The sequence below is a fragment of the Parvimonas sp. C2 genome (assembly GCF_035282405.1).
GTDB lineage: Bacteria > Bacillota > Clostridia > Tissierellales > Peptoniphilaceae > Parvimonas.
Window position 1 is genome coordinate 173015 of record NZ_JAYKBP010000001.1, and the last position, 115343, is coordinate 288357.

Genomic DNA, 115343 nt, shown 5'->3' on the forward strand with positions numbered 1-115343 from the left:
TATCTCCTAATTTTTTATTTTTAACGAACACTAGTTATAAAATAGTCCACATTTGGATTCAATTTAAAAACACGATTGTATCACAACAAAAAGACATACCAAGTAGTATGCCTTTCTAAATTAATCTTCCAATTTAATATATGGAACTCCGGCAGAGGAAGGTCCTTTTGACTTTCCAACGAAGAAAATCAATACTAATAATGTACTAATATAAGGTACCATTGGTAAAATTGAATCTGGGATATTAATATTTAAACTAGGTAATAAAATTGCCAATTCTTGGGCAGCCCCAAAAAATAGACAAGCCCCCAATACCCCATATGGCTTCCACTTTCCAAAAATAACAGCAACCAATGCTATAAATCCATGCCCTGAAACTAAAGATTGTGAAAAGTTTGAAACAGTAGCTAAGCTCATAGTTGCTCCACCAAATCCTGCTAATAATCCAGATATTATTACAGCAAAATATCTATATAAATATACATTAACATTTAAAGTTTCAGCTGCTTTAGGATGTTCTCCTACAGCAATTAACCTTAAACCAAATTTTGTTTTGTAAAGATATATAGCCATTAAAATAACAAACCCTATAGCTATATATGTTGTAACATATTGTCCTAAAATTTTATCTATAAAGTCAACACCCGTTAAATTATCAAATATTTTAAGCATTTTGCCTTCACCTTCTGCAACAGGAATAGTTTGCTTAGCACCATCAAATAAAAGCGAACAGATGAACAATGCAACCCCTGGTCCTATAAAATTTATAGCAATCCCAGAGACAACTTGATCAGCCCCAAATGTTATACTAACAATCGCATGAATAAGAGCAACTAGGGACGCTGCTATACCACCTGCTAAAAATCCTAATAATGCACTTTTAGTAAAATACCCAACAGCTGCACCAGCAAATGCACCTATTGTCATCATTCCCTCAAGACCTATATTAGTTACTCCCGCTTTTTCTGTAAACATTCCACCCAAAGCAGTAAATAATAATGGAGTTGCAAATAATAATGTATCAGATATAAATAAAGCTATTTTCAATAAACTCATTACTTTTTACCTCCAACTTTTTTAAATTTACTTGAAATTATTTTTATAACTAATGGCATCGAAATAAACAAAACAATTATACCTATTATAATTTGAACAATTTCATATGGAACACCTAATAATTGTTGGACTCTAAATCCTCCTCTTCTTAATACACTAAAGAAAAATCCAGAAAAAATTGATCCAATTGGATGGCTATTCGCTAAAAGGGCAACAGACATAGAATCAAAACCATTCCCTTCAGCAACAGTAAGTCTTGCAACATTTCCTGCAAATCCAAGAACTTTAACAGCTCCTGCAACAGCACATAATGCTCCAGATAATCCCATTGATAAGACTAAATTTTTACCAACATTTATTCCACCAAACTCAGCAGCATTCGGATTTAACCCTACTGCTTTTAATTCATAACCTTTTGAAGTTTTATTTAATAAGTAATAAATTAAAAATGCTAGAATAACAGCTAATATAATTCCAAAATTTATATCAGCAGAAAAGAAATCTTTTACAAAAGGAATAGAAGAGTTTTTTAATCCTTGAAACATTTTTATACTTGCTGTAGATTGAATATCATTTGAAGTTTGTCCTGTTTCATTATAAAACTTCCCAAAAGTTACAACTAAATTAGAAAAATATAAAGCTATCCAATTTAGCATAATTGTAGTAATTACTTCATGAACTCCAAATTTGGATTTAATCCAACCAGCAAATCCACCCCAAGCCATTCCTGCTAAAGCAGCTAGTAAAATACAAACTATAGGATGAATAATTGGAGGTAATTTTAAAAAGTAACCAAAAAATGCGGCTGTTAAAGAACCAATTATAAATTGACCTTCTGCTCCAATATTGAAAGCCCCTGTTTTAAATGCTAACGAAACCCCGATACTTCCTATGATTAATGGTACTGCATCAATTAATGTTCTAGCAAAAAATTTTGGTCTTGAAAAAGTGGTTTCTATCATTATTTTATAGTAATTAATAGGATTAAATCCGGCAATCATAATAACAATAGATCCTACAATAAATCCAATCAATACAGAGAATAAAAGTAATAATATTTTTTTTCTACTGCTCATTACTAATAACACCTCCCGCCATCATAAGTCCTAATTCATTTTCGTTGGCATCTTTAGCTAATTTTTCTCCAACTATTTTTCCTTTGTAGATAACAGCGATTCTATCTGATAAATCCATTACTTCGTCTAATTCAAAGGAAATTAATAATACAGCTTTTCCTTTATCTCGTTGCTCTACAATATATTTATGGATTATTTCAATAGCACCAACATCTAGACCTCTTGTAGGTTGTGCAGCTATCAACAAATCAGGATTGTTATCAATTTCTCTTGCCAAAATTACTTTTTGTTGATTCCCACCAGAAAGTCCTCTAGCAGTGGCACGAATATCATTTGGTCTTATATCAAATTTATCAATCATTTTTTGTGTATATGATTCTATCTCTTTAAAATTTAAAATACCTTTTTTAGAAAAAGGAGTTTTTCCTCTTTTTTCTAAAATCATATTTTCAGAAACTGAAAAATCCAATACTAAACCGTGTTTATGTCTATCTTCAGGAATTGTGCTAATTCCACTTTCAATAATTTCATAAACTGATTTGTTTGTTATATCTTTTCCAAGAATGGTAATATTTCCTGATTCAACTTTTCTAAGACCTGTAATAGCCTCAATAAGTTCTGATTGACCATTTCCATCAACTCCAGCAATCCCTAAAATTTCACCTTTTCTAACATTCAAACTCAACCCATTTAAAGCAGGTAAATATCTGTTATTAAGAACATTAATATCTTTAACATCCAAAACAACATCTCCAACTTCTGCTTTCTTTTTATTTACACTGAAACTAACTTCTCTACCAACCATTTTTTCAGCAAGTTCTTTTTGTGATGATTCAGCAACAGTAACTTTATCAATAAACTTACCACGACGAATAATAGTACAGTAATCTGCCATTTTTTTTATTTCATCTAGTTTATGAGTTATTATTATTATTGATTTTCCCTCACTTCTTAAGTTATTACAGATATTTATAAATTCTTCTATTTCTTGTGGAGTAAGAACTGCTGTTGGTTCATCAAAAATAATAATTTCAGCGCCCTTATAAAGAGCTTTTAATATTTCTACTTTTTGTTGGGAACCAACTGTAATATCTTGAATTTTTTCATCCAAATTTATGCTAAATCCATATTTTTCAATAATAGAAAGAACTTTTTTACGTGATTTTTCGAGATCAATAAACAAACCTTTAGTATCTTCTGTTCCTAAAACAATATTTTGAATAACACTAAAAGGTTCTATTAACATAAAATGTTGATGAACCATTCCAATTCCATTTTCAACTGCAATCTTTGGTGTCATGTTTGTATATCGATTAGAATTAATGTAAATTTCTCCAGAGTTTGGTGAATATAAACCATAAAGAATATTCATCAAAGTAGTTTTCCCGGCACCGTTTTCTCCTAAAAGAGCATGAATTTCCCCTTTTTTTAATTCAAAGTCAACTTCATCTAAAACTTTATTTTTACCAAAAATTTTAGTAATGCCTTTCATAGCTACAATATTATCATTTGTTTTGTTATCAGACAAGTCAAAACCCTCCTCTAAGTAATATGCAATTATTATACCATTAATAGATATTATACAATAAAAATTATTTTAATACAAGGAAAAAAAGTGATAAAAATGTAAATTTCATAAAAAAATAAGATGTGTATAAGCATTGGTTTAGAATATACATAAAAACGTTTATAAATTATTCAATAAATACTGAACAATAATTTTCTCCATTAATCTTAACAATACAATTATCTGATGTTTCATTAATCACAATATTTTTTAACATTTCAAAATTTTCTTTTTTTACAGACAAATTTATTCTAACTTTTTCAAGATATTCTATATTTAAAATTTCTAACCCAAAGTTTTTAAAAATATTTTCAATTTTCCCCCAAAAAACATAGTCTAAAATTATATCCATATTATAAAAAAGTTCTTTTTTTACAATTTTTGATTCTTCTAATACTCCAACTGTAGATTTAGTATATGCTCTTACAAGGCCACCCGCTCCAAGCAAAATTCCCCCAAAATACCTCGTAGAAATTACCAAACAATTAGTTATGTCTTTTTTCCTTAAAACTTCAAGCATAGGAATCCCTGCAGTTCCTGACGGTTCTCCATCATCAGAATATTTTTGTATTAACTTTTCTATCCCGATAATATATGCAAAACAATTATGCGTTGCGTCTTTATATTTCTCTCTTATTTCAGAAATATACTTTTCTGCCTCAGCAACACTTTCAACATAAAAAGCATGTCCGATAAATTCCGATTTATTTATTATAAAACTATATGATTGATTACTATGAATACTTAAAAAAATTTCGTTATTTTCCATTTACTTCATATCCTTTATAAATTGAATAGTCTTCTGCTTTTAAAAAAACTTCTAAAAAGCTACCATTTTCAACATGTTCAACAAACTCTGGTTTATAAGCATTTAAAATATTACTCATAATTTTTTGCTTATCATAAGGAATCAACAGTCTTGTTTTTACTAATGATGAAAACAAGTTTTTCTCAATTTCTTTTAAAAGTAAAACTATATCTTCATCCTTTTTTGCACTTATAAATATTTTATTTTCAAAATTTGCATATTGCAATTTAACATTTTCATCTGTTAATTTATCTACTTTATTGAAAACATAAATTACATTTTTATCCTCACATTCAAGTTTTTTTATCATATCATTTGTTATTTTTATTTGTTCATCAACATTAACATTAGAAATATCTACAACATGTAAAATCAAATCTGAAAATGTTATTTCTTCAAGTGTTCCTTTAAAACTTTCAACTAAATTATGTGGAATATCAGAAACAAATCCTACAGTATCTACATACATTACTTTTGAACCATTTAAAAGTGAGCCTTCTCTAACAAAAGTATCCAATGTAGCAAACAACATATCTTTAACAAAAACTTCTTTAATTTCAGAATTTTCATCTTTACCATACAAAATCAACTTATTTATCAAAGTTGACTTCCCAGCATTTGTATATCCAACAAGAGAAATAATTGGCTCTTTTGAATTAATTCTCTTTTTTCTAATTTCATTTCTATTTTTCTCAATCTCTTTAAGCTGTAAAGTGATACTTGCAATTTCTCTATTGATAGTTCTTCTATCCAATTCTATTTGTTGTTCACCTATACCTTTACCACCAATTCCACCTTGTTGTCTTGAAAAACCACTTCTTAGTACTGATAATCTAGGTAAGGTATATTTTAATTTTGCAAGTTTAACTTGAAGCTTTGATTCCTTTGTTCTTGCTCTTTCATTAAAAATATCTAAAATTAAGTTTGTTCTGTCAATAACTCTAATACCTATAATTTCTTCAAGATTTTTCACTTGAGAACCTGTTAATTCATTATTAAAAACTACAAATTCAGCATCCAATTTTTCACAATAATCTTTAATTTCATTTACTTTTCCTTTTCCAACATAAAAAGCCTTATCGATATATGACTTATTTTGAGTCAAACTTAAAACTACTTCTCCATCCAAAGCTTGCACTAATTTTTCTAATTCATTAACTTTATCTTCTAAAGTCTTTTCATCCATATCTATATTTACAGTAACAGTAATAACTTTTTGATTCATAAAAACTCCTTTATTATTATTATTGTTTTAATTGTATCATAAATTAATATATAAAAACAAATAAGAACCCCACCCTTCCACGACGCTTCGCATCGGGTGGTTTGCCGGGAACCTTGTTGTTTCACAATAAAAGATATGTAACGAAAACATATCTTTTAAAAATAAAACAATTCTTCAAATTTTTTATCTAAAGTAACACACAAAATCAAGGCAAGTTTTGCAGTTGGATTAAATTGTCCCGTTTCAATAGAACTAATAGTATTTCTTGAAACTCCTATTAAATCAGCAAGTTTTTGCTGAGACATACCTTTTTCAACCCTAACATTTTTTAAATTATTTTTTAATTTTAACTCTTCATCCATAAAAACCTCTTATTTTTATTAAATATAACATAACCAAGCAGATAATATAACTAAAAAAATAAAAAATAGAATTAAAATCAGGTCTTTGATTTTTTTATAATAATAGTATCTTATTAAAAGTTGTGAAGTAACTCCAATAAATAACAAAAATGAGAATAAATATGGATTTACAAATGAATTACCATAACAATTTGGTTCAATTGACGAAAATATAAATAAAATAATCAGTACAACTTTTAAAAACAAGTATCCATTTTCTTTCTCTCTACGATCAACATCTATTTTCATTTCATCAGCAATACAATTCTATTTTTTACTTTTTTTAGTATTTCTTCTTTATTCATATTTCCCTCCTATAAAATATTAACTTTCTTAAGCTCACTAACGATATATAATATTAGATAACTTAAAGATATTAATAAATAAACTCCAGAGAAATATAAATACATTTTCTTGGAATAGTACTTATACAAACTAAAATTTAAAACTACATGAATTGATAATAATATAGCAAATAACTCAAAATATCCCTTACCAATATATAAATTAAAGAATACTAACATTATACACAAACAAGAAACAATTATAGATTGAGTACGTAAATATTTATTTACAATACTATCAAAATATTCATTATTTTTCGAATTTCTGCTCTTTTTAAGTATTTCTTCTTTATTCATAGTTACCACTCCTTTTGCAAAGTTTTATTGTCAAGTAAATTATAGCATTGACAAGTATACTTGTCAATGCTATCAAAAAAAATGCACTCTATCGAGTGTATTTTAATTAAAATATTTCACAATCAATATTGAAGAAAAAAATCTCTCCAAATTTTTTATTTAATGCTGTAGATAAGGTAAGAGCAAGTTTTATGTCCGGAATAAAACTTCCATTTTCTATTGAAACAACTGTTTCAGTTGAAACTCCAATTAAATTGGCCAATTCTCTTTGAGAAAGTTCCTTTTCAACTCTAAACTTTTCAACATTATTTTTCTCTGATAATTTTTTATTCATAAGCTCACCTCTTTATTATAAACAATATTCCAAATAAATAATCTAATTACAACCTAATTTTATCATTAAAAGTTTTAAAAGTCAATTTATTTAAATATCTTTATATTTATAAGCTAGAAACAAGAAGGAAAGTCCACTTAATGACAATGCAAAACCTAAGCCAGAATAAAAAAATTCAAAGAAAAAATTTGGTAAAAGTCCGCTAAATCTTAATATCATTCCAAAAGTCATCATAAAAAACATCAAAATATAACTTGATTTATCTAAAAACTCCCAAATTTTCATTAGCCCTCTTTTATCATTTAAAATTCTATTTTTGTGTTTATGTACATATTTAGAAAATATCATTATGTAAAATAGTAAAAATATAGTGATTGCTCCTAATAAACCAAATAAAAATATTTTATCATCATTAATTAGAAATGGTATTCCAACATTCATAACCATTATTCCGGCAAATAGCCATAACAATCCAGCAATTATAAATAAATTTCTTTTTTTAGTATTCATTACTTCTCCTAACAATATTAACTGCTATTATTAAAATAAAAAAGGGAGATTTCTCTCCCGTTAATTACAAATTATTCTGCACTATATGGTAATAACGCAACTTGTCTAGCTTTTTTAATAGCTGCTGTAATTTCTCTTTGTTGTTTAGCAGTAGCACCAGTCACTCTTCTTGGTAAAATTTTACCTCTTTCACTAATAAATTTTTTTAGAGTGTTTACATCCTTATAATCAAGTGGTTTACTGTTATCTGAGAAATATGCAACAACTTTTTTTCTTGGTCTAAATTTTCTTTGCATATTTTTATCTCCTTTAATAATTAAAATGGAATTTCTTCATCTGATGCATCTTGAAAAGGTAAATCAAATCCATCATCCATTCCAGTATCAAATGAACCAAATCCTTGTGTTGCAGCAGGTTTTTGAGCTCTATCTCCCCAGTCAATAAACTGAACTCTTTCAGCCCAAACCTCTGTGACAAATCTTCTAGTCCCATCTTGAGCAGTGTAGCTTCCGGATTGAAGTCTTCCTTGAATTGCTACATTTCTACCTTTTTGCAAATATTTTTGACAATTTTCAGCTTGTTTACCCCAAACAACTATATTTATAAAATCAGCTGTTTGTTGACCTTTAGCTTCCAATTCTTGTTTCTTTTCTTTAGACATTCCCTTATCTACTGCAATGGTAAATCTGGCATAACTACTACCAGATGCTTGAGTATATCTTAATTCTGGATCCTTAATTAATCTTCCTATTAAAATTACACTATTCATAAAGTTCCTCCACTAAGCTTCTTGCTTAACAACCATGTATCTAATGATAGCATCAGATATTCTTGATCTTCTTTCTACTTCTGCAACTACTTCAACAGCTGCTTCAAAATTAACTATAATATAATATCCTTCTTTAATGTAGTTAATTTCATAAGCAAGTTTTCTATTTCCCCATTCGTTAATTTCAGTAATATTACCATTGGCTTCAATAGCTGCTTTAATCTTATCAAAAGCTTGATTTCTTACTTCATCTTCTAAATTTGGTTTAAAAATAAAAACTCCTTCATATTTTCTCATTAAATTCACCTCCTTATGGTCTCTGGCTCTTTTTATCGAGCAAGGATTTACCGGTACATTATATCATAAAAAAATATATATGTAAAGTTTTTTACATAATTTTATATTCTTCCAATATCTTTTCTATATTGTTTTGTTTCAAATGATATTTTTTCAATATTTCTATAAACTTTTTCTCTTATTTCATCATAACTAATACCAAGTGCTGTAACCGATAAAACTCTACCTCCATCAGTCAATAATTTACTTCCATTAACCTTAGTATTATTATGATAAACATAAATATCTTTGTCAACAGAATCTATTCCAAATATTTCTTTTCCCTTTTCATAATTTTTAGGATAACCTCTGGAAGTTAAAATAACTGTTAAACATTTTTCCTTTTTCCATTTTAAATCTTCTCTTTTTAAACTGCCATCTAGAGATTTTTCTATAGCTAAGAGTAAATCACTTTCCATTCTAGGTAAAATAACCTCTGTTTCTGGATCTCCAAATCTTACATTAAATTCTAAAACTTTAGCATCTTCAGAAATCATAAATCCAATAAAGAGTATCCCTGAGTATTCTAAATTTTCTTTTTTCAACCCATTTGAAATTTTTTCTAAAGTTTTTTCGATTTTTAATTTTAGTTCTTCATCAAACAATTCACTTGGCGAATAACAACCTACTCCACCTGTATTTTCACCTTCATCATTTTCAAAAATTCTCTTATAGTCCCTTGCACTTTCCATAGGAATTAAGTTTCCTTTAGATACAAAACAAAGTAAAGAAGCTTCCCTCCCTTTTAAAAATTCTTCAATAACAACTGTTGTCCCTTCTTTTCCAAAAATTTTATCCTCAAAAAGTTCTTTGAAATACTCTAAAACTTCTTCTTTAGTATTGCAAATTCTAACACCTTTCCCCGCACAAAGTCCATCAGCCTTTATAACAATTGGATATAAAAATTTTTCAATAGCTTTTTTACCTTCTTCAATTGATTTAATAGTTTTGTATTTTGCAGTTGGAACACCATATTTTTTCATAAATTCTTTTGCAAAGTCTTTACTGCCTTCAAGTCTTGCACTTTTTTTATCCGCACCAAAAATTTTTATACTACTCCCTTTAAACAAATCAACAATCCCTTCACAAAGTGGAGCTTCAGGTCCTACAACTACTAAATCAATATTATGATTTTTTGAAAACTCTAAGATTTCTTCGTTAGTATTTAATTCAACATTTTTAGCATATCTAAGAGTACCTGCATTTCCCTTTGAACAAAAGAGTTCAGTACATTTATTACTTTCAGATATTTTTTTGCAAATAGCGTCTTCTCTCCCACCATTACCAATAACCAAAACTTTCATAAATTCCTCCTAATGTCTAAAATGCCTTGTAGATGTAAATACCATTGCTATACCATATTCATCACATAATTTTATTACATTCTCGTCCTTTATAGATCCTCCTGGTTGAATTACTGCTTTAATTCCATTTTCTTTTAATAATTCAACGGTATCTTCAAAGAAAAATGCGTCTGATGCTAAAACTGCATCTTTGAGATTTTCTTTAGCTCTTTCTAAACCTTCTTCAACTGCCCAAGAGCGTCTAACTTCCCCTTGACCTATCCCAATAGTAGCATTATCTTTTACGATTACAATTCCATTTGAAGCAACTGTTTTACAAGCATTAAACCCAAAAATTAAATTTTTCAATTCCTCTTCAGTTGGCTTTCTCTTTGTAACGAATTTTAAATTTTCTTTAAGTAAAATATCATCATATTCTTGAACAACAATACCGTTTAAAACCTCTTTAACTGTAGTTTTCGGAAGTTTAAAATCTGAAATATTTCCAACTTCAATTAATCTAATATTTTTCTTTTGAGTTAGAATCTCAAGGGCTTCTTTAGAAAATTTATTTGCAATTACAATTTCTACAAAAAAACTATTTATCTTTTCAGCAATATATTTTGTTACTTCTCTATTTAAAGCGATAATTCCTCCAAAAATCGAAATTGAATCACAAGTATAAGCCTTATCATAAGCATCATCAATATTTTCTGAAATTGCAAGTCCACAAGGATTATTATGTTTAACCGCGACTACACATGGGTCATCAAATTCTTTTACAATTTTAATAGCTGAGTACATATCCGTTAAATTATTATACGACAATTCTTTTCCATGTAATTGTTTAAATTCTGTTTTTTCATCATCTTTAACATATACTTTTTCATAAAAACAAGCATTTTGATGAGGATTTTCTCCATATCTTAAATCATTAAATTTTTTATAAGTCATTGTGAGTTTTTCCGGAAAATCAATATTTAATAAATCATTGAAATAAGATGAAATCAAGGCATCATAATATGCAGTATAATTAAAAGCCTTAGTTGATAAATATAATCTAAATTCTTTATCCAATTTATCTTCCTTTAATCTTTCAATAATTTCAGAATAATCATTAGGATCAACAACAATAGATACATCATTATAGTTTTTAGCAGCCGCTCTAATCATTGAAGGTCCACCGATATCAATATTTTCAATTAAATCTTCATGTGTTTTATTTTTACTATTTAAAACTTTTTCAAAAGGATATAAATTGTTTACAACCATATCTATTGAAGAAATACCAAGTCTATCAACTGTTTCAATATGACTTTGGTCATTACGTTTATATAAAATTCCACCATGTATAAAAGGATGTAAAGTCTTGACACGACCATTTAGAATTTCCTTAAAATTGGTTACTTCATCAACTTCAATAACATCAAGTCCACTTTCCTTTAAAATTTTATAAGTTCCTCCGGTTGAAATAATTTCCCATCCTAATTTTACAAGTTCACTTGCAAACTCAACAATATTTTCTTTTTCAAAAACACTAATTAATGCTCTTTTTGACATCTTATTCCTCCACTATGAATGCTCTATTATCTTTAAAAACAATCTTATTATCACAAAATGCCTTTACTGTTTTTACCAATATTTTATGTTCTATTTCTAAAACTCTTTTAGCAACAGTTTCAAAGTCATCATTTACAAAAATCGGAACAATATCTTGTAAAATTATTGCTCCGGCATCTACATTTTCATCAACAAAATGTGTAGTAGCTCCGGTAAATTTGACACCTGATTTTATAACTGCTTTATGAACATTTTCTCCATAAAATCCATCTCCACAGAAAGAAGGAATTAAAGATGGATGAATATTAATAATTCTATTTGAATACTTTGAAACCAACTTTGAAGATAAAATATTCAAATATCCTGCAAGTACAATCAAATCAATATTTTTTCTATTCAGTTCTTCAAGTATTCCCTCGTCATATTCTTCATTGCTAAAAAAATTCTTTCTATTCAAATAAAATGTATCAATCTTTTCATTTTGTGCTCTTACTAGTCCATAAGCGTTTTTTCTGTTTGAAAAAACCAATTTAATTTGTCCATTAATTTTTTTCTCTTTTATTGCATCAATTATGGATTGTAAATTTGTTCCTCCACCAGAAATAAATACAGCTATATTTAACATAATTTACCGCCCCTCAAATTAATTATTTATTTTTCTTTCTAAAATGCTTCTTTGAATATCTGTTAAAGAATTTTTAAAATCTTCCTCATAATCATATAACCCCGCAGGATAATCTCCACTAAAACAGTCCATACATAAGCCGTTATATGGTTCATCAAACTTAAGACCTATAGAATCCACAAGTCCTTGTTCACTTAAATATCCTAATGAGTCAGCTCCAATTACATCCCTTATTTCTTCCAACGTCTTATTAGCAGCAATAAGTTCTCCAGAAGTAGAAATATCTATTCCATAAAAACTAGGAAAAGCAAGAGGTGGCGACGCAATTCTTACATGAACTTCTAAAGCTCCTGCATCTTTTAAAAGTTTTACAATTCTTTTACAAGTTGTCCCTCTAACTATAGAATCGTCAACCATAACAACTCTTTTCCCTTTAACAACTCCTTTTACTGCTGACAATTTCATTCTGACCCCTTGTTCTCTAAGCTCCTGAGCTGGTTGAATAAAGGTTCTAGCAATATATTGGTTTTTAATTAATCCCATTTCATATGGTAAACCACTTTCTTCAGCATAACCACTAGCTGCAGAAAGTGAAGAATTAGGAACTCCAACCACAATATCTGCATCAGTTGGGCATTCTATTGCAAGAGTTCTACCTGCATTTTTTCTTGCTGTATGAACATTCACACCAGCTATATTGGAATCAGGTCTAGCAAAATAAACATACTCCATTGCAGCAATAGAAATCCTATCAGGAGTAGTATAATTTTCAATTTTAAGACCATTTTTATCAATAATAGCCAATTGCCCAGCTTTTACATTGCAAACAAATTCAGCTCCTATATTGTCTATTGCACAAGTTTCACTTGCCATGACATAAGTTCCATTTTCTGTTTTACCAATAACAAGAGGTCTTAAAGAATTAGGGTCAACTGCACCATATAAAGTATCTTTTAATAAAACTAAATAAGTAAATCCTCCTTTAATTATATTTAAGCTTTCTTTTAACTTTTCTTTAAAAGTTTCTTTTGTACTCCTTCTGATTAAGTGAATTAATACTTCAGTATCTGATGAAGAATGAAAAATAGCTCCATTCTTTTCCAATTTTACTCTTAAACTTTTAGCGTTTACTAAATTTCCATTATGACAAATAGCAACACTCATATCATAAAAATCAAATAAAAATGGTTGAATATTTCTTACACTATTGTCTCCTACTGTTGCATATCTTACATGTCCTATTGCAGAATTTCCAATTAAACCATATAGAAGATTTTTATCTTTAAAAACTTCAGAAACTAATCCTAAATTTCTATAACTATATAAATTTTCTCCATCAGAACTAATAATTCCTGCTCCTTCTTGCCCTCTGTGTTGTAAACTATGAAGTCCAAAATATGTTAACTTTGAAGCATCCTTATGATTCCAAACACCAAAAACTCCACATTCTTCATTAATTCTACGCATCTGTCATTCTCCTTAAAACTTTTTAATAATAATCAATTATTTCCTCACTGTTTTTACATTGAAATTATTTTTCTATACTCAAATATAAAAGTTTAATATCATTTATTTCCCTTGAAATAATTTACACCATTTTCAAAAATACTTTGAATTCCTTTTATAGTTTTATTTTTATATAAACCTGTTCCATAACGCTCACTATGTCCCATTTTCCCCAAAACTAAACCATCTTTACTTATCATGCCTTCAATGGCATATAAAGAACCATTAGGATTAAATTTTCCATTGCAACTCGCGTTGCCATCAAAATCACAATATTGAAAAGCACATAAATCCTTAAATTTCTCAATATTCCTTCCAACAAGTTTCCCTTCACCATGACTGAACATAACTTCATGCAATTGTCCAATTTCAAAATTTTGAGTCCAGGGAGAATTTACATTTGCAACTCGAGTTATGGCACTTGTTGAAATATGATGATAACTATCATTTCTATACAATGTCAAATCATCTTCAGTTAAAGACTTTATTCTTCCATAAGGGATAAGTCCTGATTTAATTAACGCTTGAAATCCGTTACAAATACCTAAAATTAGTTTTTTGTCATCTAAATGTTTATGAATTGTATTTTTCACTTTTTCATTTTTCAAAACATTTACTATGAACTTTGCACTTCCATCAGGTTCATCTCCACTTGAAAATCCTCCTGGTATCATTATAATATGAGAATCTTTTATTCCATTTACAAAATCTTCAATTGATTTTTCAATGTCATCTTCTTTTTTATTTCTAAATATAACAATTTTTGTCGAAGCGCCCGCATCTATAAATGCTTTTTCTACGTCATATTCACAGTTAGTTCCTGAAAATACAGGAATTAAGACATTTACTTTTTCAACATATTCTTTATAATATCTTTTTTCAGTTTTGTCATTAGACAAATTTTCACAATTTGCACGATCTAAATTTTGATATAAAGGATAAATTTTATCTAATGTCTTCGTATAAGCATTATAAATTTCATCATATTCAAATTTAATTCCATTTATGGAAATTTTTTCACTGACCATTCCAATTTTTTCAAAAGGTAATTCATAATTAGATTCTACAATAATTGATGCAGGATCAAAATTTAAGATATTTTCCTTATTAACTGTGAAACCTAAACCATTTCCTACTGCCATTTTCACAAGAGAACTTACTACACTACCTTCTTCTTGAACATATGCAGATAAAATTTTCCCAGCTTTTATAAATTCATTTATCAGTTCATAATTTTTCAATGTTTCTTTAATTTCAGGATATTCTTTTGAATTTTTTACAACAGGAACATAATATAGATAGTCGCCAATTGTTTTTAATTCCGGAGAAATTACATTCTTAATTTTAACAGGAGTACATGCAAAAGATATCAAAGTTTCAACGACATTTAAGTCATTAAATGTTCCGGACATACTGTCTTTTCCACCGATACTTGGACATCCTATCTCATTTTGAGCATAGATAGTCCCAAGTAAACTTTGAGTAACTTTTCCCCATTTTTTACTATCTTTCCCAAGTTTTTCAAAATATTCTTGGAATGAAAAATATAAATTACTTTTATCTCCTCCAACAGCATAAACTTTAGCAACTGATTCTAAAACTGCATAAATAGCTGATAAGAACGGAGAGTAACGAGATATCTTTGGAATAAATCCGTAACTCAAAATTGTAGCTGTATCACTTGTTGAATGAATTGTAGGTAGTACCTGAATTCCCGCTTGAACAGGTGTTAATTGATTTTTACCTGAAAAAGGCATTAATACAGTTGTCGCACCAATTGATGCGTCAAACCTTTGAGCTATTCCTTTTTGACAAGTTACATTCAAAGAAGATAATTCATTTAATATATTTTCTTTAGAAATAACCTTATTTTCAAAAGGATTATCTCCACTATTGTCGCATAATACTGCTTTTGAATGTTGTCTTACTCCAGTTGTTGCCAAAAAGTCTGCACTTAAATCTATAACCTTATCACCATAATAATACATTTCAAGTCTTCTTCTATCAGTTATAGTTGCTACTTTAGAATATTCTATATTTTCTTTTTCACATTCTTTTATGAAAATTTCATAATCACTTGGCGAAATTACGACTGCCATACGTTCTTGTGACTCACTAGTTGCAATTTCTGTCGGATTTAACCCTTCATATTTCAATAAAACTTTATCCAAATGAATTTCAATTCCTTCAGATAATTCTCCAATCGCAACACAAACTCCACCCGCACCAAAATCATTACATTTCTTAATCAATTTTGTCACTTCAGGTTTTCTAAATAATCTTTGAATCTTTCTCTCTTCAATTGCATTTCCTTTTTGCACTTGACTTGATGCTGTTTCAAGAGAATCATTTGTATGAATTAAACTTGAACCGCTTGCACCTTGAATACCGTCTCTACCTGTTCTTCCTCCAATAAGGATTACAATATCATCTTTAACGGGAGTTTCTCTTTTAAAGTCTCCATATCTAACCGCTCCAACAACTGCTCCAACTTCCATATGTTTAGCGACATAAGAATCATCATAAATCTCCTTTACAAAAGTTGTTGCCAATCCAATTTGATTTCCATAAGATGAATAACCGCTTGTAGCTTTTGTAGAAATATCAACTTGAGGTAATTTATGCTCCAAAGTTTCTTCTCTGCTTTGTAAAATATTTCCGCAACCCGTTACTCTCATTGCTTGATAAACATAGCTTCTTCCTGACAACGGATCTCTAATAGCTCCTCCAACACAAGTACTTGCTCCACCAAAAGGTTCAATCTCTGTGGGATGATTATGTGTTTCGTTTTTAAATTGAATTAACCATTTTTCTGTTTTTCCGTTATTTTCAATATCAGTAAAGAATGAACAAGCATTAATTTCTTCACTAACTTCTATATTTTGATTATTTAATACTTTTTTATGATACTTACCGAATATACTTGCCATATCCATTAGAGTTATAGGCTTTGTAATATTTAATTCTTTTCTAATGTTTAAATAAGTATCAAAAGCACTTTGCATTTCTTTTTGGAAAAGATTAGATTTAATTTTAATATCGTCTAAAACAGTCTCAAAAGTTGTATGTCTGCAATGATCACTCCAATAACAGTCTAAAACATAAATTTCAGTTTCAGTAGGAGTTCTTTCTTCTTTTTTAAAATAATCTTGAATGAAAACCAAATCCTCAATATTCATCGCTAAAGACATTTCTTTTTTTAAGGCAACTAATTCATCTTCTGAAAAAGAAGAAAAGCCTGTTAAGTCTTTCATTTTTTTCATTTCTGAACTCATTGAAAAACTTAAAACATTCATATCTTTAACTCTTGATTCAATAGGATTAACCAAATATTTTTTTACTTTTTCCAATTCATCTTCATTTAAAACTCTATCAAAAATTATAAGTTTTCCGCTTCTTACAGTAATTTTTGAATTATTATCTAAAAGAGATACACATTGAACAGCACTATCAGCTCTTTGATCATATTGAGCAGGTAATGTTTCATAAGCAAAATATTTTCCATCTTGAAGTAATATATCTTCAACTACTTCATCAATCATTATTTCTGAAAAAACTGAATTTTTAGCTAATTCATAAGTTCTTTCACTGACATTGTAAATATCGTATATAATATAAATCTCTAAATCTTTTATTCCTAAATTATATTCTATATTTAAATTATCTTTAAGATCCAAAGATTCCTTATTACATCCATCCCTCTTCTTAATAAAAATTCTCTTATCCATAATTCCTCCAAAATTTACTAACATAAAATAACTTTAGAATTTCCTTCTACAACTTCTCCAACTTCGTAAATTTCCTCATTCATTTCTTTAAATAAACATTTTATTCCTTCTACATCTTCTTTTTCTACAAAAATTAACATTCCTATTCCCATATTAAAGGTTCCATACATTTCTTCTTTTGAAATTTCTCCCCATTTTTGAAGAAGTGAAAATATTTCCTTTTGAGGAATATTTTTTTCAAAAATTTTAGCATCAACATCATATCCTAAAACTCTTGGTACATTTTCATAAAGTCCACCACCAGTTATATGACAAAGCCCATTAACATTATATTTTTCTAACAATTTAACTATTGCTTTTGCATAAATTTTAGTTGGAGTCAAAAGTTCATCTCCTAGCTTTTTACCAGTTTCAATAGTATCATTTAATGAAAAATTTTTATAATCAAATATTATCTTTCTTACCAAAGAAAATCCATTACTATGAACCCCAGAAGATGGTAGTGCTAAAATAACATTGCCTTTTTTTACATTTTTCTTACCATCAATTATTTTATTTTTTTCAACAACTCCTACACAAAAACCAGCAATATCATAATCTTCCTCTTTGTATATTCCAGGCATCTCAGCAGTTTCTCCACCAATTAAAGCACTTCCTGCTTGAATACATCCTTCAGCAACACCCTCAACAATACTTGCCATTTTTTCTGCAACAAGTTTTCCAGTAGCAATATAATCCAAGAAAAACAGAGGTTTAGCTCCTTGACATAAGATATCATTAACACACATCGCAACACAATCTATTCCAACTGTATTGTGTACATCCATCATTTGAGCTAATTTTACTTTTGTTCCAACTCCATCAGTTCCAGAAACTAAAACGGGATTTTTTAAATCTTTTCTAAGTTCAAAAAGTCCTGAAAAACCACCCAAATCTGAAAGAACTCCTTCTGTGTAAGTATTTTTTATAAATTTTTTAATCAAATTTACTTCATTATACCCTTCGTGTTTATTTACTCCTGCTGATTCATATGTTAATGCCATTAGAATATCCTCCATTTATATATCTAAATCATTGTCCATTTTTTTTACTTGTTCTTTTATCTCAAGCTTATATTCCTTAAGTTTAACTTTTAATTCATCATATTTCAATGAAAGAATTTGTGCGGCTAAAATACCTGCATTTTCTGCTCCATCTATTGCTACTGTCGCTACAGGCACTCCCTTAGGCATTTGAACAGTAGAAAGTAGAGCATCTAATCCATCAAGTGTTGAAGCTTTAACAGGTACTCCAATAACAGGTACAGTTGATATCCCAGCTAAAACACCAGCTAAATGTGCAGCCTTACCCGCAAATGCAATAATTAGTTCAATATTATTTTCTTCCATTTTATTAACAAAATCTATTGCAAAATCCAAAGAACGATGAGCGGAGATAACTCTTGCATCGTATTCTATTCCAAATTTTTTTAAAATATCACAAGTTTTTTTAGCAATATCTTTATCAGAAATACTACCCATAATAACAGCTACTTTCATAATTACCTCCAATAATTTTATTAATATACAAAAAGCCGGAAATATTCTTCCGGCTATACTTATTTAACCAAAAAAGAATATAAATCAGTTGGTGCAATAATTTTGTCTCCATTATAGACCCTCATATTTCCACCAGATATTTCATCAATCAGTACAACTTCTCCATTAACTTTACCAAATTCCAATTTAATATCGTATAAAGTAAGTCCTTTCTCTTTTAAAATATCTCTAATAATAGTACAAATTTCTTTAGTAAGTGCTACTAAATCTTCATATTCCTTTTCAGTTAATATATTTAACATAACAAGTGCATCCTTAGTAATTAAAGGATCACACCTTTCATCATCTTTTAGTGTAATTTCGACATAAGTATCCAAATCATCATTAGGTTTAGCGTATAAACCATATCTTCTTATAAAACTACCTACAGCTTTAAATCTACAAATCACTTCCAACCCTTTACCAAAAACTTCACAAGGCTTTACAGTCATTGTATTCTCGTTTAAATCACAATCTATATAATGAGTTCTAATTCCCTTTTCCTTTAAAATTTCAAAGAAAAATTTAGTAATCTTTAAACCTTCATGCCCTACACCCTCTATTGATAAGCCAACAGAATTAGCTCCAGGATCAAAAACCCCGTTTTCACCTGTAACATCATCCTTAAACTTCAACATATAATTTCCATCTTCGCTCTTGTAAATATCTTTTGTCTTTCCAGTGTAAATTTTTTCCATAAAATACCTCCTAAAATTAAACATAAGAAATAAATAAGCCCAGCAAAGTAGGCTTCAAGCGAAACCTACCTCCTGGGCTTTTCTCCCTTAGGTGTAATACTTAAAAAGTATTCGTATCGCTCGGACCAGCAAATAAATTCGGAACCCTAGATACTCTTTCTCTCATAGATTTTATTTCATTTAAGTTATCATAATTAACTTACAACTAAATGATAGCAAGAAAAATATATTTTGTCAATATGATTTTTAAAAAAATTTTTTCAAAAACTGTTCTACATAATTTATTATTTACAATACTTTAAATAAAATATACTTTCTTGAAATTCAGATAAAATTAGTTTAAATCCACATTCTTTTGCATAATTTTTTATCATATCAATTGTTTGGATGTCATTCCTTACTATTCCATAAGTTGTATGAACTTCGTTATTTTCAAAACAAATATCTAGTTCAACTAAAAATGGTTTGGGATAAATGTTTTCTATCTCTGCATCCCATATACATAAAATACCACCTTTTTTTAATACACGAAACGCTTCAAATATAGCTTTTTTCTTAGTATCTTCATTCATATACATCATTGAATAAAAAAATATTACAATATCAAATGAATTTTCTTTAAACTTTAAATCTGTAACATCCATCAAGACTTTCTTGCAAAAATCAGGAACCTCATCAAGTTCATCTTGTCTATTATCTATTGAAATAACATGATTGGTATATAAACATCCTATTATTCCTTCCCTTCCACCACCAATATCTAAAATATTACCACTTAATTCTTTTTTCAAATTAATTTTCATAGTATCCTCTAATGAAATTATACCATAAATAAAATTTTAATACATTATTTACTTTATAATTATCTTTATTTATGGTATTATTATTTATATATTTTTTAGAAAGGAGATAATATGTTTAAACTCTTAAGGAAGAAAAGTTTTCAAAATTTATTAATTTTTGATTTATTATATCAGTTAGCTTTTATAATAATTTTATTGCCATTTGCAAAAGAATTTTTTTCATTTATTTTAAGATTAACTAAATTTGGTTTTTTATATATAGAGAGTCCTGGGATTTTTGCAAAATCACCTACAAAAATATGGTCCATTATAGTAATTATTTTTTCGTTTTCTATTGTTAAATTATTAGAAGTTAGTAGTTTTATATTTACTGCAAATCAAATTAGACTCGACAAAGAAGTTTCAGTTTTAGAGATTTTTAATAATTCTTATAAGTTGATAAAATCTAAAATTAAAAAATTTCAAAACTATTTAATTCTGATATTAGTAGCTGTAAATATTCCAGTACCTACGTCAATTCACAACGGAATTAAAATACCTACTTTTATTACAGATCATATTTTCAACTCAAAAAATGGTGCTTTAATTTTTCTTCTTATAATTATTATAGCAATAATATTTTCAATATTTTTACTTTTTGTTTATCACATATTTTTTTTAGAAAATAAAAATTTTATAGAAAGTATAAAAATTAGTTTTAAAAGAATCAAAAAAAACATTTTTAAAAGTATTAAAGTACTAATTGTAATAGGAATAAAAAATTTACTTATACAAATTATAAAATTTGTATGTTTAATTTCTATAATACTAATATTTTATATGCAAACAAGTAATAAAACATTGAGTAATATTGGAATAATGGCTTATTTAAGTATTGCAACATTTTTAAAAATTTTTACAAATGTATTAGCTAATACTATTACTTTTTATGACTTATCAAAATTTTACTTTAAAACTTCAAACAATATAGAATTTAGTAGAATAGTTTATCCTACTAATAAAATCAGATTAAAAATGTCTCTTGTAATGATATTTTTAATTTTTGCCGGAATTTTTAGTAAATATAGAAACTCTAAAGAAGAAATTAAATTTTATCACACTTTTAGAAGTCTAAAACCGGATATTATGGCTCATAGAGGAAGCACGAAGAAATCAGCAGAAAACACATTAGAATCTATAAATGAAGCGATAGAAAATGGAGCTGAATTTGCTGAAATTGATGTAGTATTGACTAAGGATAATGTTGTTGTCTTGTCTCATGATCATAATTTAAAAAGGCTAACAGGAAAAAAAGTGAATATTGAAGATTTAAATTTTGAAGAATTAAAAAATTACAAAATTATCGATTCAAAAAATTCAAATGAATATGATTTTGTAGACTTAAAAACTGTTATTGAAAAAACAGCCGGAAAAATCAAACTAAATATAGAATTAAAACCATTTAAGAATAATGACAAAAAATTAGCTGAAGAAGTTGCTAAAATAGTTAAAGAGTTGCCTTATGATGTAATTGTTTCTTCGTTATCTCCTAAAGTACTAAAAGACTTTAAAGACATTGAACCTAATATATCAACAGGTCTAATATTAGCATTTAGTTATGGTAATTTTTATAATGTTAAATTTGTTGATTTTTTTTGCATAGAAAAAGACATAGTAACAAATGAAATGATAAGAAAAATTCAAAAAAATGGAAAAAGAGTATATATTTGGACTACAAATACTCATGACGATATTGTTAAGGCATACTCTAGTGGAGCAGATGGAATAATAACTGATGAAGTAACTCTTTCAAAAAAAATTCTAGAATTAGAAAAAAATAATTTTAATTTTGAACAATTAATAATTAATAAAATAATATCTTTAATTCCATAAAAAAAAACGTCAGTATATCAAACCTACGTTCAGACTGATGACAAAAGTGTCAATGAGCAATTGTTGACACTTTTTTAACGGAGAAAAAGAGAATAAGTAGTGTAATAATTAGACTATAGTCAAATAATTTAATAAAAACAAAAATGTACAAAAAAAGCACAGACAAAAATTATACTTTGTCCGTGCTCTGAACGTCAGTATATCAAACTGACGTTTTCTTTATATTATTCTAAATACTTAAAAAGAATTATTTTAAAGGAATTTTCTTAGTTAAGTCTTCAACTATTTTTAATGCCTTTACTTTACCTTCTTCTCCATTCTTTATTACTCCTGCAATTGCTTCAGCTATTAAGTCCATTTCTTCTTCTTTAAATCCTCTAGTAGTAATAGCAGGAGTTCCAAGTCTTATACCACTTGTAACAAATGGTGATCTAGGATCATTTGGAATTGTATTTTTATTACAAGTAATATGAACAGAATCTAATGCCTTTTCAAGTTCTTTACCACTCATATCATAATCTCTTAAGTCAACCAACATTAAGTGGTTATCTGTACCATTAGATACAAGCTTAATTCCTCTTTCCATTAGTCCTTTCGCCAATGCTTGTGCGTTCTTCAAAACTTGTTTTTGATATTCTTTAAATTCAGGTTCTAATGCTTGCTTGAAAGCGATAGCCTTTGCAGCTATTATGTGTAACAATGGTCCACCTTGTGATCCTGGAAATACTGCTCTATTAAAATTAAATTTTTCATTTGCAGCAGCACTTGCTAGAATAAGTCCACCTCTTGGACCTCTTAATGTCTTATGAGTTGTAGAAGTAACTACATCAGCATAAGGAATTGGTGATTCATGCAATCCTGTAGCAACAAGGCCCGCAATATGAGCCATATCAACCATTAAAACAGCTCCAACTTCATCACAAATTTCTCTAAATCTTTTAAAATCTATTTTTCTTGCATAAGCAGATGCACCTGCCAAAATTAATTTAGGCTTACATTCTCTTGCAATTCTTAGAACTTCATCATAATCTATAAATCCATTTTCATCCACTTCATAAGGAACCGGATTATATATACTACCTGAATAGTTGATAGGATTTCCGTGTGTTAAATGTCCTCCATGATTTAAGTTCATTCCCATATAAGTATCTCCAGGTTTTAAGATAGCAAAAAATGCCGCAAAATTAGCTTGAGAACCTGAATGAGGTTGAACGTTTGCATATTCACAACCATAAAGCTCTTTAACTCTTTCAATTGCTAGTCTCTCTGCTTCATCTACAACTTCACAACCACCATAATATCTTTTTCCAGGATATCCTTCTGCATATTTATTAGTTAATATACTACCTGCCGCTTCTAAAATCGCATCATTTACCCAATTTTCAGAAGCAATTAATTCAATGTGACTATTTTGTCTTTCTAACTCTTTGTCTAAGATTTCAGCTATAGCTGAATCAACTTTTTTTATATTGTCGTTTGAAAACATTTCTAATACCCCCTAACAAAGATATATTATCATATTTTGTTTTTTTAGTCAACACGTTTCCTAAAAAAATTAAAATATAACTTACAAACATTGAATTTATAATATTTTTTAATAAAAAAAGGTTTTGTAAGTTTATAATATTTAATTAATATTTACTTTTTGTTAAAAAAATGTTATAATATAAAAAAATATATAAAAAATACATTTTATACTTTAAATAATACATATATGGAGGTTTTTATGGACTTTAAACAATTAGAAACTTTTATAACTATTGTAAAAACTAAATCTTTTACAAAAACTGCAGATGTATTATATATTACTCAACCATCTGTAACAAATCATATACAAGCTCTTGAATCAGAGCTTAACACTTCTCTGTTTGTTAGAACAAGAAGAAGTGTTACTCTTACTCAAGCTGGAAGTATTGTATATAAACACGCTCTAAACATTTTAGCTTCTTATGATGAAATTATAAGAGATTTAGACATATATTCTCAAAATTTAAAAGGAACTTTAAATATCTGTGTTTCATCTGTCCCTAGAAAAATTATATTACCAAATTTAATTGAAAAATTTTCAAACTTATTCCCTGATATATCATTTAACATTAGTAATGATGATTCTAGAACAGTAATTGATAGTATTTTAGTAGGAGAAACCGACTTTGGTATTGTGGGATTAAAGATTTCTAATCCAAAGTTAATTTATACTCAAATCATGGATGACCATATTGTTTATGTAGTTAATAAAGATGCTTATCCTGACTTAAAGAACTATTCAGTTATAAGTATAGAAGATTTAAATACCGATAAAATTATATTAAGAGAAATCGGCTCAGGTACTAGACAAATTGTTGAGGACGAATTAAAACGAAATAATTCTTTAACCGTTATTTCCAATAGTGTCGCTACAATACATGATACTAACACTATTTTAGAACTTATAACTAAAGGTGTGGGAAGTGGATTTATATCTCAAAGAATGTTAAATATATCTCCTTTCAAAGATAAAGTAAAAATCTTAAATATAAAAAATCTTTATTTAAATAGAAAATTCTATTTTGTTTACAATAAAAATTTACAATTTTCTAATATAAATAAAATCTTCAAAGATTTTATGATGGATGAAATTAATGAATTAAAGAAAGAATTAGATATAAACTCTATATAAAGAAAAATCTCTACGAAAAACATAGAGATTTCAGACTGATGACAAAGGTGTCAATGAGAAAACATTGGCACTTTTTTTAGTAGAGAAAAGAGGAAAAAAGTAGTATAATAATGGTTCAGCAACTAAGGTTGGGGAGTAAAAGATCCTCAGCCTTAGTTGCTGAACCATTTTTTATATTAATTGATTTGTTTAATTTTCATAAACTCAGTATATGTCAATTCACTGCTGATAGAATTAGTCCATTGAAATGTTACTACTTCTCTTTTATTTTTCAAGCTAGTTGTAAAAATTGGTAATGTTCCTATTTCTTGGTTTTTTATTTCATACATAGAAATATCATTATCAGTTAAAATTACTATCAAACTTTCGTCGGGAGAAACAAAATAATCTATTACATTTTGAACTTTTTCTTTTACTTTTAACTTTGAAATTTTACTAGATTTATTAGAAAAAATATCAACATTTGGAATTAAATCCAAATCAATCTCACTAGAAACAAAATTGTCGTGAGAGTAATTACTTAGTATCCCTTTAAAAATCCAATTAAAATTATTTCTTTTTACACCAAAATTTTTCATATCATATGAATTAACATTCTCACTTGAATACCCAAGTTTTCTAATATTATTAAAATAGGCCTTTTCTCCTCTATCTCCTGCAATATCCTTAATTGACATTTTACTCTCATCAGAAAATTCTCCGATTTTATAAATTGAATAATTTTTCTTATTTGTTTCAGAATTATATGATTCAATACTAATATAGTTTTTACTTAAAAAATTTATTGTAGCATTTTGTACATTCAAAATAGATATACTTGAATTATTAATATAATCATTTGTTACGTAAATACTATCATTAATAGAATTCACTAAGAAAAATTTATTCTTATTATTAACAAAAAGTCCCTCTATTTTATTAATAGTTGGTTTTTCATCTCCATTTTTCCTAATTAAAAATGTTTCATAGTCAACATCTTTTGTCCCTACACTTTTTACACCTATTAAAAAAGAAATATCTTTTGAATTTTTGGAATTTTCACTAATATTTAATTTTTCAATCGAATCTTTGTCCACATCATCTGAAATTTTTTCATAAATATAGTACTTTTTATTATGAATAGTAGCAATTTTATTTTTATCCAAAACGATAAATTCCTTATAAAAATTTCTTTCATCCTTTATAGAAACGATTATAACTTCATCTGAATCAATACTAATCTTATCTGTTATAACTCCATTATATAATAAGTAGTTTTTAAAGTTTAGTTGTCTAAATTTAAACTTAGGATTAGATGTCCCTGTCTTTTCAAAATAAACAAATTTTTCATTTATATACAATTTGTCATCTGTACTTTTTGCTTCACTACCATCACTTAAAGAGGTTACAGATGTTAATTTCCAAGTTCCAGAAACTAACAATGAGTTTGGCTTTGGTTCTGAAATCATAGAATTTATGTCAGTATATCTAAAAAAATTACCTCTTAATACAAAAAATAGCAAAACTATCAAACCTATGAAACTTACAACAATACTACTAATTATTATTTTTTTATGCCTCATTTTGAATATCTCCTTTTTCAAGTGGCAATTCAACTCTAACTACAGTCCCTTTTTCCAGAACACTTCTAATTATCAAATTTCCATTATGTGCTTTAATAATTTCCTCACAAATAGATAATCCAAGACCCGTATGTGAATTACTATTAGATCCCTTATAAAATTTCCCAGTAACCAAAGAAATCTCTTCTTCGGAAATTCCACAACCATTATCTATGACTTCAACAACTGCACTGTTATCTTCAATCTTAATATCAGTTAAAACAACGCCACCTTCATCTGTGAATTTTAAAGCATTATCTAGAATATTTATAAAAACTTGTTTAATTCTATCTCTATCAGCCATTATCATAACACTTTTATTTTCATCGTAATTTAAAATCATATCTATATGTTTAGAACTAGATTTTGGCATTAATTGCTTATTAATAAAAATTCCAAGTTCATTTAAATCAAAAAGTTCTTTATTCATAATAAGTCTTCCGCTACTAAGCTCTGAAAAATCTAGTAGTTCAGTTACCATATTACCTAATCTATCACTTTCTTTTTCAATAATACTCAATCCATCTTCTAGGAGTTTATTATCTTTAGCTTCTGGTTGTAAAGTAAATGCCCAACCCTTAATAACAGTTAGAGGTGTTCTTAACTCGTGAGAAACACTAGAAATAAAATCCTTCTTTAACTGTTCTTTCTTCACTAAATTTTCACTCATTAAATTCATCGTGCTACCAAGCTTAGAAATTTCATAATCTCCAACCTCATCAGCTTTCTCATTTAACTGTCCATCAGCTAATTTTAAAGCAACATTAGTAAGCTTTTCTATAGGATTAACAATTTTCGTACTCATAAAAATACTTATACTCATTCCAATAATAATTACAAAAAAACCAAATAAGAAAAATACAAAATATCTCTGAGCAATCATACTATCAATATTCTCCATAGAGATAATAAATCTTGCTATTCCAACTTGTTCATTACCATTATTAAGTGGAATAGATACAGCTAATTCATTCTTATTTGAAACAGAATTTTTATATACATTAGAACCATTACTTCCATTTTTAGCAGAAATAACATCACTTGTAGATAAAATACTACCTACTTGATTTCCATTTACAGTATCAAGTAAGACTTTCCCTGAATTATTTAAAATCTGTACCTGAGCATTTACTTCACTGTAAAATTCTTCAATATCATCTAAAACAAGTTCTGACAAACTTGAATTGGCTAAATGAATTTCATAAAGTTTTGCACTATACTTCGCTTGACTTTGAATTATTCCAGTAACTCCTGAATAATAATAATTTTTTATTGTAAATATCAAGAATATCTCAAAGAAAATTACAATTAAAACTATTACCAAGAAAAACTGTGTCATAATTCTAGTTCTTAAAGATTTTTTTAATATAAAATCTTTTATGTTATTAAGATTTTCAACTAATTTTTTATATTTTAGTTTGAATTCCATCTATAACCAGTCCCCCAAACTGTTTCAATATATTTTGGTTTACTTGAATTATCTTCAATTTTTGCTCTAAGTCTTCTTATATTAACATCTACAATTTTTATATCCCCGTCAAACTCTTCTCCCCAAGTCATATTTAAAAGTTCATTCCTTGAAAAAGCTCTGCCAGGATTTGACATAAATATTGTAATAATAGTAAGCTCTGTTGGTGTAAGTTCAATTTCTTTTCCGTCTTTATAAAAGTTTTTAGAATACAAATCTAATTTAAAAGGATATATATTTATTAAATCACTATTGTTTTGAATTGAATCAAGACGTCTAATAAGTGATTTTATTCTTAAAATTAGCTCTACAGGATTAAAAGGTTTACTTAAATAATCATCAGTTCCGCTTTCAAGACCATTTATCCTATCTACATCTTGAGTTTTAGCTGTTAGCATTATTATCCCAATTTTAGGAAGTCTTTCTCTAAGAATCTTACAAACTTCGAAACCATCTATTCCAGGTAACATTACATCTAAAATAACAACTTGTGGATTATATTTTAAAGCCAGTTCAACTCCGATTTCTCCACTTTCCGCTTCTAAAACTTCAAAACCTTCTCTTTCAAGATTTATTTTTGTAAATAATCTGATATTTTCTTCATCTTCAACTAGTAATATTTTACTCATTATTTCCTCCTTAAAACTAAATAAATGAACTACTAATAGTATATATTAAATTACAATAAGTTTCAATAATAAACTTTATAATAAATATAAAAAATTGGGAAGTATTATACTCCCCAATTATCAATTAATTTTTCTTTTTAATTAAACTATTTCATCAACCAATTCATTTAAGTCAATAAACTTTTCACTTTCCAACCCCTTATCAAGTTTATTTACTTTCTTAATATTAACAGCTGTTACTTTATATTCAGCAGTTTTTGTTATTGGATCATAATGTGCACTTGTCAATTGGTTTACAGGAGTTTCAGCAAAATGGAAAGTCATATAAATCAACCCTGGTTTTACTTTTTCAGTAATCCTAGCTCTACCAACTACACTACCTCTTCTAGAAGTAACTCTCATAAAGTCTCCATCTTCTAAACCATATTTAGCTGCATCTTCTGCACAAATTTCAATTAATTCGTGTGGAAGAATTCCGTCAAGTGCATCAGAGTATCTTGTCATTACATTATAATGATATAAAGTTCTACCTGTCGATAAAATTATTGGATATTCTTCATTTTCAAGTTCTTTTGGTCCCTCATATTCAACAGGTACCATAAGAGCCTTATCTCCTCTTGTAAATTTACCTTCATGAAGATATTTTGTTCCCAAATGATCAACTGTCGGACATGGCCATTGAACTCCATTTAACTTATCTATTTTATCATAAGTAATTCCTCTATAAGTTGGCATACACTTTCTAATTTCATCAAAAACATCCTCTGATTTTTCCCAATCAAAGCCTTTACCACCAAGTCTTCTTGAAACATCTGCTAATATAGCCCAATCCAATCTTGCTTGTCCAGGTGATTCAACAGCTTTTCTGACCCTTTGTACTCTTCTCTCAGACGCTGTAAATGTACCATCTTTTTCTGCATAACAAGTAGCAGGTAAAATAACATCTGCAAGTTTTGCAGTTTCAGTTAAATTAATATCTTGAACTACTAAGAAATCCAAATTACTTAAAGCATGTTTAACATGGTTTGCATCAGGGTCTGAAAGCACAGGATCTTCTCCCATAATATACATAGCTTTAACTGTTCCTTCTGCTGCACCATCAAGCATTTCTGGAATTCTAAGTCCCATATTTCTATTTAGTTTACAATCCCAATGTTCTTCAAAAAGTTTAACATTTTCTTCTTCTAATACTTTATGATACCCAGGGAAATAATTTGGCAATGCAGCCATATCACAAGCACCTTGAACATTATTTTGCCCACGAAGTGGGTTAATTCCTCCACCTTTAATACCAATATTCCCACATAATAAAGCTAAATTTGAAAGATTCATTACATTTGAAGTCCCAGTTGTATGTTCTGTAATACCTAAAGTGTAGTATATCCCTGCCCTTTCAACTGAAGCATATGTCCTTGCAGCTTCATATATCTGTTCAATAGGAATAGTAGTAATTTTACTAACAAGTTCTGGAGTGTATTTGGAAACAAGTTCCTTAACTTCTTCAAATTTTTCTACTTTATTTTCAACAAATTCTTTATCATACAATCCTTCTGTAATTATTATATTCATGATACCATTTATTAAAGCGGCATCTGTTCCAGATTTTAATGAAAGATGTAAATCAGCTTCTCTTGCTATTTCAGTTTTTCTTGGATCTACTACTATCAATTTCTTTCCTTGTCTATGAGCTTGTTGCATCTTATTCCCAATTATTGGATGTGCTTCAGTTGTATTTGAACCTATAACAAACATCAAATCCGTATCAAAAACTTCATTAACAGAGTTTGTCATAGCTCCTGAACCTAATGTTGTTGCAAGACCTGCAACTGTAGGAGCATGTCAGGTTCTAGCACAGTGATCCACATTGTTTGTACCTATTGCAACACGCATCATTTTTTGGAATGCAAAGTTATCTTCATTACAAGTTCTAGCAGAACTCAACCCTGCAATTGAGTCAGACCCAAAATTTTCTTTTATGCTTTTTAATTTAGAAACAACTAAATCTAATGCTTCTTCCCAAGTAGCTTTTTCAAATACACCGTTTTTCTTAATCAATGGATCTGTAAGCCTATCAGAACTATTAATTAAATCAACATGAAAACGTCCTTTAACACAAAGTTGAGTTCCATTAATTGGAGAATCTTCATTTGGTGTAACACCAATAACTTTACCCGTTTTAACATTTACATTCAAATCAAAATTACAACCTGTACCACAGAATGGACAAGTAGTTCTGACTTTCTTAATTTCCCAAGGCCTAGTTCCCATTAATTGTTTATTAAGCAACGCCCCTGTCGGACAAACACTAATACATTGTCCGCAGAATCTACAGTTGTCAGTACTTAAATCTAAATTTTTATGAGTCCCAATATGTGCTTCAAAACCTCTATCTACAAAGTCAATAGCTCCAGTTACTTGAACATCTTGACAAACCCTTACACACTTTCCACATAAGATACATTTATTTTGATTTCTAATCATAACTGGATTATTTGCATCAATTTCATGATTTTGAACTTCACCAATCCAAGTACCTTTTTTCATTTCATATCTATAACAATATTCTTGTAATTTACAGTTACCAACCATATCACAAGTTAAACAATCACTTGGGTGATTGGAGAACAATAAATCTAAAATATTTCTTCTTATTTTTGTTAATTTTTCACTTTCAGTATTTACAACCATACCTTCTTTAACAAGTGTAGAACATGCCGTTTCCAATTTTCTACTTCCTTCTATCTCAACAACACACATTCTACAACCAGCAAAGGCAGTAAGGCTTTTTTCATAACACAAGTTAGGAATGTCAATTCCAACTTTTTTAGCAGCTTCAATTATAGTAGTTCCTTTTTCAACACTAACATTTTTGCCATTTATAGTTAAATTAATCATATTAGCCATAATATACCTCCAGAACCTATCTTCTAATTATAGCATTAACTGGACATGCAGCTTCGCATGATCCACATTTAATACATTTAGATGGTTCAATAACGTGTAATTCCTTTTGAACTCCTGTAATACAATCAACTGGACATGCTTTAGCACATTTAGTACATCCAACACACTTATCCGTAATAAAGAATTCAAGAAGTGATTGACAAACTCCTGCTGGACATTTTTTATCATATATATGAGCTTCATACTCATTTCTAAAATAATGCAAAGTACTTACAACTGGATTAGCAGCTGTTTGTCCAAGTCCACAAAGAGATGCAACTGTAATAGTTTCTGATAGATCTTCAAGTCTTTCAATATCACCGTCTTCACCTTTTCCAGAAGTTATTTTTTCTAACAATTCTAACATTCTCTTTGTACCTTCTCTACAAGGAACACATTTACCACATGATTCTTCTACTGTAAAGTCTAGGAAAAATCTAGCAATATCAACCATACAGTCAGTTTCATCCATTACAACCATTCCACCTGACCCCATAATAGATCCAATCTTAGCAAGGGATCCAAAATCTACAGGAGTGTCAAAATAGTCAATTGGAATACAACCTCCTGATGGTCCTCCAGTTTGAACAGCTTTTACTTTTTTCTCATTTCCAGTACCACCACCAATATCATATACTATTTCATTAATAGTAGTACCCATTGGAACTTCAACAAGTCCAGCATTTGCAACCTTCCCTACAAGAGCAAATACTTTAGTTCCAGAACTATCTTCAGTACCAATAGATTTATACCAATCTGATCCTTTATACATAATTTGTGGAACATTTGCAAAGGTTTCAACATTATTTAAAACTGTAGGTTTTTGGAAAAGACCTTTAACAGTTGTTCTATAAACCTTAGTTCTTGGCATACCACGTTTACCTTCAATAGATTCTATAAGAGCAGTACCTTCACCACAAACAAATGCTCCCGCTCCAAGTCTCAATTCAACATGGAAACTAAAATCCGTTCCCATAATATTATAACCAAGAAGATTTTCGTCTTCAGCTTTTTTAATTGCCTCTCTTAAATTTATAACAGCCTTTGGATACTCAGCTCTAACATAAATAAATCCTCTATCAGCACCTATTGCATATCCACAGATTGCCATTCCTTCCAATACAGAATGTGGATCACCTTCAAGGATAGATCTATCCATAAAAGCACCCGGATCGCCTTCATCTGCATTACATACAACATACTTTTGTCCGGGTGGCTGTTGCATAGCACCTTCCCATTTTCTACCTGTTGGGAACCCTGCTCCTCCACGTCCTCTAAGTCCTGAATTTTTCATTTCATTAACTACATCTTCTGGACTATAGTTACCAATAACTTTGGCCAAAGCATAGTAACCACCTAGTGCAACATATTCCTTAACACTATGTTCATCAACAATACCAAAATTCTTTAAAGCAATTCTAGTTTGTTTTTCAAAAAACTCTCCCTTTAAACGAATACCATTTTCGTCAATTATGTACTTATCAGGTTCTTGTTTTAACCTTTCAATTAATAGAGGATAGTTCTCTTCTTTGATAGAATCCAGCATTCTAATATCAACTTCAGTCTTTATCATAAAATCACCCCTATTTATATTTTCTCATTATTCTTCTAATATCTGCTTTTTTTATATGGGCATAAACATCCTCATTTATTGTAACAACAGGCGCTAAATTACATTCACCAATACAACGAGTTTGTGCAACAGAAAATTTCAAATCTTCACTAGTTCCTCCAACGGCAACTCCTACTTTATCACAAAACTCATCTAAAATATCTTGGGCTCCTTTTACATAACAAGCAGTTCCCATACAAACAGAAATTTGATACTTCCCCTTAGGAATAAACGAAAACTGTGAATAAAAAGTCGCAACCCCAAAAACTTTAGCAGGAAATATTTTCATTCTTTTTGCTATCAAATCCATTATTTCTTCTGGAAGATATCCAAAAATACTTTGTGCTTCCTGTAAAACTGGCATCAATGCTCCTGGAATATCTTTTTTCTTATCAATAAATTCACAAAGTTCATTTATTTTGTCCTGATTTTCTTCAACACTAAAAACAAAAGCCATAACTTGCCTCCTTTTAAAAAGTTTTAGAAAAACCCCATACATTATATAATAAAAAAATAAATAGTATATGTTTTTAAAACATCAAATATTAAATTGTAACGTCTAAAAATGTAAATATGTACTCATTTTTGTATATAACTAATATATGGTTATTCTATGTAAAATATAGCGAAAAATTAAGCTATACTATACTTAGAGTATAGCAAAAACAACAAAATTTTTCAAGCATTTTAGCTTTTAAGCATTAAAAATTTTGATAGATTTTTAAAAAAAATAATTTATTTAATGCTCAATTTTATGAAATTTTTTAACAATTTTATTTAGTTGTTAACAATTTAATCGTAAATTTTTATAGACAAATTTTACAAGAACAAAAAAATCTCTTATTATAAAAGAGACTTTTTATATAAAACTTTATATACTAAATTGTATAAAACTCCTTCAAATCCTTTTGAAAGAATGAAATCAAAGAATCCATTGCTTCTCTTTCATCTTCTCCGGATATTTCAATTTCTATTTCTTCACCATTAGCAGATTGCATTGATAAAATACTCAAAATACTCTTTCCATTATATCTGTTATTATCCTTGATTAATATGATATTAGAGCTAAATTTAACTGAATTTCTTAAGAACATAGAAGCTACTCTGGCATTAAGCCCAATTTCTGAGTTGACTACAACCTTTTCCTTTAACATAACTGCCTCCTTTATTTTTCTTATTCCTTTTAAATTATATCAAAAAAATAGTGAAAAGTCCATACAAAAAAACAATATTTTAAAATATTTTATTTATCTTATTATAATAGTGTTTTAAATAATGTTTTCATTCATATATCCACCAATAAAAAAAACGAATTATATAGAATATTGTTGTTTCATAATAACCCTTCCACGATGCTTCGCATCAAGTGGTTCTCGGAAACCTTGTTGTTTCACAATAAAAAAACTGATTAATCAACAATCAATCAGTTTTTATTTAGGTTATATACTTTTTCCCTCTACAAGTTTTCCAGAAATCATTGTATATACTTTGTCTGCATAATCAAGGCATGTAAGGTCATGAGTAACAAGTATAATTGTTGTATTATTTTTTTTATTTATTTCCTTTAAAATTCCTAAAACTTCTTTTGTATTTTCTACGTCTAAATCCGAAGTTGGTTCATCTGCAAGAATTATTTTAGGATAATTCATCAGTGCTCTTGCAATCGTAACTCTTCTGAGTTCTCCCCCTGATAGTTCTCTAGGATATGAACTCTCTAAATGTTCTAATCCTAATTCATTTAGAAGATATTTTCCTCGTCCAATAGGATCTCCTTCTCTTTTACTTAAGAAAAATGGTAAACAAATATTATCAAGAACATTTAAAGTTGATAATACCACCGTAGATTGTGGAACAAATCCCATCGAATCATTTCTGATAAAAGATTTTTCATCATCTGAAAGAGAGCTAATTTCTTGATTATCCAAAAATATTTTCCCACTTGTAGGAGTTAATATTCCAGAGATTATATTTAAAAGAGTTGATTTTCCACTTCCAGATTTCCCGATTATTGCTATAAACTCTCCACTTTCAATATCTAAATTAATATTATCTAACGCATTAAATTCTTTTGCCCTAATATATGTCTTATATAACTGTTCAATTTTTAGCATCCTAATCATTCTCCCTCATTGTTAAATAAACATCTGTTTTAGTAATCTTTCTTGTAGCATTTAGAGATGATAAACATCCCACTATTGTTCCCACTAACAAACTAAATATTGAAACCAAAACTAAATTCATTATTGAAGGAGTCAAAAACGGCAAATTTAGATTTTTTTGAATAATCGGTATTATTGAAAATACAGATATAATACCAACAAGTATTCCAAGTATTGAACCATAAAATCCTATATATAAAGACTCATACATAATTATTTTTGATAATTTTTTCTTAGAAGTTCCTAAAATTCTTAAAATACTGAACTCTTTCTTTCTCTCATTAACTATAACGGAAAATACTACTGCTAAAAGAATCATTGAAATTATCCAAATAACAGCTATTGAGATATAGATATAACTTGAAATAACTTTCAAATTTGAAGATACTTCATTTACAAATTTTTTACTAAACATAGCAAAAATCCCATCTTTAGCATATTCTTTCATTATCTTATTAGCTACTTCTGAAGCACTATAATTAGGCTTTAATTTCAGCAAAATAGTAGAAATTTTTTCTCCTTCCGATGCAGGATTTTTTTGTATTCGTTCACTTGCCTTTGCAAGTTTTCTTGCAGTTTTCATATTAACAAAAACAGTAGCATCAAATCCCATTCCAGTTTGTTCAAGTTTTCCAACTATATCAAGTTCTTCATCAAAAAACTTAACCTTTGAATTTTTTTCTCCTACAATATGATTACCGACAATAACCTCACCATCTTTTAACTCTCTCTTAAGAGTTTTTTGTAACCAAGGTTTAATCAAAAAATCTGTATCGTAATCTATCCCTATAATTTGTACTGGATATGAACAACAAGATGCAGAAAGTGTTGCTACATAAAGTTGAGGAGTAGCCGATTCTATTCCTTCAATTTTTTTAATCTTTTCTAAAGAATTATCTGGAAGATAAAATTCACTAGGTTCTCCTTTTAATAAAACACTTTCAATATTTGCCTTATAACCCTCAGGAACAACTATAATATCTGCACCAAGTCTATTAGAAAGGTTATTTACTCCTCCTGAAATACTTGATGACAAAATAGTTCCACAGAATAAAAATAAAACAAAAATGGCAATTATGCTAATTAAAGAAATACTCCTAAGTGGTTTTTTTCTAATATTCTCTTTTGCTAAGAACTTCAAGTCAATTTTTTTATTAGTCATTTTTTAACTCTTTTCTATATAAATTAATTTTCTCTTTTTATCAAAATATAAATCAAATACACAATTGAAATGATAGATATTGAAATTCCTAAAATGGAAACTATTGTAAATGTATGATTTGATATACATTTCATAGTATCTTTCATACAATATCCCATAAATCTAGGTATTCCATCTTTTCCAGTACCAATAGAAATCTTTATAATTTTATTAGGTACTAAATGAACGCTAATTCCTGCAATTATATTAACAATAGCAAAGATAACATTAATAATTTTTTTATTAATAAAAATTGAAATAAATGAAGTTATAACAATTCCTATTCCAACATAAGTAACAAATAATCCACTATAATAACAACTCATTCTCATTCCATTTGCCATTACAGGACAAACCGGAGCAATCATAAATGGTGTTAAAGCTAAAATTGCTCCTAATAATAAAATTACAATATTAACACATTTTTTTTTCAAAATTTTCATGAAAATCCTCCTTAAAAATTTTATTTATTCAATGCATCTTTAACAGCACTTTTAAATCTCTTATAAGAAACTGTGGCTCCACTAACCGAATCAACCTTATCAATATCTTGAACTTCAACCAATTTTTTAGCATACCCTTGACTATTTTTTACAGCTTTTTGAGCTTGCTTATAATTAAAATCAGCATCGTCTTTTCCGTAATTTTCATCTTTTATCTTATTATTTTTATTGTCTCTTTCTTCCCTAATACAATCTACAATCTTTTTATCCTTGACAGTAATTACAACTTTAACAGTAGCTTTATCATCTTTATAATGTCCTTCAAATACCCCGTCCTTTAATTCTTTTTTAGATCCACAAGCTGTAACAAATATTGAACATAAAATTAAAATAATACAATTTTTGATTTTTTTATTTTTCATATATACCACCAAACACATTTTAACATCAACAATCTATATTGTCAATAATTTATCATCTACAATTTTCCCATAATCTAGAGTTATTTTTCTCATTGCTTCATCTCCAACCTCAGGATCATGAGTAACAACAATTATAGTAGAACCTTCTTTGTGAAGTTGCTTTAAAATTTCTATAACTATAATTTCATTAGCTTCATCTAAATTTCCTGTAGGTTCATCTGCTAAAATAATTTCAGGATTATTTATTAATGCTCTTGCTATACAAACTCTTTGTTGTTCTCCACCAGATAATTGGCTTGGCAAATGCTTAGCTCTGTCAGCAAGGCCTACTTTTCTAAGTGCTTCCATAGCTTCATTTTCATCAATCATGCTATGGTAATATTGAGAAACCATTACATTTTCAAGGGCGGTTAAATAACTAATAAGATGGAATTGTTGAAATATAAGACCAATTTTTTCTCTTCTAATATTTGTAAGATTTTTTTGAGATTCCTTTGAAATATCAATACCATCTATTAATACTTGTCCATTAGATGGTCTGTCCATACAGCCTATTATATTCATCATAGTTGTTTTCCCTGAACCAGATGATCCCATTATAGCAATCCAATCACCTTTTTTTACTTTTAAATTTATATTACTGAGAGCGTTAACAGATTCATAAATTTTAGAAACATCTCTAAGTTCTAATATTACTTTATCATTATCCATAGTTTATTCTCCTTTTAATACCAAAGCAGGATCAATTTCAACAGCCTTTTTAACCGGTAATATACAACCTGCTGTAGTGACTAATACTGAAATAACAACAATTACTGGAATTAATAAATATTGGAATGTAATCGTCCTACCAAAAACACTAAGACTAACTCTTTGGGCAAATATAAATCCAAATCCAACACCAATAAACCCTCCAATTAATCCAAGCAATACACTCTCTCCAATGAAATCCATTATAATTTCCTTATTATGAGCTCCAAGTGCTTTTTTTAATCCTATCTCTTTTCTTCTTTCAGCAATTATAGCCATCATAGTCGTTGAAACAGATATGGTTGTCAAAACTAAAATTACAATATTTACTAATAATATAAGTGCTGTCAATTTATTTAAAACAGTATCTTGAGATTGAGTAACTCGCTTTACTGCCGATCCAAAAACATTTGGTAATTTACTATTCAACTCTTTGGCAAAACTATCCAACTCACTATGATTTGCTTCTATACTACATTCAATAGAATCGATTTTTGTCGTATCTTCAACAATTTCATTAAGTTTTTCAAGGTTTAAAAATATAAAAGATTCTTCTTTGCCACCGGTTGTAATTATTCCTTTTACTGTTAAAGTTACATCATAAAAATCATCACCTATATCTTTATTTTTACTTTTTTCTGCAGAATCATTCACATCGGATGCAATAGCACTCTTACCATGTTTTACTCCACTTATTTTAAATTTATCTCCTACAGATAGTCCTAAGGTTTTGGCAATTTCTTTTCCAACCATAACCTCATTTGAATCGCCATTAGTAGCCCATTCTCCTTCGATATACCAAAATGGACTATTTTTTTTTGCCCCATCCATATCAGTACCTGCAAGAATATATGGTTTCTGATTTATTTTTGTTGTTTCATATCTGTATGGAGCAATTCCAACTACATTTTTATTTTTTATAAGTTCTTTAAATTTATTATATTCTTCTTCATTAATCTTTCCTTCATTAGGAAGACAAACAAAGTTAGCTCCATAGGATCTAAATTCTTTTCCCAACTGTCTGGGAATATCAAAATATATGGTAATAAGCCCTGACATAATCGTAGCTCCTATTATAACTGCTAAAAGAGCCACTATCATTCTTGATTTTCTTCTAATGAAAGAACTTAAAATCATTTTTAAATACATTTTTCTTTTAGTCATTTTAATCCTACCTTCCATGAAGAACTTCTGTCGGTTTAAGTTTGAATAGATAATGTATAGCAGGAATACTTCCTATTAAAGAAACGCTAATTACCAAAGCAATATCAATTGGAATAACCATAACTGCAGGTTCTATATATGAACCAAATACTGTAATACCAATAATTTGAGTAAATCCAAGTCCTATAAAATATCCTGCTATACCCCCAATGATACCAGTTATAACTATTTCCGTCAGTATAAGCAACATTATTCTTAAATTAGACCCTCCAATTGCTTTTATAAGTCCAATTTCTTGACTTTTTTCCATTACAGTAGCTGTAACAAGATTTGAAATACCAAGTGCTGACCCGATTGAACCCAATGCTGTAATTAGTATCATAAGCAATTTTGTTTTATCCAAAATCTTTCCCTCTGACTCAGCAACTTGTCTTATAGGTTTTGCTACACTATCTTCAACAACTTCTTGAATTTGATAACAAATAGAACTAACATATGCTGTACAATACCAAGTTTCATATTCAGTAGGTGTCAAGCTATTGGGATCTCTTGTCGCCTTTTTTGCCAATTCATTATCAGGAGTTGTAAGTGCTGAAACCTCTATATTTGAAATTTTTCCTTTAACTCCATATAATTCTTGAACTGATTTCAAAGTAGAAAAAATATTTAAATCTTCATTTCCACCAGATTCAAATATCCCTTTAACATTATAAACTTTAGTATCTTTACCATTATTAACTTCTATTTTATCTCCAACTTTAATTCCGTTTTTTCCTGCAAATAAACTTCCAACCATAACACTGTCATCGTCGTCTTCATTTAGCCATTCTCCGTTAATTTTCCACCAATTTTTAAGATTTTTCATACCAGTATCAATTTGTTCACCTGTTGTTAAATCCATATGTTTGGCAAACCATGTACCGATAAATTTAGTTTTTTGATTATTAACTTTTGCAGTTTTTTCGAGATACGGAGTAAAATCCACAATAGAAAATCCCCAAAAAATTTGTTTAATCTTTGGTAAATCTTCTTCTTTTAAATATTTATTTTTAGTTGCAGTTTCAGAATTTTCTAATTCGTATAAATCAGAAATGAGTGAAGCATCTTTAGAAACTACATTTATATTTGCTCCATAAGTTTTAAGTTCTTTATTTACTTTATCTCCAACTCCAAGCATTACATTTAACATTCCTGTTGCAAGAGAAACTCCCAATGCAACAGTAAATGCTATCATAAACATCTTCTTTCGCTGTCTGATTAAAGTTCCAAAAACCATTCTCCAAAACATATTATTCACCTATTGGAAATCTTTCTTTTTCTTTATCTAAAACTTTTTTATCAATTATTATCTTTGAATTTTCTATTTTATATTCAAAAGGTATTGGATTACATCCACCTTTAAATCCTATAGTTGCCTTATTCATAACAACATCACATCTTTTACAGACTATATCATTTTTTCTTTCAAAATAGCCTGCAACACCACAAATCTGACAGGCATCAAGTCCAACTCCATAAGATGTACTGTTAGGTTTTTTAACTACTATAAACCTGATATCATGTCCGTCTTTTTTATATGAAAATCTATGCAAATGTCCATCATCAACATCAGACAATGGAATAATAATCTTATCACCTTCTTCTTGATAAGGCTGTGCAGCTGTTAATTCAACAGGTTTTGTAAGCTGATAATTTAAGTAAGTTACAGAAAACAACATAACAAAAGCTAAAAAAGTCGTAAAATATGCCCATCTCCTATTTACAATCAATCTCCATTTTTCTTTTCTTAAACTAGCCTTATTTTCAAAATGACCATTAACTTTTAAATTTTTATATACGAAGAATATAACTCCTAATAATATTATTATAAAAGCAACTCCTATAAAATATGCATCACTTTTATCTTCAAAAATCATCAAATCAAAAACTTTTATTCCAAAAATATTACTCTTTTCTGTTAAAATTGGAGTCATATTAAAATCTTTTTTTAAATACTCTTTAAGTCTAACAATAGCAGTTATACCTTTTATAGCATATTCTAAAAAAGTATTAATAAATATGGCAACAAACATTATAGTATATTGTTTTTTACTACATCTTATTAAAAATTTATAAAAAGCTAATACAAGTAAAATCCCTGTTAAAATTCCAAGTATATAACCACTAACCCTAAACAAAGTCATTGTACTTACAGAATCTTCTCCAAATGCAACAAATTCCATTGATTGAGTTAAAAGTCTTGGTATTATTAAATAGAGCATACAAGAAATAGATATAAACATTAATGCCAAATTTAAAGAAGTAACTATTTTAGAAATTTTTCTATGATTTTTCAACAAAATACTTAAAAGTAAAAAAATACTCATTAAAATAAAAATAAATAAACATAATGCAAAAACATATCTATTCAATTTTGTAACTGTATGTATCATTTCCTTTTTATTTTTCACTCTAAGTATATGTATGTATATACCTAAAATAATTCCTATTATAAGAATAGAAAATGAAATTATTTTATTTAATAAGGATATATTTTTCTTAAAAAAAGATAAAACTAATGCAAAGAAAAAAGAAAATGTACATATAGTAAAAATTATATCAACATAAAATTTTCCCAAAATAAAACCTCACTTCTAAAATACGGCAAAACCTCTCTTAAAATTTTAAGAGAGGATTTGTCCATTTGTCATATATTAAATATTAATATTATTTATTTTGTAATTGTTCTCCAGTATAATTCCATTCAAACTCAACAGTTTGTTTTTCATAGTATTTTGATGCTGCTTCTTTTCCACCATCTTTAATTGCTGGTACACCAGTTTCCTCATCAGTGTGTAATAAATAATCAGATGACGGTTGAATTTCAATAACCAATTTATACTTACCAACTTTAAGTACATTCTTTTTGATATTTGTACCGTAATGAGCTCCATCATCAGCATTCATCGGCATCATTGTTCCTGAAGTAACTTCTTTTCCATCTGTTGATAATACTTTATAATTTACTGTTAGGTATGCAGGCCAAATATCACTTCCATTACCAAAACCATATTTTTTACCAGCTTCCTTAGTTAAATGAATATCAGCTTCTAAATGCATATCTGACTCAGCAGCACTAGGTTGTCTTCCTTCAGGAATCATATCAACCCCTTGAAAATAAACTGCAGCAACTTGAAAAGGCCCTACAATTTTTTCTTCTCCTATTTTGATTTCTTCAAATCCTGACTCGCCAGGTTTTTCAGCATCTTCAGCTTTTCCATCTTCAGCTCCAGCATCTTTTAATTTGTCGTTCAATTCTGCAATTTTTTTATCTTTCTCTTCAATTGACTTTTGTAGTTCGTTGATTTTTGCAGTGTCGTTTTTTTGACAACCAACTAAACCTACTGAAGCTAATAATGCTAATGTTACAACTACTTTTGATTTTTTCATAAAATAAATCCTCCTAAAAATTTTTTCATAAAAATAATATTTCAATTTTTATCGAACAGAAAAATTAATTTGATTTCTTAATTTTTCTTAATTTGAAATAGTGCCCCAACAATATCCAAACAGTAATTATCACCAACATAATTTGTGGAATTAAGGTTTCGGCTCTATCATAAATATTCAAAATTGGAATACTCCAACCTTGCATTGCAGGTATAACTGTTGAACCAGAAATAACTCCTGCTTCAGTTAACTCAAGAACTCCTTTTCCCATAAATGAGATACACATTAAATATAACAGTATGCTTGTAAACAAGAAAAATGGTTTAAGCGGTAATTTAACTGATGTAAATCTAAAAAGTAAAAATACCACAACTAAAACAGCTGAGGCTGCAATTAATCCTCCCATTGGATATAATATTTTACTTCCTCCTGAAAATGAAGCCTTATAAAATAAAATCAATTCTGCCCCTTCTCTTAATACAGCTAAAAAAGCAGCAAAAACCAAAGTCCATTTACTTTTGTTATCTATTGATTTTTGAACTTTAGACTGAATGTAATTTTCCCATGCCTCTTCTTCAGATTTTGATAAAATCCAATTACTAACATAAAATAAAACTATAACCGCTAAGAACATAGTCCAACCTTCAAGTAGCTCTCGTCCAACTCCTCCTAATAAATAATTTATTACTACAGCTAAACCAAAACTACATACAACGGCAGCTACCATACCCAAATAAACGGACTTACAAAGATGCTTATTACCAGTCTTAATAAGATAAGCGATAATTGCAACACAAACTAAAATTGCCTCCAACCCTTCTCTAAGCATCAATCCAAATGATGTTAAAAAATCTTGAATGTTTTTAGCTTTTTCATCTCCTTTTTTTATCTCGGCATATCCAAACACGGCCTTACCTTCAGAATCAGGAGCATTTTTTGAAATTACCTTATCTAAAACAAGTGCATCTCTATAAACTTTCATATCAAGCTCATCTATTGCCGCCTTTAATTTCTCAACAGATTCACTTGTATTTCCCAAAAAAGCATGCTTAATTTCTCTAAATGCTGCTTCAATTTCATTTACTCTGCTATTAGAAATTGCAACCATAACATTTTTTTCAAATCCTTGTACTTCATAATAATCAAAATACGCAGAATCCATAGCTTTATAAGCACTTTTAAAATCTTTTTTATCCGCATACTCTTTTGCTTCTGTAAATTTTATATGCATATCTTTAGCAACTTCTTGCCAGCTAGAATACTTTTTCTTTTCTACTTTGGCTTCTACATTACCAATATTACATACAAATAAAATACTACAAATTATTAGAAAAAAAGAAAATATTTTTTTTATAACTTAGCACCTCCCTAAAAATAATATATGATAAAGATAATACATATCATATAGTAAACAAAAAAGTTAAGCACTAATTAGAGACAATTAATGCTTTAAGTTCAATATTAAATTTACTAAATATATATTAACATATTTGTAAAAAAATTTCAATAAATTAATAAATTTTTTAATTGTTAATAAAACTTTTAACTAATTATTATTTAATAATAAATATCCATGTATATCTCACTATTTTATAAATGATATTTTCTCATAAAAAAGACTATTGCAAGTTAATTTTACAATAGTCTTTCTTTATTATCTTTGTCTTTTTTTAGTTATTAAATACTTTCTAACTCTAAGAATTGTATATAACATATAAATAACAGTATATAATACTATTGACAGCATATGTTTTTCAGGTTTATGCATAAACAAAACCATTAAGTGAACATATATCAAGTAAAAAAATGGATATGCTAATTTTTGTAAATTTTTCCAATTTTTAGCTTTCATTTTATTTCTCACACATTTGAATGAAGTAATCATAAGTGGTAACATCATTGATATAAGAATTAAAGTTATTATTGTTGCTGTTTTAGTATATATATTCATTTTTTCTGAATTTGTAAAAAATTCAACAAAGTATCTTATTCCAAATGCTACGTTATGGCAAAGTGCAGCAAAACATCCTATAATTGACATTTCTCCTCTTATACTCATAAGTTTCCTAGTATATTTATTATGAGTTGTAATAACTCCTAGAAACATTACTATCATAAATGTTACTGTTGAGAATATTCCTCTTCTGAATATGTCCATAACATATTTTGTAAACCAAATTGGCATTTCCTTATAAAGCTTAGTTTCATAATATAAAACAACTGGAATTATCAATACATAAGTTGCCATATAAAATATAGTTGGATATTTTTTTATAATATTTGCAAATAAAACATAAAATAATGTTATTACAATTAATCCTATTATTAAATTCATCTACTCTTCCTTTTCATCATTTTTAAAATTTTGCTTTTCAGATGATTCATTAAATAGCTTTTTTAATTCATCGTTTAAACTTATTTTTGACAACTTATCATTAGCCATTTCGTTATTCTCAGTGGTTTTATCTACTGTAGAACTGTCAACATCTTTAATTTCTTTTTTCAAATCCATAACTTTTTCTGGTTTATTAGTATTATCCTTATCTTTGATACTTTTTCCATCTTTGGTTTCTACAGGATTTTTTTTAGATTCTTTCCAATCATCAATATTTGTTATTGTTATTTTAGAAATTTCTACCAGTTTTTTTGCACCCTCATAATCATTTTTTTGAATTAAATTTTCACAATATGCTCCAACTGATAATTTTTTGTTTTTAATAAGTGTACTTATTATACTATTATTTTCAATTTCTTTTTTTGAATCTAAATCTACAACTTTAATTCCAAACAAGTGAAAATCAGAATAAGGTATATTTAAAACAGGTGTTCCAGTAGTTGCCCAATCGGATTCATTTTCCAATTTATTAGAAATAAATAATGTTACTTTTAAATCATTTAGATTGAACTTATCTTCTAACTTATACTTTGTCTTATTTGATGTTAAGTTATATATTTTATATACAGGATATGGAACTATTTTTACTGAAATTTCCAATTCAAGTTTAGATCCATCATTAAAGCTTAATTTTATCTTTCCCTTTTGATCTCCAAGCTTTGATCTATCCGGTTCTTTTAACACTTCAATACGTGAAATATCTGCAGATCGAGATTTCAGTTTTAAATCTCTATTTATAGAAAAATCTGAAAATGCACCCCATTTAACTGTTTCTGCAAATTTTTCCATATTTCCATATTTAGGGTCCTTTACTACTACATTTACTATTTCATTTTTTATTTCAGGATACAAAATCTTAAATTCTTCTGCTTTGTTTGGAGCAGTATCTTTTACTATAACATTAATTGATATATCCTTTGTACTCTTATCAGCAAATTCAAGCCTTACTTCCATTAAAGTACCCTTTTCATTTACTTCAGTTACATCAGCTTCTTCAAGAATCTCAATTTTAGTACCTTCTGGCAAATCATCAAAATGGTTTTTCAAATGACTTAATTTTACTTCTTTACCTTTAATTGTAATCAAATCTTTTGGTTTATAAACATATTTATCCGCCATAGAGGTAACTTTTTCTTTTACGATAACATCTATTTCTAGTTCTTTTTCACTACCATCATCAAATTTAAGTTTAATTAAAAGCTTTTGCGGTACTGTTTCATTTACTTTATTTACATCTACCGGTCTTAAAACTGAAATTTCAGTTCCATCTGGTAAATCTTTAAGAACACCTCTTATTTTACCTTCTGTTATTTCTGTTCCTTTTGATATAGTCAAAGTTTCAGGTGTTTCCTTGTATAAAAATGCTTTAGGAATCTTTCCTTCAACTTTTGTTTTGATACGGAAAGTATTATTGAATAACACACCTTTATACTTTTCAATAACATCTAATGTATATTCTCCATTAACAAAATCCGCGATTAAAGTCTTATTTTGTGCTTGTCTTAATGGAATTTCAATTTCTTCAGAAGACTTTTTATCTTTAGCAATTATCTTAAATTCAATTTCTTTGCCATTAAGTTTTTCAGCGACCTCTTTTGAAACAGTAATATTTTGAATAAAGTCTGTTGTGTTATGACCCTTGGTATCATACCACTCAGAACCATCCTTAGCTTTTATCTTAATTCCAGAAATTTCAAAATTTTTATTCATATTTTTAGATATAAGAATAGTGTTTAAAAATTTAAAACTTTTACTTTCTTCATGAATTACTTTAAGCCTTAATCCATCTGTCACACTATAGCCTAAGTTTTCTTTATTCAAAACTAACCCATCTTTAAGCTCTTTATTATACTCATCAACTACTTTTAACCCATATTTGTCAAAGTCAGAATATGAAACTTTAATTTTCTGATTATCTTTTTTATATATAGTAACTTTTAAATCTTTTAAATCAAGTTTATCACCTTCTTTATACGAAGTTTTAAAGTTACTATCATCAAGTCTCATATCATAAAAATCAAAGTTTTTAGCTTTTAACAATGCATTTTTAATAGATGTAGCAGTTCCTGTTGCAGTGAAAGTAGCACCACTTACTGCATCATAATCGCTACCGTCATAACCTAGTTCTTCTCTAGCATATATTTTTAACAATGAAAATATCCTGTCATGAATATTTCTCTCTCCCTTTAAATGTGACTGATCTATAGTAAGTCCCCATTTACCGAAATTATGTTTTCCAATCACTTTATCCAATGCAGCTCTATAAACTTCTACTGTTTGTTCTTTCCCACGTGCTTCTTCCATAACCTTGCTCGTTGCATCTCTTAACACTTCAAATTTATATATCAAGGATTCAAATTTTTGCATATTTTTAATTCTATCAATTATAGTATAAAATTTTTCTTGGAATATTCCACCATCATCTATATTTCCAGGCGATGTTACTCCTTTTAATCTATTTAATTCCTCTTTAACAAGCTCTACATTTTCAATTTTATTGTTCTTAATAGTAACTTTTACAGGGATAGGCTTATTGGATACAAATCCATAACTGTCACCATAGTAAACTCCGTCAGGATAATTTACATTTTTATCAAGATTTTTAACTTCCTCCGCTGATAAAAATTTATAACTTCCATCCACTTTAGAATTCACCAATACAGGAATTTCTACAATTTTTTTACTGTTATCCTTGAATACAAGTTCAACTACAATTTTCGTTTTACCTTCAGAACTTGTATCTGCATTACTTTTTACATTAATTTGTACATCTTCCGGTAACTTTTCTAATGCATCTCTTATCTTTTGTAATCCAATAGTTTCCCCTACATTTGCAATTATAGTCTTAGGAGAATAAATATATTTATCAGCATCACTTCCATTAGAATCAACTGCTTTTTCTAAAGCATTAACAACAGCATTTATAAAGCCTTTAGATGACGTTGTAGCCCCTGAAATTGTATCTATATTTGTAGATTGGTTTGAAATAATCCTATCTCCTAATATACTTGCTTTTTTATTATCAAAATATGATTCATCATCTTTATTTTTAATCAATTCTATTTTTGCTATTTTTCCATTTTTAACAGTTACTTTAACCTCAATTGAATTTTTGTAATATCCATTTGACTTTCCAAAATAAACTCCATTTTTTAAACCTTTAAAATATTTTTTTATTTGTTCAATTTCATGTCTATTTTGTCCTGGAATATTTTGTTCTGTTTCGCCAGGTGAATTAATGTCAAGATTGTTTCTACCGTTACTTGCCTTTCTTAAAGCATCTTTTACAGCATTTAATATTCCTCTACTTGAAACTGTTGCTCCTGACACTGTGTCAATACTCGTACTTCCGCTTATAACTTTATTAAGTACACTAGACGCCCAAGTAAAATATGGATAATCATCACTATGACTTATAACTCTTGCATCATAAATTACTCCATTTTTTATAGAAATAGAAACCTTGATTGGTCCATTATATCCACGTCCAACTCCAATAAATGTACCATCTTTAAGATTATTTCTATTAAATCTAACTTTACCCGCAACAGCTGATGATTGTTTTGCTAACAATTTTGCCTTTTCTTTATCTCTTAATTCTTCATTTTCCTTTTCAAGATCTTCAGCTACATCACTTGTTTTTGCTCCAGCTTGAACAAGTGCTTTGTAAACAGCTACTTTAATTGCATCAGAAGTAACCGTAGCTCCGGAAATTGAATCAACATTAAATGTATTTTTTTCTACAATAGTTTGTAAAATTTTCTTTGCCATTTCATAATATTCAGGTGTTTCATTATGCGAAAGCACTTCTACTGAAAAAATCTTACCTTCTTTAATTACAACTTTTACTGTTATAGGACCTTCATATCCCTCAGCACTAGCAGTATATTCTCCATCCTTCAATTCGTTTGGAGCCTTTACACTGTCGAGCTTTGTAGTTTCATTTGCTCTATGTTTTTGTCTATCAGAATAAACACTATTGTAAACAGTATAACCTATTCCTGCAGTTGTAATACAAAAAACAAATAAACTGGCAATAATACTATTTTTTTTCATAAATCCCTCCTGTATCTATTTTGCTATATTTATAAATTCGTCACTTATTTATAAATATAACAATACACGTTATCAATTTTACTAAAATTAATAACTTTTTTCAATAAAAAACACCAATTTTAATATAAAAATTTCTTATCAATTAATTTGATGCAAGTATAAAATATCTTTATTTGCATATTTTTTCTAATTGCTTAATTGATTATATTTTAAAATCATTTTATATTTTAATATTTTTTATCAAATTTATTTGTTATTAAGTGTAATTATACTTAATTTATTATAGATTTTTATTTATTAATAATTTTAATTAAAAATTTAGCACAAAAAAGACATAGTTTCAATGAATTATCTGAAACTATGCCTTTTTTAATCAGCAACAATTATTTATTTTAAATTTTTTTGAACCAAAATATATATTAATATGGAATAAACAATTACTAAAAGTCCTTGTAAATCATAATACAAATTATTTTTTATAAAAGCATCATTTATAAATGTCAAAACAAAATCAAATATCCCAAAAAATATAATATAGTTTGAAGATTTCTTTTGAGCTATTTCCCAATTTTCCTTGTTCTTACTTGATTTTTTAGTTCTAAAACCATATATTCCCGAATTGAACTTTGGAGGAAATACCTTCATAATAATCCCTCCTGAGATAAATACGATTGCTACAATATAAATCATAATAAAACCTCCAATCTATATTATCAACATAAATTATATCTACTACTATCTAATCTTTTTTTGAAATAATTTCTTCCATATACATTGCTTTTGTTGATAAATGTGCATATTTATTATCTACAAATTTGACAATTAAAAATGCCAAAAACATCGTAAATAAACCAATACCAAATCCAATCAAATCAATCCCTTTTAAATTAGGGAGAGCTATATTGACCAATAATATTGAAAGTATAAACATTAAAATAGGAAAACCATATAAGAAAATTGAATATTTCAATACAATATTACTATCTACTCCTATTCTTACATAATCTCCAACTGAAACATCTAATGTTTTTTTCATAACAATATGCATTGTTGGAGTTGGACATCCTCCACAAGTTTTACAGGTTCCCTTACATCCGCTTATTCTTGAAATTAAAACTTTACACTTATCGTCAGGTAAGATTTTTGTTACATATCCTACTTGTTCCATAATATCAAATCCTTTACTACTTCTGATGTAATAATTAGTCCCATAGTTGAAGGAATAAAACTTATACTTGAAGGAGATGATTTTCTAATTTTATCAGATTCAATCATTTCTCCACTAGAAATTTCATCAGAGCAAACACATTTTAATTTTTTTACTCCTAGCTTTTTTAATTCTCTTCTCATTACCCTTGCAAGTGGACAGCCTATTGTTTTATAAATATCTATAATCTTAAATCTTGTAGGATCCAGTTTATTACCCGCTCCCATTGCACTAATTATATTTATATTATTTTCATAACAATATTTTATCAGATAAATTTTCGAAGTAATAGTATCTATCGCATCAACAACACAATCGTAATCTTTCAAATTAAATTTTTCAACATTATTTTTATCTAGCTTTTCTTTAAATATATTCACTTTTATTTTAGGATTGATAAGTCCTATTCTATTCTTCATTTCATCTACTTTATATTTCCCAATATTATTTGACATTGCGTGAATTTGTCTATTTACATTAGTTATGTCAATAATATCAAAATCTACTAGTGAAATTTCTCCTATTCCACATCTACAAAGCGATTCAACTGTAAAACTTCCTACTCCACCAATTCCAAATACAATAACTTTAGATTTTTTTAAAATTTCAAGTGAATCCTTACCTATTAGACTTTCAGTTCTTGAATAAATATTATTTTCCAATTTTTAAATTTAACTCCTCAAGTTGTACTTCTGATACAATACATGGTGCATCTGTTAATAAATCAGATGCTGATTGTGTCTTTGGAAATGCTATTACATCCTTTATATTGTTTGTACCCGCTAACAGCATAATCAATCTATCAAGTCCAAATGCAAGACCTCCATGTGGTGGTGTTCCATATTTTAAAGCCTCAAGTAAAAATCCAAATTTTATTTCAGTTTCCTCTTTAGTAAGTCCTAAAGCTTTAAACATTCTATTTTGTAAATCAGAATTGTTAATTCTAATTGAACCTCCACCTAGTTCATCTCCGTTTATTACAATGTCGTATGCTTTTGCATAAACTTTTTCGGGATTGCTTTCCAAGTATTTAATATCTTCATCTTTCGGATGAGTAAAAGGATGATGTTTTGAAACATATCTTTTTTCTTCTTCGTCATATTCAAAAAGTGGAAAATCTACAATCCAGCATAAGTTATATTCATTAGGATTTAATAAATTCATTTCTTTTGCAATAACACATCTTAAAGCTCCTAGTGAATTTAAAACAATATCATTTTTATCTGCAAGCATTAAAATCAAATCATCATCTTTAGCTTCTACCTTTGTTTTTATATTAGAGATAATTTCTTCATTTAAAAACTTTGAAATAGAAGATGTAACTTCTCCATCAGTTATTTTTATCCAGAATAAATTTTTTGCACCATAATCTCTAATTGAGTCAATTAATTTATCAATTTTCTTTCTAGTATATTCCTTTGAATATTTTCCGATTGAAATTGCTCTTACACTCCCACCAGAAGCAATTGCATTTTTAAATAAATCAAATTCAACTTCCTTAACACAATCTGTAATATTTCTAATTTCAAAACCAAAACGTAAATCTGGTTTGTCACTTCCATATTTTTCCATTGCATCATCATATTTCATTCTTTTTATAGGTAATTCAATATCAATTCCTTTAATTTCCTTGAATAATTTTTTTAACATTCTTTCATTTACATCAATAACATCTTCAACATCAACAAAACTCATTTCAAGATCAACTTGAGTAAATTCAGGTTGTCTATTAGCTCTTAAATCCTCATCTCTAAAGCATTTAACTATTTGAAAATATCTATCCATTCCTGAAATCATTAAAAGTTGTTTCATAATTTGTGGAGACTGTGGAAGCGCATAAAAATTCCCCGGATTTACTCTAGATGGTACGAGATAGTCTCTTGCTCCTTCAGGTGTAGGTTTATTAAGATATGGAGTTTCTATTTCCACAAAATTATTTTCAGTGTAAAAATCTCTGATAACCTTACACACTTTAGCTCTTAATTTTAAATTGTTTTGTAAACTTTCTTTTCTTAAATCCAAAAATCTATATTTTAATCTTAAACTTTCAGAAACATTGTCGTCATCTTTAATATAAATTGGAGGAGTTTGAGCTGTGTCTAAAACTACTAATTCACTTACTTCAACTTCAATATCTCCAGTAGGTATTTTTGAATTTTTACTTTCTCTTTCACTAACAACTCCTTTAACAGCTAAAACAAATTCTGATCTTATTTCTTTTGCACTATTAAAAACACTTTCTCCTAAAGTATCTCTCACAACTATTTGTGAAATTCCAGTAGTATCTCTTAAATCCATAAAAATTAATGAACCTAAATTTCTTTCCTTAGCAACCCAGCCCATCAAAATTACTTCTTTACCAATATCTTCTTTTCCTAAATTACCACACATATGCGTTCTTCTTAAATTTCCCATTTGTGCCATATTTTCCTCCTTATAAAAAAATCCCTGCAAAAATGCAGGGACGAATTAAATCCGCGGTACCACCCTAATTATAGGTATATCTCTTTATAATAATAGCTCCAGATTGTCCCATTTTGTATTAATTAGTAATTTTCACCAAATATTACCTCTCTAAAAATCTTAACAAAACTTTTCTCCTTCATAGCTTAATATATTAATTTCGATAATTATAACAATAAAATCATAAAAAGTCAACTAATTATATAAAATAAGAACTATACCCTTCCACGATGCTTTGCATCGGGTAGATTACTGGAACCATTGTTGTTTCACAATAAAAAAAGGAGTAACATTTATACAACCACTCCATTTTCTATTAATTTTTGTTTTCATCTGTAGATGAATGTTCCACATCATCTTCATCTTCAATTTCATCATCTTCGTCGATAAGTTCAACATCATCATCAGTATTTTTACTAAATAGATATCCACATCCCGCAATTACAACAAATATACATGCAACACTAGGATAAATCCAAAAATAAAATTTATCAGATAATTTAGGATATATCTTTGAGAAATTCTTTAAAATAGTAAAAAATGAATAATGATATCTGTTAGCTATACTTAATGAAGTGGCTATAATTTCAGCTAAAAACATTGAAGCACATGAAATTAGAATTGATATCACAACCCCAAGTTTTGTTAATTTTCTTGATAATAAAGTATACATAAAAATTGCACAATAAAGAGCAACAAATCCTGACCAAGAACTAAATACTCTAATCATAGTCAATCCTACATATATAGCAACTCCAGGTAAACTTCCAATTATTGCTCCTATCAATCCTAATAAAATATTACCTTTTTTCATATTTTCTCCCTTCCATATTTATATTTTTAAAAATATTTCTAAAATATTTTAAAACTTTTTAATAATAACTTTTAATATATCTAATGCCTGTCTTGTTCTTAATAGAATAGAAACAATAGCATAAGTGAGTCCAGCAAATATCAGTGCAATTAAGAAACTTAAATTAGAAGACAATTTTATATTTAATAATATAAATATTATTTTTGATACAATTGCCATCAAAATAACCGAAATAAGAACTTTAATTCCATTATTGATAATTGCTCTAGACTTTATCTTTCCAATTTGTTTTTCCAGTTTAATATATAAATTTATAGCACCAAAAATAGTTGCAATACTTGAACCAAGTGCTAGGCCGTTAAGTCCCATAAATCTTGATAAAATTATTGACATGATTACATTTAAAATTACCATTTCAACAGAATTAATAAGTGGTATTCTAGTCATTTTTAGTGCATAAAAAGCATTAGAAAGCACATCTCTTATCCCTAATCCTATAAGTCCTATTGCATAATAAAATAAGACCCCAGAAACCAATATAACATCATTTTCATCGAATTTTCCTCTTTTAAATATCAAAGTTACTATTTCCTTGGAAAAAATTAGTATTCCTACACAAGCAGGTGTTACTAGATATATAATAGTTGAAAGAGTTTTAGCAATCTGTACTTTAAATTTTTGTTTTGATTCTATAGCTAGTTTACTAAGCGTAGGAAAAATAGATGTAACAATGGATACTACTAAAATTCCCCAAACAAACTCATTTAATTTAACTGAGTAAGATAAAACAGAAATACCTCTCACGGAAATAAAAGATGCTAAATTTTTATCAATAAGTTGGTTTATTTGATTTACTGCAACTCCAAAAATAATAGGAAGTGCTAATACTAACATTCTCTTTATATTTTCATCTTTAAAATTAACAATAAATCTATGTTTATATCCTGTGCCCTTAATTGCGGGAATATATGGAATATATTGAAAAATTGTAGCGATTGCTACACCAATAGGTGCCAATATTGGATTTATTTTATAACTTATTATTAAAAATATAATAATAACAATATTGTATATAAATCCTGTTGACCCTGGAACTACAAAATTCCCTTTTATATTTAAATATCCTTTTAAAATGGAATTTAAAAGTTGCGCAAGCATTCCAAGTATAGTAATTCTAGTAAAAGTAACAGATAATTCAAAAATTTCACCAGAATATCCCATTGCAAAAAGAAATACAATTTGTCTTGCAAAAATATAAGCAAAAATAGTTGCAAAAATAGAGATTATAAAAATTATATTTAAAATATTACTTGTAAATTTTTCAGATGTTATTCTTCCTTCTCTTTTTTCCAAAGAAGTATATGTCGGAATAAAATTAATTGAAATACCAGACATAACAAATCCTAAAATAGTATATGGAACTAAAAGTGAAATTTGAAAAGCTGTTGCTATTTCACCTGTCCCATAAAAATAAGATAATAATACTTCTCTAAAAAAGCCTAATATTTTAGATAAAATATTTATAACCATGAGCAAAAATGCTGTATACCCCATAAAAATCTCCTATCATAAAAAAGGTCAAAAACATAAGTTTCTGACTTTAGTTTTTATATCTACTTGTTACTTTATCATTTAATCCATACCATATAAATATTCTTGATGTTTTATATAAATGTTCCATAAATACTTTATTTATATGATTATAAAGTTTCTCCAATTCTTTTTTTGTCAAAAATTTTTCTTTTTGTAAAACATAATAATTATTACCCTTAAATTCCAATTTTAACTGCTTTACAATATAATTGTTTAGATTAAAAATATATTCTTTTATTACATTTTCAAAAAAATCATTAGCTTTTTCTTCAAATTTTTTATTTAGATTATAATAATCTATAACATTATTTATAAGTCTATTTCTAAATCTATAATCTTTAGAAGTCAATTTCCTAACAATGAGTTTTTGCTTTCTACTAATTTTCAAATTAGGATAATTAACTAAAAAATAATTCTCTAATTCATTAGCAAAAACATTTGATTTCTTTCCATAAATATAAGAATCAACAGCCAATACAATTTCTAAACGATTAATATCATCATATACAAGTTTCTGAACAGCGCTTTTTATATATTCTCTATCTGATCTATTTTTATAAAATACGTCTAGACTTTTAGAAATCTTAGTAAAAATTGCTTGTCTAAATCTTACATTAAATCCACGTTGTTCTATTGAGAGTGAGGAAATAAATATATCAAAAGCAACTGAATCCTTTAAATACAAAAAATTGTATTCCAAAGCAATCTTAGTATCTTTATCTAATAAAGCATTCATTTTTTCCTCCCCCTTAATTTAAAAATTAATATATTTCACTAAAAAATATAGTTTTAAGCTATTTACACAGAAAAACTACAATATCATTATTTATATTCCTTAAAAATTTTTTAAAAACTTCACTATGTTTAGAACTATAACTATTGGAAAGTCTTGTAACATCAAGAGCAACTGTATTGAATTCGTGTTTTTCAATTTCAATTAAAATATCAGAAAAAATATCTTCTAAAAATTCTTCATCTTCTTCTTTTTCAATTTTTTGTGGAATTGAACAAAGTACAATATAAGTCGCTTTGAGATTAAATGCAGGAACAACTTTAAAATCTCCAGTTACTAAAGAACTTAATTTGCTAAAAACATCAAGTAGCCTATTTCCTGCTTTAGAGATTATTTCCATAGTATCTTCGTTTGAAAAGGAATTATCAACGAAATAAACTATGCAGTCAGATTCAATATCAAAAATACTTTCGCTAACTACTCTAATATCCATAACAAACCTCCAAAAGCATATAATAAAAATAATACAATTATTATATATTTTTTTTTAGATTTAGTCAATAATTAGGAACACATAAAATTGATAATTTTATGATTATTATTTTTTAATTAATACAATGTTATGATATAATAATTGTATATAGTAAAATTACTTACTTTAACTAATGTATTTTAAAATAATAATCTTTAAATAATTTTAAAAAAGGAGAATTTATGAAAAACTCAGGAATAATTGCTGAATACAATCCATTTCATTTAGGACATAAATATCAAATAGATAAAATAAAAAATGAATTAAATGCCAATATAATTACAATAATGAGCGGAGATTTTGTTCAGCGTGGAGAATGTGCAATCTTAGACAAATATACAAGAGCTAAAATTGCAGTAAATAATGGAGTTGATCTCGTAATAGAACTTCCATTTTACTACAGTTTACAAAGTGCTGAAAATTTTGCAAAAGGTGGAATATCTATTCTAAATAAACTAAATATCATTGACTATCTTTGCTTTGGTTTTGAATGCGAAAAAAAAGAGGATACAATAGAAATTGCAAAATTCCAACTTAAATACAAAAATGAAATTGAAGAACTCTTAAACTATGAAATGAAACTTGGAAAAAGTTATGCAGTTGCATATAAAGATGCTTGTATAGAAATCAACAGAAAATATAAAGTTTTAGAAATACAAGATGACTTTTTTATTTCAAATAATATTCTATCAATTGAATATGTCAAAAACTTAATACTATCAAAATCTCAAATAACTCTATTTCCTATAAAAAGAAAGGGAAAAAATTATAATGATGAGGATTATAACTCAAAGGATCAATTAAGCGCTTCAGCAATAAGAAAAGCAATTTATGAAAATAATTTTGAAAAAATTGAAAACTTTATAGATAAAAGTACTTTTAATGAATTAAAAAATTCTGTAAAGAATAATATTTTACCGAATGAAAAAATTATTTTAGAAATTTTAAAATACAATATTTTAATAAATCAAATAAATCCTGAAAATATCGTAAATTACGAAAATGGAATCTTAAATTTAATTAAAAAAAATATTTATTCAGTAAACTCGATAGAAGAATTAGCAGAAAAAATACAAAGTAAAAGATATAAAAAAGTTAGAATAAAAAGATTTATTTACAATTATCTATTAAATATAAATAATAAAATAAAGGAAATATATTCTAAAGATATTGAATATATAACTATTTTAGGCTTTAATAAAAAAGGACAAGAACTGATTAAAGAAATTAAAAATAAAACTAATCTAGAAATTGTAACAACAAATAAAAGCACACAAAATCTATCGGATTTTCAAAAAAACAAATTTGAAATTGAACAAAATTCAAGAAAACTTTATAAGCTATTCACAAATAACAAAAATAAAACTGAGTTTATATCTTTTTTGCAAAAATAACTACCGAATTTTCGGTAGTTATTTTAAAATTACATAATATTAAATTTTCCGTCTTCTAAATTATAAAATATATAGTCTGATTTGTTATCCAAACTGTCAACTATTGCTAAATCATGAGTTACAATAATTAATGTTTTTTCATCTTTTACAATATTCTTAATATAATTGATTGCCTTTGCCTTTAGTTTACTGCTTAAAGCACTTGTAGGTTCATCTAAAATTATAACTTCTGGATCATTTACTATCGCTCTTGCAATAGCAACTCTTTGCTTTTCTCCCCCTGATAATGTTTTGACTTTTTGATTAAGTAATTTTACTATATCCAAATTTTCACATACTTCATTTATTCTTTTCTTTCTTTCACTTCTTTTGTACTTTTTAGAATACATCAAAGGAATTACAATATTATCATAAGCTGTTTCATCCTCTAATAAATTATACTCTTGAAAGAAAAACCCGAATACTTCATTTCTTAGTCTTGCAATTTCTGTAGAAGACATTGAATTTATATCTTTATCTTCTATTTTATAGTCTCCTGAATAATTTTTATCAAGTAGTCCAAGAATCTTTAAAAAAGTAGTTTTTCCAGCTCCATTTTCTCCTGTTATAATGATTTTTTCGCCCTTTTTTATATCTAAATTACACTCATTTAAAACAAGCAATTCAGATTTTTTATTTTCATTATACACTTTTCTTAAATTTTTTAAGCTAATCAATTTCTATTCACCTCCCATTAGAGTTGTACTTAAATCTTCTCTAATGAGCATATTTAAGATAACAAATTCTAAAGTTAAAATAAAGACAATATTTATCCCTATATTTATAAAAAATATAATATCATAATTAAATCTATTCAGAAAATTAATTATCATAAAATTAAACACAGCCAATGACAGAACAAAAACTGAATTTCTAATAAATATACTTTTTTTGGTGGCACCACATATTATATGAATTTTATATTCTCTAAGTAATCTTTTATATAAATTTTTAATGAATATTCCAAAAGAAAGCAAAAAAGCCAACAAAAGTAAAAATACATAAAAATATATATACTTTAATATAAAATCTACATCTGTCATATTAACAGAATTAATATGCTTTTTAAAAACTATATCTGAGTTTAAAATCGCCTTTTCAAACTCCTCATCCAAACCATTTTTTAATTCTTTATCGGTAAATTTTGTACCTTCTATTAAATCTTTTAATTCAGCAGGATTTAACTTAAAATCGGATAATGAAGTCTCTTTTTTAGCCACTTCCAGAAAAACCAAATTATCGTCATCAATCTCAAGGTCAACACCGACTGTTTTGAATTTTATCTTATCTAATTCATCAGCTGAAACTACTTTTAAAGTTTTTTCCTTTTGCTTAAATAATTCTAAATCTTCCGAGTTTATTGCGAACAAAACCCTATTTTCGGAACTCTTTTGAAATTTTCCAATAAATATTTGGATAAAAATTCCCTTCTCTTCATTTACATACTCAGATACAAATTTTGTGTATCCACCTTTTTTTAATAATTTATCTACTCTATCTTCAACTTTTATAAAATCTTTCATTTCATAGGAAACGGGAATTGCAAAATAACTAACTTCAGTATCTTTCGATTCTTTTAGAGCCAAATTTAAAGCATAAGTAGAGAATGACAATATAACACTAATAGATAAGATTAACAATCCGAATAATATAAAAATTCTTGTATTTCGTTTTATGTCTCTAAACCCTAATTTTATATTATCTATAACCATAACATCACCTCATAAATACCTTCGTCTTTTTTAATGTAAATGAAAATTTTACCCAAGTAAAAAACATTGAAGTTATCGTTATAAATATCGGAATACCTAAAAGTTCTGTAAATGATAAATATTTACATATATGATTCAAAAATATATACATAAATATTGATGATATTAATCCCGCTATTACGTTGAAAAGTAGATTTTGCTTTAAAAAGTTTTTTAACACCTCTTTAAATGTAGCCCCACATTCCAAACATACTCTAAAATATTTATTATATTTTGAAAGATAAACTACGAATACATAACAGAATAATAAATAAGTAGCTACCACTCCTTGCAATATAAATTTTGCATATCTATCACTCAGAGAATTTAATATATTGGTTATCAAAGGTTTTCTATTATTAAATCTGTTAAATTCAACTTCATCATATCCTAAATTTTTTATTTTGTCTTTAATTTCTTCCAAATGTTTAACATTATCCGAATCAATATAAATAGTATCAAAGGAAGTCGAAGATAAGGCAAACAAATTAACTATAACTCTCAGTCCATCTTTATATATAGTTGAATTTGGATCAAAAGTATTAATATATTCCATACCTTTTACTTCGGGAATATCAAAAAATGATGTTTCTTTTGTATGCCTAAAATTAGGAGATATTTCATTTATATTAATAGCTACTTTTTTCTTTTCTCTATAGTCATCCATAGAAAAATATCTAAGTCTGCCTAATGCATTAAATTTAGTGGACTTGTAATAATAATCCATAGTTGGATTATATAAACCTATCAGTCCATTTCGATTAGTTTCTGCTATAACCTTTATATCATCATATTCAAGCAAAAAATCAAAATCATTTTTCTTATTGGAGTTATTCCTATTTGATTTTAGTTTTACAAAATTTTCACTCATATCATAATCAGGATAAATTAAATCTCTTCCTACAATATAATTTAATCCAAGAACCACAATACAATTTAAAACCAGTAATAGGAAGATTATATTTTTATTTTGACTTATCTTCATAGCTTTTACCTCTTAGTATAATTATTTTATACACTATTGAAGTTCATAATACCATATATTATTTAAATTGTCAACGCGTTTTATGATAAAAAAACAAAAGCCGATAAAAAATAATATATTTGTTTTTATCAGCTTTTTATTAAATAAAATTTAATATTAAAGGAATTAAAATTACAGCTAAAATTCCTGAAATTGATATTGAAACTGTAGCAATAGACCCTTCAATTTCTCCAATCTCCATTGCTTTTGCAGTTCCTAGAACATGACTACATGAACCAAGTGCAACTCCTTTTGCGACTTTATCATCTATTTTAAAAATCTTAAAAATTAATTCTCCTACGCTATAACCTATTATTCCACATATAACTATAAATACCATAGAGATTTCCATAATTGCTCCAATTTTCTTTGAAATTTCATAACCTATCGCAGATGTAACTGATTTTGGTAACATTGAAAGCAAAACTTCTTTACTAATCCCAAAAATATTACACAATAATATTCCAACAATCGCTCCAACACTTATTCCAACTAAACATCCAAGTAATATTGGAAGAAAATATTTTTTTATAATATTTAAATTTTTATATAATGGTACAGCCAGTACAACAGTTGCCGGTGCAACAAAAAAAGTTAATATATCTGCCCCTTGTTTATAATTAGTATATGGAATTTTAAAAATCAAGAGAACTAAGATAATTAAAACTGAAGATGTAACCATTGGGCTTAAAAATTTTAATCCTAATTTTACTTGAATTTCATATCCTATAACAAATGTTATTATTGTTAAAAAAATCCCAAAAAGCGGACTGTTAATTATTAATTCCATTTTTTTCTCCTTTTACAAAAATTTTCACAAAAAAAGTTGTAGCGAAAGCTGTAACAATCATAGATACAACTACACTTACAAATAAAATTAAAAATATTTGTAAAAATTTCCCATTAAAATAGTGGAATTTATCTATAACTCCAATTACTAATGGTGTCATAAACAATGTAATACTTTCAAGTAAAAATTCTGAAACTTTTTCTATTTTTTTTAATTCAATTATTTTAAAATACAACAAGGCAACCAGGAATAACATCGACAAAATAGTTGCAGGTATTGGGGATTTAAAAATAATCTCCAAAATAGTCCCAATAAATAAAAAAATTAAAATAATTAAGAATTCATAAATATGTTTAATAAAAATCATCTCCTAAAATAATTTAAGGGTTATTTCTAACCCCTAAACTTCAAATTTATCATACTTTCCATATAATTCATCAAGATAAATAATAGCTAAAACAGAAGGTCCAGTATGACAACCTATGACTGCATCTACTCCAGATATTAAAATATCATCATTATTAAATTCACTCATTAATAATTCTTTTAAATCATTTGCCTTATCTTCACAATCTCCATGAAAAATAACAAGAGTTTGTTTATCTAAAACATCTGATTTACTTTTTATAATATCTATCAATTTTTTCTTAAATGCCTTGTGACCTCTAACTTTATCAAAAAAATTTAGTTTTCCTTCATCTTTTGATATATCTAAAATTGGACATATATTCAATAAATTACCAATTATAAACTTAGCCTTATTTAATCTTCCACCTCTATAGAGATAAGTTAAATCGTCAACTGTAAAAATATAATTTATATGTTTTTTATAAAAATCAATATATTTTAATATTTCTTGAATACTTTCATTCTCTTCAATCATCTTTGCAACTTTTATCGCAAGAACACCATACCCAAAACTAGCTCCTAAACTATCTATTATATGAATTTTTCCTTCAGGAAATTCATCAAGCAAATCATTTTTTACCATATTAGCAGTATTATAAGTTCCAGAGAGCCCTGAGGATAAAGAAATATAAATAATCTCATTTTTAGCTAATAATTCTTCTTTAAATGTATCATAAAATTCTTTATAAGTTACTTGTGAAGTCTTATAAGTAATTCCCTTAGCCATATTCTCAAATAATTTATATTTATCTATATCATAATTTAAAATATATTCATTTTCTCCATCAGTAACAACCATGTTAAAAATTTGGATTTTATATTTTTTTGCAATTTCTACTGGGATATCGGCTCCCATATCAGAAAATAACTTTATCATATCTACCTCCATTTTTAAAAAACTTACCTAGTTTATATAATATACTATTTTTAAATTTTTTGCAAGAAAAAAATAGATTTAAAATAAAACTATTTGTTATGATACAATTGATGTGAGACCAAGGGTACAAAAAAAAGAGAATATCCTGTATAATTATTAAAACAAAAAAATTAACTAGAAAGGAACTCTCTTTTATGAATAATATTATATCACAAAATCAAGAAAATATAAAACTCAACCAACGTTATATCTCTCATTTACTTCAAACAAGATACCATGCCGTTAAAACTTACAGAAACGGTAATTCTGTTAGCTTTGTTTGTAGAAGATATAAAATATCTAAAGCTTCTCTTATGCGTTGGAATAAAAGATTTGATGGCTCTATTGACTCCCTTAAGGATAAATCTCATAGACCTTTATCCAAACATCCTAATTCTCATACCGATACTGAAATTTATTGGATTAAAAATCTCATTAGAAGAAATCCTAATATTTCTTTGATTGAACTTTACGCTAAACTTAAACTAAATAAAGGTTATACTAGACACCCTTGCTCTCTTTTTAGATTCCTTAGAAAACTTGGCTTTTTTAAAGATATTAAACAACCTTCCAAACCCTATGTTCCTAAACCTTATCATACTCCTACTAAAATAGGCGTTAAAATGCAACTTGATGTTAAATATGTTCCTAATTCTTGTTATGTTGGTAAATACCCTGATAAATTCTACCAATATACAATTATTGACGAAGCCACTCGTGAAAGGTTTATTTATCCTTTTAAGGAACAATCTTCTTATAGTACTGTTACTTTTGTTAAAATGGCTATTAAATACTTTGGTTATATTCCTGAAATTATTCAAACCGATAATGGCTTTGAATTTACTCATTTTAAAGATACTAAAAGAGTTCATCCTTTTGACAAACTATGTAATGAATTGGGTATTAAACATCAATTAATCAGACCTAGAACACCTAGACATAATGGTAAGGTTGAAAGAAGTCATAGAAATGACAATGAAAGATTTTACAGTAATTTATCTTTTTATTCTTATGAAGATTTGGTTGTACAAATGAAAAAATATCTCTATAAATCTAATAGATTACCTATGCAAACTTTAAATTGGCTTTCACCTATTGAAAAACGTAAAGAATTATTAGAATTAAAGGAGAATTAATTCTCCTTTAATTCTAACATACAGGTTATATTTTTTTATAATTTTTGGTCTCACATCATTTACAAATGTACAAAAATAGATTTAAAATAAAACTATTTTTAAAGTAAAATATTTAATTTGTAATTACTAAATTAACAGGTAAATCAAATTCGTTTGTTGGTACTTTCTCCACTATTTGTTCTTTAAATGCTAGAGAAATAGTATATCCTTTATAATCTTTTAAATATCTGTCATAATATCCTCCGCCAAAGCCGATTCTATAATTATTCTTATCAAATCCTACCCCAGGTACTAATATTAAATCAATATTATTTTTTTTAACAATATTTTTTTCTATTTCAGGAGGTGTTTTAATTCCATAATATCCCTCAATTAATTCATCTAAAGAATTTATTTTATAAAAAGTCATTTTTCTACTTTCTTTTTCACAAATTGGCGAACATACTGTCTTACCATCTTTCAATAATCTTTCAATTATTGGATAAGTATTTATTTCCGTACCAAAAGGAATTGTAAGTGCAATACAATTTGCATTTTTAAAATTTTCATTTTCAAATAATTTTTTATACAAAACTTCTTCAAAGCTTTTCCTATCTTTATCAGATATGCTTTTTAATTTTTCTTGAATTTCTTTTCTTATAATTTTTTTATCCATTAATAATCACTCACTCCTAAAAGTTTACGAACTTCTCCTACAAAATACAAAGAGCCAAATGCTGAAATAACATCGTTTTTACTTGACATTTCAAATGATTTGTTAATAGCATCTTGATAATTACCAAAACTATAAACTTTCTTTTCAGTTAATACTTCAATTTTTTCCTTTAATTCATAAGATTCCATTGCTCTTTCAGAATCCGGTCTTACAGTTAAAAAAATATCAAAACAAGGAATAATCCTTTCAAGCATTTCGTTATAATCCTTGTCTGCTAACACTCCAAAAATTGCAATTTTTTTATTGTTTTTATAGTAAAAATTCATATTTGAGACAAATTTTTCAATTCCATCAATGTTATGAGCTCCATCTAAAATAAAATCTGGACTTTTTGAAACAAGCTCAAATCTACAAGGCCAAGTAACTGTTAAAAATCCATTATATATACTTTCATTTGAAATCTCAAAACCCATTTTTCGAAGTTCTAAAAGTAATTCAATAGAAATTGAAGCATTCTTAACTTGATGTGAACCAAGTAAATTAATTTTTAAATTTTTAAAATCTTTATAGTCAATAACTTGTCCTGATTTATTATTTTCCAATACTTTAATTTTTGATAAACCATTTACTATAACCTTAGAATTCTTAGATTTTGCAACTCCAATTATATTATCCATAATTTCAGTATCTTGAGAATATAGAACTAGAGGAACACCATCTTTAATTATCCCAGCTTTTTCAAGAGATATTTCTTTTATAGTATTTCCCAAAAATTGTTGGTGATCAAAACTAATTGATGTAATTAATGTAATTAAAGGATTATCTACAACATTTGTGGCATCTAGTCTTCCACCTAAACCTACTTCCATAATTGCAAAATCACATTTTTCTCTATAAAAATACAAAAAAGCTACAGCGGTTACTAGCTCAAAATCAGCTGGAAAAACTTCAAGAGTGTTTGCAACCTCCCTAACTTCATCCATTAATTCTATTAATTTATCTTCTGGAATATTTTTGTTGTTAATTCTAATTCTTTCTTCAAAATTGTAAATAGAAGGAGAAGTAAACATCCCGACTTTGTATCCTTGTGAAACCAAAACAGAATTTACAAAAGAAGTGCAGGAACCCTTTCCATTGGTTCCTGCAATATGAATAATTTTTAATTTATCTTGTGGATTTCCTAGCTTTTCCATAAGAGTTTTTATATTTTGTAAACCTAATTTAATTCCACTGCAAACTTCTCCTCTGAGTTTAATCATTGCAGTTTCATAATCCATATTATTTTACCTTTTTTCTCGCGGCAATTAAACATTTTTCTGCTAAAACTGAAGTTGTTATCGATCCAATACCACCTGGTACAGGATTAATATAACTTGCAATTTCAGAAACTTCATCGAAATGAACATCGCCGGTTACCTTTCCATTTTCATCATAATTTGTTCCGACATCAACTACTATCGCCCCTTCTTTTACAAATTCCTTTGTAACAAAATGAGCCTTACCTATAGCTGAAACTAAGATATCTGCATTTTTACAAACTTCTTTTAAGTTTTGAGTTCTACTATGACACACAGTAACTGTTGCATTTTTTGCTAATAATAGCATTGCAACAGGTTTTCCAATAACATTACTACGACCTAATACAACTGCATTTTTACCACTTAAATCTAAATCATAAAATTCTAACATCTTTATAACAGCAGCAGCAGTACAAGGAATGAAACTATCTTCTTTAGGATAGAAAACTTCTCCAATATTATATGGACTTACTCCATCAATGTCTTTTTTAGGATTAATTTTCATTCCAACCAAATCATCGTCAATATGTGAAGGTAATGGTCTTAAAAGCAAGAAACCATCAACACTATCATCATTTCCAATTTTTTCTAGTTCAGATATAAAATTAGCTTCGGTAATATCTTCTGGATAATGGAATTGGACACATTCAATTCCCAAAGAAGATAAAACTTTTATTGCTGCATTTTCATAACCTATAGAATCGCTTCTATCTCCAACTCTAATAAAACCACAAGTAGTAACTTTTCCTTTTTCTTTAAGTTCAGCAACTCCTGCTTTAATCTTTTCCTTTAAAGCTATTGCTACTTCTTTACCTTTCATTATTGTTGTCATAATAGTCTCCTTATTTTAAAAATCCATTAAATATTTCTTCAAACGCCTTATTAGCAAGTTCCATTCCATCTTTTAATAATTTCATAGATTTTTCGTTTATCATCTTAATATTATCTTCATTTTTCATTGAAGAAGTATTTGCAAATACACTTAAACTTGCACCTTTAAGAGCAGATTCTAAAAAGACAGCTCCTGTTGCAACATCTCCAATAAGATTTTTATTCCCAATTCTAATAAGTCTGTCAACTAAACAAAGAGCTTCATAAGATTTTTCCATTATTTGTAAAGGAATCATAGCAGCATTATAAAGATTTATTTCTAATGCCTCTCTCTTTAGTTTCTTTTCCTCGTCAGTGTTTCTTGGCATCTTATAGCATTGAGAAAGTGGATAGAAAGCATCCGCATCCCCTTGAACTAATTCTTTTAAAGAAGTAATTAATTCGTTATATTTTTTTATTTGCTCTTTAATTTCTTCTTCAACATCTTTAAATTTTTCATTACCAGTAGTATAAATTGCATCCATATTTAACAGAGCAACTCCCAAAGCACCTACAAGGGCGGATGCACCTCCACCCCCTGGTACTGGTTGTTTATCTGATAATTCTTGAATAAATAAATTTATGGTTTTATCACACATTTTTTGTTCCATAAATTCCTCCTATTAACTAGAATAATCCAACTATCTTTCCATCATCAGTTATGTCAATATTATTTGCAGCAGGAACTTTTGGTAATCCAGGCATAGTCATAATATCTCCACTATAAGCAACAGCAAATCCTGCACCTGCAGCAATCTTTATATTTTTGATATTTACTTTAAATCCTTCTGGTCTACCAACTTTATTCTTGTCATCAGAGAATGAGTATTGTGTTTTTGCCATACAGATTGGTACATTTTTAAATCCTAATTCTTCTATAGTTTTAATTTTCTTTTTAACTCCTGGAGAGAATGTTACACCAGATCCTCCATAAACCTTTTGAACAATTTTATTTAATTTTTCTTCTAAAGAATCTTCAATATCATAAATTTGATTAATTGGTTTGTCATTTTCTGCAAGTTTTACAATTTCATTAGCAAGATCAACTGCTCCTTCTCCACCTTTTGCCCAAACATCTGAAAGAACTACATTAACACCTAATTCTTTACATTTAGTTTCAATTAATTGAATTTCTGCATCAGTATCCAATGGGAATTTGTTAATTGCAACGACACAAGGAATACCAAATAGATTTTGCATATTTTCAACATGTTTTAGTAAGTTTGGAAGTCCTTTTTCCAAAGCAACCAAATCTTCATTTCCTAATTCTGTCTTAGCAAGTCCACCATGCATCTTTAAAGCTCTTACAGTAGCAACAACTACAACTGCATTAGGATTTAAACCTGCAAATCTACATTTAATATCCAAGAACTTTTCAGCTCCCAAGTCAGCTCCAAAACCTGCTTCAGTAACAACATAATCGGAATATTTTAACGCTAATTTTGTAGCAATTATACTATTACAACCATGAGCTATATTAGCAAAAGGTCCTCCATGAATAAATGCAGGAGTATGTTCTAATGTTTGAACAAGATTTGGTTTGATAGCATCCTTTAATAATGCTGCCATAGCCCCTTGAGCATTCAAATCTTTTGCAGTTACTGGTTCTCCTTTTCTATTGTAAGCAACAATGATTTTTCCTAGTTTTTCCTTTAAATCTTTTAAATCATTTGATAGACATAAAATAGCCATTACTTCAGATGCAACTACTATTTCAAATCCATCCTCTCTTGGAACACCATTCGCTTTTCCATTTAATCCATCAACAATAAAACGAAGTTGTCTATCATTCATATCAACAACTCTTTTTAAAGTAATAGTTCTAGAATCGATATCTAACTCATTTCCGTGATTAATATGATTATCTAACATTGCAGCAAGTAAGTTATTTGCAGCACCAATAGCATTAAAATCTCCTGTAAAATGCAAATTTATATCTTCCATAGGAACTACTTGAGCATATCCACCACCTGCAGCTCCACCTTTAACTCCAAAAACTGGTCCTAAAGAAGGTTCTCTCAGTGCAAGAGATGTTCTTTTTCCTATTTTATTTAATCCATCACCAAGTCCAACAACAGTCGTAGTTTTACCTTCTCCTGCAGGAGTTGGAGTTATAGCAGTTACTAAAATTAACTTTCCATTTGGTCTTTCGTTATAATCTTTCAATTCATGAATATTTAACTTTGCTTTATAATTTCCGTAAAGTTCAATTGCTTCTTCCGGAAATCCTAAGTAATCAGCTACTTCTCTGATAGGTTTCATTTTTGCTTCTTGAGCAATTTGCACATCTGTCTTCATAAAAGCCCTCCTTTTTATTAAAAAACATTTATTGGGAATCGTTATTCCCCATAATCAGTATACAATTTATTTAATAATATGTCAATATTTTATTCTAAAAAGAATCTTATATCATTGTAAAATAAATTACACACTCATAGAATTAACTACCCTTATAATTAATAAGCAAAACAGATTTTTTTATAGAATTTTATAACTATCAATATTATGATGAACGTTTTTATAGTATTAATATATCGGATAAGAACCCTCCCTTTTACTATGCTTTGCATCAAGTAAGTGCCTCAAACTTTCTTGTTCTGTAATAAAAAAGTCGAATTATTGTTTAATAATCCAACTTTTTATAATATTTTTTAATTTTTCTATTTCTTTCTTAAAACTTTGGAAACTTCAGCAACAACAAAAGGTAAGAATGCAAGTGGTATTGCAACTGCTAACTCTTTTATTCCTAAAGAAACAGTATCAAAATATGGTTGTAAGAAAGGTACATATACAACTACTAGCATCATAAAGAAAGATAATGCTGTTCCATATACCAATGTTTTATTTGAAAATATTCCAATATGGAATAATGTAAATCTACTACTTCTAACAGAATAGCTTCTTAGCAGTTCTGCAGTTATGAGTGTAAAGAATGCAACTGTTCTTGCTCCTTCAATATGATTAGGATAATGATGCATTCCATAGAAATACGCTCCAAGTGTTGCAATTGTAATTGCTAAAGATTGAGAAATTATACTATAAATCATTTCTTTATCTAAAATTGGTTCATTTGGATTTCTTGGTGGAACTTGCATAATATCTTCATCACCCTTTTCAACACCAAGTGCCAATGCAGGAAAACTGTCTGTAACTAGATTTAACCAAAGTAATTGAATTGGTATAAAAGGTACTGGTATATTTAAAAGAATAGATATTAAAACTATTAAAATTTCTCCTACATTACAAGATAATAGGAAAGAAACAAACTTTTTAATATTTGAATAAATAATACGTCCTTCATGAACTGCTGATACTATTGTAGCAAAATTATCATCTGTTAAAATTACATCTGAAGTATTTTTTGCAACATCTGTTCCTGTAATTCCCATTGAAACTCCAATATCAGCTCTCTTAATTGCAGGTGCATCATTTACTCCATCCCCTGTCATCGCAGCAATATGGCCATTTTTCTTTAAAGCACTAACTATTTGCACTTTATTTTCAGGACTTACTCTTGCAAAAACTCTAGTAGTTTTTACAACTTCGCAAATTTCTTCTTCAGTCATCTTATTAAGTTCACGACCCATAATAGCCTTTGAATTTTCATCCAAAATTCCTAAATCTTTTGCTATAGCAACTGCAGTTTCTAGATAATCTCCTGTTATCATTATAGGAATTATTCCTGCTTTTTTACATTCTTTGATAGCTTCTTTTGCTTCAGGCCTTGCAGGGTCAATCATTCCCATTAGTCCAACAAAAACCATATCTCTTTCTATATTTTCTGAAGTAATATCTTTAGGCAACAAATCAAATTTTCTATAAGCAAAAGCTAATACTCTTAGAGCTTGTTTAGCAAACTGACTATTTTGTGAAAGAACTTTATCTTTTATTTCAGAAGTGAATTCTTTTTCTTTTCCATTTATTAGAATATATTTACAATTATCGATAACTATATCAGGAGCACCCTTTGTAGCGGAAATAACATTAGATGAAAAAATATTTTCATTAAATGTTGTCATCATCTTTCTAGTAGAATCAAAAGGTATTTCTGCAATTCTTTTGTTTTTAACATTTAATACATCTTTAGATATACCAATTTTTTCAGAAACAGTAAGCAAGGCTCCTTCAGTAGGATCTCCTGCAATTCTATACATATTTTCATCTTTAAGTAGTTTTGCATCATTAACAAGAGTTGAAATTTTAGAAATTGAAATAAAATCGTCAATTTCTTTAGCATTAACTTTTTCTCCATTTAAAAATACATCTCCAACAGGCTCATAACCAGTTCCTTCTACATCATAAACTAGATTATTTACAAAAACTTTTTTTACAGTCATTTCATTTTGAGTAAGAGTTCCTGTTTTATCTGAACAGATTACTGTTGTAGTTCCTAATGTTTCGACTGCTAAAAGTTTCTTTACTATAGCATGCTTTTTTACCATTTTTGTCATGCCAAGTGATAAAACTATAGTAACAATTGCTGGTAAACCTTCAGGAACCGCTGCAACAGCAAGTGAAATTGCAGTTAAAAGCATAAGTAAAAACTGTTGTTTATACAAAAGCCCAACTATAAATACTACAATACAAACTCCTATTGTTATTAGTCCAAGAGATTTTGAAAGACCAGCTAGCTTCTTTTGTAGTGGAGTGTCTTCATCTTCAAAAGAATCAAGAGTTGTTGCAATTTTACCAATTTCAGTGTTTTCTCCAGTAGAAACTACTACTCCCTTTCCTCTACCATAAGCAACAATAGTAGAAGAGTAAGCCATATTTTCTCTATCACCAATCTCAATTTCTCCATCATAAACTTTATCTGCAAATTTTTCAACAGGTACAGATTCCCCAGTTAAAGAAGCTTCATCAATCTTTAAAATAAAACTTTCAATTAATCTTAAATCTGCTGGGATAATATCACCTGTTTCAAGCTCAACAATATCTCCAACTACAATTTCTGGGGAAGGAATATGAATTAATTTCCCATCTCTATAAACTTTTGCCATTGGACTAGCCATTTTTTGCAAAGCTTCTATTGCCTTTTCGACTTTTCCCTCTTGATTAAGTGAAAGAATCGCATTAACAATTACAATCGCTATGATTATAAAAGCATCTGTTATTTCACCAACAATAGCGGACATAATACAAGCTCCAATTAGAATTAAAATCATAGGGTCTTTAAATTGGTCTATAATTTTTGAAAGAAGTGATTTTTTATTCTTTTGTTTTAATTCATTTCTTCCGTTTTTCTCTAAAAGCTCTACAGCTTTTGTCCTTGAAAGTCCGTTTTTAGCATCACTTCCAAGATCATTGATACATTCATCAATCTTTTTGTTGTACCAAAACATAATTTATCCTCCTTGAATTAAGGCTTTTTTGCATAAAAAAAACCTTGTTTAATAAAATTAAACAAAGGTCTTGCTTCCTATTGAAATAGTTAGGTGTTTAGCCGGGATAAACCGTATTGACGACTAAACAAGATTAGCTACTCCCCTTCATTGAGTATATTATACTAAATATAAAAAATTTTTTCAAGTAAATTTAAAAGGTGTTTTAAAAAATTTTAAAACACCTAAAAATTTATTTCTTTATAATTTTAACAGCAGTACCTGAACAAGTAACCATCATCATACCATTTGATGCTCCAAGCATTTCATAATCCATTTTTAAACCAACTATCGCATTAGCACCAATTTCATTTGCCCTATCAGTAATCTCATCTAAACTTTCATCTCTTGCTCCCATTAATTCTTTTTCATAGGAAGATGAACGTCCTCCAAAAATATCTCTTAGGCCTGCTTTAATATCTTTTAAGAAATTTACTCCAGTAATTACTTCACCAAAGACAACTCCCTTATATTCAACAATTTCATATCCTTCAATATTATTTGTAGTTGTAATTATCATAAACATATCCTCCTTTAAAAGAATAGTAACATATTTTCTAAATTTAATCAAGATATTATTTATCTTTGTTTTAAATTCATTTACTTAGTTTTAACTTTTATTTTTTCTAAAACAATATTACCCTTTTTTACATCCAAAAACAATTTTTCATCATTAAGAATTTGGTCTTTTAAAATTTCATCTGCAATTTTATTTTCAAGCTCAGATTTTATAATTCTTTCAAGAGGCCTTGCTCCGTATGCTTTATCAAATCCCATATCGGATAATTTTTTTATGATTTTATTACTATATCCAATATTTAAGCCCATATTTTTAAGTCTTTTTTTCAACTTTTCAAGTAAAAGCTCTGTAATTTTCATTATATCTTTTTCATCTAATTTTGAAAAAACTATAATATCATCTATTCTGTTTAAAAACTCAGGTTTAAACATAATTTTTAATTCAGAATTTACAATCTCTTTTATTCTATCGTATTCTTTTTCTTGTTCATCTTTCTTTGAAGAAAAACCTAATGAGTTTTTCTTTTCAATTGCAGATGCTCCGACATTTGAAGTCATAATAATTACTGTATTTTTAAAGTTTACTGTTTTACCTTGAGAATCTGTAAGCCTTCCATCATCTAAAATTTGAAGAAGCATATTGAATACATCAGGATGTGCTTTTTCAATTTCATCAAATAATACTACACTATATGGTTTTCTTCTTACTGCTTCAGTTAAATAACCTCCCTCTCCATATCCGACATATCCAGGAGGAGAACCTACTAGTTTAGAAACCGTATGTTTTTCCATATATTCACTCATATCAATTCTAATCATATTTTCTTCAGATTCAAACAAAAGATTTGCTAAAGACTTTGCAAAATAAGTTTTACCAACCCCAGTTGCACCAACAAAGATAAAACTACCTATAGGTTTACTGCCCAAAGAAACTCCTGCTCTTGATCTTTTTATAGCACTTGTAACTCTGTCAATTGCTGTACCCTGTCCAATAACAATATTTTTTAAATTATCAGAAAGAGACAAATACTTTTGACTTTCTTTAGCGGTTAATTTATTAACTGGAATTTTACTCCAATCTGAAACTATCTTTGCAATGTCTTCATATTTTAAAGTTAAGTTCTCATTGTTTTTCTTATCTTTTTTTATTTCCTTAAGTTTCTTTATATCTTCTAAATTCTGTTCATACTTATTTTTAGATTCTTGTGCCTTTAAAAACTCTTGACTTTCAACAAATTGTTTAATTTCTGATTTTAGTTTTACATTTTCATCTTTCAAGAAAATTATATCATCTGGATTTAAATATGATTTTATTCTTAACATTGACCCCGCTTCGTCAATTAAATCAATAGCTTTGTCTGGCAAAAATCTGTCTGTTAAGTATCTATTAGATAATTCTACAGCTGCTTTTATTGCTTCATCTGTAATTACTATACCATGATGATTTTCGTATTTTTCTCTTAATCCCAACAATATATTTATCGTCTGACTAACTGTTGGTTCAGAAACATCAATAGGTTGTAATCTTCTTTCAAGAGCTGAGTCTTTTTCAATATATTTTCTGTATTCATCAATTGTTGTAGCACCAATTAATTGAATTTCCCCTCTAGCTAAAAATGGCTTTAAAATATTTGCAGCATCAATAGAACCTTCACTTCCTCCAGTTCCAACTATATTATGAAATTCATCAATAAATACAATTACATTTTTATTTTTCATAATTTCATTCAAAGTATCCTTCACTCTTTTTTCAAAGTCTCCACGATACTTACTTCCTGCAAGCATAGCAGGTAAATCTAAACTATAAATTGTCTTATTTTCTAAAAATTCTGGTACTTTCCCCTCTATAATCCTAAGAGCAAGTCCTTCAACAATCGCAGTTTTCCCGACGCCAGCTTCTCCTATCAAAATTGGATTGTTCTTTGTTCTTCTAAGTAAAATTTGTAAAATTCTATCAATTTCTTTATCTCTACCTATTACCTGATCAATCTTCCCATTCTTAGCTCTTTCATTTAAATTTACAGTATATTTTTCTAAAGTTTCTGTTGTTGCTTCTCCAATTGTTTCAGAATCACTTCCAAAATTTATCTTTTCTTTTATATCAGCTGAAATACTTTCCGGACTGATATTAGAATCAATAAGCATTTTATATGCTAACCCTACTTTTAATTCCATTAATGAAATCAAAAGATGACAAGGCAAAACTTGAATATTGTCCGATTCCATTGCAATATTGACAGCATTATCAACAACTTTCTTTGCATTTTTTGATAATTTACTCGCTACATTAGAAAAATCTCCAAATCCTCTTTTATCTATCAAATAACTTTTTAATGAATTATAATTTGCCCCCGCAGAAACAAGACATTCAGTCTCTCTACTATTAATTTTCAAAAATGCAAGTAATATATGTTCAGTTCCAATATAATCATCTTTTAAATAAAACGCTTCATTTACAGCATATCGGATAAATTCATCAACGCTTCTAATTACATTTTCATACATAAAATCACTACTCCTATACTAATTTCAAAATCACATTTAAAAGCTCTTCTTCTCTTTCTTCTTCATCTAAAAAAGTTGAACTTCTAACTGCCATAAGACATTCATACAATACCTTTATATCATAATCAACAATAAGCTCCAAACTTTGTAATAATATACAAAGAGAAATATATTTACTAACTACATAAGGATTTAAATTTTCTCTATTTATCATAATTTTTTTATATTTTTCAAATTTTTCTCTATAATAGTCAGTTTTTATACCTAAAAGCTTTCTACGATTATCAATTTCCAAATTTACAATTTCTGTTATATATTTATCCATTTTTCTAATTGCAGAAAATTCGTCAGAATTCTGTTTATAAAATTCTGCAATATAAAAGTCTTCACAAAGTCCTATCATGGATAAAGAGTAAAACTTAATTCCCAAAATGTTCATTTTCTTTTCTAAAAAATCGGTTGTTTTATAATATTTTAATGATGGAATATGTAAAACTCCAGTCATTTTTAATCCATTACCAACTAAGTTCACATCTTTAAAAACATATCCAAAATTTGTATTAAAAGAAAATTTAAGTTTTTCATCTAAATCAGATTCTACCCCATAAGCAAAATTACCACATCTGAAAAAATTAACTCCTGGAAGTTTACCTGTTATCCTAAGATGTTCTTCAATATTTATATTAATAAATATAAATTCATCATCTCTTGAAGCAATGTATGAATTTTCCCTAAAAATATCATTTGAATCTATAAAAAGCCCCTTATTATAATATTTCAAGATTTGCTTTCTTGAATTTACTTTTTCAAATGTAAATCTATCACTATAATATAATTTATAAAATGAAGAACAAATTTTGTTATATAAATTAATTTCATCTTCAAAAGTTAACATATAATTAAATTTATATCCCTTTATATTTCTATAAACATCAACCTGACTAGAAAGAGAAACATATTTTTCGGATATTTTTCCCAGAAAACTACTCATTTATTCTCCTCCTAAGCTTTAAATTTTTCTTTTTTAAATCTTCAATTGTATTTTTTAAAACTTCACATTTTACGAATTCTTCTGTCTCTATACTATGCTCCAACTCTCTTTCCAAATCTGAAATTTTTATTTCATTTTTAAAAAACGCATTGGTATATTCTGGTCTTTTTCCTTTATATTTTTTAAAATCATTACATAATAGCATTTTAATAAAATTCGAATAAACAAGTGTAGGTTTTACTTTCTTGTTTTCTATTAGTTTATATATTGTTTCAAAACAGCATGGACAAACAGTTAAATTTGTGTTAATCATTTCTTTTACAGAAGTTTTACATTTCCTACATTTAACATTTGAATTAGAAATCTGACCTTTAAAATTACAAAAAAGCTCATCTTTTTCATCAGATTTTAACGAATTAAATAAATTGTCATATTCAAAATCTGATATTTCTTTTTCATAACTAATTGTTGCAATTTTTTTACTCATTTTTCCTCCCGAATGAATATAGAATATTTAACAATATATTTGATCTTAAATTATCTTTTGTTTTAGCATCTATGCAAAGCGAATTATCACTTATAGCATGTAAAATAATAAATCTTTCTCTTTTTGTAATATATCCTAATTCAAATATTCTATCTATAATTCTTCGACCTTCATTAAAAGTTATCGTATTTTGTTCTAAATACTCAATAACTGAATTAAAAAATACATCTTCATTTAAAAGAGTTGAGATTTTAATGTAACCACTACCTCCACGATGACTTTCAATGTAATATCCATTTGTAGAAGAAAATCTTGTTGTTAAAACATAATTTATTTGAGATGGAGCACAAGAAAACTTACTCGCTAAATCATTTCTGCCTATCTCAATAATTCCATTTTCTGAATTTTCTAACATTTCTTTCAAAAATTTTTCTATAATATCACTAATACCTGCCAAAAGAACACCTCCTGACCTACTTTGACCTTTTCTATATTATACCCAATGAATAACAATATTTTACATTTTAAAATAATCTCATTACAATTTTTACTAATCTTTATAGATTAAATAAAAATTTATAATTTATTCGAAAAAAGTTTTTTATATAATATAATATTATATTGTTTTATCTATTAAATTATTTTGATTTTTTTTATCAAAAGTTAATTTTTTGTCAAAAAAATCTATGTGAATACTAAAATTTGTATTGACAATGTTCAAATGTAGGTTTATAATATTTCTGCAATATTTATTATTGTAAAAATATTAAAGAAGGTTTTTTATTGTGAAAGGTTTTGCAATGAAAAAAATTGGGGAAATTGGTTGGATTGAAAAAGAAGAACCATTTTGTGGTCCTATGGATGCTTTAGTTAAACCATTAGCCCTATCACCTTGCACTTCAGATGTACATACTGTTTGAGAAGGTGCTATTGGTGATAGAAAAGATATGATTTTAGGTCATGAAGGTTGTGGTGTTGTTGTTAAAGTTGGTGAATTAGTAAAAGATTTTAAAATTGGAGACAGAGTTATGGTCGCAGCTATAACTCCTGATTGGAATTCTTTAGAAGCACAAGGTGGTTTTGGTATGCATTCTGGAGGGATGCTTGCTGGTTGGAAATTTTCAAACTTTAAAGATGGTGTTTTTGGAGAAGTTTTCCATGTGAATGATGCAGATGGAAATCTTGCACATTTGCCTGATGAAATTTCTCCATAAGAAGCATGTATGCTTTCTGATATGGTTCCTACAGGTTTCCACGGAGTTGAACTTGCTGATGTTCAATTTGGAGATACTGTATTAGTTGTTGGAATTGGACCTGTTGGTCTTATGGCAGTTGCTGGTGCTAATTTAAGAGGAGCATCTAGAATAATTTGTGTCGGTACAAGAGAAATATGTAAACAAGTTGCTAAGGGATATGGTGCAACTGATTTCATAGGATATAAGGACGGTTCTATAGATGAACAAGTTTTAAAACTAACAAATGGTGTTGGTGTTGATAAAGCTATAATAGCAGGTGGTGGAGTTGAAACTTTTGAACCTGTAATAAAATGTTTAAAACCAGGTGGAAAAATTGGTAATGTAAATTATTTAGGTTCAGGTACTTATGTCAATATCCCACGTATTGAATGGGGTGTTGGTATGGGACATAAACAAATTCTAGGTGGACTTATGCCTGGCGGTCGTTTACGTTTAGAAAAACTTGCATCACTTATTGCATGTGGAAAATTAGATGTTAAACCTTTATTAACTCATAAATTTAAAGGATTTGAACATGTTGAAGATGCTTTATTGTTAATGAAAGATAAACCTGCTGATTTAATTAAACCAGTGGTTGTTCTTTAGTCAAAAATTAAATTATAAATTTGGGGGGAGTTAAACTCCCCCATATTAATTATTGGAGTAATATGAAAATACTAATTATATCTGGATTTTTAGGTTCAGGAAAAACTACTTTTATAAAAGAAATGGTTAAAAAAACAAAAAAACAATTCGTAATTGTTGAAAATGAATTTGGAAAACTTGGTTTAGATGGAAACCTAATAAAAGAAAATTTTAATAATGAAGAAATAAAAATTTGGGAATTAACAGAAGGTTGTATATGTTGTTCATTAAATTTAGATTTTACACATTCTATATTAACAATAGCAAACACTATAAATCCTGAATATTTGATAGTAGAACCAAGTGGAGTTGCTATGCTAAGCAATATAATAGAACAACTATCGAAAATATGCTATGAAAATATAGTACTACTATCCCCCATAGTGATTATAGATGCAAATAACTTTAAAAATAATTTAGAAAATTACTCTGAGTATTTCTTAGACCAGCTAAATAATTCTTCAAAAGTAATTTTAAGTAAATCAGAAAATTTGTCAGAAGTAGAATTTTCTAATATTAAAAACGAACTAGAGATAAATCGAAAATTAGTAAATTTCAATCTAACACATTATTCAAATTGGACAAAACAAGATTGGGAGAACTTATTTAATAATGAATATTCTATAAAAAAAGATCACAAAGGCGAATTAAAAGTAGTATTTAATAAAATAGAAATAGACAAAGAACAAATACTTGAAAATATTTCTTTACTAAATATAAAAATAAAAAATATTCCTGAATTAATTTTTAAATTAAACGTATTAATGTCTAAACAATTAGGAAGTATTGTGAGAGCAAAAGGATATTTTAACATAAAAGATTTTTGGTTTAAATTTGATTTAGTAAATAATAATTATGAGATATGTGGATGCAATCCAATGGAAGATTCAAGAGTTGTAATAATAGGAAAAAAATTAAATAAAAAATACATACATCAAATTTTTAACAAAAATAATTTTAAAAAATTAAATTCTTAATAAAATATATGTATACTGCATCCATTTCTTATATCAAAAATTTTGGATGCAGTTTTCTCCACAATTTTAGCTATTAAATAAAAAATACTTATATAAATTCAACTTATCTCAAATATTATCCAACAGCAGTCATTACTTTCCCGATATAATAAATTCCATAAACTAATGCTCCAACAAACAATAGTCTAAACAAAGAAAACAAAGAAAGAGAAAAATATTTCTTTTTTTCTTTTGTATCTCTATTAAAACTTAAAATAAAAGTACAAAACTTACATACTGCACTTATTATGAATATAATTAATCCAAATCTAAAAATAATTCCTAGCATAAAAAAGCCTATTTTATAGTTTCCCAGTCCAAATGCAAATCCTATTACAAAACACAATAATAGAAATATATCTAAAGCTATAGAACCCCAAAGTAAAATTTTCATCAATTTTTCTCTATCATTTATAAATTTTTTCATAAATTCAACATTTTTGTTTCCCATACTTATCACCAAAATATTTTTATAAAATTATGCTGATTATACAATATATATTTTCTATATCCAATTATAGAACATTCCATTATAGAAAGCATATAACTTAGTTTTATAATATCACAAAAAACAACGGGATTTTATCACCCGTTGATCTTTGAATTCATACTATTTTATTTAAAAGTTTCTAAAAATATATCTAACTGTATTTTTCACATTATCTATAAATTTAGCAAATCCTTTTGTTTTTTTAGTTGGAAATTCCTTTCCATATAAAATTTCATAAGCTTTTAGTGCTTTATTTACTTTTTTTACATAGTTCTTGGCCTCTGCAGAAGGAATATTGTATAGAGTAACCCCATCACTAGAGTATTTAGAATCCTTTAACCAAGTATTTACATTTCCTATTCCACCATTGTATGCTGCATAAACTGTATTCATATTACTAAAATTTTGCATTAAATATTTTAAATAATATGTTCCTATTTTTACATTAGTTTCAGGATCGTTTAAGTCTAATGAATTCACATCAATATTTAATAACTTTGCGACATGTTTAGCAGTATCCGGTAGAACTTGCATTAAACCTTTAGCATTAACTTTACTTACTGCATCGCTCTTGAAATTACTTTCAACTCTCATAATGGCTAAAACCACTTTAGGATCTACTCCATATTCACTAGAATATTTTTGAATTTCTTCAATATAACTTATAGGATAATTCTGTCCACCATAATAAACTGCACCCAAAAATAAAGCTTTACATATAATTATCACAGTTATTAAAGTTAACAATACTTTTTTCCATTTTTTCATCTTTTTCCTTTTCTTACCTTTATCATTTGTAGTTTCTTCTATATTTTCTTCATTAGTAGTATCTGAATTAATACTATCTTTTAAAGATTCAGTATTATCCATTTGATTATCATGTAAAGCACTTAAATCAGTTAATTTCGTTTTTTCCACTTCTGATGAATTTTGATTTTCTAAATCTTTTAAATCAACACTTTCTGTACTTTGATTTTGGAAAAATGCCGGTTGTACAAATTCACCTAAGTGTTCCTCACTATTACTTAAATCTTTACTTTCAGCAAAACCATCATAAGACTCATCAGTGTTGTTTTTAGCTTTTAATTCTTCTTCGGATACTTTTCTAAACGATCCAGTATCTCCATTACTATCCTCACTATTTTCTTCAATATCTTCTGATTCATTTTCTTTTTTGTTTTTCTTAAATCTTCCAAAAAATCCTGATTTTTTTTCTTCATTAATACAACTATTTTTAAAGAATAAATCAACTTTATCTTTTAGCTCCTCAAAATCACCATTATTTTCAACAGATAAAATATCATAGCTTTCATTTTCAAACTCAGATTGTATCTCCATAATTCTATGGGCAACATCTTCAGTCATTCCCTTTCTTTCCATTAGCCTTTTAAATCTAACTTCATCACTAGCTGTTATATTCCACACTTCATCAATATCAATTAGTTTTTCTAATCTGGCTATTGATTCATTTAATAGTGGAATTTGTAAAAATACAACATCTGATTCAGATTTTTTAGCAAAATCAACCATGTTTTTTAGAATGACAGGATGAGTTAAAAAATTAAGCTTTTCTCTATTTTCATCATTTAATAAAACTGTTCTTCTTAACTTTGATTTTGAAATATTACCTTTTTCATTTAAAATGATATCTCCAAACTCTTTTACTAAAACTTTATAAAGTTCTGCCCCTCTCTTATACAATTCTTTTATTTGATCATCAGCATCTAAAACTAAATACTTCTCATTTCTTTTTTTAATTAACTCAGCTAAGCTACTCTTACCGCTGGCAATCTGTCCTGTTATAACAATAAATTTTTTATTTCGACTCATACCAATTTCTCCCTTCGCAAACATCTACTTTTAAAGGTAAATCTAATTTATACACATTTTCCATAGAATCTTTTAATATATTCTTAACAATTTCTTTTTCGCTTTCTTCACATTCTATTATAAGTTCATCATGAATTTGTAATATCAACTTTGCTCTAACTTTCTCATTTTTTAGTCTTTCATATACTTTAATCATAGCGATTTTTATAATATCCGCAGCACTTCCCTGTATAGGAGTATTCAATGCTATTCTCTCACCAAAACTTCTAATATTAAAATTTTTCGAATTAATTTCAGGAATATATCTCTTTCTGTCCAATATGGTAGTTACAAAGCCATCACTTTTAGCCTTATTTACTATCTCTTCCATATAATTTTTAATACTTGGATAAGTATTCAAATAGCCATCAATATATTGTCTTGCTTCATTTCGTGAAATATTTAAATCTTTTGAAAGACCATAATCGCTTATACCATAAACTATTCCAAAATTTACAGCCTTTGCACTTCGTCTTTGATTGTCAGTAACTTCACTAATAGGAACTCCAAAAACTTCGCTTGCAGTTTTATTATGAATGTCTAAATCATTTTTAAATGATTCAATCATAACAGAATCCTTAGACAAATGTGCTAAAACTCTAAGCTCAATTTGTGAATAGTCCGCATCTATAAAAACTTTATTTTTATCTGAGATAAATACTTTTCTAATATTTCTTCCCTCTTCACTTCTAATTGGAATATTTTGTAAATTAGGATCAACAGAGCTAAGTCTTCCAGTAGCAGTAATCATTTGCTTAAAAGAAGTTCTAACTCTCCCATCATCCATAATATAATCTATTATTCCTTCTAAATATGTTGAAATTAACTTATTTAAAGACCTATATTTTAAAATATATTCTGCTATTTCATGCTTACTTGCTAGTTTTTCTAGAACTTCAACATCAGTAGAATATCCTGTTTTTGTCTTTTTTACAACAGGTAATTTCATTTTTTCAAATAGAACTACTCCAAGTTGTTTAGGAGAATTTAAATTAAAAATTTCTCCAGCAAGTTCATAAACTTTTTCTTCATACTTCTTAGCAAGTTTAGAATACTCATCAGTTAATTCAATAATCTTATTTCTATCTACTAAAACTCCTGTGTTTTCCATATCAGCAAGAACTTTAACTAATGGTTTTTCAACATTTTCATATAATGAGATAAGATTATTTTCTTTAACTTTTTCTATAAAAATATTATACAATGCTGAAATGGCAAACACATTTTGTGAAATATAGTTAAAAATACTATCTTCATCCAATTCAAAAAAAGTCTTTTTGTTTTTTCCCTTTCCAAACATTTCTTTTAAATCTAAAATTTCTAGATGTAAAAATTCACTACTTACTTTTGAAATATCATAATTCCCTTTATTTGAATCAATTAAATATTCTAAAATCATAACATCTTCATAATTTTTAAATTCTAAATTATTCTTTAATGCAAAATATAACTCTTCCTTTATGTCATAACCAATTATCTTTATATCTAAATTACAAAACTTTTCAAAATCTGATAGCTTAAATTCCTTACAAATATATGCCTTCTTATTAAAGTTTGAATAAATTCCAATATAGAATTTCTTCCTATAAATATATCCTTCATCCGAGAAAAATTTAATTGATACAGACTCGTCATTTTTTATTTTTTCAAAAATTTCTGAAAAATCAATTACCTCAAAATCTATATTTTGATTTGTTTTTATAGTATTATCCTTTTTTATATCTTTAAAATGCTTATTTATAATACTCTTAAATTCTAATTTTTCCAATTTTTTAATATATTCATCAGAATTTACATCTTTAATTTCAAAATCTTCAATATTTCTATCAATAGGAACATTCAAAAAAATCTCACCAAGATATCTGCTTAAATAAGCCTTATCCTTTTCATTCTCAAGATTTTCTTTTAATTTACCCTTAAGTGCATCTAAATTTTTATATAAATTTTCAAGACTTCCATACTCTTGAATTAATTTTAATGCAGTTTTTTCTCCAACACCCTTAACTCCGGGTATATTATCTGAACTATCTCCCTGAAGAGCCTTAACATCAATCAATTGTTTAGGAGAAAGTCCATATTCTTCTAAAATTGATTTATTATTCATAAGTTTAATTTCACTTATACCTTTTTTAGTTAAATAAACTAAAATATTATCATCAATTAATTGTAAATAATCTCTATCTCCCGTAAAAATATCTACTTCAAAACCTTCTTTTTGAGCAAGTTTTGCAATTGTTCCTAAAATGTCATCAGCTTCATATTCATCAAGTTCCAAATAATTTACATTCATAGAAGAAAGTAAATCTTTTAAAATTCCGAATTGGTAAGTTATTTCATTAGGAGCATTATCACGAGTCCCCTTATAATCTTCAAATTCATTATGTCTAAAAGTTTTTGAACCCTTATCAAAGGCAACAAAAACATGAGTAGGCTTTATTAATTCTAAAGCCTTGTAATACATATTTAAAAAGCCATAAACTCCATTTACAAAAACTCCATCTTTAGTTGTTAAATTTCTTATTGCATAAAAAGCCCTAAAAATAAGACTCGATCCATCTATTAATAGTATTTTTTTCATTGTATTCTCCAAAATATATTTTATCATAAAAACTATCATAATTCATCTCTTATAATTCTTTTTGGTTGTTATGATGAAATTATTATAGTTTTACCATTCGGCGTAAAACTATAATAATTATAACATAAAGTTGAACATTTTAAAAATTTTATTATAAATTGACAAGTTTAATTTTGTGTGCTATATTAATAATGTAAGAAAGTCAAAATAAATAATTTGATTGTTTTATGGAGGTGTAATATGAAAAAATTTTTAATAGTTTGTACTCTTATTTTATCAATGGGATTAGGGTGCAATATAGTAATGGCAAGTGAAAGTTTTGAACCAACTCACAAAAACACTAAATCAGGAAAAGAATATGGAATTAAAGAAGAATATAGAGTTAGAGAACTAGAAAATGAAAAATTAGAAATTGAATATAAAAAAGGTTTTTTTACAATTGTAAATAAGGATAAAATTTCTACAATTTGTGATTTGGATGCTACTGAAGATATGACATCTACTGATTCATGTGAAATTAACAAGTTCAATACAGGAATAATAGTAAAATTTAAAACTATAAAGGTTTATGGGAATTCATCTTATTTCCCATATAATAAGTATTATGATGAGTATGACAATGATGCAAATTGTTGGTATGGCAATAACTTAACACTAAAAGAGGTAGTATGTAAAGATGAAAATACTTATATAGCTGTTTATGGTGAAATATTAGTTATAAAAAGTAAATAAATATATGTATTTTTTAAAAAGAGAAGTTTTTCTTCTCTTTTTTAGTTTTTAAGACAAAAATTTGGCATATATATTACTTTTATGATATAATTACAGTAATTAAATTATTTTGAATGGAGTTATTATGTTTAAATTTGATTTTAATGATAAAAAATACAAAAATATATATTTCATCGGAATTGGTGGAATAAGTATGAGTGGAATTGCTAAACTACTGTTAAAAAAGGGCTATAATATTTCAGGAAGCGACAGAAATACTTCTAAAGAAATTCAAATATTAGAACAAAATGGTGCAAAGATATTTATAGGTCAAAAAAAGGAAAATATTAAAAATCCTGACTTAATTGTATATACAGATGCAATTTTACCAGATAATGAAGAATTAATTAAAGCAAAATCTATTGGAGTTCCTTGTGTAACAAGGGGACAGTTTTTAGGAGCATTAATGAGAAATTATACTCATTCAATAGCAATTTCCGGATCACATGGAAAGAGTACAACAACAAGTATGATTTCAAAAATTTTAATTAATTCCCCATTTGACCCTTCAATTTTAATTGGTGGAAATTTAGATGAAATTGACGGAAATGTTCTATGTGGTAATGAAGATTATTTAGTAACTGAAGCCTGTGAATTTAAAGCTAATATACTACATTATTATCCAAGTATGGCTATTATTTTAAATATTGATGAAGACCATTTAGATTTTTATAAAAACTTGGATCATATTGTAGATACTTTTATAGGATATATGAAAAATTTGGATGAAAATTCAAAAGCTATAATTAATATTGATGATCCAAACTGTCTTCCCCTATTAGAACATATCAAAGGAGAAACTATTACATTTGGTATAAATAATGAAAATGCTACTTATAATATTACAAATATAAGTTTTGATAAGGTTGGTCATCCTTGTTTTGATATTGAAAATGAAAAATTTGGAAAACATCATTTTTGTTTAAATATAATAGGAAGACATAATATTTATAATGCAGCTGCTGCTATTATAGCTACTTATGAAACAGGAATAGATGTTGAATATATTAAGAATGCTATTTCAAAATATAAAAATTTACACAGAAGAATGGAAGTTTATGGAGTAATCGGTAATAGTAAAAAAGCTACTATTCTAACTGATTATGGACATCATCCAAGAGAAATTAAAAGTTGTCTAAGTTCAATTGCTGAACATAAAGAAGGCAGACTTGTATGTATTTTCCAACCACATACTTATTCAAGAACAAAAGTTTTATTAAATGACTTTGCAAAATGTTTTGATGATTGTGATGAAGTTATTGTTACTGAGATTTATGCTGCAAGAGAAAAATTCGATCCTACTATTCATTCAATAGATTTAGTTGAAAAACTAAATAAAAACGGAGTAAATGCTATATACCTAAAAACATTTGAAGAAGCAAGAGATTATATCTTTGAAACTTTTAAAGACAAAGATACTATAATTACAACAGGGTGTGGAAATCCACATGAACTTGCAAGAATGATTGTAGAAGACTATAAATAATTAAAAGAAAAAGACAGAAAATTTAAAATTTTCTGTCTTTTTTATCTTGGTAAAAAACCAACTTTTTTATAAACTTTTCTAAGTGTTTTATTTGCATAATAGGATGCTTTATCTGCTCCTTCTTTCATAACTTTTTCAAGATATGCCTTATCTGAAACAAATTCTTTATGTTTTTCTCTTATTGGTTTTAAACTATCTGAAATTAATTGTCCCAAATCTTCTTTAAATGCTGAATAATTTTCGTTTTTATATTTTGCCACAATTTCATCACTTGTTTTACCAGTGAAAGCAATATACATATTTATTAAATTTTTTAGTCCTTTTTGTTCATCATTATAATCGAAATTTCCAATACTATCAGTTACAGATTTTCTAATTTTTCTCTTTATAGTTTCTTCATCATCAAGAAGTAATATAAATGAATTAACATCTTCATCAGATTTACTCATCTTCTTTTGAGGATTTTTAAGGCTCATAATTTTTCCTGTTTCTTTTCCAATTATTCCTTCAGGAACCACAAAAGTTTCAGAATATTTATTATTAAATCTTTCTGCCAAATCTCTTGCAAGTTCTAAATGTTGTTTTTGATCAACACCAACAGGAACTAAATCTGTTTGATATAATAAAATATCTGCAGCCATTAATACGGGATAAGTAAACAAACCAGCATTTAAATTTTCTTCCGATTTTTGAGATTTTTCTTTAAATTGAGTCATTCTGCTAAGTTGTCCCATATAACTCATACAACTTAAAACCCAAGAAAGTTCTGCATGTTGAGGTACATGAGATTGAACAAAAAGAGTTGATTTATCCGGTTCTAATCCTGATGCTAAAAATATAGCCATTAAATCTAATGTTCTTTCTCTAAGCAATTTAGGCTCTTGTGGTACTGTTATAGAATGTAAATCAGCAACATTAAAAAAACAATCATATTGGTCTTGTAAACTTTTGAAGTTTTTTATTGAACCTAAATAATTTCCTATTGTAAGCTGACCTGAAGGCTGTAATGCACTGTAAACTATTTTTCCCATATTAAAATCCTCCTTTTATAAATATTAATAAAAAAGGTCATTTCTAAATTAATTAGAATATTGACCTATTTTTGTTATTTATTTTTCTTCTTTTTCTTTTCTAGGCTTTTCAAGTAATGCCTTTCTTGACAATTTTATTTTACCTTGATTGTCAATTTCTATTACTTTAACTTCAACTACATCTCCAACTTTAAATAAGTTTTCTACCTTATCAAGTCTTTCATGAGTCATATTTGAAATATGAAGTAAGCCTTCTTTTCCTTTAATTAATTCAACGAATGCTCCAAAATTTGTGATTGTTGTAATTACACCGCTGTAAATTTCTCCAACCTCAATTTCTTTAACTATTTCGTTAATCATTTCTTTTGCTCTTTCGCCATTTTCTCTTGAATCAGCAGTAATTGCAATGCGTCCATCATCAAAAGTATCAATCTTAACTCCTGTTTCATCAATTATCTTGTTAATAACTTTTCCACCCGGTCCAATTACTTCTCTTATTTTTTCTGGTAAAATTTGCATAGTAAATATCTTTGGTGCATATTTTGACATTTCTTCGCTTGGAGTTGAAATACATTCATTCATAATTGATAAAATGTGAAGTCTTGCTCTTTTTGCTTTTTCCAAAGCTGTTGCCAAAATTTCTCTACTAATACCGTCAATTTTAATATCCATTTGTAAAGCTGTGATACCGTCTTTAGTACCTGCAACTTTAAAGTCCATATCTCCAAAATGGTCTTCTAAACCTTGAATATCTGTTAAAATAGCAATTTTATTAGTTTTTTCATCCTTTATAAGTCCCATTGCAATACCTGCAACTGAATCTTTAATAGGAACACCTGCATCTAATAATGAAAGTGTTGAACCACAAATACTTGCTTGTGAACTTGATCCGTTTGAAGATAAAACTTCTGAAACCAATCTCATTGTATATGGGAATTCATCTTCACTTGGCAAAACAGGAATTAATGCTCTTTCAGCTAATGCACCATGACCAATTTCACGTCTGCCCGGACTTCTTAAAGGTCTAACATCTCCAACACTAAATGGCGGGAAATTATATTGATGCATATATCTCTTATTATCTTCATCAATAACTCCATCCAAAATTTGAACTTCTCCAGGTGCACCTAAAGTTGTTAAAGTTAAAACTTGAGTTTGTCCTCTAGTAAATAATCCTGATCCATGAGTTCTAGGTAAAAGTCCTCTTTCACAAGAAATCTTTCTAACTTCGTCAAGTTCTCTATCATCTGGTCTAATTCCTTCTTCTATTATTAATCTTCTAACTTCATCAACAATTACAGATTCAATAGCTGCATTAATTTCACCTTTTTTATCTTCATAATCAGGTAAAAACTTTTCAAGAATTTCTTTTGTAATCTTATCTAAATTTTCTTCTCTTTCCATTTTGTTTGGAGTTCTAAGAGCAGAAATAATTTGTTCTTTACCAAATTCAATAATTGCATTAAATAAATCTTCATCTCTTTGCTTTATAATAACTTCAGATTTTTCTTTACCAATTTCTTCTCTTATTGTTTCTATAAAATTACAAATTGATTTAATTTCTTCATGTGCAAAAAGAATTGCATTTAAAACTTCTTCTTCACTTAAAATATCAGCTCCGGCTTCAACCATCATAATAGCATCTTTTGTTCCTGATACTGTAATATTAAGTCTTGATTTTTCTCTTTGTGCAATTGTTGGATTTATAATATATTCCCCATCAACATATCCAACATTAACAGATCCTGTAGGTCCGTTAAAAGGAATATCTGAAATTGTAAGTGCTATAGATGATCCAATCATTGCAAGTATATCTGGTTGATTATCTTGCTCAACAGATAATGCTGTTGCAATAACTTGAACATCATTTCTATATCCTTCTGGAAAAAGTGGACGTAGTGGTCTATCTATAAGTCTAGATGTCAATATTGATTTTTCACTTGGACGTCCTTCTCTTTTAATAAATCCACCAGGAATTTTTCCTACTGAATAAAGTTTTTCTTCAAAATCACAACTTAATGGGAAAAAGTCAACTCCTTCTCTAGGCTCTTTAGAAGCACAAGCGTTTACTAAAACGACAGTTTCTCCACATTGAACAAGACAAGATCCATTCGCTTGTTCTGCTACTTTTCCTATTGTTACTTTAAGCTCTCTTCCACTTAAGTTATATATAAATTCTCTAACCATTTAATCCTCCTATGGTCTTCTAAAAATAAAGAGCGAAAAAATCGCCCTTTAATAATTATCCTCTTATTTGTAATTTGCTAGTTAATTCACGATATCTTTCGATATCAACATTACTAAGATATTTTAAAAGACCTTTTCTTTGTCCAATTAATTTGAATAAACCTCTTCTTGTTGCATGGTCTTTTTTATGTTCTTTTAAGTGTTCAGTTAAATATTTAATTCTGAAGCTTAATAATGCAATTTGAACTTCTGGAGAACCTGTATCTCCTTCACTTCTTTTAAATTCATCAATAATTCTTAATTTGTCTTCTTTAGTTATCATTATAACTACCTCCTAAAATATAATTCACCGTAGCAATGTAAAGGTCGGAGTTTCCATAAACATAGCAACAGTACTTGATAAGTATAACATAAAACGCAATAAAAGTAAACTATTTTTAAAAATTTTTACTGAATAACATCGAATTTTTATGTTATCGTATATTATAATTTTACAATTACTATTAATTTTTAACTTGTTTTTTCCACTCATCTTTTAAAATTCCATATTTCATTGAATCATAAAATATATTATTATGGTATCTAACTTTTCTAATTCTTCCTTCGAGTATCATACCAATTTTTAAGCTACATTTTATCATTCCAATATTTCCACTCCAAGTTGTTAAACCTATATGTTCTAAGTTATCTTCAGTATTAAAAATTTCATCTATCCATAACGAAAGTGCCTTTGAGCCGATTCCTTTACTCCAGAAATTATCATCAAAAATTACTATTCCTATTTCAAGCCATCTGGTTTTTTCATTTTCCCAATATTTTGAAACTATTCCAATTAGAGAATCATTAAAATAAATTCCTTTTACTCTTTCCCCTAAAAAAAATTCAATCTCCTTTGATGTTATAAATTCATCATAAGTTTTAAATTCAAAATCATCGAAATATGGAGCATCATATTCTTTCCACTTAGGCCTTTTACTTGAATATTCAATTTCATATAATCGTCTTAAATCATATCTTTGAATTCTCTTTAGTTCAATCATAAATTTCTCCTAAATTTATTCATCTGATAATTGCTTTCTCATTATATCCCAAGGTTTTACTTCAAATGGTAAAGGCATTTTTATAATTTGTTTTGCACGGGGTGCTACATCAATTTCTTCCCCTTTATCATCATACATTTTTTCTATTCTAAATGTTTCAAAACCATCTCTAGGGCCAAAAAATTCAACTTCATCTCCAACAAAAATTCTATTTCTCTGTTCTATTGTTGCAATTTTTGTTTCCTTATCATAGTCCAAAACAAGTCCAACAAAATCATAAGTTCTTATATATGAGCTTGAATTGTAAAGTTGATCATTTTCATCCGGCTTTTTATAGTAAAATCCCTTTGTAAAATCTCTATGACTTGCTTTTTTAATCTCAAGTAAAAGTCTTTCTGCCATTTCTTTTGTATAAGTACCATTTTTAATTGCATCAAGAGCTAATCTATAACTTCTTATAACAGTTGCAACATAGTATTGAGTCTTTACTCTTCCTTCAATTTTTAAACTATGAACTCCTGCTTTGATAACATCTTCAAGAGAATCCAACATACATAAATCTTTACTATTATATATAAAAGTTCCTTGTTCTGTTTCTTCAATAGGATAATACTCTCCTGGTCTTCTCTCTTCAACTAAATTATATTTCCATCTACAAGCATGAGCACAATCTCCCTTGTTTGCATCTCTTCCACACATATAGTTGCTCAATAAGCATCTTCCTGAATATGAAATACACATTGCACCATGGACAAAAGCTTCAATATCAACTTCAGGTACTTCCTTATGTATTAAATTGATTTCTTCTAAAGATAATTCTCTTGCCATTACAATTCGTTTAATACCTAAATCATACCAAAATTTTACAGTTCTATAATTTGTAACACTCGCCTGTGTGCTCATATGTACTTCAATATCTTTACTTACAGAACGAACAGCAGTGTATATTCCAGCATCTGCAACGATTAATGCATCTACACCTATATCAACTAGAATTCTTACATATTCTTCAAGACCTATTAAATCATCATTATGAGGAATAATATTCATTGTAATATATATTTTTTTGCCTCTTTCATGAACAAAATCAGTAGCTTCTTTTAGTTGTTCAACTGTAAAATTCTTAGATGCTTTTCTTAAACCGAATGATTCACCTGCAAGATAAACTGCATCAGCCCCGTAGATAATTGCCATTTTTAATTTTTCTATATCCCCTGCAGGGGCTAATAGTTCAACTTCTTTCATTAATTATTTTCTCCTTTAACTATTAAATAGGAATCCAAGAAAACTGGATTCCCATTAAATATTTAATCTATTTTTTATAACATATAGCCATACCATCGTCTATTGGTATTATAGTAGTCGAAAATTCATCACTATTTGTGATAATTTTTAAAAACTCTTTTAATCTTTTAACTATTGTGTTTTTTCTTCTTATATTATTTTTTTCTTTTGCAACAAGACCTCGAAACAGAATATTATCTGAAACTAATATTCCCCCATGATTTAATTTTTCAATAGATTTCTCGAAAAAACTTATATATTGCCCTTTTGCAGCATCCATAAAAATCATATCATATTTATCTGTAATAAAATCTAAAGCGTCATTTGCATCAGCAAATATAAGATCTATATTCTTATCACAACCCGCTCTTTTTATGAACTCTTTTGCTTTTAAAAAGTTTTTCTCATCAATCTCAATAGTTGTGATAATAGAATCAGGATAAGCTCTATTCATAATTATAGATGAATAACCTATTGCAGTTCCAATCTCTAAAATTCTTTTTGGTTTTTTTAACATTACTAAAAATTCTAAAAATCTAGCAACTTCAACTTCTATAATTGGAACTTTATTTTTGCAAGCAAATTCTTCCATTTCAATTAAAATAGGCTCTCTACTTTGTTCTAAACTCCTGATATATTCAGAAACATAATTTGCAACTACTTCCATTATTCTGCTATTGTTTCTTCCAACATTTTTACTATATCATTCATTATAGTTGAAATCCTAACTTCTGCTGCCATAAATTCTGATATTTCAGAATTGCTCATCAAAATTGCATTCAAATCATTAAGTTGTTTTTCTTTTTCAGTAACATCTTCTCCATTTTGCTTTGCAACTTGATAATCATATAACTTCTTATGAAAATCATCTATAATTTTTTTATTTTCAGGATTTTCATCAATTTTTTTCTTTAATCGTTTAAACTCTTTAACTTCATCACAATTTTTAAAATCATTTGAAAAAGTTAAGATACTATTATAAATATTCATAAAACCTCCTAAAGCTCTGTAATTATAGGAATAATCATTGGACCTCTTTTTATTTCATGATAGATATAAGAATTTAAATCTTTTCTAATATTATATCTCATAGTTCCAATATCTGTTATAGAATCATCCTTACAAATACTTAAAGTATTTTCAACAACTTTTCTCATTTCAGAAACAAGATCCAAATTTTCCTTTACATAGATAAATCCTCTTGAAACTATTTCAGGTCCCGAAATTATTTCTTTAGTAGATTTTTCAAGAACTACCATAACAATTATAATACCATCTTCTGATAGATGTTTTCTATCTCTTAAAACTGCACTACCTACATCACCAACTCCAAGTCCATCAACCAAAATATTTCCAGACTCAACTGTTCCTGATATAAATCCTTCTTGTTTGTAATTAAATTCAAAAACAGTACCATTTCTTCCTATTAGAATATTATCTTTCGACATACCCATTTCAACCGCTAGTTTTGCATGTCTTTTTAAATGTCTTGACTCTCCATGAACTGGAATAAAGTACTTTGGTTTAACTAAAGTATGAATTAACTTTAATTCTTCCTGACAAGCATGGCCTGAAACATGAACCTCTGCAAGAGAAGAATGAATTACTTTAACTCCCATTTCAACAAGACGATTTACAAGTCCAAAAAAGATTTTTTCATTTCCAGGAATTGGTGAGGCTGAAATTATTACAGTGTCACTTTCAGTCAATACAAGTTTTCTATGCTCTCCGTAAGCCATTCTATTTAATGCACTCATAGGCTCACCTTGGCTTCCAGTCATCAAAAGTACAATTTCAGACTCATCATACTTATTAATATCCTTTAAGTCAATAAGAGTTCCTTTTTCTATTTCCAATTTATTGAGTTCAGTAGCAACCTTAATAACATTAACCATAGATCTGCCTGACACAGCAACTTTTCTTTTAAATTTCTCCGCAGCTTTTATTATTTGTTGCACACGATGAAGGTTAGACGCAAATGTTGCAACTATAATTCTTCCATGAGCTTTACTAAAAAGTTCTATAAAAGTTTCTCCTACTGAACTTTCACTCATTGTATATCCAGGTCTTTCAACATTGGTACTATCTGCACATAAGAGCATAACTCCATCAATTCCCCATTGAGCAATACGATGTAAATCCATTTTATCTCCATCAATAGGTGTGTAATCAATTTTGAAATCTCCCGTAAAAATAATATTGCCAACTGGTGTTTTTATTCCGAAACTTACACTGTCAGGAATACTATGACAAGCTCTTATATATTCAACAGAAAAATGCTTAGTTTTTATAATTTCTCCGGCATTTACCAAGTGTAAACTTTCTTTACTAAGATTATGTTCCTGTAATTTACTTTCAACAAGACCTAAAGTTAATTTAGTTCCATAAACGGGTACATTTATCTTTTTTAATATATATGGGACGGCTCCGATGTGATCTTCGTGTCCATGTGTCAAAAAAAGCGCTTTTACCCTATCAATATTTTTCATTAAATAGGTAATATCCGGAATTACTATATCTATTCCTGGCATATCATCATCTGGAAAAGTCATTCCACAATCTAGAATGATAATTTCATCATCATATTCCAAAATAGACATATTTTTACCTATTTCACCAACTCCACCTAAGGGTATCATCTTTAAAGTTTTCTTTTTATTTTTTTGCACCACAACAATCCCCTACTTCTTTTCAAAATTTGAACAATCTGAACACTTTCCATAGAATTTTAAATCGTGGTTTATAATTTTAAATTTATATTTTTCTTCAATAATTTGTTCTAAAGTTTCTAAATAATCTTCTTCAACTTCAATTATCTTTCCACAATCTTTACACAGAAGATGATGATGTTGATGCTTGTCATCATCTCTTATGATTTCATATCTATATCTTTTATCATCAAAATCCAATTTATGAACTATATTCATTTTATCAAAAATAACAAGTGTACGATAAACAGTAGCAATTCCCAAATCTTTATCATATTTACTAGCTATTTCATGTAGTTCTTCTGGACTTAAATGATTACCTTTATTTTCATTTAGGACATTAAAAACAATTTCTCTTTGTTTAGTAATCTTATAGTTGTTTTCAACTAACAACTTTTTCATTTCTTTTACTTCCATAACTATTCTCCTTTTCTAAATATTTTCTTTTTCTGACTTTAATTCCTCATAAACATCTATCGCATCGGAAAGTTCTTCATCATCAATACCTTCCAAATTAATATTTCCTTCTTTATCATATACAATCTTCAAAATATATGTGTTGATATCATCTTTTGAATTCAAAACAGCGTACTCACTTTCATTCATACCAAAAGTTTCAACTAATTCAAAAATAATTTTTTTCCCATTTTCATCAAAAGCTTCAAAACGCTCCAAAATATCACTCCTATTTTCTATCCAAATATGACTGTAAAATGTAGGTTGCTGCCACTTTATCTATTACTTTTTTTCTTTTTTTTCTACTCATATTTCCTTCAATTAAAATTCTTTCGGCACTAACAGTTGTAAGTCTTTCATCTTGCATAATTATCTCTATATTAAAACTATTTTCTTTTAAAAAATTCTTAAGCTCATCAACAAAAGCTAGTACTTTTTCACCTTGTGGTCCAATTGTGTTATTCATATTCTTAGGAAGTCCAACAACAATTTTAATAATATTTTCTTTAATTATTATATTTTTTAATGATTCCAAATCCTTCTCAATAAATTCTCTAAAAATTGTACTATGCCCTTCTGCCATAATAAACAATGGATCACTAATAGCAACTCCTATAGTCCTATCGCCTACATCCAAAGCCATATATCTATCCATAAATACCCCTTTTTAACATTATGTAAAAGCCTCGACAATTTGCCAGGATAAATTTAATCCTTTATATAATTTTCTAAAAATTCTTCAAGTATTTCATCTCTACTAACTTGTCTAATTAAACCCCTAGCATTATTATAGCTAGTAATATAAGTAGGATCTCCTGAAAGAATATATCCTATAATTTGATTTTTAGGATTATATCCCTTAATTTCGAGTGCTGAATACACTATTTTTATTATTTCTTTAATACTTTTTTTATCAGTTGGTATTTCAATTCTCATTGTTTCATTAAATTCGTTTGACATATAATCCCTCCTATTTTACATTTGAGATTTTAAAATCTCCTCGGCTTTTCCTAAAGCAAAATCTACCTTGCTCAAGTCTTTTCCTCCTGCTGATGCGATATCAGGTCTACCTCCACCGTTTCCACCAACAAGTTTTGCAACTTCTTTAACAATATTTCCGGCATTTATTTTTTTTGCATTCAAATCTTTACTTACTCCAACTGTAAAAGTAAGTCTTCCTTGATAAACATTAGCAAACACTATTACACTTTTACCCAATTTATCTCTTAATTTATCAATTAAATCTCTTAAATCATTTTGATTTTCAAATTCTACTTTTTTAGCAATAAAAGAAATACCATCTATATCTTTCTTTTCTGCTATAAAAGTATCTAAACTACTCAAAGTCATTTGGGACTTTATTTCTTTTAGTTCTTTTTCTAAAGATTTAATATCATCAGTTAGAGAAACTACTTTAGAAACTAACTCAGGCTTTTTACATTTTAATACATTTGAAACTTCTTCAACTTGATTTTCAGTTTTCTTTAAGTATTCATAAACACTTCTACCTGTAATAGCCTCAATTCTTCTAACTCCAGCAGCAACACTTGATTCTGAAATTATTTTAAACATTTGAATTTCACTAACATTTCTTACATGTGTCCCTCCACAAAGTTCTATTGACCAACCTCCAAAAGAAACCACTCTTACAACATCTTTATACTTATCTTCAAAAAGTCCTATTGCACCCATTTCTGAAGATTCCTCTAAAGACATTTCCTTTATGATTGTATCAAGGTTTAAAGCAATTTTATCATTTACAATTTGTTCTGCTCTTTTTAAATCCTCTTGGCTTATAGCTTCAAAATGTGTAATATCAAATCTTAATTTATTTGCATCTACCAAAGAACCAGCTTGATTAATATGATTACCTAGAACTTCTATTAATGCTTGATGTAAAAGATGTGTTGCAGAATGATTTTTCATAATATCACGTCTATTATTTACATCTATTTTAAATGTTAACTCATCATTTAAATTAACATTTCCACTAATAACTTCTACACTGTGGAAAATTCCATTATTTTTATTTTTCTTAGTATCTAAAACTTTAAGCTCACAGTTTTCGCCAATAATAATTCCAATATCTCCTACTTGTCCTCCACCTTCTCCATAGAAAACAGTCCTATCAGATACTAAAAATGCCTTATCTCCTTGATTTAATGTAGAAACTGCTGATTCATCTTTAAATAGTTTTATAACTTTTCCAACACATACATTATCTGTATATCCTAAAAACTCTGTAGTTTCCAAAGTCTTTAGATAGTCAGTATTTTTTTCGCTCCAACCTGCTGATGAAACATTTCTGCCTTCTCTTGCTCTAATCTTTTGATCTTGCATATTTTTATTAAAAGCTTCTTCATCAACTGTCATCTTTTCTTCTTCTAAAATTTCTTTTGTCAAATCTAATGGAAATCCATAAGTATCATATAATTTAAAAGCCTTATCCCCAGATAAAACCTTTGAATTCTTTGATTTTTCATCTTCTATGTAAGAATTCAAAATACCTAATCCTTGTTCTATAGTCTCTTGGAATTTAGATTCTTCAGCGTTTAAAATCTTAAAAATTCTTTCACTATCTTCTAATAATTCAGGATATTCCATATTATAAGCTTCCATAACAACTTTTGAAACATCCATCAAAAAATTATCCTTAATTCCCAATAATTTACCATGTCTTGCAGCACGTCTTATAAGTCTTCTTAAAACATAGCCTCTTTGTTCATTACTTGGAATTACACCATCATAAATTAAAAATGTCATAGCTCTAGCATGATCTGCTATTACTCTTATAGAAATATCAGAAATTTCATTTGATTTGTATTTAACTCCGGAAATTTCTTCTATTTTCTTAATTATAGTATCAACTAAGCCTATTTCAAATATATTATCTTTTTCTTCCAAAACTAAAGTAAGTCTTTCAAGTCCCATTCCGGTATCAATATTAGGATGATCTAATCTATGATAATTTCCTTCTTTGTCCTTATTAAATTGAGTAAAAACTAAATTCCAGATTTCCATAAATCTATCATCAGGATTTGTATATTTTTCTCCTCTATCATACATAATTTCAGAGCACGGACCACAAGGGCCAACTTCTAATTCCCAAAAATTGTCTTCTTTTCCAAGTCTTTGAATTTTTTCCGCTGGAAGTCCAACTTCATTTCTCCAAATATTATAAGCTTCATCATCTTCTTCATAAACTGTTACAGATAGTAAATTTTTATCCATTTCTAATTTTTCTGTCAAAAATTCCCAAGCCCAAGTTATTGCTTCTCTTTTAAAATAATCTCCAAATGAAAAATTCCCTAACATTTCAAAAAAAGTTCCATGTCTCTGAGTTTTTCCTACATTATCGATATCAGCTGTTCTAATACATTTTTGACTAGAAGTAGCTCTATTTTTACTCATTTTTTTTACCCCTGTAAAATAATCTTTTAATGGAGCCATTCCAGCATTTATAAGCAATAAACTTTTATCATTATTTGGTATTAAAGGATAACTCTTTAAACGTAAATGTCCTTTACTTTCAAAAAACTCTAAATACTCTTCTCTAATTTCATTTAATCCTAATTTTCTCATATATCCCTCTTAATTATTAATTTTATCCTTGTATAAATATTTTTTTACATAAGGTTTAGTATGTTTGTAAATTATCTTTATAACCGCAGCAATAGGCACTGAGAAAATCATACCCAAAACTCCAAACATTCCTCCACCTATAATTAATAGTATCAAAACTATTAGTGGGTGCATTCCTGTACTATCTCCAAGTATTTTTGGCCCCAAAATATTATTTTCAAGCCATTGAACGAAACAAAATAGTACTGCAACCCAAAAAGCAGTAAATGGTCCTTTAAATAATGCAAGTAAAACAGCAGGTACAAAACCTAAAAATGGACCAATATATGGAATAATATCTGCCACACATGTTATAACCCCTATAACAAAAGAAAATTCAATTCCGAACGCCATTAAATATATCATAGTAGCTACTCCTACAAAAATAGCCATTATAATTCTACCTCTTACAAACATGGATAATGATTCATCTATTTCTCTCCATATTTTAACCAAGAAATTTTCATACCTATCAGGAACTTTCTTTCCTATTACGTCAAAAATTTTATCTTTTTCAAGCAATAAATAAAATGTTATTACAGGAATTAATATAAGTTGAATAACTATTCCTATAAAATTCGATATTCCTGCAACCATTCCTGTTATCCAAGTTGCAGAAGATGATAGTAATGTATTGGCAATTTTTACAAGTTGACCATTTATACTATTTATCATTTCATTAATAAAAGGTGTATCTGTAAATAAATTTTGTCTAATACTATCACTATAATCAACAAAATTTTTGACCATATCAGGCAAAGAGAACAATAAATGTTTAAATTGTCTAAATGTACTTGGAAATATTCCAATCGCCAAAACACAAATTGAAAGTGTAATTATAATATAAATAAGTATTATAGCATATAACCTCTTTATTTTTTTCCCCTCAAGAAATTTCATAAATGGATTTAGAATATACGCAATAATTACTGATGCTAAAAATGTAAAAAAAGTTATTCTTAATATAGGATAAATACTATATAGATAAAACATAGCAAATGTCGATAAAATATATAACATCATTCTTAAAATTTTAAGCTTATTAAATCTTATTTTATCATCGTAATCTAACTTCTTATTTGAAAATTGAATAAATACGTAAATTCCAACAATCAATAAAATCGAAATCAATATTTTTATAGTAATATTTAACACAAAATCAAAATCTAACATATTACCTCCATCTAATTAATTATTTCTTTTAAAGCTATAATAAATTCATCTATTTCTTCAAATGTATTATTTTCTCCAAAACTGATTCTTATAGCACTATTCTTTAATTCGTCGTCAATACCCATAGCTGTCAAAACATGTGAATTTTCAATAGAACCACTACTACACGCAGATCCTCCTGAAATACAAATTCCCTTAAAATCCATAGTCATAATTAACATTTCTTTATCTAATCCAGAAAAAGAAATATTAACATTTCCAGAATATCTATTGTCAAGAGAACCATTAATCTCATAATCTTTAAAATTTTCTTTAATATTTTTCAAAAAATAATCTCTTAAAGCTAATCTCTTAAAAACATTTTTTTCTCTTGACTCTCTCAAAATATCTATAGCCTTTGAAAATCCAACTATTCCTGCAACATTTTCAGTTCCTGCACGTCTTGATCGTTCTTGACTACCTCCAAATACAAAATTTTCAATATCAGTTCCTGATTTTATATATAAAGCTCCTATTCCCTTTGGTGCATGAACCTTATGACCAGAAATAGAAAGTAAATCAACATTCAAATCTTTAACATCAATCACTAACTCAGATAAAGCTTGAACTGCATCTGTATGAAAAACAATTTTTGGATTTTTTTCCTTGACAGAATTGCAAATTTTCTTTATATCTTGAATAGTTCCTACTTCATTATTAATATACATAACAGATACCAAAATAGTGTCATCTCTTATTGAATCAATAATATTTTTTTCATCTATAAAGCCATCTCTATCAGGATTAATAAAAGTAACATCAAAACCTCTATTTTCTAAAAATTTTGCAGTTTCTAAAATTGCAGAGTGTTCGAAGGCTGTTATAATAATATGACCATTTTTTCTTCCCTTAAACAAAGTTAGACCCATAAGAGCCCAATTATCAGCTTCTGTTCCTCCTGTTGTGAAAAACAATTCATTTTTCTCAGCATTTATGTAATTAGAAATATTTTCCCTTGACTTTTCGACAGCAACTCTAGATTTTTGTGCAAATTCATATAGAGAAGAAGGATTAGAATAATTATTAAGTAAAAAATTCTTCATTTCATCAAAGACTTCTTCATTTAAACTTGTAGTTGCAAAATTATCAAAATATATAATATTATTCATATATACAAAACTCCATAATAATAAAAAATATTACTATAATTATACTCCAAAAACCTATAAATTACAAGAAAGCATAGCAAAAAGTATCAAATAAATTAAAATTACCCACATATAAAATCTAATACTTGTATTTATTCTGTTATCAATTAGTTTAAGTAAAAACTATTCAAGAACTTTTTAAACATTTACTTTAAAGATTTTAAAATTATCTATTTTCAAAAAATACTTCATTCTATTTTTTATAGAAAAAAGACACTGATTAATCAGTGCCTTCAGTAAAAATTTTATTAAAATCTAATATTAGCCTTTAAGCAAATTATTTTACTAATTCTAAAATCGCCATTTCAGCTGCGTCCCCTTGTCTAGGTCCTAGCTTTAATATTCTTGTATATCCACCATTTCTTTCTTTATAAAGTGGAGCAATTTCTTCGAATAGCTTATGAACTGTTTCAGTCTTGTAAATATAAGCTAAAGCTTGTCTTCTTGCATGAAGATCGCCTTTTTTTCCAAGAGTTATCATTTTTTCAGCTACTCTTCTAGTTTCCTTCGCTCTTGTTACCGTAGTTTGAATCTTTCCATTTTCAAAAAGAGATTGAACTTGATTTCTAAGCATTGCATCTCTATGGTCAGCTCTACGTCCAAGTTTTCTTAAATTAGCCAAAGTACTACCTCCTCTTTTTATTCTTCATCTAAAAATTTTAAACCTAATTCATGTATTTTATCCACTACTTCTTCTACAGATTTCTTACCAAAGTTTTTAATTTTCTTTAGCTGTTCTATATCTTGTGAAATAATATCCTTAACTGTATCAAGATTTGCTCTTTTCAAACAGTTAAAACTTCTAAGGGATAAATCTAATTCTTCAACACTCTTTGATAAAACACTATTAGTGTCCAAATTTTTACCATCTTTTATACTTGAATTATCAAGGTTAATGTCTGGTAGTGATCTAAATAGACTTAAGTAATCTATAAAAATTCCAGCACCTGTTGAAAGAGCTTCTTGTGGAGTAATAGTTCCATTTGTCCAAACCTCAATTTCAAGTTTGTCAAAATCTATACTTTGTCCAACTCTAGTATTTCCTACCATAAAGTTTACTTTCTTCACAGGAGAAAAAGAAGAATCCACCGCTATTGAATTAATATCACAATATTCTTTATTCAAGTCGCTAACTCTATAGCCCTTACCATTTAAGACTAATAAATCCATTCGGATTTCTCCCTCTTCATTAAGAGTTGTTATATAATGATCTTTATTAGCTATTTCAACATTTTGATTTTCAGAAATATCTCCAGCTGTTACAACTTTTGGTCCTTTTACATTTAATTCTAAAATTACAGGTTCATCATTGAATTTCTTTAATGCAATTCCCTTAATATTAATTAAAATTTCTGGAACATCAGCTATTGAGCCTTTAATAGTAGTAAACTCATGTCCAATACCATCAATTTTAACAGTTGCTATGGCAGATCCAGGAAGAGAACCTAAAAGTACTCTTCTCATAGAATTCCCTAATGTAGTGCCATATCCTCTATCAAGAGGCATTATAGCAAATTTACCATAGTTTTTTTCAAGATCTAGATCTAAAACTTCAATATTTGTATTTAAATCTTCTGTCATAGACTTTATCCTCCTTAGTCTAATTCATATTGAAACTTTTAAATACCTTTAAAAGCTTACAATTACACTCTTCTTCTCTTTGGTGGTCTACAACCATTATGTGGAATCGGAGTAACATCCTTAATTAAACTAACTTCAAGTCCAGTAGCTTGCAATGATCTGATAGCAGCTTCTCTACCTGATCCAGGTCCTTTGACATAAACTTCTACAACTTTTAGCCCATGTTCCATAGCTTTCTTTGCAGCTTCTTCAGCAGCTTGTTGTGCAGCAAATGGAGTAGATTTTCTTGATCCTCTAAAACCTAATTGTCCAGCACTTGCCCAAGAAATTACATTACCGTTTAAATCACTAAGAGTTACCATAGTGTTATTAAATGAAGAAACGATATGAGCTTGTCCTTTTTCAATGTTTTTACGCTCTCTTCTTTTAACACGAGCTTTTTGTTTCTTAATTGCCAATTAAATCCCCTCCTTATTTACCTTTTTTTGTACCAGAAACTTTCTTTGGACCTTTTCTTGTTCTGGCATTATTTTTAGTATTTTGTCCTCTTACAGGTAAACCTCTTCTATGTCTGATTCCTCTGTAACAGTTAATTTCTCTTAATCTCTTAATATTCATAGCGATTTCTCTACGTAAATCACCTTCAACAAGATATTTATCTATTTCAGCTCTTATTAAAGCAACTTCAGCTTCAGTTAAATCTTTAACTCTTGTATCTGGGTTTATTCCAGCATTTCTAAGAATATCATTTGAAGTCTTTCTACCTATACCATAGATATAAGTCAAACCTATTTCTACCCTTTTTTCTCTTGGTAAGTCGACACCTACAATTCTTGCCACTGTTACCTACACCTCCATCTTCATTAACCTTGTTTTTGTTTGTGCTTTGGATTTTCACAAATCACCATTACTCTGCCTTTTCTTCTGATGATTTTACATTTTTCGCACATTTTTTTCACTGATGGTCTTACTTTCATTTAAGTCCCTCCTATGCTACTTGTTTCGCCAAGTTATTCTTCCTTTTGTTAAATCATAAGGTGAAAGTTCAACCAATACCTTATCTCCCGGAAGAATTCTTATATAATTCATTCTTAATTTTCCTGATATATGAGCTGTTATTTCATGACCATTTGCAAGTTTAACCTTGAATATAGTATTCGGCATAGCATCAATAACAGTTCCTTCAACTTCTATAACATCCTTTTTGGACATTTAAAGAACCTCCTATTTTTCTACATTATCCTGTATATATGATTTTAATAATTTTCGCAAATTAGAATCATTAAATGATAATGGATTCAAACTAAAATCTTTAAGCACGTCATTATAAATTTGCAAATGCTTTGACTTTTTAAGTTTAGGTTTAGAAAGAGGTCTATTACTACCATTAGCAACTTTTACTAATGATGAACTAATTACCTCAACTATGATCATTACTTCGCCCTTGTCCCGGCCCTTAAGTGATTTTACAACCTGACCTACTTTAAAATCAAAATTTAGATCCATAGTATACTCTCCCAAATGTTAAACATTCTAAGAAAGAGACTCCTTAATTTGTAAAAAGACATCCTCAATAGACAAAGTACCATCAACAGTTAAAATCAATCCTAAATTCTTGTAAAAATCAATTAGTGGAAAAGTCTGCTTTTCATATACTTCTATACGATCTAATACAGTTTTTTCATTATCATCTGCTCTTTGAATAACTTCTCCTGAACATTTATCACAAATACCATCTTTTGAAGTTGGCTTATTATCTACATGATAAGTTTCTCCACAGTTTTTACAAACCCTTCTTCCAGAAAGTCTCTTTACTAAAATATTCTTATCAACATCTATGTTAACAACTTTATCTAGTTTAAGACCTCTTTTCTCTAATCCTTTTTGCAAGGCTTCTGCTTGATTAATTGTTCTTGGAAAACCATCTAATAAAAATCCATTTTTACAGTCGTCCTTTGAAAGTCTATCCCATACCAAATCAATAGTTAGTTCATCAGGTACTAGTTGACCTTTATCTAAGTATGACTTTACTTTTTTTCCAAGCTCTGTTTCATTTTTAATATTATGTCTAAAAATATCTCCCGTTGAAATATGAGTTATTCCATATTCAGAAACGATACTTGACGCTTGAGTTCCCTTTCCGGCCCCCGGGGGTCCTAACAAAATTAGTCTCATAATTTATCTCCTATAAACTATTTATTTAAAAAACCTTTATAGTGTCTCATTAACATCATAGATTCTATTTGTTTCATTGTTTCAATTACAACACCAACTATGATTATAGCTGATGTTCCACCAAAGTTAATTTTCATTCCACTTAAACGTGAAAGAACTATTGGCGCTGAAGCAATTAAAGCTAATATAATAGAACCTGAGAAAGTAATTCTATTTGATATTTTTTGTAAATGTTCTCCAGTTGGTTTTCCAGGTCTAATTCCAGGAATAAAACCACCATATTGTTGTAAATTTTTTGCGTATTCAACAGTATTAAACTGAATAGCTGAATAAAAGAATCCAAACAATATTATCAATATAAAATTCAATATTGAATATACATATACACCAACTGAACCTTCAACTGTTAAATATGAAGTAATCCAACTTGGAGTTCCACCAGAAAATAATAATGAAAGAGTTTGTGGCATAGCCAATAAAGAGGATGCAAAGATTACAGGCATTACACCACTCATGTTAACTTTTACCGGAATATGAGTAGCTTGTCCGCCATACATCTTCCTTCCAACAACTTTTTTAGCATATTGAACTGTTATTTTTCTTTCACCTTCATTTATAAGTACAACAATTACAACTATTGCAATAGCCGCTAGTACAACACCTATTATAGTAAGAATTCCAACTGTTCCAGTCTTTATTCCATAAATAAATGTACCAATTTGTGATGGTAAATTTGAAACAATACCAAGGAAGATAATAATTGAAATACCATTACCAATTCCCTTTTCAGTTATCATTTCTCCTAACCAAACTAAGAACATAGAACCTGCTAATAAAGATGTAATAATCAATGCTGATTGAATATATCCTTTAGCAACTATCGCTTTAGCAAATAATCCATTTGCTATTGCCATAGCTTCAAAAATCCCAAGTATAACTGCACCTATTTTAGTATACTTTGCAACTTTTTTTCTACCCATTTCACCATCCCTTGCGATTTCTCCAAGTCTTGGGAATGCAATAGTAAGAAGCTGAACAACTATTGATGCTGTAATATAAGGATAAATACTTAGAGCAAAAACACTCATTTGTTTTAAACTACCTCCGGCAAGTAAATCTAATAGATTTACTAAACCACCAGTATTACTACTCATCAGCTTATTAACAACTGTTTTGTCTATAAAAGGAATTGGAATAACATTTCCAAGTCTATAAACAACAATCATCAATAATGTAAAAATCATTTTACTTCTGATTTCTTTTATTCTCCACGCATTTGATAGAGTCTTGAACATATTAGATCACCTCTACCTTTCCTCCAGTGCTTTCTATTTTTTCGATAGCACTTTTAGTAAATTTACTGCAAGATACAGTCAATTTTTTAGTTAATTCTCCATTACCTAAAATCTTAACGCCATCTTTTGCTTTAGCTCTTTTAGCTAAATTAACTTCAAATATTAATTCTTCAGTAACTTCTGTACCATCTTCAAAAATATTTAATTGTTCTACATTTACTTCTGCATATTGTTTAGCAAAAATATTTGTAAAACCTCTTTTTGGAAGTCTTCTAAATAGTGGCATTTGTCCACCTTCAAATCCAGGTCTTACTCCGCCACCAGATCTTGAGTTTTGTCCGTCACGTCCTTTACCACCATACTTACCAAGTCCGGAACCGTAACCTCTACCAAGTCTTTTTCTTGCTTTTGAGCCTCCACCTTCAGCAGGTCTTAAATCATGTAACTTCACGCTTTATACCTCCTTAAATTTCTTCAACTTCAAGCATAAAACTAATTTGATTGATCATCCCTCTAATTGATGGAGTGTCCTCTTTAACAACTGTTTGACCAACTTTTTTTAAACCTAAAGCTTCAACATTTTTAATATGTTTTTCTATTCTACCAATTTTACTCTTTTTAAGTGTTATTTTGAGCTTTGCCATTTTAAAAGCCCCCCTTAACCTAATATTTCTTCTACGGATTTTCCTCTTAATCTAGCAATATCTTCAGCTCTTTTAAGATTCTTTAACCCTTCCATAGTTGCATTAACTATATTTCTAGCATTAGCAGTTCCCAAAGATTTACTTCTTACATCTTTAATTCCTGCAAGTTCACAAACTGCACGAACAGGACCACCAGCGATAACTCCAGTACCGGCTCCAGCAGGTTTTAATAAAACTCTACCAGCTCCAAAAACTCCAACAATTTCATGAGGAATTGTAGTATTTACAAGAGGTACTCTAATTACATGCTTTTTAGCATCTTGAACACCTTTTCTGATAGCTTCAGGAACCTCAAGTGCCTTACCAATACCAACACCAACATGTCCATTACCATCTCCAACTACTACAAGAGCGCTAAATCTAAAGTTTCTACCACCTTTTACTACTTTAGTAACACGGTTGATGGCAACTACTCTTTCTTCTAATTCTAATCCTTCTACTTCTTTAATTAAAAGTTCCATTAATTACCCTCCTGATACTAAAATTTAAGTCCAGCTTCTCTGGCACCATCAGCTAATTCTTTAACTTTTCCATGATATAAATATCCACTTCTATCAAAAACAACTTCAGTAATGCCTTTTTCAATAGCTTTTTTACCAATTGCAAGACCAACTGCTTTTGCTGCTTCTTTATTTGATTTTGATTCTAATGAAGCTAATTCTTTATCCAAAGTTGAAGCTGAAACTAAAGTTATACCTTTAGTATCGTCTATAATTTGAGCATATATATTAGTATTACTTCTATATAAATTTAATCTTGGTTTTTCAGGAGTTCCAGAAACTTTTTTTCTTACTCTAGCATGTCTTGCTTTTCTATTTTCATTCTTGTTAATTTGCTTTAACATTAAATTTCACTCCTTCCTATTTACCAGTCTTACCAACTTTACGTCTGATATATTCTCCTTCATATCTAACACCTTTACCCTTATAAGGTTCTGGTCTTCTATGTGCACGAATATTTGCTGCAAAGTTTCCAAGTTGTTGTTTATCAATACCATTAATCACAATTTTTGTTGGTTCAGGAACCTCAACAGTAATGCCTTCTGGATCCATTACTTCAATTGGATGAGAATATCCTAAATTTAAAGTTAATTTCTTTCCAGATTTTGCTGCTCTATATCCAGTTCCTTCAATAATCAAAGTTTTAGTAAATCCCTTTGAAACACCATCAATCATGTTAGCAAGTAATGTTCTTGTTAGTCCATGAAGTGATTTATGTCTTTTTATTTCAGAAGGACGTTCTATACTTATTGTATTTCCTTCCATTTTTATGTTCATTTCTCTGCTTAATTGTTGAGTCAATTTCCCTTTAGGTCCTTTTACTTCAACAAAGTTTTCTTCACCTAAGATTACCTCAACTCCAGCAGGAACAACAATTGGTTTTAATCCAATTCTTGACATTGGTTTACCTCCTTAGTTTTAATCCTTAAACATGTTACCAAACGTAACAAAGAACCTCTCCACCAACACCTTCTTTTCTAGCAACCTTATCAGTTACAACTCCCTTTGATGTTGAGATAATTGCAATTCCAAGTCCTCCTAAAACTTTAGGAATTTCGTGGCTTCTAGCATAAACCCTTAAACCAGGCTTTGAAATTCTCTTAAGTCCTGAAATAACTTTTTCGTTGTTCTTTCCATATTTTAAGTCAACTGTGATGATTCCTTGTTTGTCATCTTCAATTACATTATATCCTTCAATAAAACCTTCATCTAATAAAATCTGTACAAGATTTTTCTTCATTTTTGATGCAGGTATTTCAACAGATGAATGTCTAGCGTTATTACCATTTCTAATTCTTGTAAGCATATCTGCTATAGGATCAGTCATCATATAAGCTTCCTCCTTTATCTAATATTACCAACTAGCCTTTTTAACGCCAGGAATTTCTCCCTTGTAAGCTAATTCACGGAATACAATACGGCTGATTCCATATTTTCCAATGTATCCATGAGGACGTCCAGTTATTTTACAACGGTTGTGTAAACGAGTTGGAGAAGCATTTCTTGGTAATTTGCTTAAACCAACATAGTCCCCTTTGGCTTTTAACTCTGCACGTTTTGCAGCATACTTTTCAACTAACTTTTGACGTTTTAATTCACGTTGTACCATTGATTTTTTAGCCATTAAATTTCCTCCTACTACTTTTTAAAAGGCATTCCTAATAGCTCTAAAAGTGCTTTTGACTCTTCATCAGTCTTAGCAGTAGTAACTATTATAATATCCATTCCTCTTATTTGATCAATCATATCATATACGATTTCTGGGAATATTAATTGTTCTTTTATACCTAATGCATAATTTCCTCTACCATCAAAGCTTGAAGCACTAACACCTCTAAAGTCTCTTACACGTGGAAGAGCAATATTAACCAATCTATCTAGAAAATCATACATTTTTTCTCCTCTAAGAGTTACTTTAGTACCAATCTTCATACCTTCTCTTAGTTTGAAATTAGCAATTGATTTTTTAGCAGTAGTTATTATAGGCTTTTGACCTGAAATAATTTCCAAGTCTCTTAAAGCGCTTTCTAAAACTTTTGGATTATCTTTAGCTGAACCTAAACCAATATTGATAACAATCTTATTTAGTTTAGGAACCTCCATAATATTTTTATATTTAAAACGTTCCATTAAAGCAGAAACTATTTCTTCTTTATATCTAACTTGCATTCTGGAAGTCACTTAAGATTCCTCCTTTCAACTATTTATCTATTTTTGAACCACTTTTTTTACTGATTCTAACTTTTTTATCCCCTTCAAGAGCATAACCAATTCTAGAAGGTTTATTAACTTTAGGATCAAGGTACATTACATTTGAAACATCAATACTTCCCTCAATTTTTATTAGGCCAGCTTCATCTTTTGGATTTCTAGCCTTTTTGTGTTTAGTTTGAATATTTACTCCTTGAACTATTACTTTATTTTCTTTTACTAAAGTTTTAAGTACTTTTCCAGTTTTTCCTTTATCTTTTCCTGCAATTACAATAACAGTATCTCCAGATTTTATTTTCATTCTAACACCTCCTATTATAATACTTCAGGTGCAAGAGATATAATTTTCATAAAGTTACCAGCTCTTAGCTCTCTTGTAACTGATCCGAAAATTCTTGTACCAACTGGGTTCTTATCATCTTTTATAATTACTGCTGCATTATCATCAAATCTAATGTAGCTGCCATCATTTCTCTTTATACTATTTGTTGTTCTAACAATTACCGCTTTTACAACGTCACTTTTCTTAACAACTCCACCTGGTGTAGCACTTTTAACAGTACAAACTACTATATCGCCAACTTTTGCATATTTCTTATTAGTACCACCAAGTACTCTGATAACAAGAAGTTCTTTAGCGCCAGAGTTGTCAGCAACTTTTAAACGACTTTCTGTTTGAATCATACGATACTCCTTTCCAGATGAAAATTATTTTACTCTTTCAAGTATCTCAACAAGTCTCCATCTCTTTTCTCTTGAAAGAGGTCTTGTTTCCATAATTTTAACTCTATCACCAATTAAACATTCGTTATTTTCATCATGTGCTTTAAATTTTGTAGTCTTTTTCATTTGTTTTTTATAAAGTGGGTGAGATACAAAAGTTGCAACTTCTACAACTATAGTCTTATCCATTTTATTAGAAACTACATTTCCTATTATGACTTTTCTACTATTTCTTTCCATATAGTATTAAGCCTCCTTTCCAGCATTAAGCTCACGTTCTCTAATAATAGTCTTAACACGAGCTATATCTTTTTTAATGCCACCAATTCTCATAGGATTCTCTAATTGTCCAGTGGCTAATTGAAAACGTAAATTAAATAATTCTACTTTTAAATCTTTTAATTTTGCTTGTAAATCACTATCATTCATTTGGCGAATTTCTTTAATTTTCATTAGCTTCACCTTCCTTCATCTCACGAGTTATAAATTTAGTCTTTACAGGTAGTTTGTGAGCAGCAAGTCTCATAGCTTCTCTAGCTACATCAACAGGAACTCCACTCATTTCAAATAATACTCTACCTGGTTTAACAACTGCTACCCAGTATTCAGGAGCTCCTTTACCAGAACCCATTCTTACTTCAGCAGGTTTTTTAGTAACAGGCTTATCAGGGAATACTTTAATCCAGATTTTACCGCCTCTTTTTATATATCTTGTCATCGCACGTCTTGCAGATTCAATTTGGTTTGCAGTCATCCAGCAAGGTTCTAATGCTTGAATCGCATAATCTCCATAAGAAATTGTATTTCCCCTTAGAGCTTTACCAGTCATTCTGCCTCTATGAACTCTACGATATTTTACTCTCTTAGGCATTAACATAGACTCTTTCCTCCTTCCAGTAACTAAGCTTCTTTCTTAGCACCAGTTTTATTAAATCTTTTCTTATTGTCTTTCTTGTTTCTTCTATCTTTTTTTGCAGGTTTTTCTTCAATAACTGCAGCTTTCATTCCTGGAAGAACTTCTCCTTTGTATAACCAAACTTTTACGCCTAATTTTCCATAAGTTGTATCAGCTTCAGCAAATCCATATTCAATGTCTGCTCTTAAAGTTTGTAGAGGAATTGTTCCTTCAGAATATCCTTCAGTTCTAGCCATATCAGCTCCACCAAGTCTACCAGAAACAGCAGTTTTTATACCTTTTGCTCCTGCTTTTAATGATCTTTGCATAGCTTGTTTCATAGCACGTCTAAAAGATACACGTCTTTCTAATTGTCCAGCAATGTTTTCAGCAACTAATTGAGCACTTAAATCAGGTCTCTTAACTTCTTCAACATTAACAATTACTTTTTTACCAGTTAATTTTTCAATTTTAACTCTTAATTCTTCAACACCAGCACCTGATTTTCCAATTACCATTCCAGGTTTAGCAGTAAAAACTGTTACCTTTACTCTATTTGCTGATCTTTCTATTTCAACTTTAGGTACTCCTGAAAGAGCTACCTCTTTTTTAACAAGTTTACGAATATTGTGGTCTTCTACTAATAAATTACCAAATTCTTTTTTATCGGCAAACCATCTTGAGTCCCAATCTTTTATTATTCCAACTCTTAACCCATGAGGATTAACTTTTTGACCCATTTTTTATCCTCCTTATACTATCTTTCTGCTACCGTTACACCAATATGACTTGATCTTTTCAAAATTGGGTAAGCTGAACCTTTAGCCTTTGGTCTCCATCTTTTCATAACTGGAGCATCATTTGCATAAGCTTCTAATACATAAAGGTCTTTTCTATCTAAATTATGATTATTTTCTGCATTAGCAACAGCTGATTTTAATACCTTTTCTAATAATCTAGCACCCGCTTTAGGAGTGAATCTTAGAATAGATAAAGCTTCATCTACATGCTTTCCTCTTATTTCTCTACAAATAAAGTTTACTTTAAGAGGTGAAATTCTTTGATATTTTGCAATTGCTTTAGCTTGCATGTTATCTCCTCCTTATCTATTATCTTATTTTACTATTTTTTTCGTTTTTGCCAACATGACCCCTGTAAGTTCTAGTTAGAACGAACTCTCCAAGTTTATGTCCTACCATATCATCAGTAATATATATTGGTAAGTGCTTTCTTCCGTCATGAACAGCTATAGTATGTCCAACAAATTGCGGAAAAATTGTACTTCTTCTTGACCAAGTTTTTATAACTTTTTTTTCATCTGCACTATTTAATGCATCTATTTTCTTTAAAAGATGATCATCACAAAATGGTCCTTTTTTAAGAGATCTACCCATTTGTTTTCCTCCTTAATTAGTTTTTAGTTCTTCTTCTTACTATGAACTTATTAGACTTTTTATTTTTCTTTCTAGTCTTAAGTCCTAAAGCCGGTTTACCCCAAGGAGTTGAAGGTGCTGGACGTCCAACAGGAGTTCTACCTTCCCCACCACCATGAGGGTGATCTACTGGGTTCATCGCTGATCCTCTAACATGTGGTCTCTTACCCATATGTCTTGATCTTCCTGCTTTACCGATAGTTATAAGTTCATGACTTAAATTACCAACTTGACCAACTGTAGCTCTACATTCTAAATGAATTAATCTAAATTCACCTGAAGGTAATCTTAATTGTGCAAATCTTCCTTCTTTACCCATCAATTGAGCTTCAGAACCTGCACTTCTTACAAGTTGTCCACCTTTCCCTGGTTTTAACTCAATATTATGAACATTTGTACCAACTGGAATATCTTTTAATTTTAATGCATTACCAATTACGATATCTGCATTTTCGCCTGATTCTATTTTATCTCCAACTTTTAATCCTTCTGGAGCTAAGATATATCTCTTTTCTCCATCTAAATAATGGATTAACGCTATATTAGCAGTTCTATTTGGATCATATTCGATAGAAGCAACTTTTCCTGGTACTCCATCTTTATTTCTTTTAAAATCTATTATTCTATATTTTCTTTTAGCACCGCCACCTCTATGTCTAACGGTAATTCTTCCTAATGAATTTCTTCCGCCTGATTTTGATAAAGAAACTAATAAAGACTTTTCAGGCTTTGTCTTAGTTATTTCATCAAAAGTTAAAACGCTCATTCCACGTACACCAGCAGAAGTTGGTTTATACTTTCTAATAGCCATTAATATTACCTCCTATATTAAATACTTTCAAAAAATTCAATTTCTTTTGAATCTTCTGTAAGAGTAACAATGGCTTTTTTCCAATCTGGTCTTTTGCCAACATTAGCTCCCATTCTTTTTTTCTTACCAGTAATATTCATTGTATTTACTTGTTTAACTTTTACACCAAAAATTGTTTCTACGGCTTTTTTTATTTCTGATTTATTAGCCCTAGTATCAACTTTGAAAGTGTATCTTTTTGATTCCATATTTTCCATTGAACGTTCAGTTACAACCGGTTTAATAATAATATCATATGCTGTCATTATGCATACACCTCCTCAATTTTTGATAAGGCATCTTTTATGATTATAAGATTATCAAATCTCATTAAATCATAAACATTCATATAATCTACAACAACAGTTTCAACTTTAGGAAGGTTAGCAAATGATTTAATAATCATATCATTTCCTTCTGGTAAAACTATCATAGTTTTTGTTCCTAAACTCAAGTTTTTCAAAATTTCTTTTGCTTTCTTTGTGCTGAATGCATCAACTGTTAAAGAATCTAAAATTCTTAATTCTCCTTCAAGAACTTTTGAAGAAAGAACTGATTTCATAGCAAGTCTTCTTACTTTTTTAGGAACTGAGTATCTATAACTTCTTGGTTTTGGTGCGAATACTACTCCGCCGCCTTTCCATTGAGGAGCTCTTATACTACCTTGTCTAGCACGACCAGTACCTTTTTGTCTCCAAGGCTTTCTTCCGCCTCCACGTACTTCTGCACGAGTTTTAGCTGATTGAGTGCCTTGTCTTCTATTAGCTAAATGGTTTTTTACTACTTCATAAACAACATGTTCATTAACTTCAATACCAAAAATAGCTTCGTTTAATTCTATATCACCAACAACTTCTCCCAGTTGGTTATAAACATTAACCTTAGGCATTATTTATCCTCCTTAAACTATCTTTTAACCGCTTCTCTAATTGTTACTAAACCACCTTTAGGTCCTGGAATAGCACCTTTTACAAGAATTAGGTTCTTTTCAACGTCAACTTTTACAACAACAAGATTTTGAACAGTACTTTTTTCATTTCCCATTTTTCCACTTGCTTTTCTACCTTTAAGTACTCTACCTGGGTAAGTACCTGCACTTCTAGCTCCGGCTACTCTATGAGATTTAGAACCATGTCCTTCAGGCCCTCTTCCGTAATTCCATCTCTTTATAGCTCCTTGAGTACCTTTACCTTTTGAAGTTCCGATAACATCAACTTTATCGCCTTCAGCAAATAAGTCAACTTTAATTTCTTGACCAGTTTCAAAAGCTTCCCCTTCGTTTAATCTAAATTCTCTTACAAATCTCTTATATCCAACACTTACTTTATCAAAATGTCCTCTAAGAGGTTTTGTAACCTTCTTTTCTTTTTTGTCTACATATCCACAT

General features: G+C 28.2%; 124 protein-coding genes (1 of these 124 cut by a window edge). 10 read left to right on the plus strand and 114 right to left on the minus strand.

Annotation, left to right across the window (positions count from 1 at the left end):
• Positions 1-120 precede the first annotated feature (120 nt).
• From VJI95_RS00785 to VJI95_RS00885, 22 genes are all read right to left on the minus strand, one after another.
• Entirely contained in the window at positions 121-1056 is a 936-nt protein-coding gene (locus tag VJI95_RS00785; RefSeq protein ID WP_323999089.1) for an ABC transporter permease, read from the minus strand.
• The gene (locus VJI95_RS00790) at positions 1056-2132 is read right to left on the minus strand and encodes an ABC transporter permease (protein ID WP_324009891.1); all 1077 of its coding nucleotides are present in this window, start codon (positions 2130-2132) and stop codon (positions 1056-1058) included. The genes VJI95_RS00785 and VJI95_RS00790 overlap by 1 nt, the downstream gene beginning before the upstream one ends.
• Complete coding sequence (locus VJI95_RS00795) at positions 2122-3660, minus strand: ABC transporter ATP-binding protein (RefSeq protein ID WP_323999091.1); 1539 nt, start codon at positions 3658-3660, stop codon at positions 2122-2124. The genes VJI95_RS00790 and VJI95_RS00795 overlap by 11 nt, the downstream gene beginning before the upstream one ends.
• Before the next feature lie 166 nt (positions 3661-3826).
• Positions 3827-4468, minus strand: a complete 642-nt coding sequence (locus VJI95_RS00800; RefSeq protein WP_324009892.1) for a YigZ family protein — start codon at positions 4466-4468, stop codon at positions 3827-3829.
• A complete protein-coding gene (gene hflX / locus VJI95_RS00805) occupies positions 4458-5732 on the minus strand; it encodes a GTPase HflX (protein ID WP_324009893.1) in 1275 nt (424 codons plus the stop codon). The genes VJI95_RS00800 and hflX overlap by 11 nt, the downstream gene beginning before the upstream one ends.
• A 155-nt stretch (positions 5733-5887) precedes the next feature.
• Positions 5888-6094, minus strand: a complete 207-nt coding sequence (locus tag VJI95_RS00810) for a helix-turn-helix transcriptional regulator (RefSeq protein WP_324009895.1) — start codon at positions 6092-6094, stop codon at positions 5888-5890.
• 18 nt (positions 6095-6112) lie between these two features.
• Entirely contained in the window at positions 6113-6382 is a 270-nt protein-coding gene (locus VJI95_RS08010) for a hypothetical protein (protein ID WP_323999095.1), read from the minus strand.
• Positions 6383-6447: 65 nt separating this feature from the next.
• Positions 6448-6774 (minus strand): DUF6442 family protein, encoded by a 327-nt coding sequence (locus VJI95_RS00815; protein WP_324009896.1) that lies wholly within the window; start codon positions 6772-6774, stop codon positions 6448-6450.
• Positions 6775-6880: 106 nt separating this feature from the next.
• A complete protein-coding gene (locus VJI95_RS00820; RefSeq protein ID WP_323999097.1) occupies positions 6881-7108 on the minus strand; it encodes a helix-turn-helix transcriptional regulator in 228 nt (75 codons plus the stop codon).
• 90 nt (positions 7109-7198) lie between these two features.
• On the minus strand, positions 7199-7618 hold the full coding sequence (locus VJI95_RS00825) for a hypothetical protein (protein WP_324009897.1): 420 nt from the start codon (positions 7616-7618) through the stop codon (positions 7199-7201).
• Positions 7619-7689: 71 nt separating this feature from the next.
• Entirely contained in the window at positions 7690-7914 is a 225-nt protein-coding gene (rpsR, locus tag VJI95_RS00830; RefSeq protein ID WP_004833472.1) for a 30S ribosomal protein S18, read from the minus strand.
• A gap of 20 nt (positions 7915-7934) precedes the next feature.
• Complete coding sequence (locus tag VJI95_RS00835) at positions 7935-8387, minus strand: single-stranded DNA-binding protein (protein WP_004833474.1); 453 nt, start codon at positions 8385-8387, stop codon at positions 7935-7937.
• 12 nt (positions 8388-8399) lie between these two features.
• Positions 8400-8684: a 30S ribosomal protein S6 gene (rpsF, locus tag VJI95_RS00840; protein ID WP_323999099.1), complete on the minus strand. Its 285-nt coding sequence runs from the start codon at positions 8682-8684 to the stop codon at positions 8400-8402.
• A gap of 101 nt (positions 8685-8785) precedes the next feature.
• Positions 8786-10027: a phosphoribosylamine--glycine ligase gene (gene purD, locus VJI95_RS00845; RefSeq protein WP_324009898.1), complete on the minus strand. Its 1242-nt coding sequence runs from the start codon at positions 10025-10027 to the stop codon at positions 8786-8788.
• A gap of 9 nt (positions 10028-10036) precedes the next feature.
• A complete protein-coding gene (purH, locus tag VJI95_RS00850) occupies positions 10037-11566 on the minus strand; it encodes a bifunctional phosphoribosylaminoimidazolecarboxamide formyltransferase/IMP cyclohydrolase (RefSeq protein WP_324009899.1) in 1530 nt (509 codons plus the stop codon).
• Position 11567: 1 nt separating this feature from the next.
• Entirely contained in the window at positions 11568-12191 is a 624-nt protein-coding gene (gene purN / locus VJI95_RS00855) for a phosphoribosylglycinamide formyltransferase (protein WP_324009901.1), read from the minus strand.
• Between the two features lie 18 nt (positions 12192-12209).
• Positions 12210-13658 carry an amidophosphoribosyltransferase gene (purF, locus tag VJI95_RS00860; RefSeq protein ID WP_323999103.1) on the minus strand — a complete coding sequence of 483 codons (1449 nt, stop codon included), beginning with the start codon at positions 13656-13658 and terminating at the stop codon, positions 12210-12212.
• Positions 13659-13756: 98 nt separating this feature from the next.
• Positions 13757-17425, minus strand: a complete 3669-nt coding sequence (locus VJI95_RS00865; RefSeq protein WP_324009902.1) for a phosphoribosylformylglycinamidine synthase — start codon at positions 17423-17425, stop codon at positions 13757-13759.
• A 17-nt stretch (positions 17426-17442) separates the two neighbouring features.
• The gene (purM, locus tag VJI95_RS00870; protein ID WP_323999106.1) at positions 17443-18468 is read right to left on the minus strand and encodes a phosphoribosylformylglycinamidine cyclo-ligase; all 1026 of its coding nucleotides are present in this window, start codon (positions 18466-18468) and stop codon (positions 17443-17445) included.
• Between the two features lie 15 nt (positions 18469-18483).
• Positions 18484-18963 (minus strand): 5-(carboxyamino)imidazole ribonucleotide mutase, encoded by a 480-nt coding sequence (gene purE / locus VJI95_RS00875; RefSeq protein WP_323999107.1) that lies wholly within the window; start codon positions 18961-18963, stop codon positions 18484-18486.
• 59 nt (positions 18964-19022) lie between these two features.
• Entirely contained in the window at positions 19023-19700 is a 678-nt protein-coding gene (locus VJI95_RS00880; RefSeq protein WP_323999108.1) for a phosphoribosylaminoimidazolesuccinocarboxamide synthase, read from the minus strand.
• Positions 19701-19984: 284 nt separating this feature from the next.
• Positions 19985-20503: a class I SAM-dependent methyltransferase gene (locus VJI95_RS00885; RefSeq protein ID WP_324009903.1), complete on the minus strand. Its 519-nt coding sequence runs from the start codon at positions 20501-20503 to the stop codon at positions 19985-19987.
• A 111-nt stretch (positions 20504-20614) separates the two neighbouring features.
• Here VJI95_RS00885 and VJI95_RS00890 point away from each other — a divergent pair, with 111 nt between their 5' ends.
• Positions 20615-22375, plus strand: coding sequence for a glycerophosphodiester phosphodiesterase family protein (locus VJI95_RS00890; RefSeq protein WP_323999110.1), 1761 nt, complete (start codon positions 20615-20617; stop codon positions 22373-22375).
• A gap of 247 nt (positions 22376-22622) precedes the next feature.
• On the opposite strand, the gene glyA is transcribed toward VJI95_RS00890, so the two are convergent.
• The gene (gene glyA / locus VJI95_RS00895; protein WP_323999112.1) at positions 22623-23861 is read right to left on the minus strand and encodes a serine hydroxymethyltransferase; all 1239 of its coding nucleotides are present in this window, start codon (positions 23859-23861) and stop codon (positions 22623-22625) included.
• Positions 23862-24101: 240 nt separating this feature from the next.
• Between glyA and VJI95_RS00900 the strand changes: the two genes are divergently transcribed.
• Positions 24102-25034 carry a selenium metabolism-associated LysR family transcriptional regulator gene (locus tag VJI95_RS00900; protein WP_324000109.1) on the plus strand — a complete coding sequence of 311 codons (933 nt, stop codon included), beginning with the start codon at positions 24102-24104 and terminating at the stop codon, positions 25032-25034.
• Between the two features lie 176 nt (positions 25035-25210).
• Here the strand turns inward: VJI95_RS00900 and VJI95_RS00905 are convergent, their stop codons facing one another.
• From VJI95_RS00905 to VJI95_RS01035, 27 genes are all read right to left on the minus strand, one after another.
• Positions 25211-26596, minus strand: coding sequence for a hypothetical protein (locus VJI95_RS00905; protein WP_324009904.1), 1386 nt, complete (start codon positions 26594-26596; stop codon positions 25211-25213).
• Complete coding sequence (locus tag VJI95_RS00910) at positions 26586-28064, minus strand: sensor histidine kinase (RefSeq protein WP_324000113.1); 1479 nt, start codon at positions 28062-28064, stop codon at positions 26586-26588. Before VJI95_RS00910 ends, VJI95_RS00905 begins: the two co-directional genes overlap by 11 nt.
• Positions 28049-28732 carry a response regulator transcription factor gene (locus VJI95_RS00915; RefSeq protein WP_324000114.1) on the minus strand — a complete coding sequence of 228 codons (684 nt, stop codon included), beginning with the start codon at positions 28730-28732 and terminating at the stop codon, positions 28049-28051. Before VJI95_RS00915 ends, VJI95_RS00910 begins: the two co-directional genes overlap by 16 nt.
• A gap of 141 nt (positions 28733-28873) precedes the next feature.
• Entirely contained in the window at positions 28874-31627 is a 2754-nt protein-coding gene (gene fdhF / locus VJI95_RS00920) for a formate dehydrogenase subunit alpha (RefSeq protein ID WP_324010189.1), read from the minus strand.
• 25 nt (positions 31628-31652) lie between these two features.
• Positions 31653-33248: an NADH-ubiquinone oxidoreductase-F iron-sulfur binding region domain-containing protein gene (locus VJI95_RS00925; RefSeq protein ID WP_324000116.1), complete on the minus strand. Its 1596-nt coding sequence runs from the start codon at positions 33246-33248 to the stop codon at positions 31653-31655.
• Between the two features lie 10 nt (positions 33249-33258).
• The gene (locus VJI95_RS00930) at positions 33259-33744 is read right to left on the minus strand and encodes an NADH-quinone oxidoreductase subunit NuoE family protein (RefSeq protein ID WP_324000117.1); all 486 of its coding nucleotides are present in this window, start codon (positions 33742-33744) and stop codon (positions 33259-33261) included.
• A gap of 421 nt (positions 33745-34165) precedes the next feature.
• Complete coding sequence (locus VJI95_RS00935) at positions 34166-34441, minus strand: HPr family phosphocarrier protein (RefSeq protein ID WP_324009905.1); 276 nt, start codon at positions 34439-34441, stop codon at positions 34166-34168.
• Between the two features lie 285 nt (positions 34442-34726).
• A complete protein-coding gene (locus tag VJI95_RS00940) occupies positions 34727-35398 on the minus strand; it encodes an ABC transporter ATP-binding protein (protein ID WP_324009906.1) in 672 nt (223 codons plus the stop codon).
• Position 35399: 1 nt separating this feature from the next.
• On the minus strand, positions 35400-36608 hold the full coding sequence (locus VJI95_RS00945; protein WP_324009907.1) for an ABC transporter permease: 1209 nt from the start codon (positions 36606-36608) through the stop codon (positions 35400-35402).
• Positions 36609-36631: 23 nt separating this feature from the next.
• Positions 36632-37090 (minus strand): DUF4418 family protein, encoded by a 459-nt coding sequence (locus tag VJI95_RS00950; RefSeq protein ID WP_324009908.1) that lies wholly within the window; start codon positions 37088-37090, stop codon positions 36632-36634.
• A 20-nt stretch (positions 37091-37110) separates the two neighbouring features.
• Complete coding sequence (locus VJI95_RS00955) at positions 37111-37512, minus strand: FMN-binding protein (RefSeq protein ID WP_324000126.1); 402 nt, start codon at positions 37510-37512, stop codon at positions 37111-37113.
• A 33-nt stretch (positions 37513-37545) separates the two neighbouring features.
• Positions 37546-38223: an ABC transporter ATP-binding protein gene (locus VJI95_RS00960; protein WP_324000128.1), complete on the minus strand. Its 678-nt coding sequence runs from the start codon at positions 38221-38223 to the stop codon at positions 37546-37548.
• A gap of 3 nt (positions 38224-38226) precedes the next feature.
• Positions 38227-39426, minus strand: coding sequence for an ABC transporter permease (locus VJI95_RS00965; protein WP_324009909.1), 1200 nt, complete (start codon positions 39424-39426; stop codon positions 38227-38229).
• Between the two features lie 7 nt (positions 39427-39433).
• Positions 39434-40714 (minus strand): ABC transporter permease, encoded by a 1281-nt coding sequence (locus VJI95_RS00970; protein ID WP_324009910.1) that lies wholly within the window; start codon positions 40712-40714, stop codon positions 39434-39436.
• Between the two features lies 1 nt (position 40715).
• A complete protein-coding gene (locus VJI95_RS00975) occupies positions 40716-42044 on the minus strand; it encodes a Fe-S-containing protein (protein WP_324009911.1) in 1329 nt (442 codons plus the stop codon).
• An 88-nt stretch (positions 42045-42132) separates the two neighbouring features.
• Positions 42133-42855, minus strand: a complete 723-nt coding sequence (locus VJI95_RS00980) for an iron transporter (protein ID WP_324009912.1) — start codon at positions 42853-42855, stop codon at positions 42133-42135.
• 64 nt (positions 42856-42919) lie between these two features.
• The gene (locus tag VJI95_RS00985) at positions 42920-44086 is read right to left on the minus strand and encodes an FTR1 family iron permease (RefSeq protein ID WP_324009913.1); all 1167 of its coding nucleotides are present in this window, start codon (positions 44084-44086) and stop codon (positions 42920-42922) included.
• 423 nt (positions 44087-44509) lie between these two features.
• On the minus strand, positions 44510-45190 hold the full coding sequence (locus VJI95_RS00990) for a hypothetical protein (protein ID WP_324009914.1): 681 nt from the start codon (positions 45188-45190) through the stop codon (positions 44510-44512).
• The gene (locus VJI95_RS00995; protein ID WP_324009915.1) at positions 45191-49306 is read right to left on the minus strand and encodes an FMN-binding protein; all 4116 of its coding nucleotides are present in this window, start codon (positions 49304-49306) and stop codon (positions 45191-45193) included. It abuts the gene before it with no gap.
• A gap of 387 nt (positions 49307-49693) precedes the next feature.
• Positions 49694-49996 (minus strand): SdpI family protein, encoded by a 303-nt coding sequence (locus VJI95_RS01000; protein WP_324009916.1) that lies wholly within the window; start codon positions 49994-49996, stop codon positions 49694-49696.
• Positions 49997-50045: 49 nt separating this feature from the next.
• Entirely contained in the window at positions 50046-50474 is a 429-nt protein-coding gene (locus VJI95_RS01005; protein WP_324009917.1) for a SoxR reducing system RseC family protein, read from the minus strand.
• Positions 50462-51175, minus strand: a complete 714-nt coding sequence (locus tag VJI95_RS01010; protein ID WP_324009918.1) for a tRNA threonylcarbamoyladenosine dehydratase — start codon at positions 51173-51175, stop codon at positions 50462-50464. Before VJI95_RS01010 ends, VJI95_RS01005 begins: the two co-directional genes overlap by 13 nt.
• A complete protein-coding gene (gene aspS, locus VJI95_RS01015; RefSeq protein ID WP_324009919.1) occupies positions 51165-52937 on the minus strand; it encodes an aspartate--tRNA ligase in 1773 nt (590 codons plus the stop codon). Before aspS ends, VJI95_RS01010 begins: the two co-directional genes overlap by 11 nt.
• Before the next feature lie 355 nt (positions 52938-53292).
• Entirely contained in the window at positions 53293-53790 is a 498-nt protein-coding gene (locus VJI95_RS01020; protein WP_324000143.1) for a hypothetical protein, read from the minus strand.
• 48 nt (positions 53791-53838) lie between these two features.
• Positions 53839-55344 carry a murein biosynthesis integral membrane protein MurJ gene (murJ, locus tag VJI95_RS01025; RefSeq protein ID WP_324009920.1) on the minus strand — a complete coding sequence of 502 codons (1506 nt, stop codon included), beginning with the start codon at positions 55342-55344 and terminating at the stop codon, positions 53839-53841.
• A 46-nt stretch (positions 55345-55390) separates the two neighbouring features.
• The gene (locus VJI95_RS01030) at positions 55391-56119 is read right to left on the minus strand and encodes a hypothetical protein (RefSeq protein WP_324000147.1); all 729 of its coding nucleotides are present in this window, start codon (positions 56117-56119) and stop codon (positions 55391-55393) included.
• Between the two features lie 58 nt (positions 56120-56177).
• A complete protein-coding gene (locus VJI95_RS01035; protein WP_324009921.1) occupies positions 56178-56609 on the minus strand; it encodes a macro domain-containing protein in 432 nt (143 codons plus the stop codon).
• Positions 56610-56830: 221 nt separating this feature from the next.
• Between VJI95_RS01035 and VJI95_RS01040 the strand changes: the two genes are divergently transcribed.
• On the plus strand, positions 56831-58042 hold the full coding sequence (locus VJI95_RS01040) for a tRNA(Met) cytidine acetate ligase (protein ID WP_324000150.1): 1212 nt from the start codon (positions 56831-56833) through the stop codon (positions 58040-58042).
• A 29-nt stretch (positions 58043-58071) separates the two neighbouring features.
• On the opposite strand, the gene VJI95_RS01045 is transcribed toward VJI95_RS01040, so the two are convergent.
• The 6 genes from VJI95_RS01045 to VJI95_RS01070 all read right to left on the minus strand — a co-directional run bounded on the left by VJI95_RS01045 (position 58072) and on the right by VJI95_RS01070 (position 62931).
• Positions 58072-58758 carry an ABC transporter ATP-binding protein gene (locus VJI95_RS01045; RefSeq protein ID WP_323999720.1) on the minus strand — a complete coding sequence of 229 codons (687 nt, stop codon included), beginning with the start codon at positions 58756-58758 and terminating at the stop codon, positions 58072-58074.
• 3 nt (positions 58759-58761) lie between these two features.
• Positions 58762-59793, minus strand: a complete 1032-nt coding sequence (locus VJI95_RS01050; RefSeq protein WP_324009922.1) for a hypothetical protein — start codon at positions 59791-59793, stop codon at positions 58762-58764.
• A 4-nt stretch (positions 59794-59797) separates the two neighbouring features.
• The gene (locus tag VJI95_RS01055) at positions 59798-60817 is read right to left on the minus strand and encodes a hypothetical protein (protein ID WP_324009923.1); all 1020 of its coding nucleotides are present in this window, start codon (positions 60815-60817) and stop codon (positions 59798-59800) included.
• Between the two features lie 139 nt (positions 60818-60956).
• Positions 60957-61646, minus strand: coding sequence for an LrgB family protein (locus VJI95_RS01060; RefSeq protein ID WP_324009924.1), 690 nt, complete (start codon positions 61644-61646; stop codon positions 60957-60959).
• The gene (locus tag VJI95_RS01065; RefSeq protein ID WP_323999724.1) at positions 61630-62013 is read right to left on the minus strand and encodes a CidA/LrgA family protein; all 384 of its coding nucleotides are present in this window, start codon (positions 62011-62013) and stop codon (positions 61630-61632) included. Before VJI95_RS01065 ends, VJI95_RS01060 begins: the two co-directional genes overlap by 17 nt.
• A 33-nt stretch (positions 62014-62046) precedes the next feature.
• Positions 62047-62931 (minus strand): DegV family protein, encoded by an 885-nt coding sequence (locus VJI95_RS01070; RefSeq protein WP_324009925.1) that lies wholly within the window; start codon positions 62929-62931, stop codon positions 62047-62049.
• Positions 62932-63125: 194 nt separating this feature from the next.
• Between VJI95_RS01070 and VJI95_RS01075 the strand changes: the two genes are divergently transcribed.
• The gene (locus VJI95_RS01075; protein ID WP_324009926.1) at positions 63126-64106 is read left to right on the plus strand and encodes a DDE-type integrase/transposase/recombinase; all 981 of its coding nucleotides are present in this window, start codon (positions 63126-63128) and stop codon (positions 64104-64106) included.
• Between the two features lie 112 nt (positions 64107-64218).
• Here VJI95_RS01075 and VJI95_RS01080 read toward each other — a convergent pair whose 3' ends face one another.
• The 11 genes from VJI95_RS01080 to VJI95_RS01130 all read right to left on the minus strand — a co-directional run bounded on the left by VJI95_RS01080 (position 64219) and on the right by VJI95_RS01130 (position 77269).
• Positions 64219-64761 (minus strand): 5-formyltetrahydrofolate cyclo-ligase, encoded by a 543-nt coding sequence (locus VJI95_RS01080; protein ID WP_324009927.1) that lies wholly within the window; start codon positions 64759-64761, stop codon positions 64219-64221.
• On the minus strand, positions 64761-66038 hold the full coding sequence (locus tag VJI95_RS01085) for a bifunctional folylpolyglutamate synthase/dihydrofolate synthase (RefSeq protein ID WP_324009928.1): 1278 nt from the start codon (positions 66036-66038) through the stop codon (positions 64761-64763). Before VJI95_RS01085 ends, VJI95_RS01080 begins: the two co-directional genes overlap by 1 nt.
• Position 66039: 1 nt before the next feature.
• A complete protein-coding gene (locus VJI95_RS01090; RefSeq protein WP_323999728.1) occupies positions 66040-66891 on the minus strand; it encodes a bifunctional 5,10-methylenetetrahydrofolate dehydrogenase/5,10-methenyltetrahydrofolate cyclohydrolase in 852 nt (283 codons plus the stop codon).
• A 10-nt stretch (positions 66892-66901) separates the two neighbouring features.
• Entirely contained in the window at positions 66902-67540 is a 639-nt protein-coding gene (locus VJI95_RS01095) for a cyclodeaminase/cyclohydrolase family protein (protein WP_324009929.1), read from the minus strand.
• Positions 67541-67556: 16 nt separating this feature from the next.
• Positions 67557-69227 carry a formate--tetrahydrofolate ligase gene (locus VJI95_RS01100; protein ID WP_324009930.1) on the minus strand — a complete coding sequence of 557 codons (1671 nt, stop codon included), beginning with the start codon at positions 69225-69227 and terminating at the stop codon, positions 67557-67559.
• Positions 69228-69589: 362 nt separating this feature from the next.
• Positions 69590-72271 (minus strand): cation-translocating P-type ATPase, encoded by a 2682-nt coding sequence (locus tag VJI95_RS01105; RefSeq protein WP_324009931.1) that lies wholly within the window; start codon positions 72269-72271, stop codon positions 69590-69592.
• 232 nt (positions 72272-72503) lie between these two features.
• Positions 72504-72830 carry a heavy metal-binding domain-containing protein gene (locus VJI95_RS01110; protein WP_323999732.1) on the minus strand — a complete coding sequence of 109 codons (327 nt, stop codon included), beginning with the start codon at positions 72828-72830 and terminating at the stop codon, positions 72504-72506.
• 80 nt (positions 72831-72910) lie between these two features.
• Positions 72911-75334, minus strand: coding sequence for an ATP-dependent Clp protease ATP-binding subunit (locus VJI95_RS01115; RefSeq protein ID WP_324009932.1), 2424 nt, complete (start codon positions 75332-75334; stop codon positions 72911-72913).
• A gap of 13 nt (positions 75335-75347) precedes the next feature.
• A complete protein-coding gene (locus tag VJI95_RS01120; RefSeq protein ID WP_324009933.1) occupies positions 75348-76325 on the minus strand; it encodes an ATP--guanido phosphotransferase in 978 nt (325 codons plus the stop codon).
• Entirely contained in the window at positions 76318-76812 is a 495-nt protein-coding gene (locus VJI95_RS01125) for a hypothetical protein (RefSeq protein WP_324009935.1), read from the minus strand. The genes VJI95_RS01120 and VJI95_RS01125 overlap by 8 nt, the downstream gene beginning before the upstream one ends.
• Complete coding sequence (locus tag VJI95_RS01130; protein ID WP_324009936.1) at positions 76805-77269, minus strand: CtsR family transcriptional regulator; 465 nt, start codon at positions 77267-77269, stop codon at positions 76805-76807. The genes VJI95_RS01125 and VJI95_RS01130 overlap by 8 nt, the downstream gene beginning before the upstream one ends.
• Before the next feature lie 328 nt (positions 77270-77597).
• On the opposite strand from VJI95_RS01130, the gene VJI95_RS01135 reads away from it, so the two are divergent.
• From VJI95_RS01135 to VJI95_RS01150, 4 genes are all read left to right on the plus strand, one after another.
• The gene (locus VJI95_RS01135) at positions 77598-77732 is read left to right on the plus strand and encodes a hypothetical protein (RefSeq protein WP_324009937.1); all 135 of its coding nucleotides are present in this window, start codon (positions 77598-77600) and stop codon (positions 77730-77732) included.
• Between the two features lie 27 nt (positions 77733-77759).
• Entirely contained in the window at positions 77760-78026 is a 267-nt protein-coding gene (locus VJI95_RS01140) for an alcohol dehydrogenase catalytic domain-containing protein (RefSeq protein WP_324009938.1), read from the plus strand.
• Between the two features lie 9 nt (positions 78027-78035).
• Complete coding sequence (locus VJI95_RS01145) at positions 78036-78653, plus strand: zinc-binding dehydrogenase (protein WP_324009939.1); 618 nt, start codon at positions 78036-78038, stop codon at positions 78651-78653.
• 62 nt (positions 78654-78715) lie between these two features.
• Complete coding sequence (locus tag VJI95_RS01150; RefSeq protein WP_324009940.1) at positions 78716-79669, plus strand: GTP-binding protein; 954 nt, start codon at positions 78716-78718, stop codon at positions 79667-79669.
• 115 nt (positions 79670-79784) lie between these two features.
• Here VJI95_RS01150 and VJI95_RS01155 read toward each other — a convergent pair whose 3' ends face one another.
• The 3 genes from VJI95_RS01155 to polA form a co-directional block, all read right to left on the minus strand.
• A complete protein-coding gene (locus VJI95_RS01155) occupies positions 79785-80159 on the minus strand; it encodes a hypothetical protein (protein ID WP_324009941.1) in 375 nt (124 codons plus the stop codon).
• Between the two features lie 168 nt (positions 80160-80327).
• The gene (gene coaE / locus VJI95_RS01160) at positions 80328-82028 is read right to left on the minus strand and encodes a dephospho-CoA kinase (RefSeq protein ID WP_324009942.1); all 1701 of its coding nucleotides are present in this window, start codon (positions 82026-82028) and stop codon (positions 80328-80330) included.
• Complete coding sequence (gene polA / locus VJI95_RS01165; protein ID WP_324009943.1) at positions 82015-84645, minus strand: DNA polymerase I; 2631 nt, start codon at positions 84643-84645, stop codon at positions 82015-82017. Before polA ends, coaE begins: the two co-directional genes overlap by 14 nt.
• A gap of 240 nt (positions 84646-84885) precedes the next feature.
• Between polA and VJI95_RS01170 the strand changes: the two genes are divergently transcribed.
• Both VJI95_RS01170 and murC read left to right on the plus strand, forming a co-directional pair.
• Complete coding sequence (locus tag VJI95_RS01170; RefSeq protein WP_324009944.1) at positions 84886-85377, plus strand: hypothetical protein; 492 nt, start codon at positions 84886-84888, stop codon at positions 85375-85377.
• Positions 85378-85501: 124 nt separating this feature from the next.
• Positions 85502-86902 carry a UDP-N-acetylmuramate--L-alanine ligase gene (murC, locus tag VJI95_RS01175; RefSeq protein WP_324009945.1) on the plus strand — a complete coding sequence of 467 codons (1401 nt, stop codon included), beginning with the start codon at positions 85502-85504 and terminating at the stop codon, positions 86900-86902.
• Positions 86903-86943: 41 nt separating this feature from the next.
• Here the strand turns inward: murC and trpS are convergent, their stop codons facing one another.
• The 44 genes from trpS to rplC all read right to left on the minus strand — a co-directional run.
• Positions 86944-87933, minus strand: a complete 990-nt coding sequence (gene trpS, locus VJI95_RS01180; protein ID WP_324009946.1) for a tryptophan--tRNA ligase — start codon at positions 87931-87933, stop codon at positions 86944-86946.
• A gap of 78 nt (positions 87934-88011) precedes the next feature.
• A complete protein-coding gene (locus tag VJI95_RS01185; RefSeq protein ID WP_324009947.1) occupies positions 88012-90120 on the minus strand; it encodes a polyribonucleotide nucleotidyltransferase in 2109 nt (702 codons plus the stop codon).
• Positions 90121-90175: 55 nt separating this feature from the next.
• Complete coding sequence (rpsO, locus tag VJI95_RS01190; RefSeq protein WP_004833566.1) at positions 90176-90442, minus strand: 30S ribosomal protein S15; 267 nt, start codon at positions 90440-90442, stop codon at positions 90176-90178.
• A gap of 181 nt (positions 90443-90623) precedes the next feature.
• Complete coding sequence (locus VJI95_RS01195; RefSeq protein WP_323999748.1) at positions 90624-91160, minus strand: GNAT family N-acetyltransferase; 537 nt, start codon at positions 91158-91160, stop codon at positions 90624-90626.
• Positions 91161-91175: 15 nt separating this feature from the next.
• Positions 91176-92405, minus strand: a complete 1230-nt coding sequence (locus VJI95_RS01200; RefSeq protein ID WP_324009948.1) for a peptidase U32 family protein — start codon at positions 92403-92405, stop codon at positions 91176-91178.
• A gap of 67 nt (positions 92406-92472) precedes the next feature.
• Positions 92473-93111, minus strand: a complete 639-nt coding sequence (locus VJI95_RS01205; protein ID WP_324009949.1) for an O-methyltransferase — start codon at positions 93109-93111, stop codon at positions 92473-92475.
• Positions 93111-93434, minus strand: a complete 324-nt coding sequence (locus VJI95_RS01210; RefSeq protein WP_324009951.1) for a YlbF family regulator — start codon at positions 93432-93434, stop codon at positions 93111-93113. The genes VJI95_RS01205 and VJI95_RS01210 overlap by 1 nt, the downstream gene beginning before the upstream one ends.
• 8 nt (positions 93435-93442) lie before the next feature.
• Entirely contained in the window at positions 93443-95116 is a 1674-nt protein-coding gene (locus tag VJI95_RS01215) for a ribonuclease J (RefSeq protein ID WP_324009952.1), read from the minus strand.
• Between the two features lie 9 nt (positions 95117-95125).
• Positions 95126-95569 (minus strand): Fur family transcriptional regulator, encoded by a 444-nt coding sequence (locus VJI95_RS01220; protein ID WP_323999753.1) that lies wholly within the window; start codon positions 95567-95569, stop codon positions 95126-95128.
• 15 nt (positions 95570-95584) lie between these two features.
• Entirely contained in the window at positions 95585-95827 is a 243-nt protein-coding gene (locus VJI95_RS01225) for a DUF1292 domain-containing protein (protein WP_324009953.1), read from the minus strand.
• A gap of 10 nt (positions 95828-95837) precedes the next feature.
• A complete protein-coding gene (ruvX, locus tag VJI95_RS01230) occupies positions 95838-96263 on the minus strand; it encodes a Holliday junction resolvase RuvX (protein WP_323999756.1) in 426 nt (141 codons plus the stop codon).
• Between the two features lie 53 nt (positions 96264-96316).
• Positions 96317-96568 carry an IreB family regulatory phosphoprotein gene (locus VJI95_RS01235; protein ID WP_323999757.1) on the minus strand — a complete coding sequence of 84 codons (252 nt, stop codon included), beginning with the start codon at positions 96566-96568 and terminating at the stop codon, positions 96317-96319.
• 15 nt (positions 96569-96583) lie between these two features.
• Positions 96584-99190 carry an alanine--tRNA ligase gene (gene alaS / locus VJI95_RS01240; RefSeq protein WP_323999758.1) on the minus strand — a complete coding sequence of 869 codons (2607 nt, stop codon included), beginning with the start codon at positions 99188-99190 and terminating at the stop codon, positions 96584-96586.
• A gap of 9 nt (positions 99191-99199) precedes the next feature.
• Positions 99200-100402 carry an AI-2E family transporter gene (locus VJI95_RS01245; protein WP_324009954.1) on the minus strand — a complete coding sequence of 401 codons (1203 nt, stop codon included), beginning with the start codon at positions 100400-100402 and terminating at the stop codon, positions 99200-99202.
• A gap of 11 nt (positions 100403-100413) precedes the next feature.
• Positions 100414-101550 (minus strand): cysteine desulfurase family protein, encoded by a 1137-nt coding sequence (locus VJI95_RS01250; RefSeq protein ID WP_324009955.1) that lies wholly within the window; start codon positions 101548-101550, stop codon positions 100414-100416.
• 316 nt (positions 101551-101866) lie between these two features.
• On the minus strand, positions 101867-102211 hold the full coding sequence (gene rplQ / locus VJI95_RS01255; RefSeq protein ID WP_323999761.1) for a 50S ribosomal protein L17: 345 nt from the start codon (positions 102209-102211) through the stop codon (positions 101867-101869).
• Between the two features lie 17 nt (positions 102212-102228).
• A complete protein-coding gene (locus VJI95_RS01260; protein WP_324009957.1) occupies positions 102229-103170 on the minus strand; it encodes a DNA-directed RNA polymerase subunit alpha in 942 nt (313 codons plus the stop codon).
• Between the two features lie 62 nt (positions 103171-103232).
• Positions 103233-103628 carry a 30S ribosomal protein S11 gene (gene rpsK / locus VJI95_RS01265; RefSeq protein ID WP_004833590.1) on the minus strand — a complete coding sequence of 132 codons (396 nt, stop codon included), beginning with the start codon at positions 103626-103628 and terminating at the stop codon, positions 103233-103235.
• 13 nt (positions 103629-103641) lie between these two features.
• Positions 103642-104010, minus strand: a complete 369-nt coding sequence (rpsM, locus tag VJI95_RS01270) for a 30S ribosomal protein S13 (RefSeq protein WP_004833591.1) — start codon at positions 104008-104010, stop codon at positions 103642-103644.
• Positions 104011-104033: 23 nt separating this feature from the next.
• Positions 104034-104147 carry a 50S ribosomal protein L36 gene (rpmJ, locus tag VJI95_RS01275; protein WP_004833592.1) on the minus strand — a complete coding sequence of 38 codons (114 nt, stop codon included), beginning with the start codon at positions 104145-104147 and terminating at the stop codon, positions 104034-104036.
• A 16-nt stretch (positions 104148-104163) separates the two neighbouring features.
• Positions 104164-104382, minus strand: a complete 219-nt coding sequence (infA, locus tag VJI95_RS01280) for a translation initiation factor IF-1 (RefSeq protein WP_004833593.1) — start codon at positions 104380-104382, stop codon at positions 104164-104166.
• Between the two features lie 12 nt (positions 104383-104394).
• The gene (locus VJI95_RS01285; protein WP_009372611.1) at positions 104395-104676 is read right to left on the minus strand and encodes a hypothetical protein; all 282 of its coding nucleotides are present in this window, start codon (positions 104674-104676) and stop codon (positions 104395-104397) included.
• A gap of 27 nt (positions 104677-104703) precedes the next feature.
• The gene (locus VJI95_RS01290; protein ID WP_324009959.1) at positions 104704-105345 is read right to left on the minus strand and encodes an adenylate kinase; all 642 of its coding nucleotides are present in this window, start codon (positions 105343-105345) and stop codon (positions 104704-104706) included.
• Between the two features lie 17 nt (positions 105346-105362).
• Positions 105363-106640, minus strand: coding sequence for a preprotein translocase subunit SecY (gene secY, locus VJI95_RS01295; RefSeq protein ID WP_323999764.1), 1278 nt, complete (start codon positions 106638-106640; stop codon positions 105363-105365).
• Between the two features lies 1 nt (position 106641).
• Positions 106642-107091: a 50S ribosomal protein L15 gene (gene rplO, locus VJI95_RS01300; protein ID WP_233055438.1), complete on the minus strand. Its 450-nt coding sequence runs from the start codon at positions 107089-107091 to the stop codon at positions 106642-106644.
• A gap of 13 nt (positions 107092-107104) precedes the next feature.
• Positions 107105-107284 carry a 50S ribosomal protein L30 gene (rpmD, locus tag VJI95_RS01305; protein ID WP_068473718.1) on the minus strand — a complete coding sequence of 60 codons (180 nt, stop codon included), beginning with the start codon at positions 107282-107284 and terminating at the stop codon, positions 107105-107107.
• Positions 107285-107298: 14 nt separating this feature from the next.
• Positions 107299-107805 carry a 30S ribosomal protein S5 gene (gene rpsE / locus VJI95_RS01310; protein WP_416384090.1) on the minus strand — a complete coding sequence of 169 codons (507 nt, stop codon included), beginning with the start codon at positions 107803-107805 and terminating at the stop codon, positions 107299-107301.
• A gap of 17 nt (positions 107806-107822) precedes the next feature.
• Positions 107823-108188, minus strand: coding sequence for a 50S ribosomal protein L18 (rplR, locus tag VJI95_RS01315; protein WP_009372294.1), 366 nt, complete (start codon positions 108186-108188; stop codon positions 107823-107825).
• A gap of 16 nt (positions 108189-108204) precedes the next feature.
• The gene (rplF, locus tag VJI95_RS01320; protein WP_323999765.1) at positions 108205-108744 is read right to left on the minus strand and encodes a 50S ribosomal protein L6; all 540 of its coding nucleotides are present in this window, start codon (positions 108742-108744) and stop codon (positions 108205-108207) included.
• A gap of 34 nt (positions 108745-108778) precedes the next feature.
• Complete coding sequence (gene rpsH, locus VJI95_RS01325; protein WP_323999766.1) at positions 108779-109174, minus strand: 30S ribosomal protein S8; 396 nt, start codon at positions 109172-109174, stop codon at positions 108779-108781.
• Between the two features lie 24 nt (positions 109175-109198).
• Positions 109199-109468, minus strand: coding sequence for a 30S ribosomal protein S14 (rpsN, locus tag VJI95_RS01330; RefSeq protein WP_004833609.1), 270 nt, complete (start codon positions 109466-109468; stop codon positions 109199-109201).
• 14 nt (positions 109469-109482) lie between these two features.
• The gene (gene rplE / locus VJI95_RS01335; RefSeq protein ID WP_323999767.1) at positions 109483-110025 is read right to left on the minus strand and encodes a 50S ribosomal protein L5; all 543 of its coding nucleotides are present in this window, start codon (positions 110023-110025) and stop codon (positions 109483-109485) included.
• 19 nt (positions 110026-110044) lie between these two features.
• Positions 110045-110356, minus strand: coding sequence for a 50S ribosomal protein L24 (rplX, locus tag VJI95_RS01340; protein WP_323999768.1), 312 nt, complete (start codon positions 110354-110356; stop codon positions 110045-110047).
• Between the two features lie 14 nt (positions 110357-110370).
• Positions 110371-110739 (minus strand): 50S ribosomal protein L14, encoded by a 369-nt coding sequence (gene rplN, locus VJI95_RS01345; RefSeq protein ID WP_009372516.1) that lies wholly within the window; start codon positions 110737-110739, stop codon positions 110371-110373.
• Positions 110740-110763: 24 nt separating this feature from the next.
• On the minus strand, positions 110764-111018 hold the full coding sequence (gene rpsQ, locus VJI95_RS01350; protein WP_004833613.1) for a 30S ribosomal protein S17: 255 nt from the start codon (positions 111016-111018) through the stop codon (positions 110764-110766).
• 6 nt (positions 111019-111024) lie between these two features.
• A complete protein-coding gene (rpmC, locus tag VJI95_RS01355; RefSeq protein ID WP_004833614.1) occupies positions 111025-111231 on the minus strand; it encodes a 50S ribosomal protein L29 in 207 nt (68 codons plus the stop codon).
• Positions 111221-111655, minus strand: coding sequence for a 50S ribosomal protein L16 (gene rplP / locus VJI95_RS01360; RefSeq protein ID WP_004833615.1), 435 nt, complete (start codon positions 111653-111655; stop codon positions 111221-111223). Before rplP ends, rpmC begins: the two co-directional genes overlap by 11 nt.
• 23 nt (positions 111656-111678) lie before the next feature.
• The gene (gene rpsC / locus VJI95_RS01365; RefSeq protein ID WP_323999769.1) at positions 111679-112413 is read right to left on the minus strand and encodes a 30S ribosomal protein S3; all 735 of its coding nucleotides are present in this window, start codon (positions 112411-112413) and stop codon (positions 111679-111681) included.
• A 17-nt stretch (positions 112414-112430) separates the two neighbouring features.
• Positions 112431-112763: a 50S ribosomal protein L22 gene (gene rplV / locus VJI95_RS01370; RefSeq protein ID WP_004833617.1), complete on the minus strand. Its 333-nt coding sequence runs from the start codon at positions 112761-112763 to the stop codon at positions 112431-112433.
• A 19-nt stretch (positions 112764-112782) separates the two neighbouring features.
• The gene (gene rpsS / locus VJI95_RS01375) at positions 112783-113067 is read right to left on the minus strand and encodes a 30S ribosomal protein S19 (RefSeq protein ID WP_323999770.1); all 285 of its coding nucleotides are present in this window, start codon (positions 113065-113067) and stop codon (positions 112783-112785) included.
• A gap of 16 nt (positions 113068-113083) precedes the next feature.
• Positions 113084-113917, minus strand: coding sequence for a 50S ribosomal protein L2 (gene rplB, locus VJI95_RS01380; protein ID WP_323999771.1), 834 nt, complete (start codon positions 113915-113917; stop codon positions 113084-113086).
• Between the two features lie 17 nt (positions 113918-113934).
• The gene (rplW, locus tag VJI95_RS01385; RefSeq protein ID WP_172965474.1) at positions 113935-114225 is read right to left on the minus strand and encodes a 50S ribosomal protein L23; all 291 of its coding nucleotides are present in this window, start codon (positions 114223-114225) and stop codon (positions 113935-113937) included.
• Complete coding sequence (rplD, locus tag VJI95_RS01390) at positions 114222-114845, minus strand: 50S ribosomal protein L4 (RefSeq protein WP_324009962.1); 624 nt, start codon at positions 114843-114845, stop codon at positions 114222-114224. Before rplD ends, rplW begins: the two co-directional genes overlap by 4 nt.
• A gap of 17 nt (positions 114846-114862) precedes the next feature.
• Positions 114863-115343, minus strand: the 3' portion of a protein-coding gene (gene rplC / locus VJI95_RS01395) for a 50S ribosomal protein L3 (RefSeq protein WP_324009964.1). Its footprint extends 146 nt past the window's final position; 481 of the gene's 627 nt are visible here — the last part of the coding sequence; its start codon lies off the right edge, out of view — the gene reads right to left on this strand; the stop codon is at positions 114863-114865.

What these genes read in the sequence shown, in the direction of transcription:
- VJI95_RS00785 (WP_323999089.1), bottom strand. Translation starts at nt 1,056, where the DNA reads ATGAGTTTATTGAAAATAGCTTTATTTATATCTGATACATTATTATTT.
- VJI95_RS00790 (WP_324009891.1), bottom strand. Translation starts at nt 2,132, where the DNA reads ATGAGCAGTAGAAAAAAAATATTATTACTTTTATTCTCTGTATTGATT.
- VJI95_RS00800 (WP_324009892.1), bottom strand. Translation starts at nt 4,468, where the DNA reads ATGGAAAATAACGAAATTTTTTTAAGTATTCATAGTAATCAATCATAT.
- hflX (WP_324009893.1), bottom strand. Translation starts at nt 5,732, where the DNA reads ATGAATCAAAAAGTTATTACTGTTACTGTAAATATAGATATGGATGAA.
- VJI95_RS00810 (WP_324009895.1), bottom strand. Translation starts at nt 6,094, where the DNA reads ATGGATGAAGAGTTAAAATTAAAAAATAATTTAAAAAATGTTAGGGTT.
- VJI95_RS08010 (WP_323999095.1), bottom strand. Translation starts at nt 6,382, where the DNA reads ATGAAAATAGATGTTGATCGTAGAGAGAAAGAAAATGGATACTTGTTT.
- VJI95_RS00815 (WP_324009896.1), bottom strand. Translation starts at nt 6,774, where the DNA reads ATGAATAAAGAAGAAATACTTAAAAAGAGCAGAAATTCGAAAAATAAT.
- VJI95_RS00820 (WP_323999097.1), bottom strand. Translation starts at nt 7,108, where the DNA reads ATGAATAAAAAATTATCAGAGAAAAATAATGTTGAAAAGTTTAGAGTT.
- VJI95_RS00825 (WP_324009897.1), bottom strand. Translation starts at nt 7,618, where the DNA reads ATGAATACTAAAAAAAGAAATTTATTTATAATTGCTGGATTGTTATGG.
- rpsR (WP_004833472.1), bottom strand. Translation starts at nt 7,914, where the DNA reads ATGCAAAGAAAATTTAGACCAAGAAAAAAAGTTGTTGCATATTTCTCA.
- VJI95_RS00835 (WP_004833474.1), bottom strand. Translation starts at nt 8,387, where the DNA reads ATGAATAGTGTAATTTTAATAGGAAGATTAATTAAGGATCCAGAATTA.
- rpsF (WP_323999099.1), bottom strand. Translation starts at nt 8,684, where the DNA reads ATGAGAAAATATGAAGGAGTTTTTATTTTTAAACCAAATTTAGAAGAT.
- purD (WP_324009898.1), bottom strand. Translation starts at nt 10,027, where the DNA reads ATGAAAGTTTTGGTTATTGGTAATGGTGGGAGAGAAGACGCTATTTGC.
- purH (WP_324009899.1), bottom strand. Translation starts at nt 11,566, where the DNA reads ATGTCAAAAAGAGCATTAATTAGTGTTTTTGAAAAAGAAAATATTGTT.
- purN (WP_324009901.1), bottom strand. Translation starts at nt 12,191, where the DNA reads ATGTTAAATATAGCTGTATTTATTTCTGGTGGAGGAACAAATTTACAA.
- purF (WP_323999103.1), bottom strand. Translation starts at nt 13,658, where the DNA reads ATGCGTAGAATTAATGAAGAATGTGGAGTTTTTGGTGTTTGGAATCAT.
- VJI95_RS00865 (WP_324009902.1), bottom strand. Translation starts at nt 17,425, where the DNA reads ATGGATAAGAGAATTTTTATTAAGAAGAGGGATGGATGTAATAAGGAA.
- purM (WP_323999106.1), bottom strand. Translation starts at nt 18,468, where the DNA reads ATGGCATTAACATATGAATCAGCAGGAGTAAATAAACACGAAGGGTAT.
- purE (WP_323999107.1), bottom strand. Translation starts at nt 18,963, where the DNA reads ATGAAAGTAGCTGTTATTATGGGTAGTATTTCTGATAAAGATATTGCT.
- VJI95_RS00880 (WP_323999108.1), bottom strand. Translation starts at nt 19,700, where the DNA reads ATGGAAAAAATTTACACTGGAAAGACAAAAGATATTTACAAGAGCGAA.
- VJI95_RS00885 (WP_324009903.1), bottom strand. Translation starts at nt 20,503, where the DNA reads ATGAAAATTAATTTGAAAAAAGAATTAAGTGGTAATATTTTAGATATT.
- VJI95_RS00890 (WP_323999110.1), top strand. Translation starts at nt 20,615, where the DNA reads ATGTTTAAACTCTTAAGGAAGAAAAGTTTTCAAAATTTATTAATTTTT.
- glyA (WP_323999112.1), bottom strand. Translation starts at nt 23,861, where the DNA reads ATGTTTTCAAACGACAATATAAAAAAAGTTGATTCAGCTATAGCTGAA.
- VJI95_RS00900 (WP_324000109.1), top strand. Translation starts at nt 24,102, where the DNA reads ATGGACTTTAAACAATTAGAAACTTTTATAACTATTGTAAAAACTAAA.
- VJI95_RS00905 (WP_324009904.1), bottom strand. Translation starts at nt 26,596, where the DNA reads ATGAGGCATAAAAAAATAATAATTAGTAGTATTGTTGTAAGTTTCATA.
- VJI95_RS00910 (WP_324000113.1), bottom strand. Translation starts at nt 28,064, where the DNA reads ATGGAATTCAAACTAAAATATAAAAAATTAGTTGAAAATCTTAATAAC.
- VJI95_RS00915 (WP_324000114.1), bottom strand. Translation starts at nt 28,732, where the DNA reads ATGAGTAAAATATTACTAGTTGAAGATGAAGAAAATATCAGATTATTT.
- VJI95_RS00925 (WP_324000116.1), bottom strand. Translation starts at nt 33,248, where the DNA reads ATGATAAAGACTGAAGTTGATATTAGAATGCTGGATTCTATCAAAGAA.
- VJI95_RS00930 (WP_324000117.1), bottom strand. Translation starts at nt 33,744, where the DNA reads ATGGCTTTTGTTTTTAGTGTTGAAGAAAATCAGGACAAAATAAATGAA.
- VJI95_RS00935 (WP_324009905.1), bottom strand. Translation starts at nt 34,441, where the DNA reads ATGTTAAAGGAAAAGGTTGTAGTCAACTCAGAAATTGGGCTTAATGCC.
- VJI95_RS00940 (WP_324009906.1), bottom strand. Translation starts at nt 35,398, where the DNA reads ATGCTAAAAATTGAACAGTTATATAAGACATATATTAGGGCAAAAGAA.
- VJI95_RS00945 (WP_324009907.1), bottom strand. Translation starts at nt 36,608, where the DNA reads ATGACTAATAAAAAAATTGACTTGAAGTTCTTAGCAAAAGAGAATATT.
- VJI95_RS00950 (WP_324009908.1), bottom strand. Translation starts at nt 37,090, where the DNA reads ATGAAAATTTTGAAAAAAAAATGTGTTAATATTGTAATTTTATTATTA.
- VJI95_RS00955 (WP_324000126.1), bottom strand. Translation starts at nt 37,512, where the DNA reads ATGAAAAATAAAAAAATCAAAAATTGTATTATTTTAATTTTATGTTCA.
- VJI95_RS00960 (WP_324000128.1), bottom strand. Translation starts at nt 38,223, where the DNA reads ATGGATAATGATAAAGTAATATTAGAACTTAGAGATGTTTCTAAAATT.
- VJI95_RS00965 (WP_324009909.1), bottom strand. Translation starts at nt 39,426, where the DNA reads ATGACTAAAAGAAAAATGTATTTAAAAATGATTTTAAGTTCTTTCATT.
- VJI95_RS00970 (WP_324009910.1), bottom strand. Translation starts at nt 40,714, where the DNA reads ATGTTTTGGAGAATGGTTTTTGGAACTTTAATCAGACAGCGAAAGAAG.
- VJI95_RS00980 (WP_324009912.1), bottom strand. Translation starts at nt 42,855, where the DNA reads ATGAAAAAATCAAAAGTAGTTGTAACATTAGCATTATTAGCTTCAGTA.
- VJI95_RS00985 (WP_324009913.1), bottom strand. Translation starts at nt 44,086, where the DNA reads ATGCATATAAAATTTACAGAAGCAAAAGAGTATGCGGATAAAAAAGAT.
- VJI95_RS00990 (WP_324009914.1), bottom strand. Translation starts at nt 45,190, where the DNA reads ATGAATTTAATAATAGGATTAATTGTAATAACATTATTTTATGTTTTA.
- VJI95_RS00995 (WP_324009915.1), bottom strand. Translation starts at nt 49,306, where the DNA reads ATGAAAAAAAATAGTATTATTGCCAGTTTATTTGTTTTTTGTATTACA.
- VJI95_RS01000 (WP_324009916.1), bottom strand. Translation starts at nt 49,996, where the DNA reads ATGATTTATATTGTAGCAATCGTATTTATCTCAGGAGGGATTATTATG.
- VJI95_RS01005 (WP_324009917.1), bottom strand. Translation starts at nt 50,474, where the DNA reads ATGGAACAAGTAGGATATGTAACAAAAATCTTACCTGACGATAAGTGT.
- aspS (WP_324009919.1), bottom strand. Translation starts at nt 52,937, where the DNA reads ATGGCACAAATGGGAAATTTAAGAAGAACGCATATGTGTGGTAATTTA.
- VJI95_RS01020 (WP_324000143.1), bottom strand. Translation starts at nt 53,790, where the DNA reads ATGAAAAAAGGTAATATTTTATTAGGATTGATAGGAGCAATAATTGGA.
- murJ (WP_324009920.1), bottom strand. Translation starts at nt 55,344, where the DNA reads ATGGGGTATACAGCATTTTTGCTCATGGTTATAAATATTTTATCTAAA.
- VJI95_RS01030 (WP_324000147.1), bottom strand. Translation starts at nt 56,119, where the DNA reads ATGAATGCTTTATTAGATAAAGATACTAAGATTGCTTTGGAATACAAT.
- VJI95_RS01035 (WP_324009921.1), bottom strand. Translation starts at nt 56,609, where the DNA reads ATGGATATTAGAGTAGTTAGCGAAAGTATTTTTGATATTGAATCTGAC.
- VJI95_RS01040 (WP_324000150.1), top strand. Translation starts at nt 56,831, where the DNA reads ATGAAAAACTCAGGAATAATTGCTGAATACAATCCATTTCATTTAGGA.
- VJI95_RS01050 (WP_324009922.1), bottom strand. Translation starts at nt 59,793, where the DNA reads ATGGTTATAGATAATATAAAATTAGGGTTTAGAGACATAAAACGAAAT.
- VJI95_RS01055 (WP_324009923.1), bottom strand. Translation starts at nt 60,817, where the DNA reads ATGAAGATAAGTCAAAATAAAAATATAATCTTCCTATTACTGGTTTTA.
- VJI95_RS01060 (WP_324009924.1), bottom strand. Translation starts at nt 61,646, where the DNA reads ATGGAATTAATAATTAACAGTCCGCTTTTTGGGATTTTTTTAACAATA.
- VJI95_RS01065 (WP_323999724.1), bottom strand. Translation starts at nt 62,013, where the DNA reads ATGATTTTTATTAAACATATTTATGAATTCTTAATTATTTTAATTTTT.
- VJI95_RS01070 (WP_324009925.1), bottom strand. Translation starts at nt 62,931, where the DNA reads ATGATAAAGTTATTTTCTGATATGGGAGCCGATATCCCAGTAGAAATT.
- VJI95_RS01075 (WP_324009926.1), top strand. Translation starts at nt 63,126, where the DNA reads ATGAATAATATTATATCACAAAATCAAGAAAATATAAAACTCAACCAA.
- VJI95_RS01080 (WP_324009927.1), bottom strand. Translation starts at nt 64,761, where the DNA reads ATGGATAAAAAAATTATAAGAAAAGAAATTCAAGAAAAATTAAAAAGC.
- VJI95_RS01085 (WP_324009928.1), bottom strand. Translation starts at nt 66,038, where the DNA reads ATGGATTATGAAACTGCAATGATTAAACTCAGAGGAGAAGTTTGCAGT.
- VJI95_RS01090 (WP_323999728.1), bottom strand. Translation starts at nt 66,891, where the DNA reads ATGACAACAATAATGAAAGGTAAAGAAGTAGCAATAGCTTTAAAGGAA.
- VJI95_RS01095 (WP_324009929.1), bottom strand. Translation starts at nt 67,540, where the DNA reads ATGGAACAAAAAATGTGTGATAAAACCATAAATTTATTTATTCAAGAA.
- VJI95_RS01100 (WP_324009930.1), bottom strand. Translation starts at nt 69,227, where the DNA reads ATGAAGACAGATGTGCAAATTGCTCAAGAAGCAAAAATGAAACCTATC.
- VJI95_RS01105 (WP_324009931.1), bottom strand. Translation starts at nt 72,271, where the DNA reads ATGTTTTGGTACAACAAAAAGATTGATGAATGTATCAATGATCTTGGA.
- VJI95_RS01110 (WP_323999732.1), bottom strand. Translation starts at nt 72,830, where the DNA reads ATGATAATTACAACTACAAATAATATTGAAGGATATGAAATTGTTGAA.
- VJI95_RS01115 (WP_324009932.1), bottom strand. Translation starts at nt 75,334, where the DNA reads ATGTATGAAAATGTAATTAGAAGCGTTGATGAATTTATCCGATATGCT.
- VJI95_RS01120 (WP_324009933.1), bottom strand. Translation starts at nt 76,325, where the DNA reads ATGAGTAGTTTTCTGGGAAAAATATCCGAAAAATATGTTTCTCTTTCT.
- VJI95_RS01125 (WP_324009935.1), bottom strand. Translation starts at nt 76,812, where the DNA reads ATGAGTAAAAAAATTGCAACAATTAGTTATGAAAAAGAAATATCAGAT.
- VJI95_RS01140 (WP_324009938.1), top strand. Translation starts at nt 77,760, where the DNA reads ATGATTTTAGGTCATGAAGGTTGTGGTGTTGTTGTTAAAGTTGGTGAA.
- VJI95_RS01145 (WP_324009939.1), top strand. Translation starts at nt 78,036, where the DNA reads ATGCTTTCTGATATGGTTCCTACAGGTTTCCACGGAGTTGAACTTGCT.
- VJI95_RS01150 (WP_324009940.1), top strand. Translation starts at nt 78,716, where the DNA reads ATGAAAATACTAATTATATCTGGATTTTTAGGTTCAGGAAAAACTACT.
- VJI95_RS01155 (WP_324009941.1), bottom strand. Translation starts at nt 80,159, where the DNA reads ATGGGAAACAAAAATGTTGAATTTATGAAAAAATTTATAAATGATAGA.
- coaE (WP_324009942.1), bottom strand. Translation starts at nt 82,028, where the DNA reads ATGAGTCGAAATAAAAAATTTATTGTTATAACAGGACAGATTGCCAGC.
- polA (WP_324009943.1), bottom strand. Translation starts at nt 84,645, where the DNA reads ATGAAAAAAATACTATTAATAGATGGATCGAGTCTTATTTTTAGGGCT.
- VJI95_RS01170 (WP_324009944.1), top strand. Translation starts at nt 84,886, where the DNA reads ATGAAAAAATTTTTAATAGTTTGTACTCTTATTTTATCAATGGGATTA.
- murC (WP_324009945.1), top strand. Translation starts at nt 85,502, where the DNA reads ATGTTTAAATTTGATTTTAATGATAAAAAATACAAAAATATATATTTC.
- trpS (WP_324009946.1), bottom strand. Translation starts at nt 87,933, where the DNA reads ATGGGAAAAATAGTTTACAGTGCATTACAGCCTTCAGGTCAGCTTACA.
- VJI95_RS01185 (WP_324009947.1), bottom strand. Translation starts at nt 90,120, where the DNA reads ATGGTTAGAGAATTTATATATAACTTAAGTGGAAGAGAGCTTAAAGTA.
- rpsO (WP_004833566.1), bottom strand. Translation starts at nt 90,442, where the DNA reads ATGATAACTAAAGAAGACAAATTAAGAATTATTGATGAATTTAAAAGA.
- VJI95_RS01195 (WP_323999748.1), bottom strand. Translation starts at nt 91,160, where the DNA reads ATGATTGAACTAAAGAGAATTCAAAGATATGATTTAAGACGATTATAT.
- VJI95_RS01200 (WP_324009948.1), bottom strand. Translation starts at nt 92,405, where the DNA reads ATGAAAGAAGTTGAACTATTAGCCCCTGCAGGGGATATAGAAAAATTA.
- VJI95_RS01205 (WP_324009949.1), bottom strand. Translation starts at nt 93,111, where the DNA reads ATGGAAGTAGTTGCAAATTATGTTTCTGAATATATCAGGAGTTTAGAA.
- VJI95_RS01210 (WP_324009951.1), bottom strand. Translation starts at nt 93,434, where the DNA reads ATGAATATTTATAATAGTATCTTAACTTTTTCAAATGATTTTAAAAAT.
- VJI95_RS01220 (WP_323999753.1), bottom strand. Translation starts at nt 95,569, where the DNA reads ATGGAAGTAAAAGAAATGAAAAAGTTGTTAGTTGAAAACAACTATAAG.
- ruvX (WP_323999756.1), bottom strand. Translation starts at nt 96,263, where the DNA reads ATGGATAGATATATGGCTTTGGATGTAGGCGATAGGACTATAGGAGTT.
- VJI95_RS01235 (WP_323999757.1), bottom strand. Translation starts at nt 96,568, where the DNA reads ATGTCAAACGAATTTAATGAAACAATGAGAATTGAAATACCAACTGAT.
- alaS (WP_323999758.1), bottom strand. Translation starts at nt 99,190, where the DNA reads ATGAGAAAATTAGGATTAAATGAAATTAGAGAAGAGTATTTAGAGTTT.
- VJI95_RS01245 (WP_324009954.1), bottom strand. Translation starts at nt 100,402, where the DNA reads ATGTTAGATTTTGATTTTGTGTTAAATATTACTATAAAAATATTGATT.
- VJI95_RS01250 (WP_324009955.1), bottom strand. Translation starts at nt 101,550, where the DNA reads ATGAATAATATTATATATTTTGATAATTTTGCAACTACAAGTTTAAAT.
- VJI95_RS01260 (WP_324009957.1), bottom strand. Translation starts at nt 103,170, where the DNA reads ATGACAGAAGATTTAAATACAAATATTGAAGTTTTAGATCTAGATCTT.
- rpmJ (WP_004833592.1), bottom strand. Translation starts at nt 104,147, where the DNA reads ATGAAAGTAAGACCATCAGTGAAAAAAATGTGCGAAAAATGTAAAATC.
- infA (WP_004833593.1), bottom strand. Translation starts at nt 104,382, where the DNA reads ATGTCCAAAAAGGATGTTATAGAAGTTGAAGGAACTGTTATTGATGCT.
- VJI95_RS01285 (WP_009372611.1), bottom strand. Translation starts at nt 104,676, where the DNA reads ATGGATCTAAATTTTGATTTTAAAGTAGGTCAGGTTGTAAAATCACTT.
- VJI95_RS01290 (WP_324009959.1), bottom strand. Translation starts at nt 105,345, where the DNA reads ATGAGACTAATTTTGTTAGGACCCCCGGGGGCCGGAAAGGGAACTCAA.
- secY (WP_323999764.1), bottom strand. Translation starts at nt 106,640, where the DNA reads ATGTTCAAGACTCTATCAAATGCGTGGAGAATAAAAGAAATCAGAAGT.
- rpmD (WP_068473718.1), bottom strand. Translation starts at nt 107,284, where the DNA reads ATGGCAAAGCTCAAAATAACACTTAAAAAGAGTAAAATTGGTAGAATA.
- rpsE (WP_416384090.1), bottom strand. Translation starts at nt 107,805, where the DNA reads ATGGAACTTTTAATTAAAGAAGTAGAAGGATTAGAATTAGAAGAAAGA.
- rplR (WP_009372294.1), bottom strand. Translation starts at nt 108,188, where the DNA reads ATGTTAAAGCAAATTAACAAGAATGAAAATAGAAAAGCAAGACATGCT.
- rplF (WP_323999765.1), bottom strand. Translation starts at nt 108,744, where the DNA reads ATGTCAAGAATTGGATTAAAACCAATTGTTGTTCCTGCTGGAGTTGAG.
- rpsH (WP_323999766.1), bottom strand. Translation starts at nt 109,174, where the DNA reads ATGATGACTGATCCTATAGCAGATATGCTTACAAGAATTAGAAATGGT.
- rpsN (WP_004833609.1), bottom strand. Translation starts at nt 109,468, where the DNA reads ATGGCTAAAAAATCAATGGTACAACGTGAATTAAAACGTCAAAAGTTA.
- rplX (WP_323999768.1), bottom strand. Translation starts at nt 110,356, where the DNA reads ATGAAAATAAAATCTGGAGATACTGTTATTGTAATTGCAGGAAAAGAT.
- rplN (WP_009372516.1), bottom strand. Translation starts at nt 110,739, where the DNA reads ATGATTCAAACAGAAAGTCGTTTAAAAGTTGCTGACAACTCTGGCGCT.
- rpsQ (WP_004833613.1), bottom strand. Translation starts at nt 111,018, where the DNA reads ATGGAAAGAAATAGTAGAAAAGTCATAATAGGAAATGTAGTTTCTAAT.
- rpmC (WP_004833614.1), bottom strand. Translation starts at nt 111,231, where the DNA reads ATGAAAATTAAAGAAATTCGCCAAATGAATGATAGTGATTTACAAGCA.
- rplP (WP_004833615.1), bottom strand. Translation starts at nt 111,655, where the DNA reads ATGTTAATGCCTAAGAGAGTAAAATATCGTAGAGTTCATAGAGGCAGA.
- rpsC (WP_323999769.1), bottom strand. Translation starts at nt 112,413, where the DNA reads ATGGGTCAAAAAGTTAATCCTCATGGGTTAAGAGTTGGAATAATAAAA.
- rplV (WP_004833617.1), bottom strand. Translation starts at nt 112,763, where the DNA reads ATGCAAGCTAAAGCAATTGCAAAATATCAAAGAATTTCACCTCTTAAA.
- rpsS (WP_323999770.1), bottom strand. Translation starts at nt 113,067, where the DNA reads ATGGGTAGATCTCTTAAAAAAGGACCATTTTGTGATGATCATCTTTTA.
- rplB (WP_323999771.1), bottom strand. Translation starts at nt 113,917, where the DNA reads ATGGCTATTAGAAAGTATAAACCAACTTCTGCTGGTGTACGTGGAATG.
- rplD (WP_324009962.1), bottom strand. Translation starts at nt 114,845, where the DNA reads ATGCCTAAGGTTAATGTTTATAACCAACTGGGAGAAGTTGTTGGTGAT.